The 114,667-nt window shown below is 59.9% G+C and carries 108 protein-coding genes and 1 tRNA gene (2 of these 109 only partly in view); 29 read left to right on the forward strand and 80 right to left on the reverse strand.

The genetic code is table 11. The annotated features are described in order from the left end of the window. Positions 1-109, forward strand: the 3' end of a protein-coding gene (locus tag EV130_RS09750) for a putative quinol monooxygenase (protein ID WP_132660119.1). 224 nt of this gene lie to the left of the window's left edge; the window shows 109 of its 333 coding nt (coding positions 225-333); its start codon lies beyond the left edge, outside the window; its stop codon occupies positions 107-109. Between the two features lie 32 nt (positions 110-141). Further along, entirely contained in the window at positions 142-1,023 is an 882-nt protein-coding gene (locus EV130_RS09755) for a LysR family transcriptional regulator (RefSeq protein WP_074060268.1), read from the forward strand. On the opposite strand, the gene EV130_RS32525 is transcribed toward EV130_RS09755, so the two are convergent. The 5 genes from EV130_RS32525 to EV130_RS09775 form a co-directional block, all read right to left on the reverse strand. After that, positions 1,008-1,184 carry a hypothetical protein gene (locus EV130_RS32525; RefSeq protein WP_165918515.1) on the reverse strand — a complete coding sequence of 59 codons (177 nt, stop codon included), beginning with the start codon at positions 1,182-1,184 and terminating at the stop codon, positions 1,008-1,010. The genes EV130_RS09755 and EV130_RS32525 overlap by 16 nt on opposite strands. A gap of 25 nt (positions 1,185-1,209) precedes the next feature. Then, on the reverse strand, positions 1,210-1,647 hold the full coding sequence (locus tag EV130_RS09760; RefSeq protein ID WP_074060267.1) for a DUF4174 domain-containing protein: 438 nt from the start codon (positions 1,645-1,647) through the stop codon (positions 1,210-1,212). Between the two features lie 134 nt (positions 1,648-1,781). Continuing rightward, positions 1,782-2,027: a helix-turn-helix domain-containing protein gene (locus EV130_RS09765; RefSeq protein ID WP_074060266.1), complete on the reverse strand. Its 246-nt coding sequence runs from the start codon at positions 2,025-2,027 to the stop codon at positions 1,782-1,784. A 206-nt stretch (positions 2,028-2,233) separates the two neighbouring features. Next, positions 2,234-2,310, reverse strand: a tRNA-His gene (locus tag EV130_RS09770). A gap of 130 nt (positions 2,311-2,440) precedes the next feature. Further along, a complete protein-coding gene (locus tag EV130_RS09775) occupies positions 2,441-2,890 on the reverse strand; it encodes a phasin (protein ID WP_132660121.1) in 450 nt (149 codons plus the stop codon). 214 nt (positions 2,891-3,104) lie between these two features. On the opposite strand from EV130_RS09775, the gene EV130_RS09780 reads away from it, so the two are divergent. Then, positions 3,105-6,641, forward strand: coding sequence for a sensor histidine kinase (locus EV130_RS09780; RefSeq protein ID WP_132660123.1), 3,537 nt, complete (start codon positions 3,105-3,107; stop codon positions 6,639-6,641). A 212-nt stretch (positions 6,642-6,853) separates the two neighbouring features. Here EV130_RS09780 and EV130_RS09785 read toward each other — a convergent pair whose 3' ends face one another. Further along, positions 6,854-8,806 (reverse strand): acetoacetate--CoA ligase, encoded by a 1,953-nt coding sequence (locus EV130_RS09785; protein WP_132660125.1) that lies wholly within the window; start codon positions 8,804-8,806, stop codon positions 6,854-6,856. Between the two features lie 164 nt (positions 8,807-8,970). On the opposite strand from EV130_RS09785, the gene EV130_RS09790 reads away from it, so the two are divergent. Then, positions 8,971-10,860: an AsmA family protein gene (locus tag EV130_RS09790; protein ID WP_132551943.1), complete on the forward strand. Its 1,890-nt coding sequence runs from the start codon at positions 8,971-8,973 to the stop codon at positions 10,858-10,860. Between the two features lie 3 nt (positions 10,861-10,863). Here EV130_RS09790 and EV130_RS09795 read toward each other — a convergent pair whose 3' ends face one another. From EV130_RS09795 to EV130_RS09815, 5 genes are all read right to left on the reverse strand, one after another. Continuing rightward, entirely contained in the window at positions 10,864-11,682 is an 819-nt protein-coding gene (locus EV130_RS09795) for an ABC transporter permease (protein WP_074060262.1), read from the reverse strand. Positions 11,683-11,685: 3 nt separating this feature from the next. After that, on the reverse strand, positions 11,686-12,597 hold the full coding sequence (locus tag EV130_RS09800) for an ABC transporter permease subunit (RefSeq protein WP_132551942.1): 912 nt from the start codon (positions 12,595-12,597) through the stop codon (positions 11,686-11,688). Positions 12,598-12,599: 2 nt separating this feature from the next. Further along, positions 12,600-13,742 carry an ABC transporter ATP-binding protein gene (locus EV130_RS09805; RefSeq protein ID WP_132551941.1) on the reverse strand — a complete coding sequence of 381 codons (1,143 nt, stop codon included), beginning with the start codon at positions 13,740-13,742 and terminating at the stop codon, positions 12,600-12,602. 96 nt (positions 13,743-13,838) lie between these two features. Next, positions 13,839-14,936, reverse strand: coding sequence for a polyamine ABC transporter substrate-binding protein (locus EV130_RS09810; protein WP_132551940.1), 1,098 nt, complete (start codon positions 14,934-14,936; stop codon positions 13,839-13,841). 139 nt (positions 14,937-15,075) lie between these two features. Continuing rightward, on the reverse strand, positions 15,076-16,488 hold the full coding sequence (locus tag EV130_RS09815) for a helix-turn-helix domain-containing protein (protein ID WP_132551939.1): 1,413 nt from the start codon (positions 16,486-16,488) through the stop codon (positions 15,076-15,078). Between the two features lie 159 nt (positions 16,489-16,647). Between EV130_RS09815 and aceA the strand changes: the two genes are divergently transcribed. The 3 genes from aceA (at position 16,648) to EV130_RS09830 (ending at position 19,419) form a co-directional block, all read left to right on the forward strand. Then, positions 16,648-17,961, forward strand: coding sequence for an isocitrate lyase (gene aceA, locus EV130_RS09820; RefSeq protein WP_425375524.1), 1,314 nt, complete (start codon positions 16,648-16,650; stop codon positions 17,959-17,961). Between the two features lie 22 nt (positions 17,962-17,983). Next, a complete protein-coding gene (locus EV130_RS09825) occupies positions 17,984-18,220 on the forward strand; it encodes an SMc00767 family acetate metabolism repressor (RefSeq protein WP_022717214.1) in 237 nt (78 codons plus the stop codon). A gap of 107 nt (positions 18,221-18,327) precedes the next feature. Continuing rightward, complete coding sequence (locus tag EV130_RS09830; protein ID WP_132660127.1) at positions 18,328-19,419, forward strand: helix-turn-helix transcriptional regulator; 1,092 nt, start codon at positions 18,328-18,330, stop codon at positions 19,417-19,419. 3 nt (positions 19,420-19,422) lie between these two features. Here EV130_RS09830 and EV130_RS09835 read toward each other — a convergent pair whose 3' ends face one another. The 5 genes from EV130_RS09835 to EV130_RS09850 form a co-directional block, all read right to left on the reverse strand. Then, entirely contained in the window at positions 19,423-20,292 is an 870-nt protein-coding gene (locus tag EV130_RS09835) for a LysR family transcriptional regulator (protein WP_074060256.1), read from the reverse strand. A 306-nt stretch (positions 20,293-20,598) separates the two neighbouring features. Continuing rightward, a complete protein-coding gene (locus tag EV130_RS09840) occupies positions 20,599-22,443 on the reverse strand; it encodes a methyl-accepting chemotaxis protein (RefSeq protein ID WP_132660129.1) in 1,845 nt (614 codons plus the stop codon). A 200-nt stretch (positions 22,444-22,643) separates the two neighbouring features. Then, a complete protein-coding gene (locus tag EV130_RS09845; protein ID WP_132660131.1) occupies positions 22,644-25,175 on the reverse strand; it encodes a methyl-accepting chemotaxis protein in 2,532 nt (843 codons plus the stop codon). A gap of 293 nt (positions 25,176-25,468) precedes the next feature. After that, on the reverse strand, positions 25,469-25,612 hold the full coding sequence (locus tag EV130_RS32530) for a hypothetical protein (protein ID WP_165918516.1): 144 nt from the start codon (positions 25,610-25,612) through the stop codon (positions 25,469-25,471). 149 nt (positions 25,613-25,761) lie between these two features. Continuing rightward, positions 25,762-26,982 (reverse strand): BaiN/RdsA family NAD(P)/FAD-dependent oxidoreductase, encoded by a 1,221-nt coding sequence (locus EV130_RS09850; protein ID WP_132552062.1) that lies wholly within the window; start codon positions 26,980-26,982, stop codon positions 25,762-25,764. Positions 26,983-27,070: 88 nt separating this feature from the next. On the opposite strand from EV130_RS09850, the gene EV130_RS09855 reads away from it, so the two are divergent. The 5 genes from EV130_RS09855 (at position 27,071) to edd (ending at position 34,026) form a co-directional block, all read left to right on the forward strand. Beyond that, positions 27,071-28,507: a glutamine synthetase family protein gene (locus EV130_RS09855; protein ID WP_074060252.1), complete on the forward strand. Its 1,437-nt coding sequence runs from the start codon at positions 27,071-27,073 to the stop codon at positions 28,505-28,507. A 13-nt stretch (positions 28,508-28,520) separates the two neighbouring features. Beyond that, positions 28,521-29,819: an NAD(P)/FAD-dependent oxidoreductase gene (locus tag EV130_RS09860; protein WP_132660133.1), complete on the forward strand. Its 1,299-nt coding sequence runs from the start codon at positions 28,521-28,523 to the stop codon at positions 29,817-29,819. Positions 29,820-29,954: 135 nt separating this feature from the next. Beyond that, positions 29,955-31,430, forward strand: a complete 1,476-nt coding sequence (zwf, locus tag EV130_RS09865) for a glucose-6-phosphate dehydrogenase (protein ID WP_074060250.1) — start codon at positions 29,955-29,957, stop codon at positions 31,428-31,430. Positions 31,431-31,441: 11 nt separating this feature from the next. Beyond that, a complete protein-coding gene (pgl, locus tag EV130_RS09870; RefSeq protein ID WP_132551933.1) occupies positions 31,442-32,140 on the forward strand; it encodes a 6-phosphogluconolactonase in 699 nt (232 codons plus the stop codon). A gap of 65 nt (positions 32,141-32,205) precedes the next feature. Continuing rightward, positions 32,206-34,026 (forward strand): phosphogluconate dehydratase, encoded by a 1,821-nt coding sequence (gene edd / locus EV130_RS09875; protein ID WP_074060248.1) that lies wholly within the window; start codon positions 32,206-32,208, stop codon positions 34,024-34,026. 52 nt (positions 34,027-34,078) lie between these two features. Here edd and EV130_RS09880 read toward each other — a convergent pair whose 3' ends face one another. From EV130_RS09880 to EV130_RS09905, 6 genes are all read right to left on the reverse strand, one after another. Further along, positions 34,079-34,432, reverse strand: coding sequence for a hypothetical protein (locus EV130_RS09880; protein ID WP_074060247.1), 354 nt, complete (start codon positions 34,430-34,432; stop codon positions 34,079-34,081). Between the two features lie 166 nt (positions 34,433-34,598). Further along, complete coding sequence (locus EV130_RS09885; RefSeq protein WP_074060246.1) at positions 34,599-35,687, reverse strand: ABC transporter ATP-binding protein; 1,089 nt, start codon at positions 35,685-35,687, stop codon at positions 34,599-34,601. Between the two features lie 21 nt (positions 35,688-35,708). Next, positions 35,709-37,361, reverse strand: a complete 1,653-nt coding sequence (bglA, locus tag EV130_RS09890) for a beta-galactosidase BglA (protein WP_074060245.1) — start codon at positions 37,359-37,361, stop codon at positions 35,709-35,711. A gap of 34 nt (positions 37,362-37,395) precedes the next feature. Beyond that, on the reverse strand, positions 37,396-38,559 hold the full coding sequence (locus EV130_RS09895) for a carbohydrate ABC transporter permease (protein ID WP_074060244.1): 1,164 nt from the start codon (positions 38,557-38,559) through the stop codon (positions 37,396-37,398). 1 nt (position 38,560) lies between these two features. Continuing rightward, on the reverse strand, positions 38,561-39,574 hold the full coding sequence (locus EV130_RS09900) for a carbohydrate ABC transporter permease (RefSeq protein ID WP_074060243.1): 1,014 nt from the start codon (positions 39,572-39,574) through the stop codon (positions 38,561-38,563). A gap of 164 nt (positions 39,575-39,738) precedes the next feature. Further along, on the reverse strand, positions 39,739-41,100 hold the full coding sequence (locus EV130_RS09905) for an ABC transporter substrate-binding protein (protein WP_132660135.1): 1,362 nt from the start codon (positions 41,098-41,100) through the stop codon (positions 39,739-39,741). A gap of 271 nt (positions 41,101-41,371) precedes the next feature. Between EV130_RS09905 and EV130_RS09910 the strand changes: the two genes are divergently transcribed. Beyond that, positions 41,372-42,394: a LacI family DNA-binding transcriptional regulator gene (locus tag EV130_RS09910; protein WP_074060241.1), complete on the forward strand. Its 1,023-nt coding sequence runs from the start codon at positions 41,372-41,374 to the stop codon at positions 42,392-42,394. Between the two features lie 3 nt (positions 42,395-42,397). Here the strand turns inward: EV130_RS09910 and folD are convergent, their stop codons facing one another. The 28 genes from folD to EV130_RS10050 all read right to left on the reverse strand — a co-directional run bounded on the left by folD (position 42,398) and on the right by EV130_RS10050 (position 69,489). Further along, the gene (gene folD, locus EV130_RS09915) at positions 42,398-43,297 is read right to left on the reverse strand and encodes a bifunctional methylenetetrahydrofolate dehydrogenase/methenyltetrahydrofolate cyclohydrolase FolD (RefSeq protein ID WP_132551929.1); all 900 of its coding nucleotides are present in this window, start codon (positions 43,295-43,297) and stop codon (positions 42,398-42,400) included. 120 nt (positions 43,298-43,417) lie between these two features. Continuing rightward, the gene (locus EV130_RS09920) at positions 43,418-45,091 is read right to left on the reverse strand and encodes a GumC domain-containing protein (protein ID WP_245520042.1); all 1,674 of its coding nucleotides are present in this window, start codon (positions 45,089-45,091) and stop codon (positions 43,418-43,420) included. Positions 45,092-45,203: 112 nt separating this feature from the next. Next, a complete protein-coding gene (locus EV130_RS09925) occupies positions 45,204-46,046 on the reverse strand; it encodes a WecB/TagA/CpsF family glycosyltransferase (RefSeq protein WP_074060238.1) in 843 nt (280 codons plus the stop codon). A gap of 451 nt (positions 46,047-46,497) precedes the next feature. Then, positions 46,498-46,950 carry a cupin domain-containing protein gene (locus EV130_RS09930; protein WP_132660137.1) on the reverse strand — a complete coding sequence of 151 codons (453 nt, stop codon included), beginning with the start codon at positions 46,948-46,950 and terminating at the stop codon, positions 46,498-46,500. Next, a complete protein-coding gene (locus tag EV130_RS09935; RefSeq protein WP_132660139.1) occupies positions 46,940-47,584 on the reverse strand; it encodes a TetR/AcrR family transcriptional regulator in 645 nt (214 codons plus the stop codon). Before EV130_RS09935 ends, EV130_RS09930 begins: the two co-directional genes overlap by 11 nt. Positions 47,585-48,222: 638 nt before the next feature. Further along, a complete protein-coding gene (locus EV130_RS09940; RefSeq protein ID WP_074060234.1) occupies positions 48,223-48,756 on the reverse strand; it encodes a flagellar basal body-associated FliL family protein in 534 nt (177 codons plus the stop codon). Further along, on the reverse strand, positions 48,750-49,121 hold the full coding sequence (locus EV130_RS09945; RefSeq protein ID WP_074060233.1) for a hypothetical protein: 372 nt from the start codon (positions 49,119-49,121) through the stop codon (positions 48,750-48,752). Before EV130_RS09945 ends, EV130_RS09940 begins: the two co-directional genes overlap by 7 nt. 11 nt (positions 49,122-49,132) lie before the next feature. Further along, the gene (locus EV130_RS09950) at positions 49,133-49,690 is read right to left on the reverse strand and encodes a rod-binding protein (RefSeq protein WP_132660141.1); all 558 of its coding nucleotides are present in this window, start codon (positions 49,688-49,690) and stop codon (positions 49,133-49,135) included. Between the two features lie 31 nt (positions 49,691-49,721). Next, the gene (locus tag EV130_RS09955; RefSeq protein ID WP_074060231.1) at positions 49,722-50,135 is read right to left on the reverse strand and encodes a hypothetical protein; all 414 of its coding nucleotides are present in this window, start codon (positions 50,133-50,135) and stop codon (positions 49,722-49,724) included. Positions 50,136-50,138: 3 nt separating this feature from the next. Next, a complete protein-coding gene (locus tag EV130_RS09960) occupies positions 50,139-50,891 on the reverse strand; it encodes a flagellar biosynthetic protein FliR (protein ID WP_074060230.1) in 753 nt (250 codons plus the stop codon). Continuing rightward, on the reverse strand, positions 50,888-52,975 hold the full coding sequence (flhA, locus tag EV130_RS09965) for a flagellar biosynthesis protein FlhA (RefSeq protein ID WP_074060229.1): 2,088 nt from the start codon (positions 52,973-52,975) through the stop codon (positions 50,888-50,890). Before flhA ends, EV130_RS09960 begins: the two co-directional genes overlap by 4 nt. Positions 52,976-53,064: 89 nt before the next feature. Then, positions 53,065-53,331, reverse strand: coding sequence for a flagellar biosynthesis protein FliQ (gene fliQ / locus EV130_RS09970; RefSeq protein WP_022717183.1), 267 nt, complete (start codon positions 53,329-53,331; stop codon positions 53,065-53,067). Positions 53,332-53,403: 72 nt separating this feature from the next. Further along, a complete protein-coding gene (gene flgD / locus EV130_RS09975) occupies positions 53,404-53,829 on the reverse strand; it encodes a flagellar hook assembly protein FlgD (protein ID WP_074060228.1) in 426 nt (141 codons plus the stop codon). Beyond that, on the reverse strand, positions 53,820-54,269 hold the full coding sequence (gene flbT, locus EV130_RS09980) for a flagellar biosynthesis repressor FlbT (protein ID WP_022717181.1): 450 nt from the start codon (positions 54,267-54,269) through the stop codon (positions 53,820-53,822). The genes flgD and flbT overlap by 10 nt, the downstream gene beginning before the upstream one ends. Next, the gene (gene flaF, locus EV130_RS09985; RefSeq protein WP_074060227.1) at positions 54,266-54,613 is read right to left on the reverse strand and encodes a flagellar biosynthesis regulator FlaF; all 348 of its coding nucleotides are present in this window, start codon (positions 54,611-54,613) and stop codon (positions 54,266-54,268) included. Before flaF ends, flbT begins: the two co-directional genes overlap by 4 nt. A 36-nt stretch (positions 54,614-54,649) precedes the next feature. After that, positions 54,650-55,696, reverse strand: a complete 1,047-nt coding sequence (locus EV130_RS09990; protein ID WP_132551927.1) for a flagellar hook-associated family protein — start codon at positions 55,694-55,696, stop codon at positions 54,650-54,652. A gap of 3 nt (positions 55,697-55,699) precedes the next feature. After that, entirely contained in the window at positions 55,700-57,196 is a 1,497-nt protein-coding gene (gene flgK, locus EV130_RS09995; RefSeq protein ID WP_132660143.1) for a flagellar hook-associated protein FlgK, read from the reverse strand. Between the two features lie 19 nt (positions 57,197-57,215). Then, positions 57,216-58,526, reverse strand: coding sequence for a flagellar hook protein FlgE (locus tag EV130_RS10000; RefSeq protein WP_074060224.1), 1,311 nt, complete (start codon positions 58,524-58,526; stop codon positions 57,216-57,218). Between the two features lie 133 nt (positions 58,527-58,659). After that, positions 58,660-59,331, reverse strand: a complete 672-nt coding sequence (rem, locus tag EV130_RS10005; RefSeq protein WP_132660145.1) for a transcriptional activator Rem — start codon at positions 59,329-59,331, stop codon at positions 58,660-58,662. 281 nt (positions 59,332-59,612) lie between these two features. Beyond that, positions 59,613-60,170 (reverse strand): lytic transglycosylase domain-containing protein, encoded by a 558-nt coding sequence (locus tag EV130_RS10010; protein ID WP_132552060.1) that lies wholly within the window; start codon positions 60,168-60,170, stop codon positions 59,613-59,615. After that, complete coding sequence (locus EV130_RS10015) at positions 60,118-61,539, reverse strand: flagellar hook-length control protein FliK (RefSeq protein WP_132660153.1); 1,422 nt, start codon at positions 61,537-61,539, stop codon at positions 60,118-60,120. Before EV130_RS10015 ends, EV130_RS10010 begins: the two co-directional genes overlap by 53 nt. Before the next feature lies 1 nt (position 61,540). Then, positions 61,541-62,845: a chemotaxis protein MotC gene (motC, locus tag EV130_RS10020; protein WP_132551925.1), complete on the reverse strand. Its 1,305-nt coding sequence runs from the start codon at positions 62,843-62,845 to the stop codon at positions 61,541-61,543. A gap of 4 nt (positions 62,846-62,849) precedes the next feature. Next, positions 62,850-64,136 (reverse strand): MotB family protein, encoded by a 1,287-nt coding sequence (locus tag EV130_RS10025; RefSeq protein WP_132551924.1) that lies wholly within the window; start codon positions 64,134-64,136, stop codon positions 62,850-62,852. Continuing rightward, positions 64,133-64,771, reverse strand: coding sequence for a hypothetical protein (locus EV130_RS10030; RefSeq protein WP_132551923.1), 639 nt, complete (start codon positions 64,769-64,771; stop codon positions 64,133-64,135). The genes EV130_RS10025 and EV130_RS10030 overlap by 4 nt, the downstream gene beginning before the upstream one ends. Positions 64,772-64,965: 194 nt before the next feature. Further along, positions 64,966-65,919, reverse strand: coding sequence for a flagellin N-terminal helical domain-containing protein (locus tag EV130_RS10035; RefSeq protein WP_132660154.1), 954 nt, complete (start codon positions 65,917-65,919; stop codon positions 64,966-64,968). 311 nt (positions 65,920-66,230) lie between these two features. Further along, the gene (locus EV130_RS10040) at positions 66,231-67,136 is read right to left on the reverse strand and encodes a flagellin N-terminal helical domain-containing protein (protein WP_074060216.1); all 906 of its coding nucleotides are present in this window, start codon (positions 67,134-67,136) and stop codon (positions 66,231-66,233) included. 246 nt (positions 67,137-67,382) lie between these two features. Continuing rightward, on the reverse strand, positions 67,383-68,294 hold the full coding sequence (locus EV130_RS10045) for a flagellin N-terminal helical domain-containing protein (protein ID WP_074060215.1): 912 nt from the start codon (positions 68,292-68,294) through the stop codon (positions 67,383-67,385). Positions 68,295-68,580: 286 nt separating this feature from the next. After that, a complete protein-coding gene (locus tag EV130_RS10050) occupies positions 68,581-69,489 on the reverse strand; it encodes a flagellin N-terminal helical domain-containing protein (RefSeq protein WP_074060214.1) in 909 nt (302 codons plus the stop codon). Between the two features lie 436 nt (positions 69,490-69,925). Between EV130_RS10050 and EV130_RS10055 the strand changes: the two genes are divergently transcribed. Next, positions 69,926-71,800 carry an O-linked N-acetylglucosamine transferase, SPINDLY family protein gene (locus tag EV130_RS10055; RefSeq protein ID WP_081377133.1) on the forward strand — a complete coding sequence of 625 codons (1,875 nt, stop codon included), beginning with the start codon at positions 69,926-69,928 and terminating at the stop codon, positions 71,798-71,800. Positions 71,801-71,927: 127 nt separating this feature from the next. Here the strand turns inward: EV130_RS10055 and fliP are convergent, their stop codons facing one another. From fliP to flgF, 13 genes are all read right to left on the reverse strand, one after another. After that, complete coding sequence (gene fliP / locus EV130_RS10060) at positions 71,928-72,665, reverse strand: flagellar type III secretion system pore protein FliP (RefSeq protein ID WP_132551921.1); 738 nt, start codon at positions 72,663-72,665, stop codon at positions 71,928-71,930. Further along, positions 72,662-73,177, reverse strand: coding sequence for a flagellar basal body-associated FliL family protein (locus EV130_RS10065; protein WP_132551920.1), 516 nt, complete (start codon positions 73,175-73,177; stop codon positions 72,662-72,664). The genes fliP and EV130_RS10065 overlap by 4 nt, the downstream gene beginning before the upstream one ends. Before the next feature lie 12 nt (positions 73,178-73,189). Beyond that, positions 73,190-73,906 carry a flagellar basal body L-ring protein FlgH gene (flgH, locus tag EV130_RS10070; RefSeq protein ID WP_074060210.1) on the reverse strand — a complete coding sequence of 239 codons (717 nt, stop codon included), beginning with the start codon at positions 73,904-73,906 and terminating at the stop codon, positions 73,190-73,192. Beyond that, on the reverse strand, positions 73,903-74,445 hold the full coding sequence (locus tag EV130_RS10075) for a MotE family protein (RefSeq protein ID WP_074060209.1): 543 nt from the start codon (positions 74,443-74,445) through the stop codon (positions 73,903-73,905). Before EV130_RS10075 ends, flgH begins: the two co-directional genes overlap by 4 nt. Further along, a complete protein-coding gene (locus EV130_RS10080; RefSeq protein ID WP_074060208.1) occupies positions 74,442-75,563 on the reverse strand; it encodes a flagellar basal body P-ring protein FlgI in 1,122 nt (373 codons plus the stop codon). Before EV130_RS10080 ends, EV130_RS10075 begins: the two co-directional genes overlap by 4 nt. Then, the gene (gene flgA, locus EV130_RS10085) at positions 75,560-76,042 is read right to left on the reverse strand and encodes a flagellar basal body P-ring formation chaperone FlgA (protein ID WP_132551919.1); all 483 of its coding nucleotides are present in this window, start codon (positions 76,040-76,042) and stop codon (positions 75,560-75,562) included. The genes EV130_RS10080 and flgA overlap by 4 nt, the downstream gene beginning before the upstream one ends. Before the next feature lie 16 nt (positions 76,043-76,058). After that, a complete protein-coding gene (gene flgG / locus EV130_RS10090) occupies positions 76,059-76,847 on the reverse strand; it encodes a flagellar basal-body rod protein FlgG (RefSeq protein WP_074060206.1) in 789 nt (262 codons plus the stop codon). Between the two features lie 20 nt (positions 76,848-76,867). After that, a complete protein-coding gene (gene fliE / locus EV130_RS10095; protein WP_074060205.1) occupies positions 76,868-77,197 on the reverse strand; it encodes a flagellar hook-basal body complex protein FliE in 330 nt (109 codons plus the stop codon). Beyond that, complete coding sequence (gene flgC / locus EV130_RS10100; RefSeq protein ID WP_022718688.1) at positions 77,197-77,613, reverse strand: flagellar basal body rod protein FlgC; 417 nt, start codon at positions 77,611-77,613, stop codon at positions 77,197-77,199. Before flgC ends, fliE begins: the two co-directional genes overlap by 1 nt. Positions 77,614-77,617: 4 nt before the next feature. Next, positions 77,618-78,010 carry a flagellar basal body rod protein FlgB gene (gene flgB, locus EV130_RS10105; protein ID WP_074060204.1) on the reverse strand — a complete coding sequence of 131 codons (393 nt, stop codon included), beginning with the start codon at positions 78,008-78,010 and terminating at the stop codon, positions 77,618-77,620. A gap of 160 nt (positions 78,011-78,170) precedes the next feature. Further along, the gene (locus tag EV130_RS10110) at positions 78,171-78,728 is read right to left on the reverse strand and encodes a flagellar protein (protein WP_132551917.1); all 558 of its coding nucleotides are present in this window, start codon (positions 78,726-78,728) and stop codon (positions 78,171-78,173) included. Between the two features lie 2 nt (positions 78,729-78,730). Then, on the reverse strand, positions 78,731-80,137 hold the full coding sequence (gene fliI / locus EV130_RS10115; protein WP_132660155.1) for a flagellar protein export ATPase FliI: 1,407 nt from the start codon (positions 80,135-80,137) through the stop codon (positions 78,731-78,733). Positions 80,138-80,153: 16 nt separating this feature from the next. Beyond that, positions 80,154-80,888: a flagellar basal-body rod protein FlgF gene (flgF, locus tag EV130_RS10120; protein WP_074060201.1), complete on the reverse strand. Its 735-nt coding sequence runs from the start codon at positions 80,886-80,888 to the stop codon at positions 80,154-80,156. A 236-nt stretch (positions 80,889-81,124) separates the two neighbouring features. On the opposite strand from flgF, the gene motA reads away from it, so the two are divergent. From motA to EV130_RS10150, 6 genes are all read left to right on the forward strand, one after another. Beyond that, complete coding sequence (gene motA, locus EV130_RS10125) at positions 81,125-81,997, forward strand: flagellar motor stator protein MotA (RefSeq protein WP_074060200.1); 873 nt, start codon at positions 81,125-81,127, stop codon at positions 81,995-81,997. A gap of 6 nt (positions 81,998-82,003) precedes the next feature. Further along, positions 82,004-82,945, forward strand: coding sequence for a FliM/FliN family flagellar motor switch protein (locus EV130_RS10130; RefSeq protein ID WP_245520044.1), 942 nt, complete (start codon positions 82,004-82,006; stop codon positions 82,943-82,945). 64 nt (positions 82,946-83,009) lie between these two features. Then, on the forward strand, positions 83,010-83,597 hold the full coding sequence (gene fliN, locus EV130_RS10135; protein WP_132551916.1) for a flagellar motor switch protein FliN: 588 nt from the start codon (positions 83,010-83,012) through the stop codon (positions 83,595-83,597). A 28-nt stretch (positions 83,598-83,625) separates the two neighbouring features. Further along, positions 83,626-84,666, forward strand: coding sequence for a flagellar motor switch protein FliG (gene fliG / locus EV130_RS10140; RefSeq protein ID WP_074060197.1), 1,041 nt, complete (start codon positions 83,626-83,628; stop codon positions 84,664-84,666). 129 nt (positions 84,667-84,795) lie between these two features. Next, on the forward strand, positions 84,796-85,875 hold the full coding sequence (gene flhB, locus EV130_RS10145) for a flagellar biosynthesis protein FlhB (protein ID WP_074060196.1): 1,080 nt from the start codon (positions 84,796-84,798) through the stop codon (positions 85,873-85,875). A 5-nt stretch (positions 85,876-85,880) separates the two neighbouring features. After that, a complete protein-coding gene (locus tag EV130_RS10150) occupies positions 85,881-86,321 on the forward strand; it encodes a hypothetical protein (protein WP_132660156.1) in 441 nt (146 codons plus the stop codon). Between the two features lie 57 nt (positions 86,322-86,378). Here EV130_RS10150 and visR read toward each other — a convergent pair whose 3' ends face one another. The 13 genes from visR to EV130_RS10215 form a co-directional block, all read right to left on the reverse strand. After that, the gene (visR, locus tag EV130_RS10155) at positions 86,379-87,128 is read right to left on the reverse strand and encodes a transcriptional regulator VisR (protein ID WP_132660157.1); all 750 of its coding nucleotides are present in this window, start codon (positions 87,126-87,128) and stop codon (positions 86,379-86,381) included. Between the two features lie 9 nt (positions 87,129-87,137). Further along, a complete protein-coding gene (visN, locus tag EV130_RS10160) occupies positions 87,138-87,878 on the reverse strand; it encodes a transcriptional regulator VisN (RefSeq protein WP_132660158.1) in 741 nt (246 codons plus the stop codon). 585 nt (positions 87,879-88,463) lie between these two features. Next, the gene (gene fliF / locus EV130_RS10165) at positions 88,464-90,155 is read right to left on the reverse strand and encodes a flagellar basal-body MS-ring/collar protein FliF (protein WP_074060192.1); all 1,692 of its coding nucleotides are present in this window, start codon (positions 90,153-90,155) and stop codon (positions 88,464-88,466) included. A 109-nt stretch (positions 90,156-90,264) separates the two neighbouring features. Further along, positions 90,265-90,654 carry a chemotaxis protein CheT gene (cheT, locus tag EV130_RS10170; RefSeq protein ID WP_132660160.1) on the reverse strand — a complete coding sequence of 130 codons (390 nt, stop codon included), beginning with the start codon at positions 90,652-90,654 and terminating at the stop codon, positions 90,265-90,267. A 16-nt stretch (positions 90,655-90,670) separates the two neighbouring features. Further along, positions 90,671-91,225: a chemoreceptor glutamine deamidase CheD gene (cheD, locus tag EV130_RS10175; protein WP_132660162.1), complete on the reverse strand. Its 555-nt coding sequence runs from the start codon at positions 91,223-91,225 to the stop codon at positions 90,671-90,673. Next, positions 91,222-91,611, reverse strand: coding sequence for a response regulator (locus EV130_RS10180; RefSeq protein WP_022718672.1), 390 nt, complete (start codon positions 91,609-91,611; stop codon positions 91,222-91,224). Before EV130_RS10180 ends, cheD begins: the two co-directional genes overlap by 4 nt. Continuing rightward, positions 91,611-92,654 (reverse strand): protein-glutamate O-methylesterase CheB, encoded by a 1,044-nt coding sequence (gene cheB / locus EV130_RS10185; RefSeq protein ID WP_132660164.1) that lies wholly within the window; start codon positions 92,652-92,654, stop codon positions 91,611-91,613. The genes EV130_RS10180 and cheB overlap by 1 nt, the downstream gene beginning before the upstream one ends. After that, positions 92,651-93,562 (reverse strand): protein-glutamate O-methyltransferase CheR, encoded by a 912-nt coding sequence (cheR, locus tag EV130_RS10190; RefSeq protein WP_132660166.1) that lies wholly within the window; start codon positions 93,560-93,562, stop codon positions 92,651-92,653. The genes cheB and cheR overlap by 4 nt, the downstream gene beginning before the upstream one ends. Continuing rightward, positions 93,559-94,026: a chemotaxis protein CheW gene (locus EV130_RS10195; protein ID WP_132660168.1), complete on the reverse strand. Its 468-nt coding sequence runs from the start codon at positions 94,024-94,026 to the stop codon at positions 93,559-93,561. Before EV130_RS10195 ends, cheR begins: the two co-directional genes overlap by 4 nt. A 3-nt stretch (positions 94,027-94,029) precedes the next feature. Next, positions 94,030-96,312, reverse strand: a complete 2,283-nt coding sequence (locus EV130_RS10200; protein WP_132660170.1) for a chemotaxis protein CheA — start codon at positions 96,310-96,312, stop codon at positions 94,030-94,032. A gap of 17 nt (positions 96,313-96,329) precedes the next feature. Then, positions 96,330-96,695, reverse strand: a complete 366-nt coding sequence (gene cheY1, locus EV130_RS10205) for a chemotaxis response regulator CheY1 (protein WP_003570362.1) — start codon at positions 96,693-96,695, stop codon at positions 96,330-96,332. After that, complete coding sequence (locus EV130_RS10210) at positions 96,692-96,988, reverse strand: STAS domain-containing protein (protein WP_132660172.1); 297 nt, start codon at positions 96,986-96,988, stop codon at positions 96,692-96,694. Before EV130_RS10210 ends, cheY1 begins: the two co-directional genes overlap by 4 nt. A 63-nt stretch (positions 96,989-97,051) precedes the next feature. Beyond that, positions 97,052-98,683: a globin-coupled sensor protein gene (locus tag EV130_RS10215; protein ID WP_132660174.1), complete on the reverse strand. Its 1,632-nt coding sequence runs from the start codon at positions 98,681-98,683 to the stop codon at positions 97,052-97,054. A 650-nt stretch (positions 98,684-99,333) separates the two neighbouring features. On the opposite strand from EV130_RS10215, the gene EV130_RS10220 reads away from it, so the two are divergent. After that, complete coding sequence (locus EV130_RS10220; protein WP_132660176.1) at positions 99,334-100,761, forward strand: ArnT family glycosyltransferase; 1,428 nt, start codon at positions 99,334-99,336, stop codon at positions 100,759-100,761. On the opposite strand, the gene EV130_RS10225 is transcribed toward EV130_RS10220, so the two are convergent. Then, on the reverse strand, positions 100,758-101,066 hold the full coding sequence (locus EV130_RS10225) for a helix-turn-helix domain-containing protein (protein ID WP_165918517.1): 309 nt from the start codon (positions 101,064-101,066) through the stop codon (positions 100,758-100,760). The genes EV130_RS10220 and EV130_RS10225 overlap by 4 nt on opposite strands. 35 nt (positions 101,067-101,101) lie before the next feature. Here EV130_RS10225 and ybaL point away from each other — a divergent pair, with 35 nt between their 5' ends. From ybaL to EV130_RS10245, 4 genes are all read left to right on the forward strand, one after another. Further along, on the forward strand, positions 101,102-102,913 hold the full coding sequence (gene ybaL / locus EV130_RS10230) for a YbaL family putative K(+) efflux transporter (protein ID WP_132660178.1): 1,812 nt from the start codon (positions 101,102-101,104) through the stop codon (positions 102,911-102,913). Between the two features lie 15 nt (positions 102,914-102,928). Then, a complete protein-coding gene (locus tag EV130_RS10235) occupies positions 102,929-103,348 on the forward strand; it encodes a hypothetical protein (protein WP_132660180.1) in 420 nt (139 codons plus the stop codon). An 86-nt stretch (positions 103,349-103,434) separates the two neighbouring features. Further along, positions 103,435-105,996, forward strand: coding sequence for a protein translocase subunit SecD (gene secD, locus EV130_RS10240; RefSeq protein ID WP_074060179.1), 2,562 nt, complete (start codon positions 103,435-103,437; stop codon positions 105,994-105,996). A 91-nt stretch (positions 105,997-106,087) separates the two neighbouring features. After that, complete coding sequence (locus EV130_RS10245) at positions 106,088-106,792, forward strand: sensor histidine kinase (RefSeq protein WP_132660182.1); 705 nt, start codon at positions 106,088-106,090, stop codon at positions 106,790-106,792. A 6-nt stretch (positions 106,793-106,798) separates the two neighbouring features. On the opposite strand, the gene EV130_RS10250 is transcribed toward EV130_RS10245, so the two are convergent. The 3 genes from EV130_RS10250 to EV130_RS10260 all read right to left on the reverse strand — a co-directional run bounded on the left by EV130_RS10250 (position 106,799) and on the right by EV130_RS10260 (position 108,786). Further along, complete coding sequence (locus tag EV130_RS10250; RefSeq protein WP_074060177.1) at positions 106,799-107,236, reverse strand: response regulator; 438 nt, start codon at positions 107,234-107,236, stop codon at positions 106,799-106,801. 13 nt (positions 107,237-107,249) lie between these two features. Next, positions 107,250-107,945 (reverse strand): response regulator transcription factor, encoded by a 696-nt coding sequence (locus tag EV130_RS10255; RefSeq protein ID WP_074060176.1) that lies wholly within the window; start codon positions 107,943-107,945, stop codon positions 107,250-107,252. A gap of 460 nt (positions 107,946-108,405) precedes the next feature. Beyond that, positions 108,406-108,786 carry a response regulator gene (locus EV130_RS10260; protein WP_132660184.1) on the reverse strand — a complete coding sequence of 127 codons (381 nt, stop codon included), beginning with the start codon at positions 108,784-108,786 and terminating at the stop codon, positions 108,406-108,408. A 190-nt stretch (positions 108,787-108,976) separates the two neighbouring features. On the opposite strand from EV130_RS10260, the gene EV130_RS10265 reads away from it, so the two are divergent. The 4 genes in view from EV130_RS10265 to EV130_RS10280 are tightly spaced (at most 3 nt apart) and all read left to right on the forward strand, a layout consistent with a single transcriptional unit that may run on beyond the window. Then, a complete protein-coding gene (locus EV130_RS10265; RefSeq protein WP_245520045.1) occupies positions 108,977-111,127 on the forward strand; it encodes a PAS domain-containing sensor histidine kinase in 2,151 nt (716 codons plus the stop codon). Then, the gene (locus EV130_RS10270) at positions 111,114-111,539 is read left to right on the forward strand and encodes a response regulator (protein WP_074060174.1); all 426 of its coding nucleotides are present in this window, start codon (positions 111,114-111,116) and stop codon (positions 111,537-111,539) included. The genes EV130_RS10265 and EV130_RS10270 overlap by 14 nt, the downstream gene beginning before the upstream one ends. 3 nt (positions 111,540-111,542) lie before the next feature. After that, on the forward strand, positions 111,543-113,159 hold the full coding sequence (locus EV130_RS10275; protein WP_074060173.1) for a response regulator: 1,617 nt from the start codon (positions 111,543-111,545) through the stop codon (positions 113,157-113,159). Beyond that, positions 113,156-114,667, forward strand: the 5' portion of a protein-coding gene (locus tag EV130_RS10280; RefSeq protein WP_207900873.1) for a VOC family protein. The gene runs 132 nt beyond the window's last position; only the first 1,512 of its 1,644 coding nucleotides appear in the window; its start codon is at positions 113,156-113,158; its stop codon lies beyond the right edge, outside the window. The genes EV130_RS10275 and EV130_RS10280 overlap by 4 nt, the downstream gene beginning before the upstream one ends.

The following is a 114,667-nucleotide window of genomic DNA, read 5'->3' on the forward strand; positions in this document are numbered from 1 at the left end:
TTTCCTCAAGTACAAGACGTCGAGCGAGCGCATGGTCAGGTCGCTGTCACTCATTGATGTCGATCCCATCATTCTGCGCGGCAAGACCGGCGATGATCTGGCGAGGTAGGTTTAAAACTTGGTCGGCAGGGAATTAAGGACATGAACTGGGACGACGTCCGCATCTTCCTCGCCGTCGCCAGAACGGGGCAGATCCTTGCCGCCTCCAAGCGGCTGGGGCTCAACCACGCCACTCTCTCGCGGCGCCTGACGTCGCTCGAGGAGGCCCTTAAGACTCGCCTCTTCACTCGCCGCACCAATGGCTGCGAACTGACAGCCGAAGGCCAGGTGTTCCTCTCCTCGGCAGAGCGGATGGAGACGGAAATGCTCGCCGCGCAGGCCAACCTCGGCCGCACCGACACTGCTATCGCCGGCACGGTCCGCGTGGGGGCGCCGGACGGCTTCGGCGTTTCCTTCTTGGCCCCGCGTCTTGGACGGTTGATCGAGCGTCATCCGGAGCTGAAAATCCAGTTGGTGCCAGTGCCGCGTTCCTTTTCACTCTCCCAACGCGAGGCGGATATCGCCATCACGCTGGAACGGCCCGAACAGGGTCGCCTCGTATCATCGAAGCTGACCGACTATACGCTGGGGCTTTATGCCTCGCGCGGTTATGCCGAACGCAACGGTCTGCCCGACAACAACGAGGCGCTGAAACAGCACCGCCGCATCGGTTATGTCGAGGACCTGCTCTTCTCCCAATCGCTGAATTTCACCGGCGAGGTCATGCGCAACTGGAGCGCCGGCTTTGAGATCTCCTCGGCGACCGGTCAGACCGAAGCGGTGCGTTCGGGCGCCGGCATCGGAATCCTGCACGACTATATCGCCAGGCAATATGACGAACTGGTCCGTATCCTGCCCGATGTATCGATCCGGCGTGCCTATTGGACGACCTATCACGAGAGCGCCCGCGATCTGGTGCGCGTGCGCACGGTTGCCGACTATCTTCAGGAACTGGTCGGCGCGGAACGTCAGATGTTTCTCTGACCGCCGACCTGCTTCGGAGGCCCTTCGTTTTCGTCCGGATTGGGATCGGGCGTCTCGTCCGGCAGGCGATCGGGCTCCGGCTCCTTGACAGGCGGCTCCGGTTTCCAGCCAGGCCCGGGCATCGGCGGCTGATCGGGGATCGGTTCGTTGGGAACGGACATCCTGCTCCTTCCGTCTTCGATTTGCTTATCTGTCGGGTTTCAGGGCTTCGGCTGCACGCATCGGCATGCTGTCGATGATGGCAAAGAGTTCGCCGTTGCTCACCGGTTCGCTCACCTTGAGCTTCACGGTTCCGTCCTTGCCGACAAGGGCGGCTGCGAATTCACCAGCCTCTGGACCACGAAGCTCCTTTCGAAGCGCCGTTTCATTCAGATCGCCGCCTGCGCCGAAGATCGGCTTGACCGTGCTGCCGGAGATCTTGAAAACGACCATGTCGCGCTCCTGAAGGCCAGTGCGATCGGCAAGCAACTGGTTTTCCTGGCGCGCAGCGCGGCTATTGTCCGTGTCGGCGAAAATGACCAGAACCCGGCTCTTCCACCGGAACTCTTCGAGGCTCGCGACCGGCGCCTGACCACCCTGCGTCTCTTCGACCTTGGTTGCACCGTAAAGATGCGTTTTTGACATGCTGGTTCTCTCCCGTCCTACTTTAAACGGCAGGAGGGATGGCCAGGTTCCATGAATTTCGAGGCAATAGGGCCGAAGGCAAAAAAAAAGCCGGTCAAAATTGACCGGCTTTTTAGTTCGTTCACATTGTTGCCTTACAGAGGAACGAAATCGGACGGCGGGACCTGCAATGCGGCAGCAATACGTCGCAACTTTGCAGGGTCGGCATTTTCCCCGTTTTCAATTTCGATGATTTCATGAGTGACGAGTCCACAGGTGACCGCCAGATCATCGACGCTGTAACCAACTGCCTCACGCGCTTTCCTGACCTCGGCGGCAACATTCATCGCGGAAACCACCGTCGCTTTGGATTCATCCAGATTCTTGAGAGAAATGGACATTAATGTCTCCTTCTAAAAGCACTCTGATGTAACCCCCGGCACAAAATGACATTCCAGCTCACATTTTGCAACGCAATATAACACAAAGTTTACCAAGGCTGCGGTGGCTAGATAGGGAGCCTGTGCCAGAGGGCAAGGGTTCAGTAGATAACAGGCCGGACGGCCCACGTGCATCTGCCGAATTCCGGTTTCTGAGAGGAATGGTATGGTACGGTTGGGTGGTCTCGAACCACCGACCTCAGGTGCCACAAACCTGCGCTCTAACCAACTGAGCTACAACCGCACAAATCGCGCCCGGCGCGACGGGGGTCACATACGAGGACTCGGAAACGAATTCAAGCCCTATCTCCCCTCAATGTACAAAAAGGCCGGACATAGGGTCCAGCCTTTTTTCTGATTGCACCCTGGAGCGGTCAGGCAGCCTTGAAGGAGGCCATGACCTTTTCAGCGGCTTCCTTGCTGGGCTTTGCGAGCTTCTCGGCAACCTGCTTGGAGGTTTCCTGCATCGACTTCGCTTGCTCGACGGTCAGTTCCGCCTGCTTGCGCAGGAACGCGGTCTGAAGTTCGACGAGTTCTGCAATCGACTTCACACCGAGCAGGGCTTCCATGTGCGAGAGGGAATTCTCAGCGTTCGTGCGCAGTGCGTCGATCGCCTTCAGGCCGATTTCGACCGTGCCGGCCTGGGCGGTCTGAACCGTGGCTTCGAGGGTCTTGCCGGCATCTTCGCCGGCGGCCTTCATCTTTGCATAGGCCTCACGCGACTGCTGGGCACCTTTTTCCGCGAAGTCGCGGATGGATTCGGCAAACTTGGACGGGTCGAAGGAGGACATTGAAAAAACGTCGTCGATCTTTATGTTAGCCATCGAATTAAGCTCCTTGGGTTCAGGCGATCAATGCCTTCTTAGTTTGGATATATCTTATATAAGGCATTCCATTGTGCATTGCAACATAATTGTGCGACGCACAACACATTAACCTTTTCACCCGAAACCCGACCCCTCCGCTGGACCCGTTTCCGGTGCGTCGTTATTAATAGACCGTTAATTTTTGAGAGGCCGAAAGGGACAAGGTTCCGACATGCCCGCAGTCCAGTACCCGTTCATCGACATTGCCGTGCATCAACGGGTGCGGGAACGCTTTTCGCGTGGCGAAGCAATGGTGCTTTTCTCGGCCGACCTTTCCCGCCTGCTTTGGGCCAACGGCGCCGGCGCGGAACTCTTCGGCCAGACCGCAGTCTACGATCTTCTCGATCAGGGCGTGAATCGTGCCGACATCACGTTCCGCCAGATCGAGACGACCGCTCGCCAGCTCGCCACGATCGGCGACGCCAAAAGCCTAATGATCCGGATCTCCAAGGGCTTCCAGCGCGCTCCTGCCCAAGCAACGGCCGAAATGATCGGTCTGTCGTCCGGCGAGCGCGGCATCCTGTTGTCGGTACCCGTAGCCTCACAACCGCTTCCTGCCGCAGAATCGGCAGCGAGAATGCTACGTGGGCTCGACGATCCCGATACGCATATGGCCGTAATCGGCGCGGAAGGCGAAGTCATTGCGTCCTCGCCCGGCTTTGCGTCGCTCGGCATCACCCAGCAGACCGCCAAGACGCTGACGAACCTTGCAGGCGCCCATCCCGACCGGCTCGTCAAGCGGCCGGTTGCAACCGGCAAGGGTTACCTGCCCGCTGCCGTCGGCAAGCTCAGCGACGAACCGGCGCTTAATCTTCTCTTTGCCGTCGAAACCGTTCTTGGCAATCTCGACCCGATCGACGCGACAGTGCCGGATGAGCCGTTATCCACAGCCGCCGTTAACCATATCGACCAGCCAAAGGGCGCGAAACTCGACGACGCACTCAACGCAGTTGCCCTTATCGAAGACGTCGAAGAAGCGCTGGAGATTGTCGACGGCGAGGAAACAAAGCCCGCAGCCGAAGCGGCAGACGAGCCGCTCATCGATCACGGACCGGACGAGCTTGTCCTGTCCGAACCCGAGATGCCGCGCGCTGACTTCGCTGACCCGGTCGCCGGCGATAAGATAGAGGCGGAGACAGGAGCAGATCCTGCCGATGCCGTGGTGGAGCGCCAGATCGAACCTGACGGAAAAAATCCGGGGCACGAAACCGAAGATGGCGGCCAAGGCAAGGTTGCCGCCCCGCCGACAGCAAACGGCTTCGCGTTCAAGCCAAACAGTCGTGCGACGCGCTTTGTGTGGAAGATCGATGCCGATGGCCACTTCAGCGAAGTGTCGAGTGAATTCGCCGATGCCGTTGGTCCGCACGCCGCCAATATCATCGGCGTCGCCTTTTCCGACATTGCCGCACTCTTCAACCTCGATCCCGAAGGCAAGATCGCCGAAGCACTCGCGCGGCGGGACACATGGTCGGGCAAGACGATCCATTGGCCGATCGAGGGAACGAGCCTGATCGTTCCTGTCGATCTCGCCGCACTGCCGACCTATACGCGCAACCGGGAGTTCGACGGCTTCCGCGGCTTCGGCGTTGTCCGGCTTTCCGATGCCAACGAGGATCCGCTGGCACTCGGTCTGACGCTGGGAGGCGATGCCTTCGGCCGCGACACGGCCGGCCCCGAGCAGTTGCCGGAAGGGGCGGCTCCGCCGGCATCAGACGCTGAGCGCCAACCGGGCGTGCCGGAAGCCATAGAGCAGCCCGAGGCAGTCTCCCAAGCCGTGTCTCGCGAAGAGCCGCCGGTCCTGCGCGTGGTGGATGCGCCGAGCCGCCGGCTGACGGACAAGATCATCCAACTCCATGGTGCAGGCCCGACGCTGAGTGCCGCCGAGCAGGCAAACTTCCGCGAGATCGCCAAACGCCTGGAAGCTTTCGGCGTTCGCGACGATGAGCCGGCTCCCGCCGAACCCGGTGCTGCAGGCAGCGCTGCTTCCACAAAGCCGGCGGAAGCTGCATCCGAAGGCGCACCGAACGAGGCAATATTCGAGAGCGCGAGCACGGCCGTCGAAGAACCGGCTGATGCAGCCGAGCCGGAGGAGCACGCCGAAACGCCCGAGCCGAGTAAGGACGACGCTACCGAGGGCCTGCACGAAACCTTTAGCCAGATCGAAGTGCTGCACAGTGCCATCCCCCCGCGGGTGAAGATGACGGATGGGCTATCGGCGGCCACCGTCGACCAGTTGCCGGTTGCCGTGCTCGTCCATGCCGGCGATGCGCTGATCCACGCCAATCCCGAATTCATGCGCCTGACCGGCTATTCTTCGCTTGAGGATCTCAGCGATGTGGGCGGGATCGACGCGCTGCTTCAACGCCGAGACTTGGACGAGAAAGCGGGACGCCCGGGCGCAATGGTCCTCGTGACGGCCGACGATTCGCTCGTACCGGTCACCGCCCGCCTGCAATCGATCCGCTGGGAGGAATCGAGCGCGCTCATGCTGGCGCTAATGCCTGTCGAGGGAAGCGACGTCGCACCCGCTCAGAACGAAAAAACCCGCCCGGACACCCGTTCCGACCGCATGGTCGAAAAGGTTGCCAAGCTGCAGGTCGAGGTGGAAGAACTTCGCTCCATCCTGGAAACGGCGACGGACGGCGTGGTCGTCATCGGCGCAGAAGGCGATATCCGATCGATGAATCGCTCGGCAAGCGCGCTTTTCAACTACGATGAGGAAGAGACCCGCGGCAAACCCTTCGTGATGCTCTTTGCGCATGAAAGCCAGAAGGCGGTGCTCGATTATCTGAACGGCCTCTCAGGCCATGGCGTCGCAAGCGTGCTGAACGACGGGCGTGAAGTCATCGGCCGCGAGTCATCCGGCGGCTTTGTTCCGCTCTTCATGACCATGGGCCAGCTTACTTCCTCGAGCGGCTATTGCGCCGTCATCCGCGACATCACCCAGTGGAAGCGCACCGAGGAGGAGCTTCGCAATGCAAAGGGCGCCGCCGAAACGGCAAATGCCCACAAGACCGATTTCCTGGCGCGCATCAGCCATGAAATCCGCACGCCGCTCAACGCCATCATCGGTTTTTCGGACATGATGGCGAGCGAGCGATTCGGACCGATCGGCCATCCTCGATACATCGAATATGCCAACGACATCGGTCGTTCGGGCCGCCATGTTCTCGATATCGTCAACGATCTGCTCGATATTTCGAAGATCGAAGCGGGCGAGATGGATCTTGATTTCGCATCCGTCGGCCTCAACGAGGCGATTTCGGAGGCCGTGGCTCTGGTCCAGCCGCAGGCAAACGGACAGCGCGTCATCATTCGTACGGCCCTGTCGCAGTCGGTGCCGAATGTCGTTGCCGATCTCCGCTCCATCAAGCAGATCGCCCTCAACATCCTTTCCAACGCCATCCGCTTCACGCCGTCAGGCGGTCAGATCGTGGTTTCAACGTCATATGAAGCAAATGGCAGCGTCGTGTTGCGTGTGCGCGATACCGGCATCGGCATGACGCGCAGCGAACTCGACCAAGCAATGAAGCCGTTCCGGCAGGTTTCGGCCCAGTCGCGCCACCGCGGCGACGGGACGGGTCTCGGCTTGCCGCTGACCAAGGCGATGGTGGATGCAAACAGGGCGATCTTCGCGATCAATTCGACGCCGAACGACGGCACGCTGGTTGAGGTAACCTTCCCGTCGCAGCGCGTGCTGGCAGGCTGAATCAAAAAAGGCAGCCGCGAAAGGCCGCCTGGAATTTGGTGCTGTTCAACAAGAGCCTGGTCAATCGGCATCATGCTTGCGAGCCCGCAGGCAAACTTTTTGCTCATTGCGCAGCCCGAACTTCCTTTACCTTTGACCAACCTTTCTTAATGAAAGGTTTCGAGGCGACGGAAACGATCGAAGGCCGTACCTATAACTGCATTTGATTGCAATCAGACGCGCAATTCCTCGAGTCCGACGAAAAGGTCGAGCGCCTCGGGATTGGCGAGCGCCTCCTTGTTTTTCACCGGCCGCCCGTGCACGACCTCGCGCACCGCAAGCTCGACGATCTTGCCGGATTTGGTGCGCGGAATATCGCTGACCGCGATGATCTTCGCCGGCACATGGCGCGGCGAGGCCCCTGTGCGGATGCGGGTCTTGATCGCCTTGACGAGATCGTCCGTCAACGCCGCACCCGGCGCGAGGCGAACGAAAAGCACCACTCGGACGTCGTCCTCCCAATCCTGGCCGATGCAGAGCGCTTCGGCCACCTCTTCCATCTGCTCGACCTGGTTGTAGATCTCGGCGGTGCCGATGCGTACACCGCCGGGGTTGAGCGTCGCGTCGGAGCGCCCATGAATGACAAGGCCGCCATGCTTCGTCCATTCGGCGAAATCGCCATGGCACCAGATATTCTCGAAGCGCTCGAAATAGGCCGCTTTGTACTTGGTGCCATCCGGATCGTTCCAGAAGCCGACCGGCATCGACGGGAAGGCCTTGGTGCAGACCAGTTCGCCCTTCTGCTGGCGGACTGGCTTGCCTTCATCATCCCAGACGTCGACGGCAAGGCCGAGGCCAGCCCCCTGGATTTCGCCGCGCCAGACCGGCTGCAGCGGATTGCCCAGCACGAAGCATGAGACGATATCCGTGCCGCCCGAGATGGAGGCCAGCTGGAGGTCTTGCTTGATGCCCTCATAGACGAAAGTAAAGCCTTCAGGCGAAAGCGGCGACCCCGTAGATGTCATGAGACGCAGGCTCGAAAGATCATGGGTGGTGCGCGGCGTCAGCCCGCTCTTGCGCACCGCGTCGATGTATTTCGCGGAGGTGCCGAAGACCGCGAAGTTTTCAGCCTGCGCATAGTCGAAGAGCACATTGCCGTCCGGCGCGAAGGGTGAGCCGTCGAACAGGCAAAGCGTGACGCCCGCGGCAAGGCCGCTCATCAGCCAGTTCCACATCATCCAGCCGCATGTGGTGAAATAGAAGAGCTTCTCCCCACGCTTCAGGCCGCAATGCAGCACATGCTCCTTCAAATGCTGCAAGAGCGTGCCGCCAGCGGAATGAACGATGCATTTCGGCACGCCAGTAGTGCCGGAGGAAAAGAGAATATAGAGCGGATGGGCAAAGGGAAGCCGCACGAACTCGACGGCTTTTGGCTGATGAGGTTTGACGAATTCTTCGAGTGTCTTGGCCTTCGGGGTCTCGCTGGCAACCGTTGCGGCATCGCCGGCATAGTGGACAATCACGGCCGGAACACCGAGGCTCCCTGCGACAGAAGAAACCTTCGCCTTCACATCCTGCAGCTTGCCGCCATACCAGTAGGCGTCGCAGGCAATGAAGAGCTTGGGGCCGATCTGCCCGAAGCGGTCGAGCACGCCCTGTTCGCCGAAATCCGGTGAACAGGACGACCATATGGCACCGATCGAGGCGGCGGCCAGCATGCAGGCGACCGTCTCGGGCATGTTCGGCATCATCGCGGCGATGCGATCCCCTTCGCCGATGCCAAGCGCGCGGTAGGCTTGCTGCAGCTGGGATACAAGCGCATGCAGCCGGTCCCACGACCATCGATACTCGACCTTGTCTTCGCCGCGGAAGACGATCGCATCAGCCGGCCCTTTGTCCGAAAGCAGGTTCTCGGCAAAGTTCAGCTTCGCATCAGGAAAGAAACGAGCCTTGAGCATCAGGTCGCCGTCGGCCAGCGCCCGAGCGCCCTGCTCCCCCTTCACACCGCAAAACGCCCAGACCGAGGTCCAGAACTTTTCGGGTTCATTGATCGACCAGGCATGAAGGTCCAGGTAGGTTTTGAGTTCCAGACCAAACTCGGCGCTGCAGCGCTTTGCGAAGGCATGCATCGGGCTTGCCTCGATCGACTCTTTCGAAGGCACCCAAAGCGGCACGGTGTCACTCATTCAATCTCCTCCCCTATTATCCGCTATATACCATGCTGCAGCGCATTATAAAGTGTGCATCGCTGCGGAGGCAGGCTCCCGGCGATTTGCATATATCTCCCGTTTCATATATCCGGCGAAATCGATAGATAACGGATAAGCAGCTGAAAATCCTGGCGGGGCTTATGGGTACGTCAAGACAACCAAAATGGCGGCGAAAGATGCTACCCGTTTCCCGCTGGCTGCCGGGTTTCGCACGAATTGCAACGAGTCTGATCCTTTTCGCCGCCATCGTTTTCGTGGCGCTTCGCGTTGCCGCCCCTTACCTCGTTTCGAGCGGACTGGTGCGCTCCGGCATCGAGGACGTATTGTCGAAATGGACCGGCTATCAGGCAGAGATCAAGGGCGCGCCGGTTCTCGAATTCTGGCCGACACCGCGCATAACGCTGAACCAGATCGCCATCCGCCAGCCCGAAAGCAGCGGCAACAAGCTGCTCGGCACGATCGAGAGCCTTTCGGCCGATTTCAGCCTCATCGACGCCATCCGCGGCAGCGCCCGCTTTCATGAATTCCACCTGCTGCGCCCCAATCTTTCCCTCACCCGCGACCAACAGGGGCTGATCGACTGGACCTATGCCGGGCAGCTTGCAAAGGCGATCACCAGCGCGCGCCAGGAAGGTGGAGCCGAGGTCCTCGATCAAAGGCTTGATGCGACGATCGGTGCGATCACCGTCGAGGACGGCACGCTCAATGTCGCCGATCTTGCAAGCGGCAAGACCTATCATTTCGAAGGCGTGACCGCCGATATCACCTGGCCGCGACTCTCAAGCCCGATGACGGCGGTGCTGATGGCGAGAACGAGCGGGGAAGACCTGAAGCTCGACTTCTCGTCCAATAGCCCGCTGCTGATCTTCGGCGGCAAGGTTGCTCAGATCAAAACCGCACTTACCTCCAGGCTGATCACGGCAGAATTCAACGGTATCGGGGGGATCTCGGGCCTTGCGGGACTATCCGGCAACATGTCGGTCAATATTCCCGACATGCCGGCGCTATTGGCCTGGTCCGGCAAGTCCATCGCGGACGTTGAGACGCTGAGGGCGTTTTCGATCGAGAGCGACATATTTTCCGCCGCCAACGGCCTGCGCTTCAACGACGTCGTGCTCGGGCTCAACGGTGCGAATGCAACCGGCGTCATGGACATCTCCATCGACACAAACGCGCGGGCAAGGCTTGGCGGCACGCTGGCCTTCGACCATATGAACCTCAAGCCTTTCTTCGATGCCTTTACTCTGCGCCTGGCCGCCGGCGAAGCGGGCGCGCCCGAAGATGGCGGTCCGCTGCAGAAGCTTGATGTCGACCTCAGGCTCTCCGCCAAGGAAATGCAGCTTCCGCCCTTTCAGCTCTTTGATGTCGGGGCAAGCATCATCGTTTCCAGCAACGAAGCCAAATTCGATATCGGCGACAGCCAGTTCGAAGGCGGAGAGATGACGGCGCATCTTGAGGCAATGCGCGGGAACTTCGACGGCGGCGGCAGGCTGCAGGTCTCGATCCGCGGTGCCGATTTTGCCGGGCTTATCGAACGGCTGCAGTTGAAGGGCCCATTGCCGCTCACGAATGGATCGCTCGACATTTCGCTGAAGACCAACAAGCCGATATGGACGGCAGGTGCTGGAGACGTGAGCGGACAGCTGGCATTCCACGGCAATGCGGGCTCGATCGCGGGCCTTGACGTCGAAGCCATCCGAAGCCAGGCCGCTCAGCAGAAATTTTTCCCGCTGAGCGCAGTTTCGGGCCGCGCGTTCGAATTCAACCGGGTCGACGTGGTTGCCACTCTCGCGGATGGCTCGGCCGAGCTTCGCGGCGTCAGCGTTCAAGGCAAAGACGAGACGCTGACCCTTTCGGGCATCATCCCGTACGAATCCAGCGGACTGGCCCTTTCCGGATCGCTGCTGGCCACGGCTGACGCCAAAAGGGCAGTTTTGCCGCTTCTGCCATTCTTCGTCGGCGGCTCTTGGCCGAACCCGGTGATTTCGCCGGTTCCGCTGATCAATCAGCAGGCACCCGGCCTCCAGTGATTTTCACGGCGCATTGGCTGCCGCACGCTCATCGCGTTCGCGCTGAATCTCGCGGCTCTTGGTGACGATCGAGGCGCAGATGACCCCAACCGTCACGATACCGATCAGAATCGTGCAGACCGCGTTGATTTCCGGGGTCACGCCGAGGCGCACCTGGCTGTAGATTCGCATCGGCAGGGTCGTGGCGCCCGGGCCCGAGGTGAAGCTCGCAATCACGAGGTCGTCGAGCGACAAGGTGAATGCCAGGATCCAGCCCGAAAAGACGGCGGGCGCAATGATCGGCAGCGTCACCTCGAAGAAGGTACGGACCGGCGGAGCGCCGAGGTCCTGTGCTGCTTCTTCGATCGAATGATCGAAGCTCACCAGGCGCGATTGCACGACGACCGCGACAAAGCACATCGTAAGCGTCGTATGGGCCAGCGTGATCGTCCAGAAGCCGCGGTCAAACCCGATCGCCACGAAGAGCAGCAGCAATGAAAGGCCGGTGATCACCTCGGGCATGACCAGCGGGGCGTAGACCATCCCGGAGAAAAGCATGCGGCCGCGAAACCGCGTGTAGCGCACCAGCGTGAGCGCCGCGAGCGTGCCGAGGACGGTGGCCAGCGTGGCGGAGACCACGCCAACGCGTACCGTCACCCAGGCTGCATCGAGCAGAGCCTGGTTGTACAGCAGCTGCGCGTACCATTTGGTCGAGAAACCGCCCCAGACGGTGACGAGTTTCGACTCATTGAACGAAAAGATCACGAGCAGCACGATCGGCAGGTAGAGAAAGGCAAAGCCGAGTGTGACCGATACGATGTTGAAGCGGGTCCATTGCAGCATGGCTTACCTTCCCTGCTCGTCGGCTTTGGCCTGCGCGTTCTGGAAGAAGACGATCGGGATCACCAGGATCAAAAGCAGGATCGTCGCGACAGCGGAGGAGACCGGCCAGTCGCGGTTCGAGTTGAACTCGCTCCAGAGCGTCTTGCCGATCATCAGAGTCTGCGATCCGCCGAGCAGGTCGGGAATGACGAATTCGCCGACGGCCGGGATGAAGACCAGCATGCAGCCGGCGATAACGCCCGGGAGCGAAAGCGGGAACGTCACACGCCAAAAGGCCGTGATCGGCGTGCAGCCGAGATCCTGCGCGGCCTCGATCAGCGTCCCGTCCATCTTTTCCAGCGAGGAATAGAGCGGCAGAACCATGAACGGCAGGTAGGAGTAGACGATGCCGATATAGACGGCGATGTTGGTGTTCAGGATGATGAGAGGGCTGTCGATGATCCCGCTGGCCATCAGCACCTGATTTAGCAGGCCCTCCGGCTTCAGGATCGCGATCCAGGCATAGACGCGGATCAGGAAGCTCGTCCAGAAGGGCAGGATGACGAGCATGAGCAGTGTCGGGCGAATGCTGCGAGGGGCCTGCGCCATGCCATAGGCAATCGGATAAGCGATGAGAAGCGTCAGGAATGTCGAGATCGCGGCGATAACGACGCTTGAGATGTAGGCGTTGAAATACAGCGGATCGTCGATGAGGTAATTGTAATTTTCGAAGGAGAAGGTCGATACCTTGTCCCAAAAGCCCGTCCAGCCATCGCCGAACGAAAAGACGGGCGTATAGGGCGGCATCGCGATCGCCGTTGCCGACATCGAGATACGGAAGACGATGAAGAACGGCGCGAGAAAGAAGATCAGCAACCAAGCATAGGGAACGATGATCACGAGGCGGCTGTAGATCGCGGAACCAAGCCTGCCCATGGTCAATCCCTCAAAAGCACGCCGGCATCTTCGGCGAAGGAGATCCAGACTTCCTGGTCGTATGTGAAGGGATCGTCGACCGCACGCTGCGCATTGAGCGAGGAAGCCTTCACGACCTTTCCGCTCTTCAGCTTGACATGGAAAACCGTCATATCGCCGAGATAGCCGATATCCCAAAGCTCGCCGGACGCTGCATTTACCGAAGAGTTCTGCGGCGGATGACGAAGCACCTTCATTTTTTCAGGTCGGATTGCAAAGCCGGCATTGCTGCCCGTCGCGGGCTTATCGGATGTCGTGACCTTGATGGTGAAGCCGCTGTCGACCGCAATCTCGACCGTACCGGCCTCGGTGGAAGCAACCTGGCCGTCGAAGATGTTCACATCGCCGATGAAATCCGCCACGAAACGCGAATTCGGGGCTTCGTAGATTTCCGCCGGCGTCGCCACCTGGACGACCTTGCCGTGGCTCATGACTGCGATGCGATCTGCCATCGTCATCGCCTCTTCCTGGTCATGGGTCACGACGACGAAGGTGAGGCCGAGATTCTGCTGCAGATCCATGAGCTCGAACTGCGTTTCCTCGCGCAGCTTCTTGTCAAGTGCGCCAAGCGGTTCGTCGAGCAGCAATACTTTGGGGCGTTTGGCAAGCGAGCGGGCGAGCGCCACGCGCTGACGCTGACCGCCGGAAAGCTGGTTCGGCTTGCGGGAGGCAAACTGCTCCAGCTTCACCATCTTCAGCATCTGCATAACGCGCTCGATGATTTCGTCCTTCGGCATGCCGTCCTGGCGCAGGCCAAAAGCGATGTTCTTCTCGACCGTCATGTGGGGGAAGAGCGCGTAGGACTGGAACATCATGTTGACCGGCCGCCTGTGGGGCGGAGTACCTGCCAGGTTCGTGCCGTCGAGGATCACTTCGCCGGAGGTCGGCTGCTCGAAGCCGGCGAGCATGCGCAACAATGTCGACTTGCCGCAGCCCGATGCGCCGAGCAATGCAAAGAATTCGCGATGATAGATATTCAGCGACAAGTCATTCACGGCGGTGAAGTCGCCGAACTTCTTCGTCACGTTCTTGAAGGAGATAAACGGCTTGGAAGCCGGATCGGCCCAAGGCGCGAAGGTGCGGCGAATATTGCCAAGTGACTTCATTTGGTTCCCCGAGACATGATTTGAGAACCGGCCCTCCCCACGGCCGGCAGTCGCCAAGAAAAGGCCCGGACGTTTCCGCCCGGGCCTGAATTTCGTTTATTGGCCGGTGACAACTTTTGTCCAGAGCCGGGTCGCTGTGCGTTGGGTTTTCGGGTCCCAGGGCGAAACCGTGAAGAGTTTCTTCATCACGTCCTCGGTCGGATAGATCGCCGGGTCTTCGAGCACCTCCTTGCTGATGAACTGCTGCGAAGTCTTGTTGCCGTTGGCGTAGAAGACATAGTCGCTCGCCTTGGCGATGACCTCCGGCTTCATGATGTAGTTCAAGAACTCGTGCGCTTCGGCAACATGCGGCGCATCGGCCGGAATCGCCATCATGTCGAACCACATCTGGGCGCCCTGAGTAGGTATCGAGTAGTCGACTTCGACATTGTTATTGGCCTCGGCAGCGCGGTCGCGTGCCTGCAGCATGTCGCCGGAATATCCGAAGGCGATGCAGATATCGCCGTTTGCGAGCGCGTTGATGTATTCGGACGAATGGAACTTGCGGACGAAGGGACGGATCGAGGTCATCAGGTCCTCGGCCTTCTTGAAGTCATCCGCGCTGGTCGTGTTCGGATCGACGCCGAGGTACTGGAAGGCAGCCGAGAGCACGTCCTTCGGCGCATCGAGCAGATAGATGCCGCAATCCTTGAACTTCTCGGCAACCTTCGGATCGAAGATCACCTCGAGACCCGGCTTGACGTCAGGACCGAGAATTTCGGCAACCTTCTTGACGTTGTAGCCGATGCCGTTGGTGCCCCACATGTAGTCGATGGCGTATTCGTTGCCCGGATCGTATTGCGCGGTGCGCTGTTGGATCACATCCCACATGTTGGAGATATTCGGCAGCTTCGACTTGTCGAGCTTCTGGAAAACGCCAGCCTGGATCTGGCGCTGCAGGAAGTCGGCGGTCGGCACCACGACATCGTAGCCGGTCCCGCCTGCAAGAAGCTTGGTTTCAAGAGTCTCGTTGGAATCAAAGGTGTCGTAGACGACCTTGATGCCGGTTTCCTTGGTGAAATCCTCAAGGATGGAATTGTCGATATAATCCGACCAGTTATAGACGTTGACGACACGCTCCTGCGCAAACCCCGGCGCTGCAGCGAAAACGGCAACGACGGCCGTGGCCGCAAGTCCTGCGATTCTTGACCTCATATTATCTCCTGTCGGTTATTTATTATAAGCGCTGCAGGCATCACCTCGGACACCATTTCCCTCTGGATTTTCGGGTAGACTAGAAAGGATTTTGTGAGGCGACAAGCGCAAAATCCTGCACTGTCAATGATTTCACCGGTCACTGAAAATCGAAGGCGCTGAGTCCTGCCACCATCTCATCTAACCCAAGCGGGCGGGTAACGGGCGGTTCGGCGCGCGCAAGGCAGCCCTTCCTCTCGCAAAGGCGACAGGCAGGCCCGATCGCCACCGGAGGCGGGGTCGCAGAGAGGGCTTGGCCATAGGCGGTGCTGTCTTTGAGGGCGATCTCGCAGCCGAGCAGAAGTGCTGTGCGCCGGACCCGTTCGCCAAAGGGCGCATGCGGCCCGTCAAGCGTCCGCGCGATGGTAAGATAGGTGGAGCCGTCCGGCATCTCGGCAGCCTCGGCCAGAACCTGGCCGGGCTGGAGAAAGGCGGCGTGGATGTTGAGCTTGGGACAGCCGCCGCCGAAGCGCGCGTGCGGAAAACCTGCCGCTCCTGCCCGCCGCAGCCGATGACCTGCGGCATCGACCTCCATGACAAAGAACGGAACGCCGGCATTGGCTGGCCGCTGCAGCATCGTCAGCCGTGTCGCAGCCTGGCCGAACGAACAGCCGAAGCGCGCGCAAAGGATATCGATGTCATAGCGCGATGCTTTTGCTGCAGAAAGGAACGCGTCATAGGGCATCATCAGCGCAAGTGCTGCGTAACGTGCGAGCTCGAAACGGACAATGCGTCTCGCCTCCTGCGTCGAGAGGCTGAGTGTTTCCAGTTCCCGCGCAATGGCATCGCGAAGCGCCAGCGTCGAGACCTCGATGGCGATTTCCTGGAGCTGATCGGCAGCCGCAAGGCGCTCCGAGATAAAAAGCCGCATGGAATGCCGGTCGAATCGGCGACGCAGATCGGGCATGACGTGCACCGGCAGGATGCGGACGCCGATTCCACGCTCCTTCTGCAGCCAGTCCTTTAGAACCTGCGCGCGTTCACCTGCCGGCAGAGTCACGAAAAAAGCCTCGGCAGCCTCTTCAAGCGCGCCGAAATAGGCAGAACGGCGCTCCAGCACGTCGCGCACTTCATCTGCCGGCAGCCGCGCGCCAGCGGCCGGCGCCTGCCCCTCTCCGGCCATCAGGACCGTCAGATCGGAAAGCCGCATAGCCTGCTCGCGATACGCGCGATAGAGCTTCACGACACCGCTTGCCGCATTTGGCGCGGCTTCTGCGACTTCGACGAGTTCCTGGTCTCCGGGCAGTTCGCCCGAAAGCAGCGGATCGGCAAAAACCTCGCGCAACTGCGCAAGATTGTTTCCAGGCTCACTCTGCAGCTCCTCAAGGTCGACCTTGTAGACCGAGGCCAGCTTCAAGAGGAGCTGCACCGTCAATGGCCGCTGATTGCGCTCGATCAGATTGAGATAGGATGGCGAAATTCCCAATGCCTCGGCCATCGCCGTCTGCGTGACCGCCAGGCCGTTGCGAATCCGGCGTACTTTCGGACCTGCAAATATCTTCCGCTCGACCATTCGACGGCTCCCGTATCGGCACATTTACAAACATTCACAATTTTACACGACGACTTTGTAAATGCTCCCGCAACCTAACCTCAATTCCCCCCTATAAATCAAGCTTTTCCTGGCAATTACCCGCGGGTTTGTAAATTATGTCACACAGCTCATGGAGCCATGTCTACCGCGAAGGAGGAAATCGTGACAGAATTTGACAAGCTTATCCGCAATGTTCCGGCAGGCCGTTTTGACGGTATCGAACGACCCTATCTGCCTGAGGACGTGAAGAGGTTGCGGGGCTCCGTCGAACTTCGCTATTCACTCGCCGAGATCGGCGCGAACCGGTTGTGGCAACTGCTGCATCAGGACGATTTCGTCAACGCGCTCGGAGCACTTTCCGGCAATCAGGCGATGCAGATGGTGCGTGCCGGTCTGAAGGCAATCTACCTGTCCGGCTGGCAGGTCGCAGCCGATGCCAACACAGCGTCGGCAATGTATCCCGACCAATCGCTTTATCCCGCCAATGCCGGGCCCGAACTCGCCAAGCGGATCAACCGCACGCTTCAGCGCGCCGACCAGATCGAGACATCGGAGGATCGCGGGCTTTCCGTCGACACATGGTTCGCGCCGATCGTTGCCGATGCCGAAGCCGGTTTCGGCGGACCGCTCAACGCCTTCGAGATCATGAAGGCCTATATCGAAGCTGGCGCTGCCGGTGTCCATTTCGAGGACCAGCTGGCATCTGAAAAGAAGTGCGGGCATCTCGGCGGCAAGGTATTGATTCCGACCGCGGCCCACATCCGCAATCTGAACGCGGCGCGTCTTGCTGCAGACGTCATGGGGGTTCCCACGCTCGTCATCGCCCGTACGGACGCAGAAGCGGCAAAGCTTCTGACCTCGGACATCGACGAGCGCGACCGGCCCTTCGTCGACTACGATGCCGGGCGCACGGTCGAAGGCTTCTACCAGGTGCGCAATGGCCTGGAGCCCTGCATTGCCCGTGCCGTTGCCTATGCGGCGCATTGCGATCTCATCTGGTGCGAAACCTCCAAACCCGATCTGGAGCAGGCACGACGATTTGCCGAGGGCGTGCACAAGGTCCATCCCGGCAAGCTTCTTGCCTACAACTGCTCGCCTTCGTTCAACTGGAAGAAAAATCTCGACGACGCGACGATCGCCAAGTTCCAGCGGGAACTCGGCGCGATGGGCTACAAGTTCCAGTTCATCACGCTCGCTGGCTTCCACCAGCTGAACTTCGGCATGTACGAACTGGCGCGCGGCTACAAGGACCGGCAGATGGCTGCCTATTCGGAACTGCAGCAGGCCGAGTTTTCCGCCGAGGCACGGGGCTATACGGCGACCAAGCACCAGCGTGAAGTCGGGACCGGCTACTTCGATGCCGTCTCGCTCGCCATCACCGGCGGCAAGTCCTCGACGACTGCAATGAAGGAATCGACCGAACATGCCCAATTCAAACCCGCAGCCGAGTAGCCACACCAAAGGAGAAAAGGCCATGGCTTCCATCGCACGTGTCCGCGAAAGAGCGGAAGAACAATCCTCCAGCATGAGCGCCGATCAGCAGGCCACGATCCGCATGCTCGCAAACGACCTGCACCGGCTGAATCAGTCCGTGATGAAGGCCGTCGAGGCCGGGGTCTCGGTCGAACTGGTGCGCTCCGCCCGCCACCACGGCGGAGACGGCAATTGGGGCGATCTCCTGATCCCTGTCGTCGTCGCCAACAGGATGTAAGATCAAGGATGGCGGCGCCCTTTGGCGCCGCCATCTGCGCTATTCGACGTAATTGTCACTGTCACGAAAGGCGGGCATAATAAGCTTCCGCTCATATGAGAGGCCGGATGCCCGCCACGACACACGCCAATCTTGAATCCCTGACGGACCTGGTCTACGGCGCATTGTTTGGCGAAACGGACTGGCAGGACTTTCTCGACACGCTCAATACGAGAATGCCTGATGCGAAGACGACGCTTTTTTACCACGACAGCGTGGCGGGCGCCGGTGCTTTTTCGCTCTCATCGGGCTTGGACGATACCGGCCTGGAAGGCTACAATCGGTACTATTGCACCATCAACCCGTGGATGCCGAAGGCAGCCGTGCGGCCAGTCGGCCTCGGCGTCATCGCCGACCAGATGCTGCCGCATGCCGAACTCGTCAAAACGGAATTCTACAATGACTTTCTGCGCAGCATCGGCTGCCGCAGCAGCGTTGGCGTAACGATCCTTCGCGAGAAAAACCGGTCCTTCAATCTGTCGACGCTGACAACGAGCACCGACACCGGCTTCAACCGGATCAACGCCGATCTCCTGACGCGGCTCGCGCCGCATTTGCAGCGGGCCTTCGACTTCATGCGCCGGGACAAAGCAGACAATGAGACAGGCCGTTCGCTGTTCGACGCCATCGGCGTCGGGCTCATCTATATCAGTGAAGGCCGCCATGTCCGATCGATGAACCTTGCCGCAGAAAGGATGCTCGCCGTAGATGCCGGATTGAGCATCGCACCAACAGGACGTCTGATTTCCAGCGATCGAAATTTCCTCGAGCATCTCTCCTCTTTCTCACGCTACCGCCCCCCCGCCGCCGCAGGACCGTACATCGCGAAGTTCAGTTCTTCCTGCGCCTCGTTCAAATGCACGCTCGTGCGCCTTACTTCCGATTTCATGACCGAGTTTCTGCAGGGGCCAACCGCAGCGGTCGTCATCGAGCAGGTGGCCGTGGCGCGCCCCGAATTGAACGATCGTTTGCCTGCAAAGCTGCAACTGACTGCTGCCGAACTGCGGATCGCCTCCTCCATCGCCGCGGGTCTGTCGCCGCGCGAGACGGCCAAGCTGCATAGCATCAGCTACGAGACGGCCCGGACACATCTGAAGAACATCTATTCAAAACTCGGCGTGAACAGCCAGGTCGCGCTTGTGCGGCGTCTGATGCCGTAGAATTCAGCTGCGGCTGGCGCGCTTGCCGGCGAAGAGATCGGCATAGCTTTTCAAAAGCTTCGTCATGCGATCCGCGACAGTTCGGATTTCCGGACGATGGCGATCCTCGTTGTTCAACACGATCCATTGCCGGTGGCGCAGCTCCGCAAGCTCGCCGCCGAGCCGTTGCAATTCCGGATCGAGATCGCCCACGAAACAGGGGAGCACCGCTTTTCCCGCACCGGCACGCACGAGGTCCGGCAGCGAACGGGGCCGGTTGACCGTCGCCACGATCGGCTCCCACGTCTGGCGGTACGGCCATCGGAGATAGGCAGAAATGGCCTCGTCCTCAGCGACCGCTATCCATCGGTTCTCCAGCTCGCTAGCATTGCGCCGGACATAGACCGCATAAGCGACCTCGCCCAGAAGCCGGGCGGCGAGATTGGCTTCGTCCGGCTCGAAAGCGCGAATGCCGATATCGCTCTCGCGGTAGGCGAGATTGGCCCGCGCCTCCCCGATCGTCAACACAATGTTGAAAGCATCGGCGGGCATGCGGATTGCGGAGAAGTTTTCTGTCAGCAGCCAGGCCACCCAGGTCCCGGCTGCGATCTTTACCGCTGCGCCGCCCTCGCCCGCCTGGCGCCAGGCATCGACTTTCCGGGCCGCCGCTTCCATCTCCTGGAGATGGCCGAGCAGCGTCTGACCGTCTCCGGTCAAACGGTAGCCGGTCTGGCTGCGGGCAAACAGCATCCGTCCCGTTTCCTGCTCCAGTTCAAGCATGCGCCGTCCGATCGTGGCCGGGCTCAAGCCGGTCGCGACACTCGCGCCGGTCAGCCCGCCGCGGCGCGCGACCTGCAGGAAAAGCTGATAGGAGTCCCATGGCGTATTTTTCATTCGTGAAAAACATAGCCGGATCTTTGATGTTTATGAAGCTATTTTTGATGTGTAGTTGAAGCGATGTCTTTAACGGAGGACATCACCGATGATCGAGCAGATCATGATAGCCAATTTGATCGGCCTTTCGCAGAACTGCCAACCAATCCAAAGGCGGGAGAGGACCGAGGACGACTTCTACAGGACTTTTGGAAGCTCGCCTTTCGTAATCTTCACCGCGTGGCTTTCAAACATCAGCCGTAGAAAGCAGAAGGATCGCACTTTACCGGCGCGATCCTCCTCCATGTCTTCAAGCTGCAAACCGGATCAGGCAGCCTGCCTTGCCCGGCCATGAGACTGTGCATGCGCTTCGATGCGGAACTGCTGCAGCAGGCTCATCAGCGTGTCGGCCTCGTCGGCAAGCTGGCGGCTTGCTTGTGTGGTTTCCTCAACCATCGAAGCGTTCTTCTGGGTCATCTGGTCCATGGCATTGACCGAACCATTGACCTCCTGCAGCGCCGCCGACTGATCCTGGCTCGCCGTGGCAATGGTTTCGACATGCTTGCTGATTGCAATGATCTCCTCGCTGATCGAGGCGAGCACGCTGCCGGTCTTTTGCACCAGCGCAGAGCCCGCCGTCACTTCCCGGCTGGACTTTTCGATCAGACCCTTGATCTCGCGGGCGGCATCTGCCGAGCGCTGCGCCAATTCGCGGACTTCCTGGGCGACGACCGCAAAGCCCTTGCCCGCCTCGCCTGCTCGCGCTGCTTCGATACCGGCATTGAGGGCCAAAAGATTCGTCTGGAAAGCGATATCGTCGATGACTTCGATGATCTGTTCGATCTGCCGAGAAGCCTGCTCGATGCGCCCCATGGCGGCCACGGCCTCGCTGACGACGACCCCGGAGCTATCGGCGGTCTTCTTCGTGGCGGTGACTGCGTTGTTTGCTTCGCGAGCACGCCCTGCAGACGAGCCCACCGTCACGGTGATCTCTTCGACAGCGGCTGCCGTTTCTTCCAGGCTGGCCGCCTGCGCTTCGGTTCGCTTGGAAAGCTCGCCGGCTGACGTCAGCATCGCGCCGCTATTGCGCTGGATGGCATTGGCATTTTCGCGAATCTGGACGAGGGTATCTTGCAGTCGGATAAGCGATGAGTTGAAATCGACGCGCAATTGCTCCAGCCGGCCAACAAACGGCGTCTCGATGGTCTGCGAGACGTCGCCCCTTGCGAGGCGTCCGAGGCCCGCCGCGAGCTGGTCCACGGCAAAGTCGATCTGACCATCGAGGGAACGCTTTTCGGCATCGTTGCGGGCACGCTCGGCTTCGCTCAGCGCCCGCTGTTCTGCAGCCTGCGCCTCGAGACTCTGCCGGGCGCGGGCGCTGTCGCGGAAGGCGGCCAAAGCACGTCCGATCTCACCAAATTCGTTCTTCTTCTCGTGGCAGGGAATTGTGCCGTCAAGATCGCCGGCCGAGATCGAATGAACGGTCTGCGTCAGCGCAACAAGCGGCTTCACGCAGGCGCGGATTGCAAAAAACGCAAGCACGCCGACAAGCAGCATGACGGCAGCACCGACGCCGAGGACCATAGTCTGCAGGTGATTGGTGCGGGCGAAATAGACTTCCATCGGAATGCCGATGAAGAGGATGCCGACATTGGCGCCGGCGGCACTCTTGACCGGGAAATAGCCCGTCATGAAATTCCGGCCGAAGAGCTGCGCCGGACCGTAGTAGGCCCTGCCGTTGGCGAGAACCGGTTGCGCGGGATGATCGGCTGCAAGCTTGGTGCCGACAGCGCGGCTGCCATCTTCCTTCTTCACGTTGGTCGAAACCCGGACATAGTCATTGCCCTGCTTCTGAAAGACCGTCGCGACGCCGGCGATCGACTGGGCCGTGCGATCGACGAGGGCATGATCCTTGAATTCGGGAATGTCATCTTCCGTCACGGCGAGAAGCTCACCTGCCGTTACGCCGACAGACGCGTTCGCATCCGCCGCTCCATAGAGTACCGCCATCGTTCGGCTTGCACCCCTTGCGTCCGAAACGGCGCTTTCCATCACGTATCGGCTGAGATTGTGGTGTGTGACAGCGACGATCGCCGCGGTGCTGATGGCGAGCAGAGCAAGCGTGATCGCAACCACCTGACGCACGATGGACGTCGAGAAGAATCGCGGCATGAAGACCTCCGGTGTTTACAACCACAATAAGAATAGGCAAAAAGCGTTAATGAGCTTTCCAGCAGTAGGCCTTGCGTGAAAAAAGTCGCAACGGGCCTTCTGACAGCTGCTTTCGTGCCCGCCACAAGTACGGCCCAATTGCAACCACAGGGAGCATCGTGCCGAAATGAAGCCGCTACGCGATTGCCGGACGGATGCGTTTATGCCGCGCGATAGAACCTTGCGTCGGAGCCTTCGCCGTCGATCTTGAACTGCTGGACGAGACCGAGAAGCGCATCGGCCTGCCCGGCAAGTTCGCGGCTCGCGGCCGTCGTCTCCTCCACCATCGCGGCGTTCTGCTGGGTCATCTGGTCCATCTGATTGACGGTCGCATTGACTTCCTGCAGGGCACTCGACTGGTCATTGCTTGCGCGGGCGATCATCTCGACATGCTGGCTGATCGTCACGATCTGCGCGCTGATCCTTGCAAGCACGGTTCCGGTCTCCTGCACGAACTGCGAGCCTGAGCTGACCTCCGTCGTCGACTTGTTGATCAAGCCCTTGATTTCCTTTGCGGCAGCGGCCGAACGCTGCGCCAGTTCGCGGACCTCCATGGCAACCACTGCAAACCCCTTGCCCGCATCGCCAGCCCGCGCGGCTTCGATGCCGGCGTTCAGCGCCAACAGGTTGGTCTGGAAGGCGATCTCATCGATGACGCCGATGATCTGTTCGATCTGGCGCGATGCGTCCTCGATGCGGGTCATCGCGTCAATGGCGTTGGTGACGACGGTTGCAGAATCGTCGGCGCTGCGCTTGGCCTCGCGAACAACCTGGTCGGCATCCTTGGCACGCGCCGCCGACGAACGGACGGTGACGGTGATCTCATCGACGGCGGCCGCCGTTTCCTCCAGAGAAGCGGCCTGATGCTCTGTGCGCTTTGCGAGATCCTCGGCGGATTGAGCCATCTGATTGCCGTTGCCCTGGATCATTTCGACATTGTCGCGGATCTGGCCCATCGTTGCTTGGAGGCGCAGCATCGAGCCGTTGAAGTCCCGGCGCAGCTGCTCGAGGCGGCCGATGAATGGCGTTTCGATCGTGGTCGAAATGTCGCCCTGCGCCATGCGTTCGAGGCCGGCGGCAAGCTCGTTGACGGCGAACTCGATCTGGCGATCCATCTCGCGCTTTTCGGCGTCGTTGCGCTGGCGCTCCTGTTCGGCGGCCGCGCGCTCTTCTTCGCTTTCTTCCTCGATGCGGATCTTCGAGATCGCATTTTCCTTGAAGATGCCGAGGGCCCGGGCCATGTCGCCGATCTCGTCGGACCGCTTCTCGCCGGAAATGCTGGTATCGAGCGCACCGTCGGCAATGCGGCGCATGGCGGCGGTAATCTGGCCGATCGGACGCTGCAGAGTGAGCACCAGTGCAAAACCGCCGACGATCGAGACGAGGATGCCGAGGCCGGTCGTCAGAACGGAGATGCTGTTTGCCTGCGTGCGCTCGGTTCCTGCCGACTGCTTCTGCAGCTCGGCAAAGGTGGTCAGTTGGCCCCAGACGCTATCGAGCTGCTGGCGGGCGGCTGCATAGTCGGTGATACGCTGGCCGATCGTCGCGACCAGCTTTTCGCCGTCGCTGTCCATGGAAGCCAGTGCGGGCGACATGGCGGCGACGATGTCTTCCGCAAAGTCCATGCCCTTGGCGCTCGCCAGCAGCGTGTTGAGGTTGGTGCCAAGTGTCGTGATTTCCTGATGCAGGCGAACGCGGTTGTCCGGGTTCGGCTTGGCGGTGAATTCGCCAAGCACCAGCTGCAGAGAATAGATCGACGTCTCAAGACGGCGAGTGTCTTCGAGAACGGAGTTCGTCTGGGCGATTCGACCGTCAAGCTCAACGAACGTCGTCGTGGCTTCCCGCATCATCTGCGTAGCCGTCAACTGCGTATAGGTCGACATCTGGCGGAAGCGGGAAACAAGGCGGCCAAGGTTGGCGATCGCTTCATCGCTGGCTGCATCAGGCGCTGCTGCCTGCGTCTTCAGGTCGTTGATCGTCTGGGCGATCGACTGCGTCATGCTCTTCTGGTTCTGAGGCACGGAGATCTCGATAAGGCGCTGCGCCTTGGCGATCTGCGGGATCGCGTCGGTCACGACCTTCAGCTTGTCGGCAGGCACCTGTGTTTTGTTGAAGGCAGCCATGACGGCGGCAAGCGTATCGCCGCCCTTCAGCAGCCGGTCGGCGGCGCGCAGCGTCGTGGTGGCATTGCCTTCGTCGTTGCGGATGTTTTCCTGGAGCTGCTGTGCGTCGTAATTGACATTGAAACGGCTGCTGATCAGCGCCTTCTGTGCGTCATCGATCGACTTGCGAAGCGCCAGCTCCTGTTCATGAAGAGACCATAACTTGCCGACGGTGTCTGCAATCCCAGCCGTGCCGTCCGAGGCGGCTTGCAGGTTCTCGCGGCCGTCTTTGTCGCCGATCTGGTCCAGGGTGGCTTTCAGCGTATCTCGCTGCGTCTTGATGTCGGCATAGAGCTTGTCGCGCGCTTCCTGGTTGGTGATTTGCAGGAAATCGCCCATCGAGCCGTACAGATCCTTGAAGCCACTGAGCGACTGGAGGATGCTGTTTGAAATCTCCATGCGGCCCTGCAGCAGGCCGGAGGCATAGAGCCCTGTCAGGCCGACGGCCGAAATCGTGATCACGAAGGGCAGGACGAAGATCAAAACCTTGGTCTTGATCTTGAAGCGCGAAAGGATCTTGTCAATAAGCATGGCGATAACGGCCTTCCATACACCACTCCTCCCGCCGGCTGGAATCGGCGCCGGCCGAGTGCATCGAGCTGATTGTGGGACACTGGGAAACCCGAGCGGTCAGGCGGCAATCATTGCCAAATCATCTCCGGCACGAATGCGGTGATGCCCAAACATTTGCGGGTGAATGTGACAGACGATGTCTTAATATTCGGATAAGCTGAACCGTTTGAAATCGTGCCTCCCCGCAGCAGCCATCCGTCCAGGAGTGTGCCGCCCAAGGACAAGCGCAAATGCATGACGAAAGGGATGTGTCAGAAGCCCTGAACGATCAGGAAGGTCACCAGTGCTGCCGTCGCACCGGTTGCGAGCATCACGAAGCGGAAGGTCGCAAGCTTCGTATCAGGCTTTGCCTGAGCGATGGCAATGGCGCGGGCGCGTCGTGCGTTCCTGTTCATGCGAAGATCCTCACTTCTTTCAAGACTCAACAATCCATCAAAATGGTTTGCCGGTAAAGCGCAATTTAGCAAGCTCTCTTCTAACGGCCATTGGGACACGATGGCGCAACCTTCTTAACGAGTCTTGAATCTCATGCTCAGATTCGTGCCTACAAGGATTCACCTGCGGCAAAACCGGAGGCCCAGGCCCACTGGAAGTTATAGCCGCCGAGCCATCCCGTCACATCGACGCATTCGCCGATGAAATAGAGGCCGGGTACGCCTTTTGCCTGCATCGTGCGTGAATCGAGCCCAGCGGTATCTATGCCTCCAAGCGTCACTTCGGCAGTTCGATAGCCTTCCGAGCCGGAAGGCTTGATCTTCCAGTTCTGCACCGCATCGCACAGACGGATGAGCCCCTTGTCCGAGAGATCGGCCATGTTGCCGGAAATGGCTTCGCGTTCCGTCAGATATTGCGCCAACCGCTTCGGCAGGATTTCACCGAGCGCCGTCTGGGCCGACTGGCGGCCGTTCGCCTGCCTGGCCTTCTTCAGGTGCACAAGAAGGTCGACATCCGGCTCGATACCGATGGCGATCTCATCCCCTTCCCGCCAATAGGAGGAAATCTGCAAGATCGCCGGGCCGCTGAGGCCGCGGTGAGTAAAGAGCAGGGCCTCGCGGAAGCCGGTTTTTTGATGCCGGATTTCGGACGGTGCCGAGATCCCCGAAAGCGGCGCAATGCTTTGGAGAAGGACGGGATCGAGCGTCAGCGGCACGAGACCCGGTCGCGTTTCGACGAGCGTGAGGCCGAACAGTTCGGCGATCCGGTAAGCAAAACCCGTCGCACCCATCTTCGGTATCGACTTGCCGCCGGTCGCCACGACGAGCGAGACGCACTCGTATTCGCCTTCGGACGTGCTGACGCGAAAACCGTCTCCCTCTTTCTCAACGGCCAGTATTTCGGTCTGCAACCGCAGTTGCACAGCTGCCGCGCGCATCTCGTCGACCAGCATCGCGATGATGTCCTTGGCGCTGTTGTCGCAGAAGAGCTGGCCGAGCGACTTTTCGTGCCAGGCAATTCCGTGGCGGTCGACCATGGCGATGAAATCGGCAGGCGTGAAGCGTGCAAGGGCGGATTTGCTAAAGTGCGGATTGGCGGACAGGAAGTTCTTCGGGCCGGCATGGATATTGGTGAAATTGCAGCGGCCGCCGCCCGAAATGCGGATTTTCTCCCCCGGCGCTTTCGCGTGATCGAGCACGGCCACCGAGCGACCGCGCTGTCCGGCGCGGATGGCGCACATCATTCCGGCGGCGCCCGCGCCTATGACGATCACGTCGCTCTTCAGTCTCAATCCCGTTTTCCTTCTGTGAATGGCGCCTTCTTTTTCTATCGATTGGCGAAAGTCAACGCTGCCGCCCCTCGCCAATTGCCAAACTCCAGTTATGATGACCTTCCGATCAACCGCGAACATGTGTGTCATGTCACCCAAGAAGACGACGCTGAAACCTGCCAGAAACGTGCCTGCCTCTACGAAAATTCCCCCCGATCCCGGATCTTCGCGCGGTGTGGCAAACTGGAAGGAAGCGGCGCAGTGGCTTCGCGCACGCGGCATCGAGGACATCGAGTGCATCACCCCGGATCTTGCCGGCGTTCCGCGCGGCAAGATGATGCCGACATCGAAATTCACGTCCAATACGTCGCTGGCCCTGCCCTCGGCGATCTATCGCCACACGATATCCGGCGAATATCCAGAGGAGACAGAGAGCTTCCGCTACGAGCCTCGCGACAGCGACCTCAAGCTGATGCCCGATCTTTCGACGCTTTCCGTCGTTCCCTGGGAGACCGATCCGACGGCGCAGGTAATCTGCGATATCGTCAACTCGGAAGGCGAGGAGGTTCCCTATACACCGCGCAACCTCCTCAAGCGCATCATGGGACTCTACGCCGAACGCGGCTGGAAGCCGGTCGTGGCGCCAGAGATCGAATTCTATCTCGTCGCCAACAACGACGACCCGGATTATCCATTGCGCCCCCCCAAAGGCCGCTCGGGCCGCTCGATCCTCGGCGGCCAGGGCTATTCGATTGCCGGCATCAACGAGTTCGACGAACTGATCGACGACATCTATCATTTCTCTGAAAAACAGGGCCTCGAGATCGACACGCTGATCCATGAGGAAGGACCGGCTCAGCTTGAGATCAACTTGCGCCATGGCGACCCGATCGAGCTTGCCGACCAGGTCTTCATGTTCAAGCGCACCATCCGAGAGGCTGCGCTGAAACACGATATCTATGCGACGTTCATGGCAAAGCCTATGCAGGGCCAGCCGGGCTCGGCGATGCATATCCACCAGTCGGTCGTCAGCATCGAGACCGGCAAGAACGTCTTTTCCAATGCCGACGGATCGGCTTCGAAGGAGTTCTTCCACTTCATCGGCGGCATGCAGAAATATGTGCCGAGCGCACTTGTGATGCTGGCGCCCTACGTCAATTCCTACCGGCGCCTTGCGCCGGACATGTCCTGCCCGGTCAACAACGCCTGGGGTTACGACAACCGCACCACCGCATTCCGCGTGCCGGTTTCGGACCCGCAGGCACGGCGCGTCGAAAATCGGCTGCCGAGTTCCGATGCCAACCCCTATCTGGCCCTGGCTGCTTCGCTGGCATCGGGCCTTCTCGGCATCACCAGGGAGATCGAACCGACGGCACCGACCGAGGACGCAGCCAATGAGGGGTCGATCGACCTTCCGCGCGGTCTGCTCGAAGCCGTGGCGCTCTTGGAAGACGAACCGGCATTCGAGGAGGTGTTCGGCAAGGAATTCATCGGCCTCTATGCGGGCGTGAAGCGGGGAGAGTTCGAAACCTTCATGCAGGTGATCAGCCCCTGGGAACGCGAATTCCTGCTGCTCAACGTGTGAGGAGGCCGCCCGCATGACGGTGCAAGAAAACTGGCAGAGCCCCATCGCGCCGGGCGTTTCATGGTACCAGGCGACGGTGGGCGAGCGGCCGACCTATCGGGAGCTTGACGGATCGAAGACATGCGACGTCGCCATCGTGGGCGGTGGCTATACCGGCCTGCAGGCGGCATACAATCTGGCGAAAGCCGGCGTCTCGGTCGTGCTGATCGATGCCTGCCGTTTCGGCGACGGGGCATCCGGTCGCAACGGCGGGCAGCTCGGCACCGGCCAGCGCTGGTGGCCGGAGGAACTGGAGGAAAAGATCGGCTACGAGCGTTCCAAAGCGCTCTTCGATCTTGCCGAGGCCTCCAAGAAACACCTGCTCGATTTTGCGACCGAACACCAGATCGATATCGAATTCATGCCCGGCCAGATGAACGTCTCGCACAAGGAGAGCTACAAACGCTTCTACTACGAAAATGCCGAGATCGCCGCCACTCGTTACGATTATCCGCACGTGCGGTTCATGGACAAAGCAGAGACGCAGGAACGCCTCGGCTCCAAACGCTATTACTGCGGCGTGCGCGACATCGGCACCGGCCACATTCATCCGCTGAAACTGCTGATCGGGCTGGCCAGCGTTGCGGCCAATGCCGGAGCGCAGATTTTCGAGATGACCAAGGCAACCGCAATCGGCCAGAGCGGCGGCAAGGTGACGATCGAAACGCCGAAGGGCACGATTGCCGCCAGCCGCGCGCTGATTGCCTGCAACGGCTATATCGGCAATCTGGAGCCGGTGACGGCAAGCCATGTCATGCCGATCCGCTCCTTCATCGGCGCAACCGTGCCGCTCGACAAATATCCTGCCGTGCTTCCCGGTGGCGAAGCCGTCGCCGACTCGCGTTTCGTCGTGCGTTATTTCCGGAAGTCCAGGGATGGCCGGCTGCTTTTCGGCGGGCGGGAAGCCTATACCGCCGACAATCCGCGCGATATCAGCGACCATATCCGCCGCCAGATCGCCGAAATCTATCCGGCCCTGCGCGACATCGAGATCACCCATGCCTGGGGCGGCAGCGTCGGCATAACGATGCCGCGCCAGCCCTTCGTGCGCGAAGTGATGCCCGGCGTCACCTCAATCGGCGGCTATTCGGGCCATGGAGTGATGCTGTCAAATTATTGCGGCAAACTTTATGCAGAAACGGTGCTTGGAAAATCGACCGATCTCGAGCTCTTCAAGGCGCTCGACATTCCGGCATTTCCCGGTGGCGCGGCAATGCGCGCGCCCCTGCTTTTCCTGGCCTTGTCGTGGTTTGCTCTGCGCGACAAGTTTTAAGGGCAACTGCGGGATTTCCTCCCGGGCCAATTCGCATTAAAACCGGGACCCGACAGATTCATTGCATCGCACACTGGCTTTTTTAAATCGATTAGATTAAAACGGCCGCAACCAGCCTGATTGAAAGAAGAGCTCATGAGCAGCCAGATCATTCCCGTCGAACCCTTTGATTATGTCGTCTTCGGCGGCAGCGGCGATCTTGCCGAGCGCAAGCTCCTTCCCGCCCTTTATCACCGCCAGATCGAGGGCCAGTTCAGCGAGCCGACGCGCATTATCGGCGCTTCGCGCAGCCCGCTTTCCGATGACGAATACCGCAAGTTCGCTCAGGATGCCCTCAAGGAACATCTGAAGAAGGGCGAGTATGACGAGGCGGAAGTCGAGACATTCTGCAGGCGCCTCTTTTACGTCTCCGTAGACGCGCGTTCTGACGGCGGCTGGGATCAGCTGAAGAAGCTCCTCGACGAGGGCAAGGACCGCGTCCGCGCCTTCTACCTCGCCGTCGCACCCGGCATCTTCGGCGACATCTCGCAGAAGATCGCCGAACACAAGCTGATCACCAAGTCGACGCGCATCGTCGTCGAAAAGCCGATCGGGCGCGACCTGTCCTCGGCACTGTCACTGAACGATACGATCGGCCGCGTTTTCAAGGAAGAGCAGATCTTCCGTATCGACCACTATCTCGGCAAGGAAACGGTGCAGAACCTGATGGCGCTGCGCTTTGCGAACGCCCTGTACGAGCCGCTGTGGAACGCCAATTACATCGATCACGTGCAGATCACGGTGGCCGAGGCCGTCGGCCTCGAAGGCCGCGCCGGTTACTATGACACCGCCGGCGCATTGCGCGACATGGTGCAGAACCACATTCTGCAGCTCCTGTGCCTGACGGCCATGGAAGTGCCGTCATCGATGGATTCCGAGGCGGTCCGTGACGAGAAGCTGAAGGTCCTGCGCGCCCTGAAGCCGATCGATGCGTCCAATGTCGAGCAGGTCACCGTGCGCGGCCAGTATCGCGCCGGCGCCTCCGGCAGCGGCCCGGTCAAGGGCTACCTCGAAGAGCTCGAAGGCGGCGTTTCCAACACCGAAACCTTCGTTGCCATCAAGGCTGAGATCAACAATTGGCGCTGGGCGGGTGTTCCGTTCTTCATTCGTACCGGCAAGCGCCTTACCGGCCGCATGTCCGAAATCGTCATTACCTTCAAGCCGATCCCGCATGCAATCTTCGACCAGGCTGCCGGCCGCATCAACCAGAACCAGCTCATCATCCGCCTGCAGCCGGACGAAGGCGTCAAGCAATCGCTGATGATCAAGGATCCCGGCCCGGGCGGCATGCGCCTGCGCAACGTCTCGCTCGACATGAGCTTTGCGTCAGCCTTCAATGTGCGCAATCCGGACGCCTATGAGCGCCTGCTGATGGACGTCGTCCGTTCCAACCAGACGCTCTTCATGCGCCGCGACGAAGTTGAAGCTGCCTGGCAGTGGGTCGATCCGATACTCAAGGGTTGGGAGACAACCGGGCAGCTCGTTCAAGGCTATACCGCCGGCACTTGGGGCCCAAGCCAGGCCATCGCGCTCATCGAGCGTGAAGGCCGCACCTGGCACGACAACATCTAGGATCGCGAGCGATGGCAGCAATTTTGCATGACTTTACCAATGCAGCCGAACTTGCAAATGACCTTGCGGACAAGGTGACGGAGCGGCTTTCTGCAGCGATCAAAGCCCGCGCAGCGGCCAGCATCGCCGTTTCCGGCGGCTCGACCCCGAAGGCCTTCTTCCAGGCGCTCTCCGTCCGCGACCTCGACTGGAGCAAGGTGACCGTCACGCTTGTTGACGAGCGCTTCGTTCCCGCCGACAATGAGCGTTCGAACCATCTGCTGGTCGCAAACAATCTGCTGCAGAACAAGGCGAAGGCGGCGCGCTTCCTGCCGCTCTATCGAAAATCAGCCTCTGCCGAAGATGCGGCAAAGCTTGCGACTGCCGAGATGAAAGCGATCGGCAATCCGTTCGATGTGGTGATCCTCGGTATGGGCGGCGACGGCCACACGGCATCGTTCTTTCCCGGCGGCAGCAACCTTGCCGCCGCGCTCGATCCGGCGACGCCACGCGGCATCATCACGATGGAAGCGGAAGGCGCCGGCGAGCCGCGCCTGACCTTCACCTTCTCCAGCCTTCACGATGCCGGCCTCCTTGTGCTTCACATCGAGGGCGCGGGTAAGAAAGATGCGCTGGCGAAAGCACAAGGTACCGGAGAAGAGGCCGAGATGCCGGTCCGGGCCGTTCTGCGCCGGGCGGCTTCCCCGGTCGAAATCTACTGGGCGCCATAAGGCCAAGCCTTCGGGCAGAGCCGCCGAACGTAAAACTTGAGACCAACCAAGGCAGGATACCTCCCATGTCCGCTAACGCACGCATTTCCGCGATCACATCCCGCATCGTCGAACGATCGAAACCGACGCGCGAGCGTTACCTGGAACGCCTGCAGGCCGCCACTTCCAGGGGCGTGAGTCGCTCGATACTCGGCTGCGCCAACCTCGCCCACGGCTTTGCGATCTGTTCCCCCTCCGAAAAGGATGCACTGGCGGGCGACCGCGTGCCCAATCTCGGCATCATAACCGCCTACAACGATATGCTCTCGGCCCATCAGCCGTTCGAGACCTATCCTGCGATCATTCGCGAAGCGGCGGCGCAAGCTGGCGGCATTGCCCAGGTCGCCGGCGGCGTTCCGGCCATGTGCGACGGCGTCACTCAGGGCCAGCCGGGAATGGAGCTGTCGCTCTTTTCCCGCGACCTGATTGCCATGTCTGCCGGCATCGGCCTGTCGCACAACATGTTCGATGCGGCGCTGTTCCTCGGCGTCTGCGACAAGATCGTGCCGGGCCTCGTGATCGCGGCCCTCTCCTTTGGCCACCTGCCCTCGATCTTCGTTCCGGCGGGGCCGATGACCAGCGGACTGCCAAACGACGAGAAGTCTCGTGTCCGCCAGCTCTATGCGGAAGGCAAGGTCGGCCGCGCCGAGCTGCTCGAGGCCGAATCCAAATCCTATCACGGTCCTGGAACCTGCACCTTCTACGGCACGGCAAACTCCAACCAGATGCTGATGGAGATCATGGGCTTCCATCTGCCCGGCTCGTCCTTCATCAATCCGGGTACGCCGCTGCGCGAAGCGCTGACGCGCGAGGCGGCAAAGCGCGCGCTGGCGATCACCGCGCTCGGAAACGAATTCACCCCGGCCGGCGAAATGATCGATGAACGATCCATCGTCAACGGAGTCGTCGGCCTCCACGCAACCGGCGGCTCCACGAACCACACGCTGCATCTCGTCGCCATGGCACGCGCTGCCGGCATCCAGCTCACCTGGCAGGATATTGCCGAACTCTCCGAGGAAATCCCGCTGCTTGCCCGCGTCTATCCGAACGGTCTTGCGGATGTGAACCATTTTCACGCCGCAGGCGGGATGGGCTTTCTCATCAAGGAGCTTTTGAAGAAGGGCATGCTGCACGACGACGTGCGCACGGTTGCCGGCCAGGGTCTCCAGGCCTATACGATCGACGTGCGCCTCGGCGACAACGGCACTGTGGTTCGCGAACCGGCACCGCAAAAGAGCCATGATGGCAAGGTGCTCGCCAGCATCGAAACGCCGTTCCAGGCAAATGGCGGCCTGAAGATGCTGCGCGGCAATCTCGGCAAGGCGGTCATCAAGATCTCCGCGGTGAAGCCGGACCGCCATATCATCGAGGCACCGGCGATCGTCTTTCATAGCCAGCAGGAGCTGCAGGACGCCTTCAAGGAAGGCAAGCTCAATCGCGACTTCGTGGCGGTTGTGCGCTTCCAGGGGCCGAAGGCGAACGGCATGCCGGAGCTTCACAAGCTGACGCCGCCGCTCGGCGTGCTGCAGGACCGCGGCTTCCACGTCGCGCTTTTGACGGACGGACGCATGTCCGGCGCGTCGGGCAAGGTTCCGGCTGCGATCCATGTCACGCCGGAGGCTGTCGAAGGCGGGCCGATCGCCCGCATAAAGGACGGCGACATCATCCGGCTCGATGCGATCCGCGGCACGCTGGAGGTCCTGCTTGATGCCGCCACCCTGGCAGACCGCGAGCCGGTAACGGCAGATCTTTCGGACAATGAATTCGGCATGGGCCGCGAGCTCTTCGCTCCGTTCCGCCGCGCCGTCGGCACCTCCGACCACGGCGCCAGCGTCCTCTTCCACTGACGCAAACAGCCCGCGACGGATCGCGGGCTTGTCCAATTTTGGAAACCTCCGATCAGGCGCGAACGTCTAGAACGTAGTCGCGATGCGCCGGATGCGTGCTGTAGACGAAGATCTTGTTCATTTCCTTCTGCGTCAGCAGGCGCAGGAAGCGAACCTCGATGGTATTGTTGGTGTTCACCCGCATCAGCATGCAGCCGACCTTGGTGATGCGAGCATCGGGAATGTCCAGATAAAACTGCTTGGGCAGGGTGAACTGCGTCAGGATCGCCAAGATCGCGCTGCTCATCGAAATTCGCACGATATCGCAGCGCCGGGACGCCATGTGCATGACGCCCTTTTCGGTGTACTCGATGCGCGCTGCGTTCATCGTATCCTCCATTTTGAACCGCTGTTCGCGGTCGTACATGAAGGATTCTTCCCTGTTGAGAAAATGCCCTGAAGGCAATGGATTGGATGCACCCACGACCCTGATCCCCTTATAACTACAAGGGAAAGCTAGCAGCGGATGTTTAACAGAAAGTGATGATCGCTGCGTTTCAGGCGCTCACAAAGAAACACCCAGAAATAGTCTGCTAGCTTCTGTAAGTGTGGCCCTCGGCATCGAAAAGATGCAGTTTCGAGCGATCAGCAGCGAACCTCATCTTCTGACCTTTCCTGATGTCGGTAATACCCGGCAGCTTGGCGATGATCGGCTCGCCCGGCACCAGGCCTTCGATATAAAGCAGCGTGACCTCGCCGAGCGCTTCGACGATCGAGACCTCGCCTTCGAAGATATAGTCGTCGCCATTGGCGATCTGCAGGTCTTCAGGTCGTACCCCGAAACTTGCCGTCTTGCCGTTTTCGGAGACAGGGGTCGCAATGTCGAGCGTGACCGACCTGCCGCCCTTCAGCGTGATCGTCGTGGTTGGACCCGCCTTGCTGATGGTGGAGGGGATGATGTTCATGGCCGGCGAGCCGATGAACTTCGCGACGAAGAGGTTTGCCGGACGCTCGTAAAGCTCCAGCGGTGCGCCGACCTGCTCGATGTGGCCGGCAGACAGGACGACGATGCGGTCGGCAAGCGTCATCGCCTCGACCTGGTCGTGGGTGACGTAAATCATCGTGGTATCGGCCATCTGCTCATTGAGGCGGGCGATCTCGATACGGGTTGCGACGCGCAATGCTGCGTCGAGGTTCGACAGCGGCTCGTCAAAGAGGAAGACCTTCGGATCGCGGCAGATGGCGCGGCCGATCGCAACGCGCTGGCGCTGGCCACCGGAAAGTGCCTTCGGCAGGCGGTCGAGATAATTGGTAAGCTGCAGGCTATCGGCGGCAGCTCTCACGCGACGGTCGATCTCCTGTTTGCTTTCGCCGGCGATCTTCATGCCGAAAGCCATATTGTCGAAGACGGTCATGTGCGGATAAAGCGCGTAGGACTGGAACACCATGGCGATGCCGCGCTTCGACGGCGGGACGTCGTTGACGAGTTGGCCGTCGATATACATCTCGCCGCCCGTGATGTTCTCAAGGCCCGCGATCATGCGCAACAGCGTGGACTTGCCGCAACCAGACGGCCCCACGAAGACAATGAACTCACCCTGGTTGATTTCCAGGTCGATGCCGTGGAGGACATCCACGGAGCCGTAGGATTTGCGGATTTCCTTCAGAGTAAGTCCAGTCATTTGATGCTCCCCTCCTGATCCTTAGGCGAGACGGGCGAAATACGCCCCCCAAGCCGGAATGTCGATCTTGTCGCCGTAGTTGTTGCTGGTGAAACCATGTCCCGTCAATGCCTGCCATTCTCCCATCGGCAAGCTGACGTTGATTTCAACCGGGCTCATGTTGAAAATGCAGAGCAATTGCTCGTTGCCATATCTGCGCGTGAAGACAAGCGCATCGCCTTGCGGCTGCTCGAACTCGATCTCGCCCTTGGCAAACGCCGGATACTGCTTGCGAAAAGCGAGGAAGCGGCGGTAGTGCTCGAGTACGGAATTCTCGTCGCCCTGCTGCACGCTGACGGCGCGCAGGATATGCTCCACCGGCACCGGCAGCCATGGCGTGACGGTCGAAAAGCCGCCCTGGGAAACCTGCGAGTCCCAGACCATGGGCGTGCGGCAGCCGTCGCGTCCCTTGTATTCCGGCCAGAACTGGATGCCGTACGGATCCTGCAAATCCTGGTAGGCAAGATCGGCTTCGGTGAGGCCGAGCTCCTCTCCTTGATAAAGGCAGACCGAGCCACGCAGTGTCATCAGCAGCGAAGCATATTGCTTGGCAAATGCGTCATGATCGGCGACGAGCGAGCCCCAGCGGCTGACATGACGCATGACGTCGTGGTTGGAAAATGCCCAGCAGGCCCAGCCATCAGGCGCTGCGGCGGCGAAATCGGCCATCACTTCTTCGACCCGCTCCGGCGATAGCGGATCGGGGGCGAGAAACTCGAAGGCATAGCACATATGCATCTTGTCGTTTCCGGAGGTGTATTCGCCGACGATCTCCAGGCCGCGCTGGCTGTCACCTACCTCGCCGACGGCCGCGATTGCCGGAAACTCCTCCAGAACTGCCCGGAAGCGTTTCAGGAACTCCAGGTTCTCCGGCCGGTTCTTGTCGTAGATGTGTTCCTGGAAATTATAGGGATTGACCGCCGGCGCCGTCGAAGCGTTGCGGCGGGCGGGCGGCAGCGCCGGATTGTCGCGCAGCTGCTGGTCGTGGAAATAGAAATTGATCGTATCGAGACGGAATCCGTCGACGCCGCGCGTTAGCCAGAAGCGGACAACATTGAGCAACCGGTCCTGTACTTCCAGATTGTGCAGGTTCATGTCCGGCTGCGAGGTCAGGAAATTGTGCAGGTAATACTGCATGCGGCGCGGATCCCACGCCCATGCCGAGCCGCCGAAAATCGACAGCCAGTTGTTCGGCGGCGCGCCATCCGGCTTTGCATCCGCCCAGACATACCAATCCGCCTTTGCATTCGTCTTGCTGGAGCGGCTCTCGGCAAACCAGGGGTGCTGGTCCGAGCTGTGTGAGATGACAAGGTCGATCATCACCTTGATGCCGAGGCGATGGGCCTCGGCAATCATCGTGTCGAAATCTACCAGAGTGCCGAAAATTGCGTCAACGTTCTCGTAATCCGACACGTCGTAGCCGAAATCGCGCATCGGCGAGGTGAAGAAGGGCGAAATCCAGATCGCGTCGGCACCGAGGCTTGCCACATAGGGCAGGCGGGCGGTTATGCCCTTCAGATCGCCGATGCCGTCGCCGTTTGAATCCTGAAAGGAGCGCGGGTAGATCTGATAGATTACCGCACCGCGCCACCAGTCCTTGTCGACGGTCGAAGTGAATTGAGATGCTATGCTCATGTCTTATCCTGCGGGATGTGTCGTGTTGGTATGATCAGCCTCCCTTGACCGAACCGGCAAGCAGGCCGCGCACCAGATAGCGCTGCAGCCCGAAGAAGACGAGCAGCGGTACGATGATGGTGACGAAGGCCGAAGCCGTCAGGATTTCCCAGTTGCCGCCGCGCGAGCCGAGCAGCGCGTTCAGCGCGCCGGTCAGCACGAGATGCTGCCTGTCGGTGCCCAGGAAGACCATGGCAACCAGCAGGTCGTTCCACACCCAGAGGAACTGGAAGATCGCGAAGGATGCAAGCGCGGGGAAAGAAAGAGGCAAGACGATGCGGACGAAGATTTCGAAATCGCTGGCACCGTCGACGCGCGCAGATTCGATGATCTCCTTCGGCAGCCCTGCGATATAGGCGCGCAGCAGGTAAATGGCCAGCGGCATGCCGAAGGCCGTGTGCGCCAGCCAGATGCCGAGATAGGTCTTGGACGGCGCGTCGAAAGCCGCGCCAACCGTGTTATAGAGGCGCAGCAGCGGGATCAGCGACATCTGCAGCGGCACGACGATGAGGCCGACGACGAGCGCGATCAACAGTGCGCGGCCCGGGAACTCCATCCAGCTCAAGGCGTATGCTGCAAAAGCAGCGATGAGGATCGGAATGATGGTCGCAGGGATCGTCACCGTCAGCGAATTGATGAAGGATTGGCCGATGCCCTCGCCCGTCAAGACCGTCCGGTAGTTCTGCATCGTGAATTCCGGCGGCGTTGCGATCGAAACGTAGACGCGCCGGCCGCCGTCGTCCGGGCCGAAGGGGGCATTCTTCATGTAGCGGTAGGTGCCGTCGCTGTTGACGAGCAACGAGACGCCGTCGCCAAGGTCAGCGGTCTCACCAGCGCTATAGGCAGCGGGCTGCTGGACACGCGTGCCGAAGGCTCTGATCGAACGCCCCTCCTGGCCCTCCAGGACATTGCCGGCGATTACATAGGTCGCACCCTCTTGCTTCTGCTGGTCGGGCTGTCCAAGGCGGGATGCAACGGTACGCGAGGAGCCGGCGAAGGCCGTCCACCAGCCGGAGACGACGAGCTGATCCTTGTCTCGCAACGAGCTGATGAAGATGCCGAGCGTCGGAATCAGCCACAGGATCACGATGACCAGAACGACGAAGTGCACGAAAAGGCGAGCTGGGCCAATCTTGAAGAAATCTCTGGCAAGCGTCATCTCAGTGGCCTCCCAGCTCGCGGTTGGCGCGGCGGACGTTCCAAACCATGATCGGCGTGACAGCCAGCATGATGATGAGGGCGATGACGGCGCTTCGGCCCGAATCGCCGCCTCCGCGGAACATCCAGTTGAACATCAGGTTGGCAAGTACCATCGAGTTCCATTGGCCGTTGGTCATGGTCAAAACGATGTCGAAAACCTTCAGCACGAGAATGGTGATGGTGGTCCATACGACGGCGATCGTCCCCCAGACCTGCGGCACCATGATGCGCCAGAAGATTTGCCAGCCGTTGGCGCCGTCGATGACAGCCGCCTCGATGGTTTCTTCCGGGATACCGCGCAGCGCCGCAGACAGGATGACCATGGCAAAGCCGGTCTGGATCCAGATCAAGATCACCATGAGGAAGAAATTGTTCCAGAACGGCACCGAAATCCACACCTGCGGAGTCCCGCCGAAAAGCTGCACGATCGCGTTCAATAGTCCGATCTGGGTGTCGTTGCCGCCGCGAAACTCGTAGATGAACTTCCAGATGACGGATGCGCCGACAAAGGAGATCGCCATCGGCATGAAGACGATGCTCTTTGCGATGTTGCCCCACCAGATGCGGTCGGTCATCACTGCGATGACCAGGCCGAAGAAGGTGCAGGCCGCCGGAACGACGGCGAGCCAGAGAATGTTGTTAAAGATCGATTGGCGGAATTCACGATCCGAGAAGGCCCACTGGTAATTTGCAAAGCCGACGAACTGCTCGCCGGAGCGATCGTAGAAGGAGAGGATGAAGGTCGCCACGACCGGGTAGACAAGATAGACGACCAGCAAAAACAGCGCCGGCCCGAGAAAGAGCCACGGGCGGATCATCGCGCGGCGGTTCAGATTGCGCGCCGCAGAACGAATGTCGCCATCCTTCACGGGTAGCGCCAGATCCAGGATCTTGTTCGAAAAATAGAAGTAGGCCGAGCAGGCGAATACCGCCACCACCACAACGCCCAACGCGGAAACTATCTGCGACAGCATTCGTCCCTCCCGTGCTACCCTTGTCTATGTTGAAGGGCCGACACCAGTTACCGTCAACTTCTTTATGCGTTTGATCACAGGATCCGGCGTCGACCGGACCTTGACGGGCCCGGTCATTTCTTGGCCAGCAATGCCGCGGCTTTCCCGCGGCACCGGCAATCGCGTTACTTGATGCCGTCCCAGGCGGCCTGGATTTCCTTGCCGGTGTCTTCGGCAGACTTGCCGCCGACGAAATCGACCATGCCTGTCCAGAAGGCGCCAGCGCCGATCTTGCCGGGCATCAGATCCGAACCGTCGAAGCGGAAGGTCGTGGCCGTCGTCAGGATCTCGCCTTCCCGCTTCATCTGCTCGTTGGCATAGGCTGCGGTGTTCACGCCCTTGTACGGCGTCAGGAAGCTCGACTGCGCCATCCAGACCTCGTGGGCGATCGGCGTCTTCAGGAATTCGACGAAAGCGCGGGCGGCCTTCGAATCCTTGGTGATCGTGACGAGCGTGCCGGCACCGAGAACCGGCTTGCCGAGGTCGGCATGCGCCGCATAGGTCGGCATATAGAAGAAGTCGGCGTCCTGACCGAGCTTCGTGCCTTCGGGGAAGAAGGACGGGATGAACGAAGCCTGATGGTGCAGGTAGCACTTCGGCGGTACAGCGAAGAGACCCTTCGGGCTGTCGCGGAAGTCGGTCGAAGCAACGGCCGCAGCACCGCCATCGACATAGCTCTCGTTCTTGGCGAACTTTCCGAATTCTTCGATCGCGGCAACGACGGCCGGATCGGTGAACTTTACTTCGTTCGTGGTCCACTTGTCATAGACATCGGGCTTGTTCATGCGCAGCATGATGTCTTCGATCCAGTCGGTCGCGGGCCAGCCGGTCGCGCCGCCGGAGCCGAGGCCGATGCACCATGGAACGCCACCGTCCTTGACGATCTGGTCCGACAGGGCATGGAGCTCTTCCATCGTGGTCGGAACCTTATATCCAGCTTCCTTGAAGTTTTCCGGGACATACCAGACAAGCGACTTCACGTCGGCCTTGTAAGGGAATGCAAAGTAACCCTCCTTGCCGTCCTTGCCCTTGTAGGTGCCGTATCCGACCCAGCTGTCGCCCGCGCCGTAGTTGTCCTTCACCCATTTGGCGTTCTCCTCGCCCAGCGGCGTCAAGAGGCCCTTGCTGGCGAGATCGGCCAGCAGGCCGGGCTGCGGCAGGATCGCGACGTTCGGAGGCGAGCCCGCCTGTGTGTCGATGACGATCTGCTGTTCGTAGTTTTCGGAGGATGAATAGGTGGCATCGATGCCCGTCGCTTCTGTGAAATAAGCGAGAATGCTGCGGAAGAAAGCCTCATCCTCACCGCGCCACGGCCCGAAGATTGTCAGCGGCTCGCCTTTCAAATCGGCGTGCGCGGCCTTGAACTCCTCATAGCTCTTCCAGTTGAACTTCGTATCCTGACCTGGAGGAAACTTCAGATCGGCAGCAGAAGCTGCCCCGGCAAACAGCGCCGTTATGGCAACCCCCATCAAAAGAATTCTCTTCATGTGATCAACCTCCCATCACAATCCCAACGACGCTTCCCGACTACCGGCAGCAAATTCCAAAGCGCTTTGACACTCATTTCACTTTCGGCAGAAAAGAGTCAAGACATTTCGAGAATGCCGCGGAACCGGGGGCCCGCATCGCCCGTCGAAGCGGCACCTTGAGGGAAATATGGAGCGATTTTCCTTGAGTCAAGCGCCCCAGTTGCTCCATAATTGAAAGCGCTTTGGATGGAGAGTGTGTGTTGAGGGCACTGAGGAGGAAACGCGGCAGGTGAATCTCAAACAGCTCTCGCAATTGCTCGGTCTTTCGCAGACGACGGTCAGCCGTGCACTCAATGGCTATCCAGAAGTCAACGAGGCAACGCGCGAACGTGTGCTTCGCGCCGTCAAGGAGACGGGGTACCGGCCGAACAAGGCGGCTCAGCGTCTTGCGACCGGCAAGGCAGGCTCGATCGGACTGGTAATGCCGATGGCGCCCGGACATCAATCGGATATACATTTCGGCGAGTTTCTGGCCGGCCTTGGAGAAGAAGCCGTCCGGCAGGACTTCCACCTCGTCATCATGCCTTCGGACCCCGACGACGAAGTGGCCGCACTGCGCCGTCTGGCGATCAGCGGCAATGTCGATGCGCTTTTCGTTGCCTCAATGCGCGCTCACGACCCGCGCCTCGCGATGCTGAAATCGCTGGCAATGCCTTTCATCGTGCATGGCCGCTCGTTCGGGTCGGAGCCGGATTATCCCTATCTCGATATCGACAACGAGACTGCCTTCTACGATGGGACGAAACTTTTGCTGCAGCTCGGCCATACGCGATTCGCACTGATGAACGGGCCGGCGCATCTCGACTTTGCGATCCGCCGGAAGAACGGCGTCGTCGCGGCCTTGTCGGAACGGGGGCTGAGCCTTTCGGGAACCTGCGTCAGTCACTCGCTGATGACCGACGAGCAAGGCCTGATCGCGATGGAGCAGTTTCTGCAGATGCCGGAGCGTCCGACTGCCGTCCTATGCTCCAGCACCGTGCTCGCGCTCGGGGCGATCCGCGCCCTGAACCAGGCCGGCCTGAGGCTCGGTGAGGATCTCTCGCTTATCGCCCATGACGACGAGCTGCCGCTTCTGAAGCCAGAGAATTTTTCCGTCCCGCTGACGACGACGCGCTCGTCTCTTCGCGCCGCCGGCGCCCGGATTGCGCAGCGCCTGATCGGCACCGTCAAAGCGATCGGCTCCTATCCGGACCACGAGCTGTGGAAAGCGGAGCTGATCGTCAGGGCCTCGACCGGCCCTGCACCACGATAGGTCTTAAAACTTCGGCGGCGTCTGACCAGCGGCGCGATGGGCGGCAATGACGGTATTGGCCATCAGCATGGCGATCGTCATCGGGCCCACTCCACCTGGAACCGGGGTGATCACCGCGGCAACATTCAATGCTTCTTCGAAGGCGACGTCGCCGACCAGCCGTGTTTTGCCCTCGCCCCTGTCCGGTGCGGCGATGCGGTTGATGCCGACATCGATGACGGTGGCGCCGGGTTTGACCCAATCGGCCTTGACCATCTGCGGACGGCCGACCGCCGCCACCAGGATATCGGCATTGCGGCAGACGGCGGGCAGATCCTTTGTGCGCGAATGGGCGATCGTCACCGTCGCATTGGCATTGAGCAGCAACTGTGCCATCGGCTTGCCAAAGAGGTTCGACCGGCCAATGACCACGGCACTCAGCCCAGACAGGTCCTCACCATGCATTCGGCGCACGAAGACCATGGCACCGGCCGGCGTGCAGGAAACGAGGCCGGTCTCGAGGTCGCCAGTGGCAAGCTTGCCGGCATTGATGACGTGCAGCCCGTCGACATCCTTTTCGGGCAGGATCGACTGGATGATCGGCTCGCTGTTCAGATGCTTCGGCAACGGCAGCTGTACGAGTATGCCATGGATCGACGGATCGGCGTTGAGCGAGGAGACGAGGCCGGCAAGCTCTTCCTGCGTCGTCGCCGCCGACAAGGTGTGCTGCACCGACTTGAAGCCGCACTCCTTGGCCATCCTGCTCTTTGAATTGACGTAGGCGTGGCTTGCCGGATCGTCTCCGACGATCACAACGGCAAGGCCGGTCCTTACGCCGCTCTGCTTTTCCAGCGAAGACGTCGCCATCTTAACTGTTTCGATTATCGACGCGGCTACCTGCTTGCCATTAATCACTGTCGTCACGCGATTCTCCTGCCGTGCCTCGCGCGCAAGCTAGGCTCTCGCCAGCCGCGCTGTTTGCCTCAGAACGCCGTATCCTGTTTAAAAACGGCAAATGCAAGAGCTATGATGCCGCGGCCGAGGTCAACGATGGCCGGCGCCGTGGGTTTGCAGCCTGTCGCGCAGGCCGGCCAGCCGATCGCGCAGCAGCTCGAGTTCACCTTCTGCCGCCTCCGGCTGTTGCGGGACCGTCAGCGTCTCGGCAGAAACGGAGCGCTGTCGCAGGAGGCGCAACCCAAGCATGCCTGCAAGACCGATCGCCATTGCGAGTGCAGCCCCGACGGCAGAGCGAACCGGCAGCCCGGGGCCGGCGGCAACGGCAGTGGTCTGTATTGGCTTGACGGGCGTGATCGGGGCAGCGACGGAAGCCGTCGCCGTAACGGCATCTGCCATGCGCGATCTGGCGGCCTCTGTCTTGTCGCGCAGTTCGGTCAGCCTGGCGAGATCGACGCCGGTGTCCCGGCTCTGGGCGATCAGTATGTTGCGCTGATCGGTCAGCATCTTTCGTGCTTCTGCGGCTGCCTTGAGCGCGGCACCTGCCGCTTGCGCCTGGCGAGCGAGCTCCTTTTCGACCTGGTCCTTGAGGGCGTCAACGACAGCCTGCTGAGCGAGACGGCGCGGATGGCGCGGACCAAGCTCGTTCGAAAGCAGCGACAGCGTCGCCTTCCCGGTCACGTATTTGTCGCGCGCGTCCTGCAGCGCAGGCGAGATCGCATCGAGCGGCAGGGAACCGTTCAGCACATCGCCGGGCTTGGCCGCCTTGAGACGATCGCTCTCTTGCTTGGCAAGCGAGATCCGCTGCTCGGCGATCTTGAGATCGGCGTCAAGCTGGTTGATGCGCTGCTGGAGATCACTTACGACTTTGACGTTGCCTTCGCCGCTGCTTGCGGTGAAGGCGGCCAGCTGCGCCTTTGCATCCTCATAGGACTTGCGCAATCCGGCGCCTGCCTCGGCCGATGCAGTAGGGGCGCTTGACGTCAGCATGTCTGAAAGCCAGGAAGCGATCCGTGAGGACTTTGCGGCTTCGGCCGTCGTGACTTTCAGGTGAACCGTGCCCTCAGTTTCATGCGCATTGGCCTCGACCATTCGGGCAAGTGCTGCTTCCGCGCGCGAGGCCGCGTCGGCGGCTGCACCACTGCCCGAAATGAGATCAAGTGCTACGCCGATCGTGGTTTGGCTTCCGGTGAACTCAAGATCGCGATCGAGCTTCAGCGCCCCGACGGCAGCAGACATGGTGCGGTCGGAAAGCAGGCGTTTCACGGCTGCCGCGATCACGGCGCCGCGCTCGTCTTTTTCCGCCTTCACATGAAATGCCGCCAGCGCCGCAAAATGTGCGGGCTCGGCCGGCATCAGCAGGGGCAGGCCTGCGCCCACCAAGGCAGCAACTGCGATTGTGCCGATCGGCTTGGCCAAACTGCGGCGGCCAACGGGACGAGCGCCGGGATTTGCTGCATCCACCTGGGGGGCCCCGGCAGCCGCCTTCAATCCATGGTGCGGCGGCTCTAAAGAACGGACATCGTTTGCGGCACGCAGCCTTGTTTCGAGGATTGTCTCGATGCGGTCGACCAGATGCGGCGGTTCGGGCGGTCGGTTCCGCTGCAGGTGCTGCTCTTGGAGTGCCTTGCCGATCACCCTCAGCAGTTCGGCCTCCGAGGGGCGAATGAACGGCGTTTGGAGATTTCGCTCTCGTGCACCTTCTTGCGCCGTCGTTGCCGGCCGGCGCCAATCAATGCTGCCCTTTAACCTGCTGTCATACATGACGCCATATCTCACGCGCACGAGCCGAACGCCCGCAGGAAGCGGATGATTAAGGCACTCTAAATAGACATGGCAAAGAAATGGTTAACTGCCGGAGGCAAGAAGCAGGCACTCAGTGAGCCGCCTCGCCCCTTTCCTGCGGTGCCGGCAATGGAGAGCTGTCGTTGCCCGCCTGGCTAAGGATGCGCTCGCGGCGATTGAAGCGGTATTGCATCACGTAAAACAGAAAAACCGGGATGCCGAGCACATATCGCCGCCAGAGGCGGGCTGGCTCCTGCAGCATCCGGTAGGCCCATTCCAGCCGCATCATGCGAACGGTTTCCGGAGCACGGGGAACGACCTCGGAGATGAAATCGAAAAGCGCCCCAACAGTCAGGACAAGCCGGGCGTGGTCGGCGCGAATGTGATGATGCGCCCACTTTTCCTGCAGCGGCGTGCCCATGCCAATGATCAGGATGTCGAGGTCCTGGTGCTCAAGCTCGTCGATGAGCTCCGTCGGATTCTCCTTGTCGAAATAACCGTCCGAGATGACGATGAATTCGTGCCAGGGCGCATGCTTGCGGAAATTCGCTGCGGCTTTTTCGACGACTTCGCGCCTGCCGCCGATCAGGCCGACACGGCGCCGATTTTCCATATAGGTCAGAAGAGCGGGTACGAAGTCAGTGCCATTGAGATTGGCAGGAAACGGCGCCCCATGCGCTATCTTGGAAGCGATGTTGAGGCCGATGCCGTCCGGCAGGACGAGATTTTGCAGGAGGATATCTCGGTATTCGCCGTCGCGCAGCGTCATCAGCATGTTGTGTGCGTTGACGAAGGAGATGACGGTCTGGCCGACTGGAAAAGAAGCAAGCTCGTTGATGAAGACGAGCGCGTCGTCCCATCCAAGATCGCATACCGGCACGTCGAAAATCGTGCGGCGCGATGCAAGAACCGCGAAATTCGCGATCAGGTTCATTCCAACCTCCAGCCAGGGTGCTTCACGCGCCCAACATCCCGGAAAACACAAGATATATTCCGCACCAGCAGGTCTTTACGAACCGGCAGCACCTGCCCGCTTGCAGCAAGTCCGAAATGCTGCATCGGGGGTGTGAGGCCAGCTATAGCAGGTCGGTTTCAAACAACTCTTAGAAAAATCGTTCGAATTCCGCCGCCGCTTTCAAGGTTTTGTTAAGCTCGTGCGCCAAGCAAAACGGGGCGCTCATCATGCTCGCGATGAAAGCTTCGGCTGCGGCCCGTCTATCTGCGCAATGCCGGCAGACTGCTCGACGATGATGTCGACCAGCATCCGAAGCACGGCGACGCCGGCGCGCCGGGAACGATCCGACCCGGTGCGTGAGATGGTCGACCCGCCGCCGCAGCACTGCCACGAACTCAAAATTCCGCGGCCAGTGCTGCAGATCTTGCCCTCAGGCCGCCATCGTCAGTGCGTCGATGTTGTGGCGCTGCATGGCTGCGCCGATTCGAGCGAAATCGGGCTGCGCCTGCGGCTCGGATGTGCCGATATCGCGGAAGAAGGCGATCATGGATCGTTCTACAAGCACCAGCATGCGCACCGGGGCCTGGCTGTCGTTCGAGTAGTTGTGTGGCGCCATCGGTTCGACGCGGATCGAAGTGCCCGCCCCGGCGACCGTCGCCTTGGGCGAACCGCCTGGCGCAAAATGGCGCACTGTCAGCTCGCCCTCGACCACATAGAACATTTCGGGCGAAGCATGGGTGTGGGGCGGCGTGCCCGAGCCCGGCGGAACCTCGACCTCGATCAGTTCAAGGTCGGAGCCGAAAAGACCGCCGAGGAAGCGGGTGCGGTCGGCGACGACCCAGAGGGTCTCGCCGCTGTCGGGGCTATTCACTTCAATCTCCATCGCCTGTCTCCTTTGGTTGCGAGGTTGTGCCCGCCGGAGATTGGCCCGAAGCGACCGCGGACAGGATCACCTCGAGCGCCCAGGATGCGGTCTCACCGGCCTGGGCGCCGGTGAGACCGCCGTAATCCTTCAGGACCTCCCATGCGGAAGCCGATAGAAGAAGATGCGCCAGAGCCTCGACCTTTGCGGTCCCGTCGGCCGGCAGGGAGGCGATGGCGGTCCCCAGCGCGCGCGCAAAACAGGCGCGGCGACGGGCAACCGTGCCCATCCGCATTTCGCGACCCGTGCGAGAATGCAGCGCGGCACGGATCGCAGATTCGTGCGCGTCGAACCGGCGGAAGGCGAGGCGCGGACCTTCGACGATCTCCCGCAGCGTCTCCGGCGAAGCGGATACGCCGATCCGGGCATTCAGCCAGGGCCAGAAGGCAGCGAGCAGTTCATCCTTGGTGGCGAAATGGCGGAACAGGGTCCGCCGCTGCACGCCGGCCTTTCGGGCGATGGCTTCCGTGCCGATCTCGTCCGGGGCGCCGCCAGCCGAATCCATCAGCTCGAACAAGGCGACCAAGATTGCCTCCCGCGTCTCGCGCGTTTTCTTCTCACGCAGAGGACTGTTGTAGGTGCGGACATTGGTCATGCGGGGTTCCCGATATTTCGCAGCACCATCTGTGACATAAAATTTGCGCAGCGTCAATTGGCGCCACAGTTAGTGTCGCGAAATATCGAATCTGAGTGCATGAGACTTTGCGGAAAGCGTGGCTGTGACTTGCGCGCGCCGAAACGAGGCGCCGCTCGTCCTATGCCTCATCAATGACCAAGACCAGACAAGCAGCCTCTTGGGCATAGATAGCCGCTTGCGTCGAACCGCTGAAAGGTCTGCGCCCGCACTGCCGTTTTGGGATGCCGGCATGGGAACCGGTCAGGCGGGTTTTCCAAGCTCTTTGGTGGGCTGCGGCTGCGAGATAAAATCCACTCCTCGCCATTCGGTCCTCGCAAACGCAAATGATCGGCCAACCTGTAAATGCGTTCGAAACGAGCAACCAGCATCTCGATCTATGCCCCTGGTGTCTTAGGGTCACAGTGGCTCGTGATGCGACAGACGTGGCTTTAGGCGTGGTCTGGATGAAGCCGGATGAGAACTCGCAGCCAAGCGACCCGGTTGGAAGGATGCGCACGTTCGATCCCAGCCCGCCTGCCCCCGTCGTCAGCGCAATTTCGGGGCTGTCTGATTCTCAGCATGCAGCTGCGCCGTCAATTTGGGCAAGCCGGCGAAAACTAGTGGGCTGCGCTTGCAGCTTCAGGTGGTGGGGACTGGATGATCTTGACCGGATCGGCCGTGCTCTTCTGATGGCCGGAGGCGTTGGCTTTCACCTCTTCCTTGGAAAGGTAGTCGAGCTGCTCCAGCATGACTTCGGAGACATATTCGCCGCCAAGTTTCTCGTTCATGCCGTTCTTGATCGCGTCGCGCAAGGCCTCAGGATCGAATGATTTCAGCTTGCTGATATCGACCATCTTATTGCCGACGAGCAGGGTGAAAAGCTCGTCGGTGGTCATTTCGGTAAGCGGCAGGGTCAGCCCCTTCACAGTGTCCTTGTTCATCATGAAGGACACGCGAGCGAGGAAGTAACCGGTCACCGCGCCGTCGCCGATGATCGGTACGGTGATTGTCTCGCCCTTCACAAGCTCAAGCTGGCTCTGCTTCGAATCATCCGCCGGCGGAGCCGGTGCAGTCGCCAGCTTCACGGAGAAATAGACCGAAGCAAGCGTGATGGCGCAGACCCAGATGCCTGTCAGGACGAGCTTCACCATCCGGCATCACGCGAAACGAACTGTTCCTGGGAATAGGTGCCGTCGGCATCCGCATCCTGAACGGCATTCTTCAACAGGTCGGCAACTGCACGAACGGCTTCAAGATGCGCTTCAACGCGCCGGGCGTTGAGCGTCAGCTTCTGCTTTAGCCCGTGAAGCTGTTCCAGATGCGACGCAGCAAGCTCGGCCGGGTCCGTATCACGAAAGAGCGTCGACAGCTCATAGAGGCAGCGGCTCTTGTGCGCATTCGAGACCTTGAGATCGAACTGCGGGTCGCTGCCGATCCGCGTGTTCTCGTTGTCAATGATCATTTCCAGACGGCCGAGGACCGACTTGATACGATATTCGTTCGAGATGATTTCCATTTGATCCTCGGTTATGCTTCATTATTGATCTTGGCATCCGCCGTTGGCGTGCCGAACGTCCTGCGCTGGAATTCGTCGATCATGCTGAAGGCGACCTTGCGGTCATCCTGGTCCGCAGACGCGTTCACGATCGCACCCTCCTTCTTGCGAAGCGCCTCGTTATACAGCTGCTTGGCTATGCCGACGCCGTCGCCTTCGGAGATGACGTTGCCGAGTTGCTCGGCCATCATGCCCTTCCAGATGTCACCTGTCGCGCCCTTGCCGTAGACCTGTTCGCTCTCGCTCGGCAGCATGTTCTTGATGAAATTCTGAAGCACCATGGCCTCGAACTTCCGGTAGGTTTCAGGAATCTCCTCAGTCCCGGCGCGGTTCTTGACGTTGTCGAGCCCGGTCTTTTCGGTAACGCCGTCAAGCACCTTGGCAGAAAATCCATCACCGTTTTCGGCAAGGCTCGTTGCCCGAAAGGCGGCGCGGCTCGCTTTCAGTTTCTCCTGGGCCACCTGAACCTCCATCGGGTCGGCGGCTTTGACAACGTCCAGGACCAGATCACTCGGGGGTGAAATCGCCAATGTCACAATCCTCTAAATTAAGTTGCAGGGATTATGGTTTTTGAAGCTTGCTGGAGGCTGGTGTTGCAAATTTCTGATCGATGACGTCATAGACCGCGTTGTCATCGGCCTCGCGCCGTTCGCTTTCAAGGGCGTCCTTCATGCCCTCTTCCAGCCGGTCGCCCTTGGCCCGCTCGCGCTGCAGTCGCATCTCGTGCAGTTGCTGCATGCCGGTCAACTGCTTGTCCTTGGTGCTCAGCCGCTCGAACCGGTCCGCATAGCTTTGCGAAAAGGCACGATGGACCGGATCCATGGAGCCGAGCGCCAGGACGACATTGTCGATCGACTGGTTGACATCGGCACGCTGGCGGCTCGTTTCGGCAAGGTCGTACTCGGCCATCTGCTCCAGGTGCCGCTGGACTGCCACAAGCCGCCTCAGCTTTTCGGAACGGGTCTTCTGCGCCATCCGCTATCTTCCGATGAACACGCTTGGGAAAGACTGTGCATACTGGCTGATCAAGGCGGCGACAGAGAAATAGAACAAAAACAAGCCGCCAAGCAGCATGTAGGGCGTCGAGATGAAGTAAACGGGAATTTGCGGCGCCAGCTTGTTGATGAAGCCGATCGAGACGTTGAACATCATGCTGTAGATGAGGAACGGGCTTGCGAGCCGGAGCATGACGTAGGTCGTCGATTGCAGCGTATCGGTCAGCGATATCAGATTGGCGCGCATATCGGCAATGCCGCCGAAGGGCATCGTCGTGTAGGAATCGATCAGCGCCCGGAACACGATGTGATGGAAGTCCATCATGAAGAGAATCATCATTCCGGCAAAGGTGATGAAACCCGAGAGGCTCGTTTCCATCGAATCCTCGAGGACATCTGCCGCACCCGGTGAGGTGTATCCCACCATCATGGCGATGATGCTGGCGGCGAACTGGAAGCCCAACGTGTAGAGGCGCGCCAGCAAGCCGTACATGACGCCGATCAGCGATTCGCTGACGATGAGACCGATATAGGTCGTGCCGGTATTGCTGACAGCCGGATAAACCGTATCCCAAAGGACCGGCAGCATGGCGATCGAAAGGCCGCCGGCCACGAAGACCCTCAGCAACTCCGGCACGCGCGCCGAGGAAAAGCCTGGCATTGCAAGGACACAGCCGCCGATTCGGCAGAAAACCAGGAAGAGCGCCAGAACAGTCCCTTGCGGGTCGGAAATCATGAAATAGAGCCCAAAATCTTTATCTCGATGCCCTTGGCCAGTTCGACGTGCGAAAGAACCGGAAGCGTGGCGAACAGCCGTTCGATGATCATGCGTACATAGGAGCGTGTTTCCGGCGACGTGACAAGGGCGAATGGCAGGCCGCGATCCATGAATTCACGGATAACCTTCGTTGCCTGCTCGCTGAATTCCTCAAGGCTGCGCGGGTCGATGTCGAATTCGACGACCTCGCCCTTGTTGTCGCGCTTGAGTGCCTGGTGGAAGGCCATGTCCCACTTGCTGCCAAGCCGTAGGACGCGCAGCACGCCATTGTCGGCCAGGTCGCCGCAGAGCTGCTGTGCCATGCGGATGCGAACATGCTCGACGATCTGCTCAGTCTTGCGCACATGCGGCGCAAGCTCGGCCACGGCTTCCAGGATCAGGTGCAGGTTACGGATCGAGACGCGTTCGGCAAGCAGCAGCTTGAGGACCGCCTGCAGGCCCGAATAGGACATATGCGAGGTGCAGATCTCGTCCGCGAGCTTCTTGTACTCGGGATCGAGACGGTCGATCAGAACCTTCACGTCCTTGTAGGAGAGAAGCTGCGGCAAGTTGTTGCGAATGACCTCGCTCATGTGGGTGAGGACCACCGAGACGTTGTCGATCGGCTGGAAACCTTCCCGTTTCAAGTCCTCGGCAAAAGCCTCAAGAATGGAAACCGCCGGCATTCCGAAAGCCGGTTCGCGGATTTCGTCTCCTGGAATGCGCGGCTTTCGGCCGGAGCCGGTGACGACCAAGACTTCGCCGACACGCAGCGCGTTCGATGCCACCGTCGTCCCGTGAATGCGGATCTGGTAGGACTTCTCTGGAATGCCGATATCGTCGGTGACCTTGATCTCCGGAACGACGAAGCCATACTGCGTTGCAAATTTCTTGCGCATCTTGCCGACGCGGAAGGCGAGTTCCTGGTGTGCGCCAAGCAGGCGTGTCGACACCATCTTGCCGAGGGCGAGTTCGATTTCGGAGGTGCGCAGGACCGCTTTGACGGAGTCCTTTTCGAGCTCCTTGGTCTGAACGACCTTCTTCTCCTCCTGCTCGCGGCGGACCTTGTTCTCCGCTTCGATCTGCCTTGGAATGAACCACGCGCCGAAGGCCATGAGACCGCCAAGGAACAGGAAGGGGACCGTCGGCAGGCCGGGCATCAGACCCAGGACCGCCATCAGCACGGCGGAAACGGAAAGCGCGCGCGGATAACCGCTCAGCTGATTGACGACGGCCTGGTCGGTCGAGCCAATGGTGCCACCGCGCGAAACGAGAAGGCCTGCCGCCAGGGAAACGATAAGCGCCGGCATCTGGGAAACCAGGCCGTCGCCGACCGAGAGCTTGACGAAGACGTCGGCGGCTTCGGAAATCGGCATGTCATGGCGGAAATAGCCGATGATGATGCCGCCGAAAATATTGATGCAGGTAATAAGGAGGCCGGCCACCGCATCGCCGCGGACGAATTTGGAGGCACCGTCCATGGCGCCGAAGAAGGAGCTTTCCTCCTCCAACTCCTTGCGGCGGCGCTGCGCCTCCTTCTCGTCGATGATGCCCGCAGAAAGATCGGCGTCGATCGACATCTGCTTGCCGGGGATCGCATCCAGGGTAAAACGCGCGCCGACTTCGGCGATACGCGTCGCACCCTTGGTGATGACGATGAAGTTGATGGTGATCAGGATCAGGAACACGATCAGACCGATGACGAAATCGCCGGACATCACCAGGCTTGCAAAGCCTGCGATCACGCCGCCGGCGGCGTCATGCCCCTCGTTGCCATGCGAAAGGATCACGCGCGTCGTTGCGATGTTCAGCGACAGTCGCGTCATGGTCGCGATCAACAGGATGGTCGGGAAGGACGAGAATTCGAGAGGCTTTTGAATCCAGAGGGCAACCATCAGGATCAGAACGGAGAACGCGATCGAAAAAGCCAGCCCCAAGTCGATCAGAAACGGCGGAATCGGCAGGAAGAGCACGCAGATGATGACCATGATGCCGAGGGCAAAACCGACATCACGAAGGCTCGGAGCAGATTTCGGAAGGGGGAGTGCAGGTGGTTGCGCCATTTCGATTCCGTCTCTTCATGAGAGGAGGCAGGTAAAATCCTGCCCAGTCCGGATCGAGAATTAACCGGCGAAGCTTGCGCGAAGGTAGCTCAGAAGCCGGACTGGATGCGCGAAAAGACCATGTCGGTGAAAATGGAGATCTGGGAACCGACGAACGGTGCGGAAATGCCGACGGTAATGAGGACGGCGACGATCTTTGGAACGAAAGTGAGCGTCGCTTCCTGAATCTGCGTCAGCGCCTGGATCAGCGCGATGACGAGACCGACGATCATGGCAGCCGCAACCGCAGGGCCGGCCGCGATCAAAACGGTCCAGATCGCCGCCTGAAAAAGGTCGAGTGCATCGGCTTCATTCATCGTCAGGCGCCTCATATCGCATTTCGGTCCGCCCGCAGAAGCCGGACCATCATGAGTTCATTGCAAACCAGATCACGACGACGTGTCTGACGTCGGCGCTTCGTCCGCGAGCGTGATTCCCGCCTGCACAAGAATACTCTTCCCATCCGTCGTCGTCGCGATAATTCCGTCGGAATACACCTTGACCGAGGCGACGGTGCCATTAACGGTGCCGTCGGCGCTGGTCATGTGCTTGCCGATATAGCTGCCGGCCTGAGTGAGGCTGGAGCTTGCAAGCAGCGTGTCCAGTTTCGTGTTCGTCTGGATCGTCTGCTCGACCTGCGAGAAGCTTGCGAGCTGCGACATCTGCTCGCTGGCGTCCATCGGATCCGTCGGATCCTGGTTCTTCATCTGCGCGATGAGCAACTGCAGGAAGTTGTCGTAGTTGAGCGTCGCCTTCTGCTGCGCAGTCTGCGTGGTCGACGTCGTGCCGACGCTGGAAACGCCGTCTACCGCCATGGTGCGATCTCCTTGCGGATTTGCTCGACCATCGCCGGGTGCATTTCCTGGTTGTTCAAGATGCCGTCTTCGGTGGGGTAAAGCGCGCGGATCGCCTTCAGTGCATCGAATGCGCGCCCCGTCGAGACGAGGCCATCGATGCGCTTCAGCTCGGCGAGAACCTCTTCGTTCTTGAAGCATGTCAGCAGCATGGTGATCGACTTGCGGAACATTGCCGTCGACTGCTCCTTGCCTTCCGGATTGATCAGGATCATCTGCGCAATGAAGTAGAGCTGGCGCAGCGGCGTCGTAGCGTCTTCCGGCTGAAGAACATGGTTTTCAAGAAGAAATGTCACATCATTCAGGAATTCCAGCGCGACCTTGCGGTCAACGCGCAAAACCGCGCCATTGATGAAGATTCTCTCTCCGGCTTTTAGCGAAATGCGAAGTGTACTTTTCATTTAAGTCCATCCCTGATGATGGTGGTAACGTCGATAATGCCTTGGTAGTTACTCGATTGGCGTCGCCTGATCTTGTCGCATTCCTTCAAAATCCAGATTGCGATCGAAATCAGGTTGGCCCGCAGCTCGATCTGGAGCTGATTGTCGGGATGCTTGAGATCCTCGATGAAACTCACCCAAAGTCGCCGGGTGTAGAACAGTGCCTCAACCGATTCCCGGCTGTACTTTTCCTTGTCGCGCGCCAGCGAAAGCAATTCGATCGACCGGTCGAGAACTTGCCGCTCCCGCTCTTTCGCGTCGGTCACCGAGTCTTGCATGACCTCGGCATAAGAGAATTGATACATTCATGCATCCTTCTTTGTATTGCGCGCCTTTGATCATCAAAGGTAGTTCACGAGGCTCAGCTGCTGTATTTTCGATACGATCGTGTAAGCCGTTTCGAGCTGTGTCTCCAAAGTCTTGACGAGGGTGGAAGCTTCTGCCGGGTCGACACCCTGGAGGTCCACGACCTTGTTGTTGATGATGGCAGCCTGGGCGTCGAGGGCGTCGTTGGCCTTTGAGACGCGCTCCTGCGACAGGCCGAGCTGGCTTTGCTGGGTCACGAGGCCCGAGGTCGCCTGCGCCGCATAGCCGATGGCGCGCGACGAAACCGCGTCCATGGCATCAGTGCCAAGGCCCTGGTCGATCAGCGCATTCGTCATTACCGTGGCCATTGCAAGGTAGCGCATGCCGTCGGAATTGGCGTTGGTGGACGATGTGATGACTTCCGAGTTGCTGATCCGGCTCGTCATGTTCTGGTTGGAAGCCTTGGACCAGCCTGTTACCGGATCGGTCCATGCCGCAGCGCTGAACATCGGCTCCACGGTGCTGGTCATGAAGGTATCGATTTCAGCCGCCGTCAAGGCGCTGACCGGCTTGGCCAGCCCGCTCGCATAAGTGTTCAGCGCAGTGACGATATCGGCTTCGACGGTCGCGCTGCGATCCGTCAGTGGCGGAACGTCCGTATTGACACCGGAAAACAAGTATTCGCCGCCGGTGATCATGTTGCCGGTGTCCATGAGCTGCGAAAGTGCCGCAGACGAGGACTGGAGGGTAACGGTGATGGCGGTCGATGCCTGGCTTCCCTTGAGCGCCGTCAGATTCTTCACCAGTGCATCGCTCGCCTTTTGCACGTCGGCCAATCCACTCTGGGACATTTCGAGACGAAGATTGACGGTGGAGTTGCTGTCCTTGAACGAGGAGATACGATCGAGCTCTCGCGCGTAGTTCACGCTCTTGGCCGCGTCGATGCCGAGCGATACGCCGATATCGGCGTAGGTCTTGGTGGTGGCTTCAATCGAAGCCTTGACCATCTGGTTCTGCGACTGGCGGATCGTCAATCGCATGGCGTTCTGAATGGCTGAACTAGAAATAAAGGAGCTCTTCATGGCTTAACTCGCTATATCCAGCAATGACTTCAACATTTCATCGATGGCGTTCAAAATCTTCGTAGCCGCCTTGTAGGATTGTTCGATGTCGAGAAGCAGCGTCAGCTCTTCGTCCAGGTTGACGCCGGTCTCGTTGGAATAGGCTTCGTCGGATCGCGAAAGCGCTGCCGCCGTGTTCTCCGTGGCGCCGCTCGCGTCGCTGCGGTACTGTTCGAACCAGCCGATCGAGCTGGACGAAAAATCCATGATGCTGACGTTTGAATCGATACCCGTCGCCGAGTTGAAGCCGATGACGCCGGCGCCCGGATCGAAATCCATCTTGGCGCCCATGGCCGTGTAGAGCTTGTCGAGCTGGGCGGTGTAGCCGCCGTTGGCAGCGGTATTCTGATTGAACGTGGCGCCGTTGATCGAACCGTCGCGCAGCTTCATCGGATCGCCGCCCAGCGAGGTCACCACCGCCGGATTGACCGTGATGGAACCTGCAATGCCGTCGATGATCGCAGCTGTCGTCGGCGTTGCGCCCGCAAGCCCGCTCGGCAGCGTCCAGGTAAACAGACCCGGCAGCGTGCTGGTTCCGGCCGTGTTCGTTTCCGAAAACAACGCAACGAGGCCCTTGGCGATTTCGTCGAGCTGGGATTGGAATGTCGGCGCGACATCGTCACGAAGCTGGAGAAGCGCCTGGAGACTGCCCTGCGCCGACGTCGTGCCGCCCGAACCCTTGCCGAGCGCCACGCCATCGATGTAGACGCCATTGCCGTTGGTGGATGCGCCGTAGCTTTGGGTCGGCTTGAACGTCACCGTGCGCGCAATGGTCTCAAAGAGCGTCACCCCGTCCGAGGTAAAAAGCACCATGTCGTTGTTGTCGCGGGAAACGGTCGTCACTCCCACGATGCCGGAAATCTGCTTGAGCAAGGCGTCGCGCTGGTCGAGCGCTTGCGACGGATCGGCACCGGAAGACGTGGCAGACTTGACGGCGTTGTTTGCGGTTTCGAATTGCGCAAGCAGCTCATTCAGCTCCTCGACGGAATTTGCAATCGATTTGTCCGCATTCATGCGCACCTGCTGGACAGCATTGGTCGCATTGTTCAGCGAGTTTACGACGTCCTGCGCCGCCGTGATGGCGCCCTGGCCGGCGATCGTGCTGTTCGGTGCGGCTCTGAACGCGCTGAGCTTGTCACGAAAGACCGCAAGATAGGTGGAGGGCGCCGTCTCGTAATCGTTGCCGCCGATGACGGACTTGATGTCTTCCAAGCCGTTCAAGAGCGTTTGCTGGGCACTGTCCTGAGAATTGCTCTTCAGGTACTGGCGCAGGAGAGCATCCTCCTGCGCACGATTGATCTTGACCACCTGCGCGCCGTTCAACGAGGTGGTGAGCATCGCCTGCCGACGCACGTAATCCTTATTGCCGGCATTGGCGATATTGTTCGATACGACGCTGCTTTGTGCGCCTGTATTGTTGAATATGCCCTGTGCCGTGTTAAGTGCGGAAGTGAGCGACATGGCTTAGCCGTTACCTTACTTATCTCTTGAGATTGACGAGGACGTCCATCAAGTCCGAACCCGTCTGAAACACTTTCGAGTTTGCCGTGTAGCTGCGCTGCGACTCGATCATTTCCGTGAGCTCGCCTGCCATATCGACGTTCGAACCTTCAAGCGCGCCCGATTGGATCTTGCCGAAGCCACTCGTCTGCGGGAAGCCGGTGACGGTGACGCCGGACCTGCCGTTGGCGGAGTAGACGTTGCCGGACATCAGCGTCAGCAGATCGGGGCTCGGCACGTTTGCGAGCGGGATCTGGAAGACAGGCTTGGTGCTGCCGTCGTCGTATTTCGAATACACCACACCATCGGCGTCGATCGTGATATCGACCGGCGAGTTCGCGCCCTGACCATCGACGTTGCCAGTACCGGACCAACTGTCGCCGACCTGCGAGAGATCGAGGCTCATATTGATGGTGAGACCCGTCACCGGATCGATGATATCCGTGGTGCCGGTATGCGTTGCATCCGTCAGCATCTGCCCGGAGCTGTCGAAATATACCCGCTTCACGTCAACGGCGGCTGAAGAGTACGGGAAGGAGCTCGTGCCAGTCGCGGCCTTGTCAGCATTGCGGAATACCGCCATTTCCCATTCGTAGGCGGTGCCGGTCGGCGGCAGCGGCGCCACGGCCGTTACCGGAACCTTCGTGAAGTAGATGTCGTACATCACCTTGCTGCCGAGCTTGTCATAGGTGACGATCGAATATTTCTGGGTATCGGATGTGGCCGTTGCGCCGTTTGCGCTCGGCAGGTCTGCCGCGGTGGTTTCGATGGGCGAAGAAGGCTTGAGGTTGCCCGTCCACGTACCATTCGCCGTCGGCACGGCTTCCAGTTTCTGGTCGCCGAGGACATTGATCGGAACAAGGCCGTCGAAGCCGTTGACGACGACGGCCGGAGCGGACGAACCATAGGGATAGCCCATCAGCGTGAAACCTGCGGAGTTGACGAGATTGCCTTCGTCGTCCTTCGTGAAGTCACCGGCGCGGGTCAGGACCGGCGTGCCGTCGGCGCCCTGCACGATGAAGAAGCCGTCGCCGGAAATGGCAAGGTCGTAGCCCGAAGTCGTGTAGGAGATGTCGCCCTGGTCGGAAACAGCCTGACGGATCGACGTCTGCACACCACCGGAATTGTAGTTGCCAGCCGTGGACGGCAGCACGAGGGAGGAGAAGGCCGTCGAGACAGCCTTGTAGCCGGTGGTATTTGCATTCGCGATGTTGTCGGCAACGGTGCTCAGGCGGTTTGCCTGTGCGTTCATCCCCGACACTGCCGTCTTCATGCTGCCAAATATGCTCATCTGAAAACCTCGTTTTCCTTGATAGCTTGGAGAGTATTTGGCGGGCCTTGCGTGAAGCTGTCTGTCTAAAGCGGAGCTGCCTGATCGAAATGTTGAAAGGCACGTTTCCGCGGGCCAGGCCCGCCGCTGAAAATCAGTTCCAGTCGATGCAGTAGCCGAGAAAGCGCTTCGAATCGACCGGGTCGACGCCGAGCTTCTTGCGCAACTTCTTGCGCAGCTTGGAGATATGGCTTTCCACGACATTTTCTTCGACTTCCTCGTCGAAGATGCCGTAGATGGCATTGAAGATCTGGGTCTTGGTGACGCGGCGGCCGCGGTTGGCGATCAGGTATTCCAGAATGCGGCGTTCGCGGCGGGGAAGCGCAAAGACTTCACCGTTGATTTCCGGATCGCGGCCGTCCGAGAAGACGCGGATCGCGCCGATATCGGTGCGGGTCGAAATCGCCTTCAGGCGGCGGCGGATCGCAGCAGCCCGCGCCAGGATTTCACGCGGGTGCACGGGCTTGCGGACGACGTCGTCGACGCCGCAATCAAAAAGTGCAAGGGTGTTTTCGAGCGACGGCTGGTCGCTGACCGCGATCACCGGCGCCTGGGAGCGATCCCGGATCGCCCGCGGCAGCTCGAGAGCCTGCCGGCCCTGGCCGATCAGGAAGGCCTCGACAGCCGCGATATCGGAATCGGCCGCCGTTTGCACCCACTCGCCGAATTCACCTGGATCAAAGCCGGTCGAGGGAATGCCCTCCCGGCCAAACAGTGATGTGTAACCATCTTTCACGAGCTCACGCTCATCAACCACTACGATCATTCGTCCGCCTCCGAATCAGTGTGGCACCTCGATGATCTATGGGTACGAATCGCACGAATCTGGGACAAGCTGCTGGAACTAAATGGCAGGAATTAATAGTTGATTAAGAACTGGGTCCCGATTTGCTCTATATCTAGTATGCCTTGTCAGTTATGCACACAAAAATTTCGTGGAAAAGTTAACGAAAGGTAAATCAGGTCTTGTGAACCCAACTTTCGGCCAATTCCTGCCACATTATGGCACGATTCCGTTTTGTTCCAGATTTTCAATTTTTGCTTGTATCAGTTCTGGCAGAAGTTGCTCGCATTGGGAGTCCACTTGCCATAGCCGGTAGCGACGAGATTGGCGATCACGCGGCAGACATAACGCTTCTGCGCAGGATCGTTGTTCGGCCCGGCATGGTATCGTGCTACCGCCATCGTCCATGTTTCATGCCGATCGTGAAGATTGCGAAGGAACTTGGCCGCATATTCGACATTGCGGTGCGGGTCGAACATGGCTTCCGCCGAGCTGAAATTCTCGCCATGAAAGTAATGGTTGATCTGCATGCAGCCGATGTCGATGAGCTTGGCGCCGTTTTTTCGCGCCGAATGGAACTGCCTCATGGCGTCCAGCTCGGTGGGCGGGAAGACTGCCTTGCCTTCTATGTTGAGCGCAAAAGGATTGAGCGAACCCTTGCGGCCGGTTTCCGTGAGCCCCACGGAATAGAGAATGCCTTCCGGTATGGCGTATTTGGAAGCAGCTGACTGGATTTCCCTTTCGCAGGCACCGCCGGAGGCGCGCGCCTCACAGGTAAACGCTGCCAGAAGCGCCGCCGCCAGCGGCACCAGAAGCAACATCTTCACCATTGGTCTCCCCTGCCCCATTAAGGCCTCCATTGCCGCGCTGCGCCGTCTGGGCGTTGCGCTCGCGCGCTTCGCCACCCTGCCCTTGCTGCAGGGATTGTTGCTGGGAAGACTGCTCTTGGGCATTTGCCTGGTTCCCCGCGTCGGGCCTTTCTACCGGCGCCATGCTGATCGTGACGTTGTCGATGGCATAGCCCTGGCTGCGAAGAACCTCGATGATCTTGCCGTGATCTTCCTTGAGCTGCCGATAGGCCGCACCGGTTTCAACCTTCAGGTCGACGTTCAGGGCATCGCCGGAAAGGCGCATCGTTGCCGTCACGAGACCGAGGTCGATCGGCGACATCTGAATCTTCAGCGTGTTGACGACCTTCCCGGTGCTCGTCCATTCGGCCGCGTTCGACAATGCCGAACTCGGCTGCATCGCACCCGTCCACTCGTTGTCGCCAAGGATTGCCGCGGTCACGGATGCGGAATTCTGCGCAAGGCCGATATAGCGGCGTGAATCGAGAATGGTGACGTTTTCGATATCGCTCTTTGCCTTGGCGCCGGACGCGTCCTGATCAGCACCGATACGGATGTCCATGGACTCCCCGCGCCCGTCCGCACGGCTCAAACGGAAGGTCTTTGCCTCAAGATTGGCTGGGCCGTCTACCGCCGGCATCTGCGCGTCGCTGGCGCTGATCGCCGCCAGCGCATCGGCCGCAGTCGCAATTGCCGTGCCACGGCCGGGATCGCTTTCCTTACCGGCCATATCGTCCTTTTCATCCACGTGGCCTGCAGCCAGGAGTGACACCGGCATCACCGTGCCCGTCGCCTCCTTGTTCAAAAGACCGAGTGCATCGGAGACGGACGTCGCATCCGACGGAGGGACTTCATCGGCTCCGGTCTTGTTCTCCAAGGTCTTTGCCGATTTTCCGTCTTTTGCGGCATGTGCATCTTCGGCGACGTCGCGGGCGTCTTCCTTGACGTCGAATTCTACCGAAGCGGCATCGACGCGGCCTTTCATCTGATCCTTGCCGGATTTGCCCGTGATGATCGCAACCTTCTCCGGCTGCGTTGCGGCCTGTTGTTTCAAGGATGCATCGCGAAGAGCCATCAACGGCTTGCTGCGCGCACGATCGCGCAAATCAAGAACGACACGGCCGGCAGCGCCCTCGTCGACGGCTGTTTGGGCATCGTCGGCCGAAGCGGCTGCGGCAGGCGCGCCGCCGGTGGTGCTTTGCGCACCGTTTCCTGCCTTCGAGAGCACGTCCGAAAAGCCGCCATTGGCAGCCTCGCCGCCCTTGGCTGCCGGACCATTGCCTCTGGCGGCTGGCGCGGCTTCGGTTGCGGCCGCTCCCCCCGTTAGGTTCATGTCGATCATTTCAATTGCTCTCTTGGCTCAAGAGACCGTCGATTTCGTCGAGTTTCGAACGGCTCGTCGTCACAAAGGATTTGAATGACGGGTCAGCCTCCTGCTCTGCACCGTCCCCCAAAAGCGCCGGCGCCGCCCCATCGTCAGCAGGCTCGGAGGGCGCCGCGATCTCTACGGGCTGGGATCCGTCGGCCGTCGATACGGCTGCCTGTTCAGAAGTGATTTCTTCACTAGCAGGTTTAGAACTGGACGCTTGTGTCAGGCTTGCCGGATCCGGCGGCTGCAGCACCTGTTCGGCGATGGATTTGGCTGCAGCGCGTAATGCGCGGTCGCGCGGGGAGAGCTCGCTGTCTGCAACGCTGCTGATGCTCTTTGCGGCCGCACCCACGTCGGGCGTGGAGACAGAGGCCATGTTGCCGTAGAAATCGGCAAGCATGCCGAGCGCATTGTTCGGTTCACCGGCAAGCGATTGGGCATATGCGGCCGCCGTCCTTGCAAGCTCCGCCTTGCCGGCAATACCGGCGGCTCGCGCAATGCGCAGATACACCTCGCGGCGCCGCGGTTCGTCCATGAAGGAGAGGATGCTGACGATATCTTCCGTCTTCAAATGGTCGTGGTCGACGATCAGCTTGACGAAAAGATCCGCGAACTGGCTCGCATACGGCGAGTGGAGGAACCGCCGCACATAGCGCTGCGAATAGGCAAGCCCCTTGTCAAGGAGTCCCGCCTCGACGCAGATCGCCACCGAGCGGCGCAGGGCGGCTTCTTCGACAATCGTCCCCGGCGCCGAAAGCCGCGCCTGATCATAGAGCTTGAGCGCTTCGTCCGGGCTTCGCGCCACCATGACGTTGCCGCCGACAAGCGCGAGATAGGGACCGATCTTCTTGTCGCGGTACTCATTTGCGGTATCGACCAGTGTCTTTGCAACGAGCAGGCCCTTGCCGCTCAGGTACTTGCGCAGGACATCGGTTACGCGATTGTCGAAATAACCGTTCACGTCCCTGGCAATCAGGTATTCGAGAGTGGCCGGATTGCCGCCGCTCATGGCATAGACGAGTGCGGCATCGACGTTGCGGTCGTCATCGAAGACTGAGGCATCCCCATTGCGCAGGCGCTGATCGATCGTGCCGAGCATGAAGCGCTGCATCTCGGCCGCCGAATGATCGCCGAGGGCGACCGAGTCCTGTACGAACTGCAGCGAACGCAACATCTTGTACGGCGCCAGGTTCGCCTGATCCTCATCTGCAGCGACGGTTGGCGAAGCGATCGCCAATCCGAGAGCCAGGAGAAGATGCCGGTGCTGCGGGCGCGCCATGAGACTATCCCCGATCCGTTTGAACCAGGATTTCGATGCGGCGGTTGGCGGCGTTGAAGGGATCGTCGGGCAGCTTCAGCCTCCGATCGGCAAAGCCGGAAACCTGAGCGACGCGCTTTTCGTCCACCCCGCCGCGAACGAGCATGTAATAGGCCGCCTGCGCACGATCCATGGAAAGACGCCAGTTCTCATTGTCGGCACCCTTGAACTGACGGCCGTCCGTATGGCCGCGAATGACGACTGCCCCCTGACGGCTCTTCAGGATTTCGCCGATCTTTTCCATCGCCAGCACCATTTCCTTACGCGGAACGGCCGAGCCGATATTGAACATGGAATTGTCGTCCTGGTCGGCCAGGCTGACCAGCAGGCCGCCTTCTGCTGCAGTGACGGTCAAACCTTCCGCAAGCTTGCCCGCAAATGTGCTGATCTGCCGGGCGATCTCCTGCTGCAGCTCCTCGGCATGTTTGTCTTCGTCGGCGGGCACCGGTGCATCGGCAGGCTGGTGTTGGCCGTGCTTTTGCGTCTTGGCTGCGGCTTCACCCGATTTTTCCGGCAAGATCGCGCCCTTGTCCTGCGCTTCGCCTGCGGCGGCGGACGCTGGATCCGCGGTTGCGGGCTTGAGAGCCTCTGCCTTGGCCAGTGCCGTCGCATCGGGCTTCTGTTCGGGGTCGGCCTGGTCGGCTGCTGCCTGTTCGACCTTGTCGGCTTGCGTGACCTCGACCTGTTTCGTCCAGAAATCCGGATCGAACGGATCGCGATACGCCTGGCCGCCGTCAGCTCCGGTCGCGGGGCCCGAATCGCTTGCTCCGCCCTCGCCCTTGGCGCTGACATTTGCCTGCTGGCCGACTTCCTGGGCGATTTCGGCGAGTACCGAATAGGGGTTCTCGAAGAAATCGGCTTCGGAGTAATTCTTCTGGTCGCCCGAAGTCGACGTCTGATCGTCACCATTGGCGGCAGATGCGCCCTTGGTGGGTTCTTCTTCCTCTACCTTGGACCTGTCCTGCTTGCGATCGCCATCGGCCTGGTCGACGGGCTTCTTCAAGCCCTTCTCGGTGGGCTTCTCATCGGCAAGTTTGATCGGGTTGAAATAGGTGGCGACGGAAGCCTTGGTCTCCTCGTTGGCCGCATTGACCAGCCACATGACGAGGAAGAACGCCATCATTGCGGTCATGAAGTCGGCATAGGCGATTTTCCAGGCGCCGCCATGGGCGCCGTCATGATCGCCGCCGCCATGCCGCTTGACGATGATGACTTCATTCCTGCCGTGGTGATGGTTTTCGCTTTCACTCATTCAAGAACCTTCTTCAGGCTGGCAGACCAGGCGGAAATGCGCGTAATCAGGACGGAATCACCGACTTCAACGGAGAGATCGGCGTCTTCGAATTCCTGATGACGCAGCAGATCCCGCCTTTCACCCATTTCGGCCTTCAGCAACTCGAAAAGCCGCGACGGGCCCCTGACCGTCACCGAACCTGCTGCGCCTTCCAGGATCGCTTCGCGTAGCATGGCTGCGAGACTTGAGACCGCCTGGACGGCAAGCGCCTCCGTCAGCATCGGCGCAATCGCTTTCGCGGTTGCCGCACTTACGAGGTTTGCGACCTCCACCCCGATCTGATCGAGGCGGCGTGCAATCACCGCTGCCGTCTCTTCTTGATACCTTGCCGTCAGTTCTTCGATCTCGCGCTGGTGCACAAGCGAGACCGTCTGCGCCTCCAACTCGTACCTCTCGGTCAGCTCGGCCGTGGCTGCGGCATAGCCTTCGCCATAGGCCTCGCGACGCTCGGCTCCGACATCGACCGCAGGTTCTTGCGGGATGTTCGCAAAACCGCCGAAGTCGTCGTCGACCAAGTTGTCCGCGTCGACGACCTGTGCGGCAGGTTTCGTCTCACCGAAGTCCTTCAAATACCGGGAAAGCATAGCGCTCATTGAAACCCCCCCGGCATCTGCAATCAATTTCGACATGCGCGTCCTGCCTTGCACGAACCAAACCCTTACGCCGGCAACGGACGCGAAGACATTCTTCAGCCTCCGCACGGCTCAAACAGCGTTTCTTCTTCAGACTAGAAACCCAAACTTGTGCGAGGATGAATGGCAGGCTCCGCGCATGCCTTTCGCCGACACTACTCGAGCAGGATCAGGACCTTGCTTGCGGACGTATTCATGACGGAAAGTGCTTCGGTTGCCATATCACGCGCTGTTTGAGCTGCGGACAGGCGAACCGAAGCTTCGTCCATATCGGTATCGACAAGGGCGCCTATGCTCCTCTTCAGCGACGTCGAAAGCGTGGCGACGAAATCCTGCCTGTCTTCGATGCGGGAATTCATCGTGCCAAGGCCCGCGGCGGTCGCATTGAGGCTGGAAATAATATTGTCCGATACCGTCAGCATGTCCTGCAGGTCCTGCGACGTCGAGCTTGTAGAGATCGACATTTCGGAACCAACCGCCGACGTCGTCGAACCCGCATCGAGCAAGTAGTAATTGCGGGCAGGCATTGCGTCCGGATCGGCGTTGATCGATTTCGTCAGTAGCCCGCGGCTGGCGTTGTTCGTGTCGATCATGATCGTGTTGGCTGCCGGGTAAGTGATGTTCTGCGGGTAGTATTCACCGTTCGGACCGCGGACGAATCCGCCGATGACCGACCGTTGCACGGGTGCCGTCGCATCTCGGTTCAACAGCCAGTTCTCGCCGGAAAAATTGACGGAATTCACGGCACTTTCCAGTTGTGCCTTATACTGCTCCATCGTGACGCTGAGCTTGTCTCGATCATTGGCGGGGTCGCTCGCCGATACGACGGTTTTGCGTATCTCCGAGACCACATCGATCAGCGAAGTTATCGCCGTGTAGGCGGTATCGACCTTCGCGGCACCGAGACCAAGCGCATCGCCGACCGTCCTCAACGCATTTTCGTCCGACCGCAGCGTCGTTGCGGAAGCCCATGAGGAGGCATTGTCTGCCGCAGTCTCGACGCGCAGCTCCGACGATACCTGCCGCTGAACGGTGTCGGCTTCCTTGCTAACGCCGCGAAGAACAGTGAGCACGTTCAACGCGCCTACGTCTGTGATCGTGTAGGCCATCGATTAATCCCTGAACTAGTATGAATGGGACAGGCCGGATTGCCGGCAGCGACTTAACTGGCTTCATGCCGCCGGCTGGTCCCTCCAGGCCGGTACGTCGCAAACAAATCAACTTACAATGAGGTTAACCCGACATTAACCTCGCCGGCAAGAGGTTGATCGCATTGGCCGAACGCAACGGCAAGCTTGACGCAAGCTCTTGATTTCCAAAACCGAAATCGCGCCATAGTGGCGCGATTTGCTGTCTGTCGATGGAAGCTGACACGCGCTGCTTCTCCAGGATCAGGCCCGGCTCAGCTTCAACCGGAAGCTTAACTGCGGAAGAGCGAGAGAATGTTCTGCGCGCTGGAATTGGCAATCGACAGCGACTGGATCGCTAGTTGTTGCTGCGTCTGCAATGCCGTCAGCTTGCTTGATTCCTCTTCCATGTTTGCATCGACGAGGCGGCCGACGCCCGAATCGATCGAGTCGCTCAGCGCTGAGACGAAATCCTCCTGTAGCTGGATGCGTGTCGAGATCGAGCCGAGCTGCGAGGCTGCCCTCGTCATCGCATCGAGGCCGAGTTCGACGGCCGTCAGGGCGAGCGAAATCCCGTCCGTTCCAAAAGATGTGATGTCCATCGAGTAGATTGAACCGATGGTGCCGTTCGAAGAGCCGATAATGCCCGACGAGGTTTCGATTGCGCCACCGCTGACGCCGAAGAGAACGTTGCCGGTCGACGAGGAATCGAGCTTGTAGTCGGTGGTCGTAACGGAAGTGTTTCCGTTGCCGTCGCGCACGAAGGAGGAGACAACGCTTTTCGTTTCGTTGCCCGCGACCCAGTTTTCGCCCGAGAAGGATGCCGATTGCGCTATGCTGAGGAGCTGCGCCTGCAACTGCTTGATCTCTTCCTGGATTTTTGTTCTGTCGACACCCTTTTCGGTAGCGGCAACCAGCTTAGCCTTGATTTCTGTCACTACGTCGACGGCGCTGTCCATCGCAGAATAGGCTGTGTCGACCTTGGCGGCACCCAGACCCAGCGCGTCGGAGACGGCCGAAAGCGCCTTGTTGTCGGAGCGCATGGTCGTTGCAATCGACCAGTAGGCGGCATTATCGGCTGCCTTTTCTACGCGATAGCCGGATGAAACATGATTTTGGGTTTCCTCCAGGCTGTCATTGATGGCCCGCAGCGTCTGGAGAGCGGCCATTGCAGCGACATTGGTCAAAATACTGGTCATAAAATGATTGCCCCTTGTTGGCATTTTTTGGAAAGGGACATTCCGGACTACCGGGAGCGGCGGTCAGCTTTCATGCCTGTTAACCGAAAATCAATATTGGTTAACCCGCCGTTTCGTTGAGCGCAGAAGACGCCAAAATGGTTAACGAATAGTTAACGCCAACAGAAAAAGCCGCGCTCCCAACGAAGCGCGGCCTCCTTATCGTGGCCTGCCGGACGAGCCGGCCGGTGAATGTTCTTCGACCAATTAGCCGCGGAAGAGCGACAGAATGTTCTGCGAAGAGGAGTTGGCGATCGAGAGAGACTGGATCGCAAGCTGCTGCTGCGTCTGCAGGGCGGCGAGTTTGGAGGATTCTTCTTCCATGTCGGCGTCGACGAGACGGCCGATACCGGAGTCGATCGAGTCGCTCAGAGCCGAGACGAAATCGTCCTGCATTTCGATGCGGGTGGAGATCGAGCCAAGTTCGGCGCCAGCCGAAGTCATCGCCTTCAGTGCGGATTCGACGTTGGACAGAGCCGTCGAGAGCTGGCCCAGCGTGAAGTTGGTGATGTCCATCGAGTAGACCGAACCGGTTGCGCCCGTCGAGGTGCCGAGGATGCCGGTGGAGGTTTCGATCGTGCCACCGCTCATGCCGAACAGGACGTTGCCGGCCGAGGAGTTGTCCAGCTTGTAGTCGGTCGTCTTGACCGACACGCCGTTCGAACCATCGCGAACGAAGGTCGAAACAACGCTCTTGGTGGTGTTGTTTGCGCCGGCGACCCAGTTTTCGCCAGAGAATGCCGCCGACTGAGCGATGCTCAGCAGCTGTTCCTGAAGCTGGTCGATTTCTTCCTGGACCTTCGCCTTGTCGACGCCGTTTTCAGTCGCGGCAACCAGCTTGGCCTTGATTTCGGAAACAACGTCGATGGCGCTGTCCATCGCGGCATAGGCAGTGTCGACCTTGGCGGCACCGAGGCCGAGAGCGTCGGAAACGGCCGAAAGCGCCTTGTTGTCGGAACGCATGGTCGTTGCGATCGACCAGTAAGCAGCATTGTCAGCGGCCTTGCCGACCCGCAGGCCGGACGAAACGTGATCCTGGGTCTCGCCGAGGCCCTGGTTGATGCCGCGCAGAGTCTGGAGAGCTGCCATTGCAGCGTTGTTGGTAACGATACTCGTCATGTCTATTTGCCCCTTTGGCAGGAAAAACAAGGAAGGGACATTCCGGAATTTTTTGCCGGCCCACAGCGATCAGCTTCATGCCTGTTAACCGTATCCATTAAGGTTAACTCGCCGTTTCGATGGGCCTAGAAAACAGCAAGATGGTTAAGGAATACTGAAGCTGAAGGAGAAATTTAGTTAATGAAATCTGAATGTTAGGTACTGTTTGATTAACATGTTCTTAAAACATTTCGCGGCCGGGATGATCCGGCCGCGAGACTTAAGTGCTTGTCGATTTCGACCGCGCTTAGCGGAAGAGCGACAGGATGTTCTGCGAAGAGGAGTTGGCGATCGAGAGAGACTGGATCGCAAGCTGCTGCTGCGTCTGCAGGGCGGCGAGCTTGGAGGATTCTTCTTCCATGTCGGCGTCGACGAGACGGCCGATACCGGAGTCGATCGAGTCGCTCAGAGCCGAGACGAAATCGTCCTGCATTTCGATGCGGGTGGACAGCGAGCCAAGCTCGGCGCCAGCCGAAGTCATCGCCTTCAGTGCGGATTCGACGTTGGACAGAGCCGTCGAGATCTGGCCCAGCGTGAAGTTGGTGATGTCCATCGAGTAGACCGAACCGGTTGCGCCCGTCGAGGTGCCGAGGATGCCGGTGGAGGTTTCGATCGAGCCACCGCTCATGCCGAACAGGACGTTGCCGGCCGAGGAGTTGTCCAGCTTGTAGTCGGTCGTCTTGACCGACACGCCGTTCGAACCATCGCGAACGAAGGACGAAACAACGCTCTTGGTGGTATTGTTTGCGCCGGCGACCCAGTTTTCGCCATTGAAGGAAGCCGACTGAGCGATGCTCATCAACTGCGCCTGCAGCTGGCTGATTTCTTCCTGGACCTTCGCCTTGTCGACGCCGTTTTCAGTCGCGGCAACCAGCTTGGCCTTGATTTCGGAAACAACGTCGATGGCGCTGTCCATCGCAGTGTAAGCGGTATCGACCTTGGCGGCACCCATGCCGAGAGCGTCGGAAACGGCCGAAAGCGCCTTGTTGTCGGAACGCATGGTCGTTGCGATCGACCAGTAAGCAGCGTTGTCGGAAGCCGAGCCGACGCGCAGACCGGTCGAAACGTGGTTCTGAGTCTGGTTCAGGCCCTTGTTGACGTTACGCAGCGTCTGGAGAGCTGCCATGGAAGAGTTGTTCGTATTGATACTTGTCATAAAAGTCTGTCCCCTAGAAAACTAGATACAAAAGGAGGACATTACCGGACTGCTTACCGGCGATGACGGACCAGCTTCATGCCCCTCGGTGCCCTGTGTTCTTGGCCCCAAACCCGTCATGTCGGGGAGCAATCTCGCAGCCAATGCTTGCCAACTTCTTAAAACGAAGCAGTGCCCGAACGCCCACAGCAGGCGTAGTTAATGCACGGTAAATATCTGTAATCTCGAGCTAAAATTATTTCGTGGAGCGCCTCAACCGGCCACCTGTTTCAAGCAAGCTTCGCCCGGCAATATGCGATGAACCAGGGTTGGGATAATTGCGCCTTTGCGGTGACGTGGGCGCGACCCTGAACGGCGACATTCAAACGGATATTTCCGCACGGAGTTGGTTTTGAACAGCAAAGTTTCGTTTTCGGCAGCCTCCAAAGACTTCCAGATGGGCCGCTATACCCAATCGCTTGCAATACTGAACCAGCTCATCGACAGCCAACAGGACGCCAAAACCTACGCGCTGCTTGCAAAGAACCTTTTGCAGTTGGGCTTCAAGGCGGATGCGGCAAGATCCTATGCGCTCGCTGCGCAATACGACGGTCCGAACGCCTACGAATACCACAAGCAGGCCGCACGTCTGCATTTTGAGTGCGGGAACGAAGACGACGCATTGCTGATCGGGATGCGCAATCTGTCGAAGGCGCAGGATGACGCTGAACTTGCCTATATCCTGACCTCGATCTACCTGAACCGCCAGCAGCGCGACATCGTAAAACCGTTCAAGAAAGTGCTGTCGGAAAGTTCCAATCCGGACCACTCCAGGCTCGCCGCCCTGCTTCTGACCGACGACCTGCACGATCAGACCAACCAGATGCTCGCGCGCAACCTGTTCAAGCGCTACCCCGGCAATATCGCTTTCCGCTTTCTCTATCTTGTCTTCTTGCGCGAGTTCAACGACTTCGACGAAACCGACAAACACAGCGGTCCGATCATCGAGCGCATCGCCAAGGGCGACCTCGACGTGCTTCGCAAGGACAACCCCTTCTATCATCTTCACTGGAACGGCGACGAGCGCCTGAACCGGTTTGCCACGATCGGCACGACCCCCCTCAATCCAGAACGCGTCGCCATGCGGCGGAAGATGCCGCACACCTGGTCCGACAAGATCCGCGTCGGCTACATGTCCTCGGACTTCTGGGACCACCACGCGACGATGAAGCTCCTGCAGCGCATCCTCGAGCTGCACGATACCAGCCGCTTCGAAATTACGCTCTTTTGCCACACCGAGCCGGAGCATCTGGCTAAGAACACGACCGACCGCAGCCGATGGGGAAATGTCGTCGACGTGTACGGCCTTTCCAATGAAGCAATCGCTGCGGTCGTTCGCGAGCACAACATCGACATCATGGTCGACCTGAAGGGCCACACGGCCGGCAGTCGGGCGACGTCGTTCAACCTCCCGCTGGCGCCTGTTCACGTCGCCTGGCTCGGTTTTCCGGGAAGCACGCTCAACATCGATCTCGACTACGTCATCGGCGACCGCTTCGTCCTTCCGGATGCGGCAAAGCCGTATTACCATGAGAAATTCTGCAGGATGCCGGAAAGCTACCAGCCGAATGACCCGACGAACCGCCCGAAACCGAAGCCGATCTCGCGGGCCGAACTCGGACTGCCTGAAGATGCCTTCATCTTCGCTTCGTTCAACGGCAACCGCAAAATCATCGCCGAGACGATCGACAGCTGGTGCAACATCCTGAAACGCGCGCCCAACAGCGTTCTCTGGATCATGTCCAACGGCGCGCGCAACCAGGCAAATCTCTCCAAGAGGTTCCAGGAGGCCGGCATCTCGCAAAAGCGCATCATCTTCTGCCCGCGTGTCACCTACGAAGAACATATCACCCGCCAGCAGGCAGCCGACATCGGCATCGACACATTCCCGGTCAACGGTCACACGACAACGTCGGAGCAGCTATGGGGCGGCCTGCCGGTCCTGACAGTCAAGGGCACGAACTTCGCCTCGCGCGTCAGCGAGAGCCTGCAGCACGCGATCGGAATGCCCGAACTGGTTGCCCCGGACCTGAAGGCTTATGAGGACATGGCCGTCGAGCTGGCGCAAAATCCCGGAAAGATCGCCGGCTACAAGGCGCGCCTGAAAGCCAACGGCCCGATCATGCCGCTTTTCGATGCGGAGCGCTTCTGTCATCACCTGGAAACAGCCTATGAAATGATGGCAGAGCGCGCCAGGAACGGTCTTGACCCCGATCACATCGACGTGCCGGCCTTGCCGCCACGTACGGAGCCGTTCTACTCGGCGGAATAACTGCTGCATAAGCTGTTCTTCCCCGTCCTAAGCAACGAGGTTGGCGCGCGCGATTTGAATGGAGGAAACGCCGGGTAGCATGCCCGGCGCCTTGTCATTGCCGGCCAAACGGTATTGTCGGTGGAGGTTAGCTGAAGGATCGCACCAGGCTGCCGACGAGCAGGTTCCAGCCGTCGACCAAAACGAAGAACAGGATCTTAAACGGCAGCGAGATCGACGTCGGCGGCAGCATCATCATGCCCATTGCCATGGTGATCGTTGCAACGATCAGGTCGATGACGAGAAACGGCAGGACGATCAGGAAGCCGATCTCAAACCCGCGCCGGATCTCCGAAATCATGAAAGCGGGAATAAGAACACGGTAGTCGACCCGGGCACCGGTCTGGACGGTCTGGCCGCGTTCGCGCGCGAGATCGACGAAGAGCGCCAGATCCTTGTCGCGCGTATTGGCGGCCATGAACGTGCGGAAGGGCTCGGCAATGCGCTGCACGGCCTCCTGCTCGTTGATCTGGTTGGAAAGCAGCGGCTGCACGCCGCTCTGCCAGGCCTGGTCGAAGGTGGGAGACATGACGTAGAAGGTCATGAAGAGCGCCAACGAAAGCAGGATCATGTTGGAAGGGGTGGACGAAAGCCCCATGCCCGTGCGCAGGATCGAAAAGGCGATGACGAAGCGTGGAAAGCTCGTCACCATGATCAGAATGCCGGGAGCGACGGAAAGGACTGTCAGAAGGCCGAAGGTGCGGATGATCCAAGCGGCGACGGAGCCATCGACGGGTATGTTCAAAAGATCTGTCGGCAGCTGCTGGGCAACCGCCAATTCCGGCGCCGTCATCATGGCAGCGAAGAAAACTATGAATCGAATCATTCGATGACAAAGGTCCTGAACATGACCTTCGATACTCGTCCTTGCGAGCGCAGGTCAACACGTTCCCGTATGTCATCCCGCAGATATTGAAAGCCACGCGGTCCTTCAATCTGCTGAAGGGAAACGGTGCGAATGTAAGCCAGGATATCCTGGTGGATGTCCTCGGCCACTTTCACGTCCGGCGGACCGTTGAAAAGCAGCGCCACTTCGAGCCGGACCCAGTTTTCCGAGGGATAGGCGAGGTTCGACGTGATCGGCTCAAGCTGGACGACGTTGTTCGCCTCGGTGGAAATATGGGGCAGTCCGCCCTCGCCTTCCGTTGTCTGTTGGCCGCTGGCCGAAACCGTTAGCGCCGCTGCCTGCTCGGCGCTCTTGACGTTTGGCGCAATCATCGTGCCGACGAGCCAGCCGCCGCCGGCGCCGACAACGGTGAGTGCAAGAAGCCCCGCCGCCATGATCACCATGGCGGACTTCGCTTTCGGCTTGCCGTCGGTATCTTCTGAGTCTGCCATGGTCGTCCGGCCCTAGAGCGGCGAGAAGAGATCGATGGCCTGCTGGCCGCGTGGCGGCTGCTGCACTTCCATTAGGCGGCCACGGCCGCCGTAGGAGATGCGGGCTTCGGCGATCTTCTCGTAGGAGATCTGGTTTTCGGAATCGACGTCCTGCGGACGCACGATACCGGCAACATTGAGAATGCGGATTTCCTGGTTTACGCGGACTTCCTGCGAACCGCTGATGACAAGGTTGCCGTTTTCGAGGATGCCGGTGACGACAGCAGCGACGAGCAGCGTGAGCTTTTCGGATCGCTCGATCTTGCCCTTGCCGTCAGTGCTCGTGTCGGAACCGTAGGTGATGTCCGTCTCGGAGGTCGGATTCCAACCGAAGATGTTGGCCTGCACATCCCAATTGAGGCCGCTCGAATTCTGGCGGCTGCGATTGGTTTCGTTGTCGAACGTCGCCTTGTCGTTGATCTGGATATTGACCGTCAGGATGTCGCCGACGTTGAGTGCGCGCGCATCCTTGAAGAGCGCTGCCTGGGAATCGCTCCACAACGAATAGCCCTGCGCTACCTGGCGCGGCTGCTTCGGATAAAGGGCCATCTGCGGCGTTTGGCCATAAGCAAGGCCGCTGCCGATCGGGCTCATGGCGGGCGCCCGGCCGATCTCCCTCACAGCCTGCGGCGACTGGCAGCCGGCTAGAAGGGCAACAGCGGCAATGACAGCCGGGAAACGCTTGTTCATGAGGGATCCTTCGAGGTATTGGGATCGGACGCACTTGCGATGATATTGGCGATGACGGCCGCCTTCAGCGGATCCATCTCGTTCAGGATCAGGCTCGACTGACGCGAGCCGAGCCGCATGATCACCGCCGCGGCGATTTCGATCTTGACCTCCTGAAGCTGCAGCGCCGCAGCATCCGGCTTCATGTTCTTGAAGATGTCGGTAAGGCCGGCCTGAGCCTGCTTGAGGAAATCGTCGCGACGCTTCAGCCAGTCCTGGTACTCGGCCTTGCGCTTGTCCATCTCCGCCACGCGGGCATCGATATCGGCGCGCAGCTTTTCCAGTTCCTGCCTCTGCAGCAGATAGCGCCGATCTCGCGCCGGATCGGCGATGTTGGTGCAGAACTGCTTGATTTCCTCTTCCGAGCTCAGGTCGCCGGCAGGTCTTGCAGCTTCCTGGGCAAAGGCGCCGGGGATGGACAGAAGGATGGCCGCGGCAGCCGGTAACGAGAGCCGCCGTAGCAGTTCAGATATTCTGATGTCGAACTTCGATCCGATCATTGCAGTACGAGCTCCGCCTGCAGGGCGCCCGCGGACTTGATACCCTGCAGGATTGCGATGATACCATCCGGCTTGACGCCGATGTTGTTGAGACCTGCGACCAGGGTCCGCAAGTTAGGACCCTCGAGGATCGCGACCCGCCCGCCGTTTTGCTGCGCAGCAATATCTGTCTGCGGCTGAACGGCTGTGACGCCGCGCGAGAAGGGTTCCGGCTGGATAATCTGCGGCAGCTCGGTAACCTGTACGGTCAGGGTCCCGTAGCTGACCGCGACCGGCGAGACGCGGACATCCGCCCCGATGACGATCGTGCCGGTGCGCTCGTTGACCACGACCTTTGCCGGCGTATCGGTCTCGACGACCAGATTTTCTATGTCGGCCATCAATCGCGTCAGGTCCGCCGCACGCGGCTTCTGGACGATAACTTCCTGCGCGTCCCTCGCCTCGGCAACCGGACCGCCGAAACGTGCAGCCGCATAGCCGTTCACCACATCTGCAATGCGCACGGCCGTCGAAAAATCAGGGTTGCGAAGCTGCAGCACCAGATTGACGGAATCCTTGAATTGCGAGGGAAGCTCGCGCTCGATAATTGCACCGCCCGGGACGCGGCCGGCCGTCGTGACGCCCTCGGTCAGCGTTGCAGCCTGGCCCTGCGCCTGGAAGCCGGAGACAACGACGGAGCCCTGCGCGACTGCATAAATCTGGCCGTCGGCGCCCGAAAGCGATGTCATGACGAGCGTGCCGCCACGCAGCGAGGTCGCGTCGCCAAGCGAACTGACACTGACATCGATGCGGCTGCCGGGGCTTGCAAACGGCGGAAGGTTCGCCGTGACCATGACAGCAGCCGTATTCTTCGCATTGGATTCGCCGCCCTGCGTCGAAATGCCGAGGTTCTGCAGCATGGCGCGCATCGACTGTTCGGTGAACGGCGAAGCGCGGAAGCCGTCGCCCGTGCCCTGAAGGCCCACGATGAGACCGTAGCCGATGAGCTGATTGTCGCGCCCGGCCTGCAACGAGGCGATGTCCTTGATGCGCGAGGTCAGCGCAAATGCCGGCGTCACATGCGCCATGGACAAGGAAAGCGCCGCAAGGGCGATACACATGCGAGAGATTATCTTCATTTTGCCGCCACATGTATGGTGCCATCGGCAAGCACGGTGCCGCTGACGATGACGCCTGAATCCATGTTGCGGGCACGAACGACCTGGCCGGTAGAGCCGTCCTCGAGCGGCGAGCCTGCCGCCGAGATCGTCATCGCGCCGATGCGGAAGATAAGGCGAATCTGCGATCCGCGGGTGACAGTGTACGGCTCGCGCAGGGCCGAGACGGGGATCGTGCGTCCCGGCAGCAGCGTGCGCTTCGAGATCATGCCGCGAACTTCTTCGATGGATCTCGCATAGCCGCCAGCAAGGTTGGGATTGGTGACTTCGACCTCCTGAAGCTGGCCACCGCTGATCGTTTCTCCGGGATAGATGATGGCCGTCGGCACGACCGCATAGCCCATGCCGGCGCTCACGGAGCCGGGCAAGACGATGCCTGCGATCGCAACCGCGGCCAATGCCGTCGAAGCGACTGTATTTCTCGCCCGGCGAAACATCATGTTCGGCCCTTTCCTCTTACTTCAGGTTCTTGCTGACGATGGAGGCCATTTCGTCGGCGGTGGTGATGACCTTGGAGTTCATTTCATAGGCGCGCTGGGCCGATATCAGCTCGGTGATTTCCTTCACCGGATCGACGTTCGACGATTCCAGGTAGCCCTGCTTCATGTACGCAAAGCCCTCTTCGTCCGGCGTACCGACGACCGGGTCGCCCGAGGCCGGCGTCTGCTGGAAAAGGTTGTCGCCGAGTGGCTGAAGGCCGGCTTCGTTGACGAAGCTTGCAAGCGTCAGCTGGCCGAGCGTCGTCGGTTCCGTCTGGCCCGGGAGCTTTGCGGTGACTTCGCCGGACCGGCTGATCGTCAGTTCCGTCGAACCGGTCGGAATCGTGATGCCCGGGACGACCTCATAGCCGTCGACGGTGACGAGCTGTCCCTGGTCATTCTTGTTGAAAGCGCCCGCGCGCGTGTAGAGCGTCGTGCCGTCCGGGGCCTCGATCTGGAAGAAACCCTTGCCGATCAGCGCCACGTCGAGGTCGTTGCCGGTCTGGCTGAGCTCGCCTTGAATGTGCAGGTTGCGGATCGCAGATGTCTGCACGCCGAGGCCGATATTGGCGCCTTCCGGAACGATCGCCTGGTTGGCGCGGTTTGCGACGCCCTTGGCGCGTTCGGTCTGGTAGAGCAGATCGGTAAACTCGGCGCGTGCACGCTTGAAGCCTGTCGTATTGATGTTCGCGATGTTGTTCGCGATCACTTCGAGGTTTGTCTGCTGGGCATCCATGCCCGTAGCCGCAATGGCGAGCGCTCTCATCGGTTCGTCCTTAAATCCAGTTACATCTGCATCTTGGTGACTTCGAGAAAGGCCGACACGACCTTGTCACGGATTGCGATTGCGGTTTGCAGGGTCTGCTCGGCCTGCAGCATGGAATCGACAACTTCGCGGGTCGTCGCCGCACCCTTGATGCCGGCGAAGGACATGCTTTCAGCGCCCTTCATGGTACCGACGGCCTGCGTTGCCATGTTTCCGAGAACGGCCGCAAAGCTCTGGTCGTTCTTGGCGCTTTCGGCGGCAGAAGGAACCGTGGAGGAATTCTCGGTCGCAACGCTGCCGAGGCCGCGCGTTACGGAAAGGGAGCTGACGTTGGTTATGTTGTTGATCATTATTGGCTCTTCAGGAGATCGATCGTGGACGAGATCAGGTCGCGGGTCTGCTTGATGGTCTGCAGGTTGGCGTCATAGGAACGGTTGGCTTCGCGCATGTCGGCCATTTCGACCAGCATGTTGACATTCGGCAGCTTGACGACGCCGCGCTCGTCGGCACCCGGATTGCTCGGATCGTATTCCGTCGTGAAATCGGATTCGTCGACGCCGAGCTTCTTGACGCCTACTGTCGTCACACCGCCGGCGCGATCCACCTCCTCGCCAAACGTGATCGTCTTGCGGCGATAGGGATCGGCACCGGGCGTATCACCGGTCGAACGGGCGTTTGCGATATTTTCCGAGACGATGCGCAGGCGTGTCGACTGCGCTTCGAGTCCGGAACCTGCAATCTTCATTGCTGCTGACAAGGGATCCACGACATTACTTCCTTACGGTCATCAACATCATTCGGTGGAAGGAGCCCACCAAAGAGGTGTTCAACTCGTACTGACGCTTGATCTCGCCGGACTTGGACAGCTCCTCTGCAAGGCCGACGGTGTTGCCCGATTCCTGCACGCCGATTTCCTGGTCGAGTGCGGCTTCCCTGACGTCGATGCCGCCGCTGGTGCTGAAATCGTTGCCGCTGAAATGCGCCGGATTGGTGCGGGCCATCGTGATATCGGCCTTGTCGAGCACGGCCTCGAAAGGCGTCACGTCCTTGGCACGAAATTTCGGCGTGTTTGCATTTGCGATATTGCCGGCCACAACCTCCTGACGGATCGTCAGCCATTCCGCCTGCCGCGAGGCCAAGTCGAAAAGTTGAATCGGTTGCATGGGAACTCTCCGTTTTTACTGAGAGGACCCTAGGGCGGCAATCTTGCGTCAGACTTACGGAGAATTTCGGCTCTTTCCCGAAGCGATCTTTATGGAAGCGCCAAAAGGAAAGAGGCCCCGTCGCAGGCGCGGGAGCCTCCATCGGCCGCAGCAATCGAAATCATTTGTTCTGGTAGACTTCGCCGTTGGACGTGACGATCACCCATTTGCCGTTGCGCTCTTCCAGCGTGGCAAGACGGCTTTCGTCCGGCAGGATCGATCCGACGCGCACGACATACATGCCCGAGGAATCCTCGATCAGCGCGCGGCCGTTGGCGACATGCAGCAGCTTGAAACCGGAAACGGCCGGAAACGGCTGGTCGTCGGGCAAGGCACCCTTGTTGCTCTCCCTGCCGACATTCGAAACCGTCGCGGTCGTCAGCGGATCGAAGGGAGGCGCGGGCTTCTTCTCCACTTCGTTCTTGTTGACCATCGCAAGCGGCGAAACGCTGAAAACGTTGCGTTCGGGCCAATCCGGCAGGTCACGGCTCCGGTCCCCTTGTTCGACTTTGATGCTGAACTTGTCCTCGTTGAAGAAGACGTACCATGGGAAGAACGCCGCTGCGCCCGCCAGCGCAAGCCCGGTCACCGTCAGTACACGGTCGAGCATCAGCGCCTGCCGCTTTTCCAGCGGCTTCAAGGGAGCGATGCGCTCGTCATCATCGTCGAAAGTGGTCAAAGCTAGCCTCTGGGTCTCGTCGGGATGGTCGCCGGCTGGTTCGCAATCCCGGCAGCCGTCTTGAGTGCTGCCGCCAGGTCAGCAAAGGCATCGGCCGATTCGCGGTCTCCCGGCGACTGTTTCAAAACATCGTAAATAATCGGTACCTGCTTGACCGCCATGTCCAAATCCGCGTCTGCCCCCGGTCGGTAGCCGCCGATCAGGCGCAGGTCGCGGGTTTCCTCGAAGCGATGGATCAGCGCCTTCAGGCGCGAGACGAGCTTTTCCTGATCCGGCGTCCAGGCCTTGCGGGCAAGGCGCGAAATGGAAGCCAGCGGGTCGATCGGCGGATAGCGGCCCTCCTCCGCCAGGCTGCGCTGCAGGACGATGTGGCCGTCGAGAATGCCGCGCGTCGAGTCGGCGATCGGATCGTTGTGATTGTCGCCATCGACGAGGATCGAGATGATTGCAGTGATTGTTCCGGTGCCCTCCGGACCGGGACCTGCCCGCTCGAGCAGTCGCGGCATCTCGGTGAAAACGGATGCGGGATAGCCGCGGGCGATCGGCGGCTCGCCGGATGCCGTCGCCACTTCACGGATGGCGTGGGCAAAGCGCGTGATGCTGTCGACAATCAGGAGAACGTTGTCGCCCTGATCGCGGAAATGTTCGGCGATCGTCACCGCCGTCAACGGCGCCATCTTGCGCAGCATCGGGCTCTCGTCGCTGGTGGCGACAACAGCAATCGACTTCTTCATGTTCTCGCCAAGCGTGTCCTCGATGAATTCGCGCACTTCACGGCCGCGTTCGCCGACGAGCGCAATGACGACCCTGTCAAAGGCGTCGGCCTTGGCGAGCATCGAGAGCAGCGTCGATTTGCCGACGCCGGAGCCTGCGAAGATGCCCAGGCGCTGACCGTGGCATAACGGCGAAAAGATATCGATGGCGCGTACACCCGTCCGGAAGCCCTTGTTGACACGCTTGCGCGTCATCGAAGGCGGCGCGGCATTGGAAATCGAGCGGCGATCGAAGCCCTCGACGATCGGGCCAAGTCCGTCGATCGGTTCGCAGAGCGAATTGATCGTCCGGCCGCACCAGCTTTCGGCTGGCGATATTCGAAAAGCCCCCTTGCGGATGACCGTGTCACGAATGCCGATCGGCTCACCGGGTTCGATCGGGCAGACATAGGCAAGTTCCGGCTCGACGCGGACGACCTCGCCAAGATGGATGCCGGTCGCCGACTTGTGGGCGACGAATTCGCCGAGACGGACGTGGCGGGAAAGTCCGCTGACCGTATAGTGGCCGGCAGCGATCGTCTGGACATGGCCGCCATGTGCGACCGCATGTTCCGGCTTGATATAGCGGCCGACGAGGGCGGCAAGATGATCGAGCTTCGGCGAAAGCGCGTCTTCAGTCAGCGGTGTGTTGGTCATCCGTCAAACCTTCCGCTCAACGGCTGCCACCCAGAGTCTTGATGGCCTCGTTGAAGGAGCTTTCGCTGTCTGCCGTCAGCGAGGCGATGCTCTCGAAGGCACGGTTGACTTCGATCAGCTGGGTGATTTCGTGCATCGCGTTGACGTTGGAGTTTTCGAGATAGCCTTGCTCGATGCCGATATTGAACCGGTCGGTAACGGCCCGCGGCGTCTGCGTGGTCATCACGCCGCTGTTCTCATAGCGGAGATAACCCTTGGTTATATCGGCTTCGAAGAGACCGAGCGAGCCGACCTGCCGCCCGCCCTGGTAGATCATGCCGTCATTGCCGACCTTGGGCTCGCCACCGGCCGTGTTCAGCTGAATAGGCGCGCCGCCAGCGTCGAGAACCGGGTAGCCGCGGATCGACACGAGCTCGCCCGTATCCTTCATGGTGAAGCGGCCGTCCTTGGTCAGAACCTGACCCGCCGGTGTATCCAGTGCAAACCAGGCGTTACCCTTGATGGCAAAGTCCAGCATGTTGCCGGTGTGCTGCAGCTCCCCGCTGTCGCCGGACAGATAGTCGTTGCCCTGCGAGACGAAGGCAACCTTTGCGTTGAGCTTGTTGTCGGTGTCGCTCAGCAACTGATTGAACTTGATTTCCGTCCCGCGAAATCCGGTCGTGTTCACGTTGGCCATATTGTCCGCAATTGTCGTCAGGCGCTTTTCGAGTGCCATCTGGGATGACAAGGAAACATAAAGACCGGATTGCATGGTAGGCTCCTGGCATTGGCGATGAACGCAACGAAGACGGGGTCCCGTCGTTTGTTCGACCACGGTTTAACTGAGCGGCATCTCAGAAACAGACGAATCGGTTCCATTGGTCACCTCGAAGCTGACGGCAAATCCTTGCGCGAAGCTGGCATGCGGATGGGCGCCAACCATCAGCCTCACGCAAGCCAGCAACCCTATCCCTGAGGTTGAAAACAACGTTCAGGTTTGGACTGACGATGAATATCATTATCGGATTTGTGATTACCTGCGGCTGCATCGTCGGCAGCTTCATGGCGATGGGTGGCCATGTCGGCGCACTCTGGCAGCCCTTCGAACTCGTCATCATCGCCGGCGCCGGCCTGGGCAGCTTCATCATGGCGAACCCGATGAAGGTGGTGAAGGATTCCGCAAAGGCGCTCGGTGAAGCCTTCAAGCATACGGTGCCCAAGGAGCGGAATTACCTCGATACGCTGGGTGTTCTCTATTCGCTGATGCGCGACCTGCGCACGAAATCACGCAACGAAATCGAGGCGCATATCGACAATCCGGCCGAATCCTCGATCTTCCTCTCGGCTCCGACGATCCTGAAGAACAAGGAATTGACGGCATTCATCTGCGACTACGTCCGCTTGATCATTATCGGCAATGCCCGCTCGCATGAGATCGAGGCTCTGATGGACGAAGAGATAAACACGATCCTGCACGACAAGATGAAGCCGTATCACGCCATCCAGATCATGGGCGACGCTTTTCCGGCGATCGGTATCGTCGCCGCCGTTCTCGGCGTCATCAAGGCCATGGCGCACATCAACGATTCGCCGGAAGTCCTCGGACACCTGATCGGTTCGGCGCTCGTCGGCACCTTCCTCGGCATTCTGCTGTCTTATTGCCTCTGCTCGCCGCTCGTCTCCCAGATCAAGGTGGTGCGCACGAAGCAGCATCGCCTCTATGTCATCGTGAAGCAGACCTTGCTTGCCTACATGAACGGCTCGGTACCGCAGGTGGCTCTCGAATACGGCCGCAAGACGATTTCTGCTTACGAGCGCCCATCAATCGACGCGGTCGAACAGGAAATGATGAACCCGGGTGGCGAGAACAAGGCGGCCTAAAAGACCATGAGCAACCTTTCCCCTCAAAGACCGGCAATGGATCCGGTCCTTCTTGCAAAGCTGACGGGACGCTTCGGCGACCGGGCGACCATAGAAAAGCTCTGCGCTTCATTGTCGGAGGTCTATCGCGAATTCCTGCCGGATGTCTTCAAGAGTGAAACCGGGCTCGATATCGCTGTTGCCTATATCGGCTGCAGTTCCGGCTACAAGAACGATCTGATCGCCGACCTCGACACCAACGTCACCCTCGTCGAGGCGACGTTGCGCAACTGGTCGCAGAATATCACCTTTTCCTGCGGCAACAGCTTCGTCATCACACTGATGGAAAACCTGCTTGGGGCTGCCTCCGATACGATCGAGCAGCCGGCCGATAGATCGCTTTCGGTCATCGAACTTGAACTGGCGGTCATGGTTTTCGAGAAGATCGCCAATGTCTTGCGTTCCGCCGTCAATGCGCCGGGCGGCTTCGAACCCAGTCTTGGGCCGCCGCATCCGCATGAATTGCGCGCCCATCCCTCCAGCGACATGGCAGACGAATTCGCCTCGGCCATCAACATGTCAATCACGCTTTCGGGCATTGCGTCCGAGTTCTCGGTCATCGTGCCCCAGGCGCCACTGCTGAAGACGCAGATCTCAGCACCGAAGGCAACGAACCAGTCCGCCAAGTCCACGGAGTGGACCGAACAGCTCACCGAACAGGTCCACCGTTCTAATGTGACGCTCGACGCGAAAATCCGCCTTCAGGATCTGACGCTGCGCACCATCTCCAGGCTCGCGCCGGGCGATGTCATTCCGTTCCGCGATACCGGCGACGTCCGTGTCGAGGTCAGTGCTAACAGCAAGGAATTGTATGTGTGCGAGTTCGGGCGTTCCGGCGAAAATTATACCGTCAGGGTCAAAGATACGATCAGCTCCGACGACGAACTCATCCGGCATTTGATGAATTGATCGGCTCCCCTCCCTTCGGCTGCAACGGCAGTTTGAGGCAAGTTTCAACTGGAATAGTGATTTCATGGCTACGAAAAAAACTAAGCAGAACGACGATCTGTCACTGGAGCTTGCGGGCAACGAAGCCGACCTCGACCAGGCGATCGATGATCTGCGCGGGGTTTTGAAGCAGGATTCGGACGGCGGACTCGCGGACTTGGGCGAAGAGGCCGATGCATTCGGCGGCGGAACCGGCACCGACCTGGCGGCCTTCGGCGACTTTGGAAGCGATGGCGCAGCCGAGACATCCTTCGACAGCAGCGAGTTCGGCGGCGGCGACTTTGGCGGTTCTTCGAATTTCGGCGATACCGGTTTGTCGGCGGCAAGCGCCGAACCGGCACCGCTTGGCAGCGCGCTGTCTTCGAACTTCGAACTGATCATGGACATTCCGATCGACGTCCAGATCATGCTCGGCAGCAGCCGCATGCAGGTTTCCGGCCTGATGAATCTCAACGAAGGTGCGACAATCGCCCTCGACAAGAAAATTGGCGAGCCGGTTGAAATCATGGTGAACGGCCGCAAGATCGCACGTGGCGAAATCACCGTGCTCGAGAATGACGACACCCGCTTCGGGGTTAAACTGATAGAAGTTTTGAGCACAAAAAAAGCCTGACCCCGGTTAGGGGCGGAGAGGTTAGACCATGATGGACTTTGACGATTTCGGCGGCGCACTTGCCGGGAAACCGTTGACCCAGGCTGAAAAGGCAGCGGCTGTACTCCTCGCTATGGGGAAGGGAGTCGCAGGCCGGCTATTGAAGTATTTCACCCAGGCCGAATTGCAGACGATTATCTCCTCCGCACAGGCTCTGCGGGCCATTCCGCCGGATGAGCTTCTTGGTCTGGTAGCCGAATTCGAAGATCTTTTCACCGAAGGCGCCGGCCTTATGGACAATGCCAAGGCCATCGAGAGCATTCTCGAGGAGGGCCTGACACCGGACGAGGTGGACAGCCTTCTTGGTCGCCGCACCGCATTCCAGGCATACGAAACCTCAATCTGGGACCGACTCGGCGAGGGCGACCCGGCCTTCATCGGCAAGTTCCTGCTGCGCGAACATCCGCAGACCGTCGCCTATATCCTTTCGATGATGCCGTCTTCCTTCGGTGCCAAGGTGCTGATGCAGCTTCCCGACAGCCGCCGCGCCGACATCATGAACCGTACCGTCAACCTGAAATCCGTCAGCCCCAAGGTGGCGCAGATCATCGAAAAGCAGGTGATGACGCTGCTGGCCGAGGTCGAGGCCGAGAAGAATTCGGTCGGCTCGAACAAGGTTGCCGAACTCATGAACGAGATGGACAAGCCGCAGGTCGATACATTGCTCACGTCGCTGGAGTCGATCAGCCGCGAATCCGTCAACAAGGTTCGCCCGAAGATCTTCCTCTTCGACGACATTCTCTTCATGCCGCAGCGCAGCCGCGTCATGCTGCTCAACGATATCTCCGCCGACATTCTGACCATGGCCTTGCGCGGCGCGTCGCCCGAAATCCGCGAAGCCGTTCTGTCCTCGATCAGCCCGCGCCAGCGACGAATGATCGAATCGGACCTGCAGAGCGGCACTGTCGGCATCAATCCCCGCGAGATCGCCATTGCGCGGCGTGCTGTCGCCCAAGAAGCGATTCGTCTGGCAAATTCCGGCCAGATCCAGCTCAAGGAGACGGGGAGCGAAGCGCCGGCAGCCGCCTAAGCGTCTGCTTCTGTTGACAACCCGACGAGAGGCAGCTCACAGCGTTGATCGCGATCGACCACAAGACTACGCTTTTCAGAACGGGCCGCGCCATGCTGCGGCCCTTTCCATTGATGGAGGGCCGCGGACTTGGCTGATGAAGACAAGGACAGCAAAACAGAAGCCCCGACAGCAAAAAAGCAGGCCGACGCGGCAGAGAAGGGCAATACGCCCTTCTCTCGCGAAGTGCCGATCTTTGCCACTGTTCTTGCGACCTTCATCTATCTGACCTTCTATCTGCCTGACGGCATCAGCCGCGTCAGCGAATCGCTCCGCGACATCTTCGAGCAGCCGGACCAATGGAAGATCGAGACCGGGCCGGACGCGATGTCACTCTTCGTGCATCTCGGTTGGGTGAGCGCCGTGCTGCTCACGCCGGCCATGCTGCTGTTCATGACCTTCGGCGTCGTGGCATCCATTAGCCAGAACCTTCCCACTCCGGTTCTCGAACGCATCCGTCCGCAGCTATCGCGCCTTTCTCCGGCCAAGGGCTTTTCGCGCATCTTCAGCCTGCCTGGCCTGGTCGAATTCGGCAAGTCGCTCTTCAAGATCCTGATCGTCGGCGTGATCATGTTCTTCGTGCTGAAGAGCGAATATTTCAACGCGATCGACGCGATGTTCTCCGACCCGCAAACCTTCTTCGAGCGGACGATGACGATCATGCGCAAGATCGTGCTGGTCGTGCTTTTGGCGACGGCCGTCGTTGCGATCGCGGACTTCTTCTGGTCGCGGCATCACTGGTTCAGCGAACTCAAGATGACGCGCCATGAAGTCAAGGAGGAAAACAAGCAGGCTCAGGGCGACCCCTTCGTGAAGGGTCGCCAGCGCTCGCTGATGCGAGACCGTGCCCGCCGCCGCATGATTGCCAATGTCGACCGCGCCACGCTCGTCATCGCCAACCCGACGCACTATGCCGTGGCCTTGCGCTACGTGCGCGAAGAAAACGATGCGCCAGTGGTTCTCGCCAAGGGTCAGGACCTCATTGCCTTGAAAATCAGAGAGATAGCCGAAAAGAACGGAATTCCGGTTTTCGAAGATCCACCCCTTGCACGCTCCATGTTTGCGCAAGTCTCGATCGATAGTGTCATCCCATCAGTATTCTACAAGGCAGTGGCAGAGCTCATTCACCGGGTATATGCCGCCGACGCCAGGAACAAACGGGTAAGATAAGCCGAATGAAGAAATGCCCCTACTCTTCTCAGCGTGAACGAATTCTTGCCGAAGCCATCAGCCCGGTTGCGACCGAGCTTCGGCTTCTCGACGCTTCGGATCTGATTTCGCTGCTGCGCTTCGAGTATTACGGCAGCATCGCCGATCTGGTGGCGTCCGCCGCGGAGCTCTTCTTTCATCCTGGCACGGTCAATTTCGGACTTGGAGGCAACTACACGCTGGAATGGGGTGGCAAGCCTGAGGTCGTCCTCGATCTCGAGATCAAGCCGCACGGCGTGACGGTCTATGCGCAGCTGACCCTGGCCGAGGAGCATGCTGGCATCGACATCAATCACATCGCCTTCCATGAACCGTCTGCCGATCCAGACGTGAACACGGCCTTTCTCGAACGAAGCCTGCGCGAAAGCCGGTACAATACAGGCTCGCTGCAGGCGCTTGCGGGCTGATGGATCCCTCCGACATGAAGCGTAAAGAGCCCGGCTGGTCCGCCCGGCCCGCGCTTGTCAGCTGATGTAGCCGAGGCGAATGGCCTTGGCGATTGCCTGGACGCGATTGACCGAATCCAGCTTGATCGTCGCCGAGCCGAGGTAGGCATTGACCGTATGGACCGAAAGGCCGAGCTTGTCTGCTATCTCTTCGCTGATGCGTCCGTCGCCGGCAAGTTGCAGGCAAGCGATCTCGCGTTCGCTCAACGCTTCCGCCGCCGCCGCGCGGCGTTCGTCCAGCGAGAGCAGATCCATCATGATCTGGCAGCTGCGGCCGTGAAGCTCCACGATCATGTCGCTGCCGGGATCAAGATAGTCGCCGGTAAAGACGACGAAGCCATTTCCTGCAGCACCGAGCCGCACCGGAAACGCGAGGCCTGAAAAGGGCAGAATGCCATCCATCAGCCGGGCCATGAACGGCGCGAAACTGGCAGAGCCGGGCGCGGCGCGATCATGGCCGCCAGCCCAGGACACAGGCAGGAGGGACTTTTCGATATGGTCCAGCAGCGCGTCGCCGTAACTGTCCACAAGGGCCTTGCTTGAGGCCGCCGCTGCCGAAGGTCCCCAGTTTTCCAGTTCGCAGACCAGACGCTGCTTCACCGGCAGACCCGAGCCGCTCATCCGGTAGACTGCAAAATTCTGGGCATCCGCCAGTTTCTGCATCGCGACCAGCCGCGGGAAGAGGTCGGAGCGGCTGCTTAGCCTGTTCAGGCGCACGCTGCGTATGTGTTCGGTACTACCCATCGCCCTGTTTGACGAATGCCCCATAAATTCCCCTCAGACGAGATTGTTTCTCACCGCAAACGCTATGGCCTCGGAGCGAGTTTTCGTCGCCGTCTTTCGCATGACGCTCGTAATGTAGTTGTTGATCGTATTGCGGGAGATGCCCAGGATCATCGCGATCTCATCGCTGGTTTTGCCCTCGGCGATCCAGAAGAGACATTCGAGTTCCCGCTCCGTCAGCTCGAAATCGCGCTCCGGCCGGGCGCCTCCGCACCGGAGCGAACTTGCGAGATAGCCTGCAAGAAGGCCCACGTCCCTCAGCCGCTCCGGCGACAGGATGAAGCCGTCATCGAAAAGGAACATCAGCGACAGCCGCGAACGGCCGACATTCAAGGTCAAGGAACAATACTGGCGGCTGGCGCCATCCGGCACCTCGGCATTGTCGGGCAGAAGCGTAAAATTCGGCTGGAAGAGCTGCATGCACTTTTCGAGCTCGGTCGTGCGTGCATAGCTCGTCGTCAGTGACGTCGCCAGGGCCTTCACGAGATCGAACGGCCAGTCCGAGGATACGATGAAATCGAGGTCGGCCTCCTGTATGAGGTCTGATCGTGCCAGCAGGTAATGCGACGCTCCGACGTAGTCCGTTAGCGTGCGAAGCGCGAGCTGCAATCTACCGCTAACGGCAATTTCGCTGAGCTGCCCAATAAGCTCCTCGCGAGAGCAAAGATTGACGGTCTGGAGACCAACAAAGTTCGCGGCCTGATTTTCGCCCTTAAGCAGTATGCGCATATCCATCGGCAACGTCCCGCAGCTGAGTGCCCGTTCCTGCAAGGCAGTGTCTGCGCAGGGCCGTCGCGGCCTGCGGCAATGACTAAACGAATCACCCAAGGGTAAGTCAGACGATAGAAACTACCATATCTGAGTTCTTGGGATTTACTCTTGCCGCTTTCCGTGCGCGTGATTCGCGCTCAGACATCGCTTGATTAGCTGGCCTGGAATCTATTGTGATTCTCCCTATATCGCAAACAACACTCCGTTCGGGCCAGCGCCATATAAGTACTTCTGCGCCACAATTCATATCTACTTCAAACATCGACGACCTTGTTCTGACTATCGAGAACAAATTCGCCTAAGCGGCGCGTCTCAAATGAATATGTATTTGCCGAGTAAGTTTTTTGGCTTCAGCAGGCGTACCGCCAAGCGATTGATCTTTAATTATGCAAAGAGCGACTTACGCACCCGCCTTGATCTGGCAAATAATCGATGCCCCATTCAATCATGTGCAAAATATGGCCCCGCGGCAGCTTTCGATAACAAGTCCGTGATCGGGCAAGCGGGTGGTTGAAAAGGTCAAGAATGGCCGGTCTCCCGGCCTTTCGTTCACGCGGCGTTGTCCACTGCCCATTTCCTGAGGATTTTTGCCGCGCGTTCCTCGTTGATCTCGACCATTCGCGCGAGCTTCCGCTCCGGGCCCTCCTTGACGCGGCGGTTGAAGTTTCCGTCGTCGTCGCCCAGGCTGAGCAGGTCTTCGGTGCTGTCGAAGCCGAAGTCCGAGCCGAACCCGTCCATGAGCGCGCCGCCGCCAGCCGCTCCGCCGGCCGGAGCGAAGTCAGGCAGTTCCAGGCCGACACTTTCTGAAGACGTGTCGCCGATGGTTCCCGCACCGCTGCTGCTGATGCTGCGCACCAGGGGCCGCACGCCCATCCAGACCACCACGAAGGCGACGCCCAGGAAGGCCAGCGAGTTGATGATGCCGGCCAGGTTGCGGCTAAGCATATCGATGACGCGAACGCCGCCGGCGGCATCTTCGAGAAGCTGGTTCTCGAGGAAGTCCATCGCCGTCACGGTGACGACGTCGCCGCGATCCGCACTGATACCGGCCGCTGAAGAGACGATCTTCTGCATCTCGGCCAGATAAGCATCGATCTTGGCCTGATCGACAGGTTCGCCAACCATCTGGGCGATACGACCTTTGTTGACGACAACGGCGATCGAGAGCTTCTCGATCTCGTAGCTGTTGCGCGTCGTGGCCGTCGTCTTGCTGTTGATCTCGTAGTTGGTCTGCTCTTCCTTCTTGTCCGACTTGTCCTGCGATTCCGGACTATTGCTGCCACCTTGCTCGGGTGCGGCCTGCGGAACATTCTGCTCGACGGTCGTTGCGTTATCGGACTGCTTCTGCTGCGACTGCGAGGCTTCCTTCGTCGTGCGCACGGAGCGCTCCACCTTTGATTCCGGATCGTAGACGGTCTCCTGGATCTGCTGCGCATCCGTGTTGAGATCGGCAGTCACGCTGGAGCGGAAATTGTCCATGCCGAGGAAGGGAGCCAGGGCCTTGTCGATATTCGATTCGACTTCCTGCTGGACGTTCTGGACGATGTTGAGCGAGCGGTTCAGCGAACTGTTGCTTGCCTCGTCGCCAGATGCGAGCAACTGGCCGGCGGAATCAAGAATCGTCACGTCATCGACATCAAGCCCAGGCACGGCCGAGGCGACGAGGTGGCGGATCGAGGTGGCGGCACTTCGGCCTGCCGCAGCGCTCGCCCGGATCATGACGGAGGCTGTCGGCTTCTGTTCCGCCTTACGGAAGTTTCCCACTTCCGGCATGACGATGTGGACGCGAGCGGCGGTGATGCCCGAGATGGACTGGATGGTGCGGCCAATTTCGCCTTCGAGCGCCCGCACGCGTGTGACTTCCTGCATGAAGGAGGTGAGGCCGAGTGAGCCGACATTGTCGAAGAGTTCGTAGCCTGCATTCGCGCTGTTGGGCAGGCCGCGCTCGGCAAGCAGCAGGCGGGCCTTGCCCGTCATGCCGGCAGGCACGGTAATGCTTGAGCCGTCCGAACCGACCTGGAAGCCGATATTGGCTTCCGCAAGAGCCATGCTGATCTGGTTGAGGTCAGGAGTATCAAGGCCGACATAGAGCGTTTCCTGCGCCGGCTTGTTAACGAAAAAGGCAGCAGCCAAGATAATTGCAATTGAAAAAACGCCAACGCCAGCGAGCGCCAACAAGCGTGTCCGCCCGAGCGAACCCAAGTTCTTAATGAGTTGAACTAACTGATTTAACAGATTCATTCTGTTCTCGCACGATCCGTCAAAGACAAAACAGGCTTATTGCCTCATTTGTTGATAGACGGCGAAACTTGTGCGAGCGTTTCGTCAGGGCAGTTCGGGAGCTTTCAAGTCAGAAGAAATCGAAGTCGCCGGCAGCCTTGCTGAGCGGTTGGGAATGGCCGTGGCGTGTGGCACCGCCGAGCGCTTTTTGCATTTCGGCAAGCTTGACCAGGCTGAGCGCGGTCGCGACGTCGACAACCCAGCTCTGCGGAATTTCGCCGGTGATCGTGTCAATGAATTCAGCAAGACCGCGGGTTTTCTGGACGGCAAGATCGATGCCCTGCATGATCTTCATGCTGTCGGGCGAGTGCAGGACATCGGCGCCACCGATTTCGAGAAGCTGCGGCTCGATGCGCTCGATGAGATAGGCGACATCGTGCAGTTCGGAAACGATACGCATGAGGATGTCCGGAAGCGCTTCGACCGGCGAAGGCACCTCTATCGTTCCACTGAAAGTCATAGAAAAACCCTCGTCATCAGAAAAACTCGATACTTGTTTCGACCGGCTTTTGGGGGGCGACAGGTCGCTGTTCGAGAGCCACCGTCTTCTGCGTTTCAGCGCCGGTCAGCGGGTACTGGCGCGCGCGGCCCGAAACCGGCCAGTATTCCAGCTTGCGGCCGTGTTCGCCGCCGGTACTGGAACTGACGACCGGGATACCTTCATCCTTCAGGAACTGCATGGCGAAGGCAGCGTTCTGTTCGCCGACATTGGAGAACGTCGAGATCGTCTTTGCCCCGCCGAAAATCTTGGCTTCCAGGCGGTCGCGGCGCGCGCCCTGCTTCAGAAGGCCGTTGATCAGCAATTCCATCAGGTGAACGCCATAGCGCGTCGCGTCCCCGCCACTCATCGGCGTGTTGCCCGTGCCTGGGAGCAGAAAGTGGTTCATACCACCGACACCTGCCACGGGATCGCGCAGACAGGCAGCCACACACGAACCAAGAATGGTCGTCAAAACCGCGGTCGGATCATTCAGGACCTTCCATTCGCCTTGAATGATATGAACGCGGCGGGCTGCCGCCTCGACGTTCATTTCAGCGCTCCGAACACGGCTTCGATCGCCGCCTTCATCTTTTCGATGGTGAAGGGCTTGGCAAGCACGTTGTTGGCGCCGAGCTGGGCGGCCTTCTGCACGAGAGCACGATCTCCCTGAGCAGTCAGGATGATGAAGGCAGCCTTCTTGGTTGCAGGATTGGTGCGTACGGCCTGCAACAGACCGAGACCATCCATCTTCGGCATGTTGAAGTCCGAGATCACCAGATGATGCGGCTGTTGGGCCATGATCTTCATGCCCTGCTCGCCGTCGCCGGCAGCCGTGATCTGCTTGAAGCCGAGCTGGGTCAGCGCATCGCTGAGCAACAACCGGCTCGTGACCTGATCGTCGACGATCAGAACTTTGATTTTCTCCGCAATCGACATTATTCTGTTCCTTCCTTTCGGGCGGCTGTCATTTTCAGTATTTCTTCGCCGATGGCATTCAGTGGCAGCTGCTGCTCAACGGCACCCAGTTCATAAGCCACTCGCGGCATCCCATAGACGACGCAAGTCTTTTCGTTCTGTCCGAGAGTGCGTGCGCCGGCATGGCGCATCTTCAAGAGGCCAGCCGCACCATCGCGGCCCATGCCTGTCAGGATCACGCCGACCGCATTGCGTCCGGCAAATTCGGCAACGGAATCGAAGAGAACGTCGACGGAGGGGCGGTGGCCGTTTACCGGATCGCGCTCGACGAGACGGCAACAGGGTGCGGACGCATTCGCGACCTGTAAATGACGCTCTCCGCCTGGTGCCAGATAAATCTTACCAATCTCTAAACGTGCGCCATCCTTCGCTTCTTCAACGACCGGAGCACAGAGACGATTGAGGCGGTCGGCAAAGCTTTTCGTGAAGGCCGGCGGCATATGCTGGGTGATGACCGTCGGCGGGCAGTTGGCCGGGAACTTCTGCAGCACCGCGATCAGCGCTTCGACGCCACCGGTCGACGAACCGATCGCAACGATCTTGCGGCCGACCCGGAAATCGGCGACCGATACCGGCGGAACCGGAACAGCTGGCGGCTGCACGAACTGGCGCTGCGTGCGCGCGGCAGCCTTGACCTTCTCGGCCAGATCGCCGAACGGACGCGGCTCGCCTGGGGCAGGCTTTCCGACGCAATCGAAGGCCCCGATCTCGAGCGCGGCGAGCGTGGCCTCGGCGCCGCGGTGGGTCATGGTGGAGACCATGATGACCGGCATGGGGCGAAGCCGCATGATCTTCTCGAGAAATTCCAAACCGTTCATGTTCGGCATCTCGATGTCGAGCGTGACGACATCGGGATTGAGCTTCTTGATCGCTTCGCGCGCTTCCAGCGCATCGCCCGCCTGGCCGATGACGTTGACGTCCGGATCGGAACTCAGGACGGCGCTGATCAGCCCACGCATCGTGGGAGAGTCGTCAACGACGAGAACTCTTGCCGGTGCGCTCATCCCTTTCTCCCCAATCCGCTCGTGGTGTGGCGATAGGTGGTAACGCCGATATTGTCGAAGACGTGCTTTGCTTCGCCGGAAACGCGCTCGGAGTGGCCGATGTAAAGATGTCCGCCTTCCGGCAGCAGTTCGGCAAAGCGCGACCAGATCTTCATCTGCGTCGGTTCGTCGAAGTAGATCACGACGTTGCGGCAGAAGATGACGTCGAACTTGCCCTTGAAGGGCCACTGCGCCATCAGGTTCAGCTCGTTGTAGGTGATCAGGCGCTTGAGGCGGTCATCGACCTGGAATTTGCGGCGCCCATCCATGTTGACTTCCGTGAACCACTGCTTGCGCATGGCCAGCGATACGGTTTCGAGAGCCGTCTCGTCGTAACAGCCGGCCCGAGCGAGATTCAGTATCTTCGGGTCGATGTCGGTCGCAAGAATCTTGAAATCGTAGTCGGCGACATTGGGCATCATCGAAAGCACCGTCAGCGCAATCGAGTAGGGCTCCTGCCCGTCGGAAGATGCCGCCGACCAGATACGGACCCGCCCGCCCGTCTTGGCGCGACTGAGAAGCTCCGGCAGCACGTGGTCCCGCAGGTGCTCGAAGTGATGGTTCTCGCGGAAGAAGCGCGTGAAGTTGGTCGTCAGATGCGAAAGCATTTCGCGGCGCGGCGCAGCGCCCGCAGGCGAAGAAACCAGCGAGCAGTATTCGCGAAAACCTGAAAGGCCGAGATTGCGGATATGCTTGGAAAGACGCGAATAGACCAGCGAAGCCTTGGTCTCGTTCAGGAAAATCCCAGCATCCGAGTAGATCATCGCGGCGATTTCCATGAGGTCACGGCGCGTCAGCGGATATTCGCCGCTCGCCAGGACCTCTTCCGGGTTCCCCTGCCTGAGATCTTTTGCACTCGACGCATTCATGCAGCTTCGCTTTCGGTATCGGGAAACAGTGCTTCCAGTTCGACGAGGCAGATCATCCGCTTTTCGATCGCAAGAATGCCGCGGGCAAACTGGCGCTCTGTGTCGGAAGTAATTTCCGGCGTCGGTTGAATATTGTCATCGGTGACGGTGAGGATGTCCGAGACTGCGTCGACGAGCAGGCCGACGACCTTCCGCCGGACCTGCGCGACGATGATGACGTGACGTACCGACGGCTCGGAGGGCTTCATTCCGAGCCGTGCCGAAAGATCGATGATCGGCAGCACCGCGCCGCGCAGGTTGATGATGCCCTTCATGTCAGCCGGCGAATGCGGCATCGCCGTTGCCGGCGTCCAGCCGCGGATTTCGCGAACCGACATGATGTTGACGCAAAATTCCTGGTCGCCGATGCGGAACGCGATGAGCTCGCGATCCCCCTGGCTCAGATTTTTCACGGTATGCGACATGACCTATCCAGCTGCTGCCAACGACATTTCGGGTTTCAGTGCCTGGCCGCGCGAAGCGCCGACCACGGCATCGACATCGAGGATGAGCGCCACGCGCCCGTCGCCGAGGATCGTTGCCGCAGCGATGCCCGGTACATGCGTATAGTTCGCCTCAAGGCTCTTGATGACGACCTGACGCTGGCCCTGGATCGCATCGACCATAAGGGCGCGCTGACCGCCGCCTTCCGATTCGACGAGCAGTGCGACGCCTTCGACCGGGTTTGCCTGCGTTGCGCGGAAGTTCAAGATGCGGCCGACATCGACCAGCGGGCAGAAGCTGTTGCGGATCGAGATCAGGCGGTGGTTGGCGCCGAATGAATGGATCGCAGCAGCTTCCGGCTGCAGTGTCTCGACAATGGCGGTCAGCGGTACCACAAGCGTCTGGCCGGCGACCGTGACCACCATGCCGTCGAGGACGGCAAGCGTCAGCGGCAGGCTCATCGTGAAGACCGAGCCATGGCCCGGACGCGAGGTGATGTTGATGCGGCCGCCAAGGGCCTGGATCGAGCGCTTGACGACGTCCATGCCGACGCCGCGCCCCGAAATGTCGGAGATCTTGTCGGCCGTCGAGAAGCCGGGCAGGAAGATCAGGTTGTCGATTTCCTCGTCCGAAAGGTTGGCGTCGGCGGGGATCAGGTCGTTGTCGATTGCCTTCTGGCGAACCTTCTCGCGATTGATGCCGGCGCCGTCGTCGGCGAGCTCGATCAGGATGCGGCCCGAACGGTGCTTTGCCGTCAGACGAACCGTGCCTTCGGTATTCTTGCCGGCTGCCGCACGCTTCTCCGGCGTTTCGATGCCATGGTCGACCGCATTGCGGATCATGTGCGTCAGTGGTTCGGCCAGCTTGTCGATGACCGTCTTGTCGACTTCGGTGTTTTCACCTTCGGTGATCAGACGAATGGTCTTGCCGGTCATGTCGGCGATTTCGCGAACGATGCGCGACATACGCTGGAAGACCGGCTTAACCGGCTGCGCGCGGATCGCCATGACTGAATCCTGGATCTCGCGGGTGAGCTGTTGCAGCTCTTCGAGACCCATGTTGATGGACGAGGTGCCGGTCGTGTCGTTCTCGATGACACTCTGGGAGAGCATCGCCTGGTTGATGACAAGCTCGCCGACGAGATTGATCAGGCGGTCGACGCGATCAAGATCGACACGGATCGTCTGGCCGGCTGCGGCATTATTCTGGGCAGCGGCGGCAGCGCTTGCGGCAGCCGTAGCAGCAGCTTCCTTCTTTTCGACACGAGCTGCGGCGGCTGCCATCTGGGTGACGTTTGAGACCGTCTCGGCGGCGGCAACGGCAGCTGCAGCATCCGAATTCGGCTCCGTCGGTGCCTCGGCAGCACCCTCATCCAGGATCGAAAGGTCGAAGGGAACGGGGATCATCGGCAGTTCGTCGTTGGGCGACACAGAAGGTTCGGCCCCGACCGCCTTAACGCTCAGATCGCAATCCCATTCGGCGAACTCGAAAACGGCGTGGATGGCATCCTCTCCCTTGTCCGTCTTCAGCGTGATATTCCAGCTGAAATAGGCAGCCTCGGCATCGAGATCGTCGAGGCCCGGCAGATCGTCCATGTTGCAGTAGCTGCTCATCTCGCCCAGGCGGGAGAGATCGCGCAGCAGAAGCGTGGCGTCGTTGCCCTTCGAATAGAGGTCGGAGCGTGGCTTGAAGGCAATTTCATAGACGGGAATACCGGAACCGACCTCTTCCTCGTCGCCGAAATCGTCGAAGGAGAAGGGTATCGGCTGGAAGCCGCTGTCATCGGTTGCCTTAGGGGCCGGCGCCGCAGCCGCGAGGGCAGGCGCCACCTTTGCGGCAGGTTTCGGCGCCGGCACTTCAGCGGCTGTGGAAGGAGATGGCAGCTCTCCGTTCGCCAGCGCTTCCAGTTCCTTCACCAGACCCCGGCTGCGGCTCTCGTCGACGCTGCCGCCGTCGCGGGCGGCGTTGGTGAGGTCGGCAAGCACGTCAGCCGACTTCAGCATGACCTTCAGGACATCCTGTGACGGCTCAAGCCTGTTGGAACGAACGCAATCAAGTGTGGTCTCGAACACATGGGCGAAGGCGACGAGATCGTCCAGACCGAAGGCGCCGGCGCCGCCCTTGATCGAATGGACGGCACGGAACACCGCGTTGACGGTTTCCGGATCGCGATCGCCATCATTCATTTTCATGAGACCGGCTTCCAGTTCGGCGAGCTGTTCCTCGCATTCCTGGAAAAAGATCTCTTTGATTTCGTTCATATCCATAGGAGAGAATCCTGGGTTTAAGCGGTTACGCGCTCAATGGCATCGATCAGCTTGGCAGGGTCGAACGGCTTGACGATCCAGCCAGTGGCGCCGGCCTGGCGGGCGCGGTTCTTCTTTTCAGCGTCGCTTTCGGTCGTCAGCACCAGGATCGGGATCGCCCGATACTTCTCGTTGCGCCGAACTCCTTCGATGAAACCGAAACCGTCGAGGCGCGGCATGTTGATATCGGTCACGATGACGTCCGGGTTGGATTCTTCCAGGACTTCAAGGCCTTCAACGCCGTCTTCGGCCTGGATCGTCTCGAAGCCCGCATTGTTGAGCGTCACGAGAAGCATGTTTCGGATGGTCCGTGAATCGTCCACGGTAAGCACTTTTTTCTTCATTGCCGGATCTCCTTGGCAAGCAGGTGGTCGATGTCGACGCCAACCAGCTGCATGGTTTTGTGAAATGCGTCGGACGCTTTCGTGAAGGTGAACGAATGTTTGTCCTCGTTCCAGGTCTTCGCCGCAGCCATCAGAACCTGAGCGCACAGGCCGCCGAGGCGCTCAACGGCGGACGCATCGATCGAAAGATCGCTGCCACGCGCTGAGATAAGCTTGTCGCGCAAGGCCGAAGCCTCGTTGAGGTCAAGCACCGCTGCCAAATTCAGCGTCTTCCCACTCTTCTTTGCTGCCATCAGCTTTTCCTTGTCCCCTTGTCCCGTGCCCGCAAGAGCGAGGCGCGGTCATAATCCCATAGGTTAGTAGACATTCCGGCCGCCTCCGAAACTCGCAGCCGGACGGGAGAACCCGAAATCCTCCTCGTCGTACTGCTCGTCCAGCGTGGCGGGACGGGCCGCGGTTCCGATACTGCGTTGGCGCGAAGCGGCAAGCGGCGCGGCGTCGATGCGGGCGTTTTCCCGGGCTATGCGGAAGGAGCGTATTGTCTGCCCCAGTTCGAGGATCACCGCGTGCAGATGATCAGCGCCTTCGGCTGCGCGGTGGGCCGATGCCGCGCTGTCGGCAACCTGCCTGCCAAGCGCCTTGACGCCAGCTGTCACCGTGTCGAGGCTTGCGGCGTGTTCACCCGTCTGGCTTGCAATCGTCGAAATTGCCGCATTGATGCCGGTTACCTGCCGCACGATGTTGCCGATGGAATCCTGAGTGCGGCCGACCATCTGAACCCCGGCATCGACCTGTGCCTTGGTCGTCGTGACAAGGCTCTTGATTTCGCTGGCGGCTTCGGCAGAACGTTGCGCAAGCGCCCGCACCTCCTGCGCCACGACCGCAAAGCCGCGACCGGATTCGCCGGCACGCGCCGCCTCGATACCCGCGTTCAGCGCCAAAAGGTTCGTCTGGAAGGCGATCTCGTCGATTGCGCCAATGATCTGACCGATCTTTTCAGCGGACTGCTCGATATCCGCCATCGCACTGATGGCCTGGCCGACGACCAGACCGCTCTCTTCTGCCGCCGCGCGCGTGCAGGCCGCGGCCTTTTCCGCAGCGCGGCTTTCCGATGCGCCGTTGCGGACACTTCCGGCGATTGCTTCGAGCGCTGCTGCCGATGTCATGAGTTGTTGCGAATGACCGGCAGCATCTTCCGAAGAGCCCTGCGAGGCAGCCGCGAGCGAACGGGTGGAGAGTTCGGCCTTTGCCGTGCGCTCGCTGATTGAGGCAAATTCGGCCTGAAGGTTGTCGAGCGCCGCATTGAGTGCACCGGCGATATCGGCGTAGGCTTCGTCACCCCCGGTGGCTGCGCGCACCGTCAGGTCTCGGGCTGCGAGGCCGTCGACCACGTCACCGAAAATCCGCGCGACCTGCGCCTTGTCGTCTTCACGCTGCTCGGCAAGCGCGCGCTGCTGGGAGGCACGAAGTGCATTGAAGCGCAGCGAAACGGCGATTTCGACATCGACCATGACGAGACGGATGATGGCTGTCATCATCTGCGAAATTTCTCGCGCGCGCCGCTTGGCGCCCGGCAGCAGCGGCTTGCCTGCCAGCTCGCCTGCGAGACCGGAAACGATATGCTCCAGCATGACGCCATGGCCGGCCACGTGCCAGCGCGGATCGAGCCCCATCTTGCTTTGGCTGTCGGAAAGAACCTTGACGCGCTCTGCATAGAGGCTGTCGAAACGCGCATCAGTCAGCACGTCCCAGTGCGAGGACTGAAGATCGTGCAGGCGATCGAGCTGACGCTCATTCTGGAAATTGCAGGCTGCGTCGGGGAAGGCTTGGAAGCGCTGGAACAGGTCGCGAAGACCGCTCTTCAATCGGGCTTCGAGCATCGGCCGGTGACGGCGCACCGCCTCGCATTGCGCGGCATCGAGACCGGCAAAGCGCAGACGATCGCGAAGGCTTCCTGCCTGCGCGCCCTTGGCCTGTTCTGATGGCATGTCCTGCCCCAATGCCTATCCCCAACCACATTCCGGACAAGGTCCGGTGAAAAACCGTTGTGCTCCATCCGATGAGCGCATTTCAGGGAAACGGCCTGTGCCGCCAACGGCGCAAACCGCAGGGCGCAAGTATCCCGATCAGCAAATCTGTTTCGGAAAAGAGATGGATACCGGATCGAGCCGGTACGGCGGGACGGCTTCATGCCTGGTGGGAACGAGCAAACATCTTCCCATTCCGACGTGTCTTGCAATGTTTATGGTTAATTCCTTGCTTGAAGGTTAATAGGCGTTTTAGCAAACCGCCCCTTCCAAGCATTTCGAGCACGTTCAATGAAATAGTCCAGCGCAGTTGCAGGCGCGCTACAAGTCCCGCGCAAGCTCTATGATATATCCACACCTCAGACATGACATGATGTCGTTAAGGATAGAGCAATGATTGTTCTTGGACTGGGTTCCTGCCTCATCGCGATCGCCACGCTCGCCGCCGTCGCCCTGCTCGACCGGATCGAGGCCAATCGCGACAGCCTCATCCTGCGCGTGCTCTAAAAAGAGTTGGCGCCTGCGGCATAGTGGGCATTCTTCCGCCGCCCAGTTGGCAGCTCTCTTCCTCTGATGTATCGCAGGCGCCTTGAGCTCAGCGGAAGTTGTTCATGACTGCCAGAACCGGCCTCTTCATCATTCTCGCCGTCACCTTGTGGCGCATCGTGATGCTGCAATTCGACACGACGGATTTCTTCGTCGACGAGGCGCAATACTGGTTCTGGTCGCAGAACCTCGACTTCGGCTATTATTCGAAGCCACCGATGATTGCCTGGTTCATCCGGTTAATGACGGAAATTGCCGGCTCGACCGACATCTTCTGGGTGCGACTGTGCGGGCCTCTCGTGCATATGGCCACGGCCTTGCTGCTGATGCAGTTCGCAAAGCGCGTTGCCGGTCCAAAAATCGAAGGCTGGACCGGTGTCATCTATATCACGATGCCTGCCGTTGCGCTCTCCTCCGTCTTCTTCTCCACCGATGTCATCCTTCTGTTTTTCATGACAATCGGCCTCTGGGCCTATTTCAGGCTGACCGAGAGCCGCTCAGGCGCACTTGCGCTCGTCATGGGTGTCGCCTTCGGCTGCGCCTTCCTGTCGAAATACGCGATCCTTTTTATCGTTCCCGGCGGGCTGATCGGGCTGCTTATGGTTCCGGCCGCACGGATCGCCTGGCGCGATTTCTTCATTTCGGTCGCCGCCGCCCTTGCCGTTGCTTCACCAAACCTGTGGTGGAACGTCACCCACGACGCGACCACGGTGCGCCACACCGAAGACATCGCAAAGTGGGACCAGATGCAGCTGAATTTTGGCGGCGCGCTTGAATTCTTCGCCGCACAGTTCGGGGTCGTCGGGCCGATCATCTTCTTGGCGATGCTTTGGGCGACGTTGCGCATGATCAAAGGCCAGAGCGGCGAGAAGGAAAAGCTCCTCATCTGGCTCTCCATGCCCGTCGTCCTTTTGATCACCCTGCAGGCCTTTGTCGCCAAAGCCGAGGCAAATTGGGGCGTTCCGGCCTATGTCGCCGGCACCGTCCTCGCCGTCTGGGTGCTCACGCAGCTATGGCCGAAGGGACTTCACATTTCACTCATCGTCGGCGCCGTTGCGAGCTTCCTTTTTCCACTTGCGACGATCTTTGCGCATCAATTGATACTTCCGGGCGGCAATGAAGCGATGAAGCGCTACCTCGGCCGCAGCGAAATCAGCCGAAAAGCCGGTGTACTGGCCAAGCAGGCCGGACTTAGTATCGTCGTCACCGACAATCGCGATTTCGTCGCCGACATGTTCCATACGCTCAGGAACGAACCGCTCAAGATCTATTCGCGTCCGCCCGCAGGTTTCCCGGCCAATTACTACGAGCAGAACTTCGCACTGCCGGCCGATGTGCAGGAGCAGGTTCTTTTCGTCACGCGCAACGAACTGACCTGCGCAGCCGCGGCGCCAGAACTGGTCAAAAGCTGGCAGCCGGCCGACGGCTACTATCGCGGCAGGACGATCAATGCATACAAGGCGCCTGCCAGCTGCCTTAGACCGCAAAGCTAGAGACTGCCCGCCGGAGGAAGGCAAAGCCCTGTGCCTGCTCCTTCGATTTCAACGAAGCGAACACCGCCCTTCTCGAAGGCCAGGCGTAGCTGCGCCTCGGTGGCGCGATGGATTTCATGGTTCAGCCCTTCGTAGTCGCGTATCGTACTGCGCGAAACCGAGGCCTTGGCGGCAAGTTCGGCCTGCGTCCAATCGAGCAATCCGCGTGCCGCCCGGCATAAAGCGGGCGTAAGAATAGTCTCCCTGGCGCCTTGACCCATGATCTCAATCCACCCATATTGGCCAATATAAGCCATATATGTCACTTTTTACGCAGGAATTCCAGAGCAGGGAGAGAGCGATGCCCCACGACACGCCGTTGATTTCGACGATCGTCGGGGGCCTCGTGCTGGCGTTTATCCTTGGGGCCATCGCCAACCGCCTGAAATTGCCGCCGCTTGTCGGCTATCTCGTTGCCGGCATTTTCGTTGGACCACACACCCCGGGCTATGTGGCAAATCAGGACCTCGCGCCCGAACTTGCCGAAATCGGCGTCATCCTGTTGATGTTCGGCGTCGGCCTGCACTTCTCGCTCAAGGACCTGCTTTCGGTACGCGGCATAGCCGTGCCGGGAGCCATCGTCCAGATCGCCTTCGCCAGCCTGCTCGGCTGGGGCCTCGGCGCGATGATGGGCTGGTCGACCGGCGGCAGTCTCGTCTTTGGTCTCGCACTCTCCGTCGCCTCGACCGTCGTTCTCCTAAAGGCGCTGCAGGAACGCCGGCTCGTGGAAACGGAACGCGGCAAGATCGCTGTCGGCTGGCTGATCGTCGAGGACTTGGCCATGGTCCTCGCGCTCGTGCTGATACCCGCAGCCGCCAGCATCGGCGGTGGTGAACATGGGCCGGTCGAACCGCTTTCGGCCGGCCTCAACCGTCTGCTCGGGCTCGATCTCGGCATTTCCGGCATCGTCGGCATGACGCTGGTGAAAGTGGCGCTCTTTGTCGCCCTCATGCTTGTCTTCGGCCGCAAGCTCATTCCCTGGACAATGCACCGGATTGCCCATACCGGCTCGCGTGAACTCTTCCGCCTCGGCGTGCTCGCCATCGCGCTCGGCGTCGCTTTCGGCGCTGCAAAGCTCTTTGGCGTGTCGCTTGCACTTGGAGCCTTCTTCGCGGGCATGGTGCTTGCAGAAAGCGAACTGAGCCATCGCGCCGCCCAGGAGAGCCTGCCGCTTCGCGACGCTTTCGCTGTGCTCTTCTTCGTCTCCGTCGGAATGCTCTTCGATCCAAACATCCTGATCGAAAGGCCACTGCCGGTCCTGGCAACCGTCTTCATCATCGTCATCGGCAAGTCCGTCGCCGCCTTCCTCATCGTTCTGCTCTTTCAAAAGCCGGCCGGTACCGCACTGACGATCTCGGCGAGCCTGGGACAGATCGGCGAATTCTCCTTCATCCTGGCTGCCCTCGGCGTCGACCTCGGCCTGCTGCCGGAAGAAGGCCGCGATCTCATTCTCGCAGGCGCAATCATCTCGATCATCCTCAACCCGCTGCTCTTCTTCGCCTGCGACCGCATGCGCCCGCTTCTTTCCCGTCCGAAGCGGGAGGAGGCTCCAATCGATACAACCGCTGCAGCCGAGGCACTCGTCGAGCCCTCCGAACCCGAAGACGACATAAGGCCGACATCGCTTTCCGGCCACGCCATCCTCGTCGGCTACGGCCGCGTCGGCAGCATCGTCGGTCAGAACCTAAAGTCTTCGGGCATGCCTTTCCTGGTCATAGAGGTTTCCGAAAAGCGGACCGAAGAACTTGCTGGGCAAGGCGTTGCGACGGTTCTCGGCAATGCCGGCGCGCGCGAAGTGCTCGATCTCGCCAATCTTCCCGGCGCGCGCAGCCTGGTGATTGCCATCCCGGATGCCTTCGAAGCCTGCCGTGTTGCCGAATACGGCCGCAGCGTGAACCCGTCGATCCTGATTGTCGCCCGCGCCCATTCGGACGCTGAAGTCGATGAGTTGAAACAGTACGGGGCCGATACCGTCATCATGGGCGAGCGAGAAATCGCCATGGGAATGGTTGACCGGCTCGCCCAAGTGCATCATGACAGTCCGGCCTATGAAGATGGGCATGGGACTGATACAATTCCGGGCACGGCCGCAGCGCCGTCGAAGAGCGAATGACGGGTTTTTACGCTTTTGATTCGATTTGAGAGCGAGATTGCAAAGGATGACGGGCAAGGGCTCGATGCACGCCGGTTGAGTGCCCGCATCGCGGTTACGCTCGTCCTTGCGATTGCCGCCTATATCGGCCTCCTCATCGGCAGCAATGTCATTCAAGGTCCCTCAGCCTCGGACAACAATGCGCTGATCTTGCCCGGCAAGGAAACGCAGCCCTCCCATCTGACCGTCCGCGACGCTGTTCGCGGCATTCTCGCCGCCGATCGCAAGGTTGCGCCGAAACAAACGCTTCACGATTTTGGCCCGGTTCCCCTGCCGGTGCCGCCGCGTCTCGAATTCGCAAAGTGGAGCCCGCCTGCGGCTCTGCCGCCGATCGATACCGCTCTTCGTCCGGCGGCTCTGCCGGGCAATCAGCCGCGAGCCCCGCCTGCGGCTTGACATCGCGACTATCGCGCCTTTGCAGAATCACATGACACACCGCCAGCGCATCGCGCCGGTATATCATATTCAAGGAATACAACGACATGCGCACCTCACCATGGCTGGTGCTCACCTACACGGTGATCATCCTCTTCGGCATTCTGACGGCGTTGCCGAACGTCCTGCCGCAAAACGTCCTCGACCGCGTACCGTCCTGGCTGCCCCACGATCAGGTCTCCCTTGGTCTCGACCTCCGCGGCGGCTCCCATCTGGTTCTCGAAGTCGACGAATCGGAACTGACGAAGGAACGCCTGCAATCGCTCCTGCAGGATACCCGCCGCGTGCTGCGCGAAAAGGGTGTCGCGACCAGCTCGGTCGCCCGCAACCAGAACCAGATCGTCGTGACGCTCACGGATCCGACGCAGCGCGATGCTGCCATCAGCGATCTGCAGACGCTTGCGAACCCGGTGGGAGTCGGCCTTACCGCAGGTCAATCCGACCTCGATATCGCTGCCCGCGGCGCAAACAACATCACGATGACCTTCTCCGAAGCCGGAATCACGCAGAACGTGAACTCGGCCGTCGAACAGAGCCTCGAGGTCATCCGCCAGCGCGTCGACCAGGTCGGCGTTGCCGAACCGACGATCCAGCGCGTTGGCGCAAACCGTATCCTCGTTCAGCTTCCGGGCACGCAGGATCCGACCCGCCTGCGCCAGCTGCTCGGCTCCACGGCCAAGATGACATTCCACATGCTTGCCCCGAACAACGCCCCGGCACCGGGCGTGACCATGATGAAAGACGAGGAGGGCAATACCTATCCGGTGGAAGACCGCGTCGAAATTTCCGGCGACCGCCTTTCGGACGCCCGCGTCGGCTTCGACCAGAACACCCGCGAGCCGATCGTCAGCTTCCGCTTCGATAGCGCCGGCGCAACCCGCTTTGCAGATATTACCCGCCAGAATGTCGGCAATCCGTTCGCCATCGTCCTTGACGGCAAGGTGCTGAGCGCGCCCGTCATTCGCGAACCGATCACCGGCGGCTCCGGCCAGATTTCCGGCAGCTTCACGGCTGAAAGCGCCACCACGCTTGCGGCAATGCTGCGCGCCGGCGCCCTTCCCGCCAAGCTCACGGTGATCGAGGAACGCACCGTGGGCGCCGATCTCGGCGGCGACGCCATCAAGAAGGGCCTGACCTCCGGTCTCATCGGCTTCGCACTCGTCGTCGGCTTCATGTTCTTCCTCTATGGCGCATGGGGTCTGCTCGCAAACGTCGCGCTGTTCCTGAACGTGATCTTGACCTTCGCCGGCCTGACGCTGATCGGCTCGACGCTGACACTGCCCGGCATTGCCGGCGTCGTCCTCGGCATCGGTCTGGCGGTGGATGCGAATGTTCTCATCAACGAGCGTATCCGTGAGGAAACCCGCAAGGGCCGCGGGGCATTCGCTGCGATCGACGCCGGCTTCAGCCGCGCCTACTCGACCATCGTCGACAGCAACATGACGGCACTGATCGCGACCGTGCTGCTGTTCTGGTTCGGCTCCGGACCGGTTCGCGGCTTCGCCGTCACCATGGGCCTCGGCATCATGATCTCAATGTTCACTGCCGTTTCCATCGTTCGCGTCGCGATGATGGCGATCGTCCGTCGCACGAAGATGAAGGTCATCAACATCAAGCCGCTGCTTCCGATCAGTCTCGTTCCAGACGGTACGCAAATCCACTTCATGAAAGCGCGCTTCTTCGGCCTTGCGCTTTCGGCCGCCCTTTCCATCATTTCCGTCGTGCTGTTCGTCACACCGGGCCTCAACTACGGCGTCGACTTCCGCGGCGGCATCCAGTTGGAAGTGAAGACGGCACAGGCCGCCGATCTCGCCTCCTTCCGCGAAGGCCTCGATGCCCTGGGCCTCGGCGAAGTGGCGCTGCAGTCCTTCGGCGACAGCAACCACGTGCTTATCCGGGCCGAGCGCCAGCCGGGTGGAGAAGAAGCGCAGACGACCGCCGTCAATCAGCTGAAGGCAGAGATCGTCAAGATCGATCCGTCGGCAACGATCGAACGGACGGAAGTCGTTGGCCCGAAAGTCAGCGGCGAGCTCGCGGTCGCCGGTATACTCTCGGTCGTTCTCGCAAGCCTGGCCATGCTCGTCTATATCTGGGCGCGCTTCGAATGGCCATTTGCCGTCGGCGCCATCGCCACCCTCATCCTGGATGTGACGAAGACCATCGGCTTCTTCGCGCTTACCGGGCTCGACTTCAACCTGACGGCCATCGCGGCCCTCTTGACGCTGGTCGGTTATTCGGTGAACGACAAGGTCGTGGTCTACGACCGCATGCGTGAAAACATGCGCCTCTACAAGTCGATGCCGCTTCGCGAGCTCATCGACAAGTCGATCAACGAAACCCTCGGCCGAAGCCTCTATACCTCCGCCACCGCTTTCCTTGCCATGCTTCCGATGGCGATCTGGGGAGGCAGCGCGGTCGAGAGCTTTGCGATCCCGATGGTGTTTGGCATTGCCGTGGCCGCGCTCTCCTCGGTCTTCATCGCAGCGCCGATCCTGCTCTTCCTCGGCGACTGGCGCCGCCGCCACGCCAAGCAAGTGGCGGCATCCCCTGGCGCCGAGCCGGAAATCATTCCGCCGGGCGCCACCGAGCCGCGCAAGTCGATCGGCTGATAAGTCTTCGATACAGACATTCCGAGGGCGCCGGTTGCCGAACCGGCGCCCTCTTTCTATTTTCACTGCAAAGAAGCGGAGGTTGTGTTCAATGTCATCCGGTCCAACGCCAACTGCTGTTTCGAGCACCAGCGAGGAGCGCATTAGGCGTTTTCTGGCGACGGCTTCACACGACCTTCAATCGCCGCTCCGCCACATTGCGATGTATGCCGAAATCCTCCTGGATGAGCTCGGCGACAAGCTCGATAGCGAGCAGCACGAAAGCCTCACGGCGATCCTTCAAAAAGCCCAGACTGCCCAACGCCTCACCAAGGCGCTGATGAGCTTTGCCGCCGGCACGCCGCAGGTTTCGCGGGCTCCGGTGGAACTCGGCCCGCTCGTCGACGATCTCTGGACCGAATTGACGACCGAGATGGGCGCCCATGACGCGAGTATCGGCCATGACAACCTTCCAACCCTCAACACAGATGCGGCCCTTCTTTCGACAGTGCTGACGAACGTTCTTGCCAATGCGCTGCATTATCGGGGTGCGGCGGCACCCCGTGTCGACCTGGCGGCAGAAAGGAGCGGCAGCGACTGGCTGATCCATATTTCCGACAACGGGCGCGGCATCGATCCGGCCCATCAGGAGAGGATATTCGAGCCTTTCTGGAAACTGCCCCAGCATGAAGCCGTGACCGGTCCCGGCCTGGGACTGACGGTTTCGCGCGAACTGTTAAATGCGCTTGGCGGTGAACTGATGCTCAGCCATTCAAGCCACACGGGCAGCCGCTTCACTATCCGGTTGCCCGCCTGAACTCGATCAGATCGTGTAGTCGTCCTTCCAGAAGTCGGGCAGGTCGTACTTCACGAATTCGCGGATGATATATTGCAGCGTGCGCGCGTCGATCTCGTCCTTGCCGATCCGAAAATCGACGCCATAATCCGGAAACTGCTGGAAATAGCCATCCGAAATGTCCGTTGAAACAACGCCGATCGGTCCCGTGTAGCCGATGCCGCGAAGCTCGGGCACCGTCTCGCGGAAATCGGCATTCGGCAGCAACCGGTTGTCGAGCAGGATGAGATCGAAGCGGCCACCCTTGACCTTCTCCAGCGCGTCGCTGATGGACTGCGAATATTCGACATCGACGGCAGGCTCGGAAAGGCTGCCAATCTTCTTCTTCAGCGACCTGAACTCGATGAATTCGTCATCCACGAACAGGACCTTGACGGCATCTCCCGGAACCGCTTCGGCGCTCATGCTGTTTTCCCCGTCACGAAACCAAACCATTCCTGAGGGCAATCGCCACCATATGAACGCGGTTCACTGCATCAAGCTTTCTGGCGGCGGCCGTGATATGCGAATTCACAGTGTGCTCCGACAATCCGAGAATGATCGCGATCTCGGCTGAAGTCTTGCCTTCGCTGGTCCATTTGACAATTTCCGCCTCCCGCTGCGTCAGGCGCCCTGACATCTCCTGCGTCAAGATTTCCTCGTAAAGTTTGTCGAAAATACGCATGGCATCGAGCATAACGTCGGCAATTTCTCCTTGATCGGGCTCAGGCCGCATGCCGCTGAGCACGAGGCAGTAGCGCCGCCCCTCCGGCGTGAAGAGAGGAATGAGCAGAAAGGTATTGCCATTGAATTCGTTGAATACGAGGTCGGCCCCGATCGATCCGCACTTGCCGTAGACCGGCGTCGTCAGGAATTGCGCGGTCTTTGCCTTCAGCGCGCCAAGCGCCTCCTTGAGCATGCGGATGAAAAGCTGGAGCCTGCGTTCGGCAACATTGGTGATGACGATTTCGCGTTCGCCGAAGGGCGCGTTCGCCTCGGAAATCCGGGCAAGCGCAAAGTTGTCGAAGTGATAGTGCTGTGCCGCCGCCTTGAAGAGGCGGAAAAAGTCGGTGCGATTGATCGCCCGGCTGAGCTCGGGCCCTGTATGAAATGGAACCGCCGCAGCGTTGGTCATTCCAGCAAAATCCCTATGTGAAATCTCCCGAAGTCATCCTCATCCCGAAATCTTGGGATATACGTCCTTGATGCGAGAAGTTAGAAAAATGTCGAGGCAATTGATGAGGATAAAGGGATGGGGACCCCAATATCCCGAAAGCGGAAACGACATCGATTCTCTCAACCGCAAGTGATACACAGGATAGTCGTAGTTCTTACCTAGGTATCGCAATTCCGTTGTTCACCATCCATGAAGAGCGGAAGAAATGCCGGCGTAAGCGCGAGAGAGCTGATAGATCCACCCAGCTAAGGGGTTGGCTGAAATTCGTGGCGGCGAATGTGGGTCGGTCGGCTCTCTCAGTGCTTAATCACTCCTCTTCCCCATGGTTGTGTATTTTGAAATTCTGAAACGACCTTGTCAATCGCAGTTTCCAGCAGCGCCAATGGCCGGATCTGCAGCTTTGTCGCGCCCCTCTTCTTCAGCGCGACGTTTTGGGATGCAGAATCGCCGCAAAATCGAGGGGTTTTTGAAGATAGGAATCAGCACCCGCAACCAGAGCGCGCTGCCGATCTTCCTCGGCATCCGATCCGCTGCAGACACAAAGCCGCATCGTTTTGAACCGGTCTTGCGCCCGAAGCCTTGCAATGAGCGCAAGTCCGCTATCGAGGGGCATGTAGAGATCGGCGATGAGCACGTCGGGAAGCGCGGCGCGCTCGGCGCTGCGGTCCTCCAGGGCGGCAAGAGCCGCCTCCGCCGTTGCAAAACAGAAAAGATCTACGGAGACCCGCTCCTTCTTGCGGATATATTCGAGGTAGAAAAGATCATCCCTGCTGTCATCGATATAAAATATGACTGGCATCGGTGCTTGCATCCGGTGGTCTCGGAACGCTCCTCGATTGTGTGTTTTCGCAACACTAGCCGGATTTTCCTCCACTCGATAGCAGCGGTAGACCGCCAACCGATGAATCAGTGGCGCAACCATGCGTTTTCCTATTGTGTCTTGCGGGATTTCGGAAAAAATTGGCGCGCGACTGGGGAGGGGTGACGACGTGTGGAATGCAGCGGCGGCAGGACTGCAGGACGATCCGCAGCAAAAGCGGATACGCTATCGCTCCGCCGCCACCGGTATCGGCTCACTGCTCGCCCTTCTCGGCCTGACCGCGCTGGCAGGCTGGCTGCTGCAGCTCGAAATCTTCATTTCTGTCGTTCCTGAATTTCCCTCGATGGCGTTCAACACGGCACTCTGCTTTGTTCTGTCCGGCGGCGCCCTTGCCACTTCGGTTACAAGCCGGCGGCTGGTATCGGTGCCTTCAACTGCACTTTCGGTGTTCGTCATTGCCATCGCCCTTGCCCGGCTGGTCGAGATCGCCATCTTCGGCCGCACCGTTCATCACGTCGACCGGCTGTTCACCGATATCCTTATCGCACCCGATTTTGCCGCTCAGATCGGCGGCGGCATGGGGCCGAATACGGCGGTAATTTTCCTGGTGGGCAACTTGTCGCTGATCGCCGCCCAAAATTGGCGGGTCGCGCGAGCGCCGCTCGTCCAGGAATTGGTCAGCTATGTCGTCATCACGCTCGGCATGATCGCCCTTACCAGCTACGTCACGAATGCGGAACAAGGCTATCGCTGGGGGCCCTATGCAACGATGGCGTTGCCAACGGCGATCGGCATGGTGCTCTTCGGTGCCGGACTGCTCGCAAGTGCCTGGTGGCGGCAGCCCGAAAGCCGCGGCCGAATTCCGCTCTGGGTTCCCGCGCTCGTGTGCTTCACAGGGCTTACCGCAGACCTCTATACGCCGCTTGGCGTGGCGAACGGCATTCTTTACGTGCCGCTGGTGCTGACCGCTCTCTGGTTCAGAAACCGCAAGGCGTCGCTTCTCTTCGCCCTCGTGTGCACCATCCTCGTCCTGCTCGGCTTCTTCGCCGTGCGCCACGACAATGTCGGCTTCTGGCAGGAGGTCACGAACCGGGCGATCACCCTCGTCATGCTCTGGCTGATTGCTTTGCTCGTTTTTTACTACGTGCGGAACAGGATGAACCTCGAGACCGAACGCATCCGCTTCAGCGCCTTGGTGCGCAGCACGCCGGACGCCGTGCTCACGATCGACGAAAAGGGAACGGTTTTAAGTTTCAATCCGGCGGCCGAGCAGATGTTCGGCTACACGCCGCAGGAAGTGATCGGCAAGAACATCAAGATGCTGATGCCTGAACCGTATCATTCGGAGCACGACGGCTATCTGCGCCGCTATGCAGAAACCGGCGAGCAGCGCATCATCGGCACCACGCGCAAGGTTTCCGGACGGCGAAAGAACGGCGTCGCCTTTCCGCTCGATGTTTCCGTCAGCGAGGTGAAGAGCGGAGGAACGAAGGCCTTCGTCGGCATTGTGCGCGACATCAGCGAGCGCGTGACCCAGGAGGAGCGGCTGAAGACGACGCTGGCGCAGCTTGAGGATTATACCGCCGATCTGGAGCGCAGCAATCACGACCTCGACGAGTTCGCCTATATCGCTTCGCATGACTTGAAGGAGCCGCTGCGTGGGCTTCACAACCACTCCCGCTTCCTGTTGGAGGACTATGAAAGCGTCCTCGACGAGGATGGCATACGGCGCCTCAATCGCCTCGTGCGGCTCAGCCAGCGTATGGAGAAGCTGGTCAACGACCTGCTCTATTTTTCGCGAATCGGTCGGCAGCAGCTTGCGGTGAAGCGGACAGACATCAATCTTGTCATCAAGGATGTGATCGCCACCATGGAACTGCTTCTGGAGGAGCGCCATGCCAAGGTTGTCATCGATGGCCAACTGCCGGAAGTGGTCTGTGATGCGCTGCGCCTCACCGAAGTCTTCCGGAACCTTATTACCAATGCGATCAAGTACAACGACAAGCCTCATCCGCTCGTCACTATCGGCTATCTCGAACGCTTCGTCGCCAGGGACGGCACGACGGCGCTCAACGTCTTCTTCGTTAAAGATAACGGCAAAGGCATACCCAAGGAATTCCATGAGGATATTTTCCGCATTTTCAAACGCCTGGAAAAATCGCAAGATTCAGATGACGGAACGGGCGCCGGCTTGACCTTCGTCCGCAAGATCATCGCCCGCCACAACGGCGAGATATGGCTGGAATCGGAAGTCGGCGCAGGCACGACGTTCTATTTCACATTGGGCAGGAAGCGCGAGGAGCAGAATGCAGCAGCGTGATACGCAACCGATCCTGGTCGTAGAGGACAGCGAGGATGACTTCGAGGCAACGATGCGCGCTTTCAAGCGTACGAACCTGCGCAACCCGATCTACTGGGCGGCTTCGGGACAAGAGGCTCTCGATATGCTCGCGACCATCAGCCCGCGGCCGGGTCTGATCCTGCTCGACCTCAACATGCCTGGGCTCGACGGCCGCAAGACGCTTGAGGCGATCAAATCCAACACGCACTGGCATAAGATACCGGTCGTCATCCTGACGACCTCCGACGACGAGCGCGACATCGAGGGCTGCTATGCCCTCGGCGCCAATACCTATGTGCAAAAGCCCGTCGACCTGGACGGCCTTTTTGCGGCCATACAAAGGCTGAAGGAATATTGGTTCGAGATTGCCATACTGCCCCTGGAGGAGTGACGATTGGCAGAAGCCTGCTCCGTACTGATCATAGACGACAACATGGACGACCGTGACTTCTACCGTCGCATGCTGGGCCGTATAGCGGGTACGACCTACACGCTGGCGGAGGCCGAGACCGGCGACCAGGGTCTCGCGATGATCAGCCGCAAGCGGCCGAACTGCATCCTGCTCGATTACTCTCTTCCCGGCCGCAACGGCCTCGGTGTGCTTGCCCAAATACTCGAACTCGATGCCTCCGCCAACGTCGTCATGCTGACAGGCCAGGGCAACGAGGCGGTTGCCGTCGAGGTGATGAAGAGCGGCGCACGCGATTACCTGACCAAGGATGCGCTTTCACCGGAAGGGCTGCACCGCTGCATTCAGAACGCCATCATGCACGGCGCACTGGAGACCAAACTGGAGCAGAAACGCCAATCCCTTGAAATTTTTACCCGTGCGATGGCGCACGACCTCAAGGAACCGCTGAGAACCATCAAGTCCTTCACCAAGATCCTGCACGGTTCTCCATCGCTGCTGCCTGAAGATCGCGAGCTTTTCGACTATGTGCTGAGCGCTGCCGATCACATGGAGGATCTGATCGTCAAGGTTTCGGGCTTCACCAAGCTCGAGGCCTCCGGCGAGCTGGAGCTGAAGCCTGTCTCGCTCGCCGCGGTGCTCGACCAGGTGGAAGATAATCTTCATCGCCAGATCGAAAGCCGTCAGGCGGTGATCAGCCGGGCAGACCTGCCCGAAGTGATGGGCGACGCGACGTTGCTGATCCAGCTTCTGCAAAACCTCGTCTCGAACTCCATCCGCTATTGCGAGAACCGCACACCGCAAATCGGGATCGCTGCGACGGTAGACAGCGGCGTGTGCCGGCTTTCCGTGAGCGACAACGGCCCCGGCATCGATCCCGCCCATCGCGAGCTCGTTTTCCAGCCGTTCAAACGGCTCGTCGGCCGTGGCATCGAGGGAACCGGCCTCGGTCTGGCCATCTGTCGGCGCATTGCGCAACTGCATGGTGGAGCGATCTGGTGCGAGGAGCGCGACGGCGGTGCCGTTTTCGTCGTCGAAATACCCCTTGCACAGGCAGCCGCCGCGGCGCCCGCAGCCATGCCTGCGGCCCAAAGCGTCCGGCACGGCGAACAGGTGACGGAGGGAGCGGGCAGGCTTGCAGAGGTGCTGCTTGTCGAAGACAGCCCGGCCGACATCCAACTTCTGAAACTGAAGCTCATGCGCCGCGAGAAAGTCAGCTTCAACCTCCATGTGGCAAACAACGGTCGTGAAGCCATGCTGCTGCTCGAGCAACGTGCCGCAATAGCCGACCAGCCCCCGATGGACCTGATGCTGCTCGACATAAACATGCCGCTCATGGACGGCTTTGAGGTCCTGAGGGCGCTTGCAGCCGATGGGCGGCTCAGCGGCATTCCGGTCTGCATCCTCAGTACGTCAAGCGACGAAGGCGATATGCAAAGAGCAAAGGAGCTTGGTGCGCTCGCCTATATGGTGAAGCCGCCAACCCTGCAGCAACTGGAAGAAGCATTGGAGGAAGTTGATACGCTGGAACTGCAACCACGCGGCGATTCGTTCGTTTTATGTGTAGAACAATCAAGGCAATCTTTTACGGCCCTCGCATGACTTTCGCATCAGCCCTCGTTCTGGCATTGCTCGCCACTCCTTTCCAATCCGGACTGCTATCGATGGTTTCTGGAATACATCACGTCACGGCGATTACCCGCAAAGTGCAGGCCAATGTCGATTTCTACGCAGGCTTCCTGGGCTTGCGGCTCGTCAAGCAGACGGCCGGATTCGAGGACGCGACGCAGTTGCATCTCTTCTATGGTGACGCGGCCGGCACGCCAGGTTCGCTCGTCACCTTCCTCGCCTGGGAAGATGGTTCGCCGGGACGGGCAGGCTTCGGGCAAATCAGCGAAATCGCGTTTGCCATCGATCAGACGAGCATCGGCTATTGGCTGACGCGGGCAATGAGTTTCGGTCTGCGCCTGGAGGGGCCAGGAGATGAGTTCGGCGAGACGGTGCTGCGCCTCAAGGATCCCGACAACATCATTGTGAAACTGACCGGGAACGGACAGCTGAAGAGTGCCGCCCCTTGGCATGGCGGTCCGGTGCCGGTGGAGCACGCCGTGCAGCGCATCCGCGGCGCCACCATGCTGACGGAAGTCCCCGAGGAAAGCCGCAGCTTCCTCGAAAGTCACTTCGGCTATCGCTTCCAGGTGAGCAAGGGCGCCATCGATCGGCTCGTCTCGCAGTCGGGCGACGTCATCGATGTCCGCAACGCCCGCGGCTTCTGGTCCGGTGCACCGGGAACAGGCACGGTCGATCACGTGGCTTTCCGCGCCACCGACGATGCGCAATTGTCGACGGTTCACGAAGCGCTCGAGAAGTCGAACGCCTCGGCAACCAGCACGCATGACCGCAAATATTTCCGATCTCTGTATGCCCGCGAACCCGGTGGCACGCTGGCCGAGCTTGCAACCGACAAGCCCGGCATGACTGTCGACGAACCGCCCGAAACCCTCGGTTCCAAGCTCTTCCTGCCGCCAAAGGATGCGATCACCAGTCTTGAGGACCTGAAGGTCGTCCTGCCGCAGTTTTCCATGCCCGGCGAGCCTCGCGTGAACTATCGCGATCTGCCTTTCGTCCACCGCTTCTATACGCCACCGGATCCGGATGGCAGCGTCTTCGTGCTGCTTCACGGATCGGGCGGTAATGAGACGACACTGATGCCGCTGCTGCATAAGGTGGCTCCGCGCGCTACACTGCTGGGCGTGCGCGGCCGCGCGACGGAAGAGGGCTTCCCGCGCTGGTACAAGCGCATAACGCCGTTCTCCTTCGATCAGGACGACATCAAGAACGAGGCGGAAGCCTTCGCCGCCTTTATCGACAGCGCCGTCAAATCCTACGACCTCGACCCGAAGAAAATCGTCTATGTCGGCTATTCCAACGGCGCCAATCTGCTCAACTCGTTGCTCTACCTGCATCCGAGCCTGATACACCGCGCGGTGCTGCTGCGCTCCATGCCGGTGCTCACGGACTATCCGCATGCCGACCTTACGGGCACGGACCTGCTCGTCATCAGCGGCAAGACCGACGCTTATGGACGATATGCAAGCGAGCTTCAGACA

This window comes from Rhizobium azibense (assembly GCF_004342325.1).
GTDB classification, from domain to species: domain Bacteria; phylum Pseudomonadota; class Alphaproteobacteria; order Rhizobiales; family Rhizobiaceae; genus Rhizobium; species Rhizobium etli_B.

Excerpts from the sequence above, each read along its gene's own strand:
- EV130_RS09795 (WP_074060262.1), bottom strand. The coding sequence starts at position 11,682 with ATGCTGCAATGGACCCGCTTCAACATCGTATCGGTCACACTCGGCTTT.
- EV130_RS10015 (WP_132660153.1), bottom strand. The coding sequence starts at position 61,539 with ATGATCGACATGAACCTAACGGGGGGAGCGGCCGCAACCGAAGCCGCG.
- EV130_RS10010 (WP_132552060.1), bottom strand. The coding sequence starts at position 60,170 with ATGTTGCTTCTGGTGCCGCTGGCGGCGGCGCTTCTGGCAGCGTTTACC.
- EV130_RS09830 (WP_132660127.1), top strand. The coding sequence starts at position 18,328 with ATGCCCGCCACGACACACGCCAATCTTGAATCCCTGACGGACCTGGTC.
- EV130_RS09780 (WP_132660123.1), top strand. The coding sequence starts at position 3,105 with ATGCCCGCAGTCCAGTACCCGTTCATCGACATTGCCGTGCATCAACGG.
- EV130_RS09935 (WP_132660139.1), bottom strand. The coding sequence starts at position 47,584 with ATGACCAATGTCCGCACCTACAACAGTCCTCTGCGTGAGAAGAAAACG.
- EV130_RS10220 (WP_132660176.1), top strand. The coding sequence starts at position 99,334 with ATGACTGCCAGAACCGGCCTCTTCATCATTCTCGCCGTCACCTTGTGG.
- EV130_RS32530 (WP_165918516.1), bottom strand. The coding sequence starts at position 25,612 with ATGAACAGGAACGCACGACGCGCCCGCGCCATTGCCATCGCTCAGGCA.
- EV130_RS10030 (WP_132551923.1), bottom strand. The coding sequence starts at position 64,771 with ATGAGCGCTATGCTTTCCCGGTATTTGAAGGACTTCGGTGAGACGAAA.
- visN (WP_132660158.1), bottom strand. The coding sequence starts at position 87,878 with ATGGATATGCGCATACTGCTTAAGGGCGAAAATCAGGCCGCGAACTTT.
- EV130_RS09925 (WP_074060238.1), bottom strand. The coding sequence starts at position 46,046 with ATGAACCTGATCGCGAATTTCGCGGTTCTTGCATCGCGCCGCACGATT.
- pgl (WP_132551933.1), top strand. The coding sequence starts at position 31,442 with ATGGCAGCAATTTTGCATGACTTTACCAATGCAGCCGAACTTGCAAAT.
- EV130_RS09755 (WP_074060268.1), top strand. The coding sequence starts at position 142 with ATGAACTGGGACGACGTCCGCATCTTCCTCGCCGTCGCCAGAACGGGG.
- EV130_RS09855 (WP_074060252.1), top strand. The coding sequence starts at position 27,071 with ATGTCACCCAAGAAGACGACGCTGAAACCTGCCAGAAACGTGCCTGCC.
- EV130_RS10130 (WP_245520044.1), top strand. The coding sequence starts at position 82,004 with ATGAGCAACCTTTCCCCTCAAAGACCGGCAATGGATCCGGTCCTTCTT.
- EV130_RS10270 (WP_074060174.1), top strand. The coding sequence starts at position 111,114 with ATGCAGCAGCGTGATACGCAACCGATCCTGGTCGTAGAGGACAGCGAG.
- EV130_RS09790 (WP_132551943.1), top strand. The coding sequence starts at position 8,971 with ATGGGTACGTCAAGACAACCAAAATGGCGGCGAAAGATGCTACCCGTT.
- EV130_RS09845 (WP_132660131.1), bottom strand. The coding sequence starts at position 25,175 with ATGCTTATTGACAAGATCCTTTCGCGCTTCAAGATCAAGACCAAGGTT.
- cheR (WP_132660166.1), bottom strand. The coding sequence starts at position 93,562 with ATGAATGCGTCGAGTGCAAAAGATCTCAGGCAGGGGAACCCGGAAGAG.
- flgA (WP_132551919.1), bottom strand. The coding sequence starts at position 76,042 with ATGATGTTTCGCCGGGCGAGAAATACAGTCGCTTCGACGGCATTGGCC.
- motA (WP_074060200.1), top strand. The coding sequence starts at position 81,125 with ATGAATATCATTATCGGATTTGTGATTACCTGCGGCTGCATCGTCGGC.
- EV130_RS10260 (WP_132660184.1), bottom strand. The coding sequence starts at position 108,786 with ATGCCAGTCATATTTTATATCGATGACAGCAGGGATGATCTTTTCTAC.
- EV130_RS09815 (WP_132551939.1), bottom strand. The coding sequence starts at position 16,488 with ATGGTCGAGCGGAAGATATTTGCAGGTCCGAAAGTACGCCGGATTCGC.
- EV130_RS10025 (WP_132551924.1), bottom strand. The coding sequence starts at position 64,136 with ATGAGTGAAAGCGAAAACCATCACCACGGCAGGAATGAAGTCATCATC.
- bglA (WP_074060245.1), bottom strand. The coding sequence starts at position 37,361 with ATGAGCATAGCATCTCAATTCACTTCGACCGTCGACAAGGACTGGTGG.
- EV130_RS10150 (WP_132660156.1), top strand. The coding sequence starts at position 85,881 with ATGAAGAAATGCCCCTACTCTTCTCAGCGTGAACGAATTCTTGCCGAA.
- EV130_RS09895 (WP_074060244.1), bottom strand. The coding sequence starts at position 38,559 with ATGACGCTTGCCAGAGATTTCTTCAAGATTGGCCCAGCTCGCCTTTTC.
- ybaL (WP_132660178.1), top strand. The coding sequence starts at position 101,102 with ATGCCCCACGACACGCCGTTGATTTCGACGATCGTCGGGGGCCTCGTG.
- EV130_RS10245 (WP_132660182.1), top strand. The coding sequence starts at position 106,088 with ATGTCATCCGGTCCAACGCCAACTGCTGTTTCGAGCACCAGCGAGGAG.
- aceA (WP_425375524.1), top strand. The coding sequence starts at position 16,648 with ATGTCTACCGCGAAGGAGGAAATCGTGACAGAATTTGACAAGCTTATC.
- rem (WP_132660145.1), bottom strand. The coding sequence starts at position 59,331 with ATGATCGTAGTGGTTGATGAGCGTGAGCTCGTGAAAGATGGTTACACA.
- EV130_RS09880 (WP_074060247.1), bottom strand. The coding sequence starts at position 34,432 with ATGTACGACCGCGAACAGCGGTTCAAAATGGAGGATACGATGAACGCA.
- cheY1 (WP_003570362.1), bottom strand. The coding sequence starts at position 96,695 with ATGAAGAAAAAAGTGCTTACCGTGGACGATTCACGGACCATCCGAAAC.
- flgD (WP_074060228.1), bottom strand. The coding sequence starts at position 53,829 with ATGGCGGTAGACGGCGTTTCCAGCGTCGGCACGACGTCGACCACGCAG.
- flgG (WP_074060206.1), bottom strand. The coding sequence starts at position 76,847 with ATGAGAGCGCTCGCCATTGCGGCTACGGGCATGGATGCCCAGCAGACA.
- cheB (WP_132660164.1), bottom strand. The coding sequence starts at position 92,654 with ATGAGCGCACCGGCAAGAGTTCTCGTCGTTGACGACTCTCCCACGATG.
- EV130_RS09835 (WP_074060256.1), bottom strand. The coding sequence starts at position 20,292 with ATGAAAAATACGCCATGGGACTCCTATCAGCTTTTCCTGCAGGTCGCG.
- EV130_RS09960 (WP_074060230.1), bottom strand. The coding sequence starts at position 50,891 with ATGATTTCCGACCCGCAAGGGACTGTTCTGGCGCTCTTCCTGGTTTTC.
- EV130_RS09760 (WP_074060267.1), bottom strand. The coding sequence starts at position 1,647 with ATGTCAAAAACGCATCTTTACGGTGCAACCAAGGTCGAAGAGACGCAG.
- zwf (WP_074060250.1), top strand. The coding sequence starts at position 29,955 with ATGAGCAGCCAGATCATTCCCGTCGAACCCTTTGATTATGTCGTCTTC.
- visR (WP_132660157.1), bottom strand. The coding sequence starts at position 87,128 with ATGGGGCATTCGTCAAACAGGGCGATGGGTAGTACCGAACACATACGC.
- EV130_RS10200 (WP_132660170.1), bottom strand. The coding sequence starts at position 96,312 with ATGGATATGAACGAAATCAAAGAGATCTTTTTCCAGGAATGCGAGGAA.
- EV130_RS09905 (WP_132660135.1), bottom strand. The coding sequence starts at position 41,100 with ATGAAGAGAATTCTTTTGATGGGGGTTGCCATAACGGCGCTGTTTGCC.
- EV130_RS10000 (WP_074060224.1), bottom strand. The coding sequence starts at position 58,526 with ATGAGCATATTTGGCAGCATGAAGACGGCAGTGTCGGGGATGAACGCA.
- EV130_RS09805 (WP_132551941.1), bottom strand. The coding sequence starts at position 13,742 with ATGAAGTCACTTGGCAATATTCGCCGCACCTTCGCGCCTTGGGCCGAT.
- EV130_RS09785 (WP_132660125.1), bottom strand. The coding sequence starts at position 8,806 with ATGAGTGACACCGTGCCGCTTTGGGTGCCTTCGAAAGAGTCGATCGAG.
- EV130_RS10050 (WP_074060214.1), bottom strand. The coding sequence starts at position 69,489 with ATGACAAGTATCAATACGAACAACTCTTCCATGGCAGCTCTCCAGACG.
- EV130_RS09955 (WP_074060231.1), bottom strand. The coding sequence starts at position 50,135 with ATGGCGCAGAAGACCCGTTCCGAAAAGCTGAGGCGGCTTGTGGCAGTC.
- EV130_RS09800 (WP_132551942.1), bottom strand. The coding sequence starts at position 12,597 with ATGGGCAGGCTTGGTTCCGCGATCTACAGCCGCCTCGTGATCATCGTT.
- EV130_RS10255 (WP_074060176.1), bottom strand. The coding sequence starts at position 107,945 with ATGACCAACGCTGCGGCGGTTCCATTTCATACAGGGCCCGAGCTCAGC.
- EV130_RS10180 (WP_022718672.1), bottom strand. The coding sequence starts at position 91,611 with ATGTCGATTGCGGAGAAAATCAAAGTTCTGATCGTCGACGATCAGGTC.
- EV130_RS09920 (WP_245520042.1), bottom strand. The coding sequence starts at position 45,091 with ATGTATGACAGCAGGTTAAAGGGCAGCATTGATTGGCGCCGGCCGGCA.
- fliI (WP_132660155.1), bottom strand. The coding sequence starts at position 80,137 with ATGACCAACACACCGCTGACTGAAGACGCGCTTTCGCCGAAGCTCGAT.
- EV130_RS09840 (WP_132660129.1), bottom strand. The coding sequence starts at position 22,443 with ATGCCGCGATTCTTCTCGACGTCCATCGTGCGTCAGGTGGTTGCGATC.
- EV130_RS09885 (WP_074060246.1), bottom strand. The coding sequence starts at position 35,687 with ATGACTGGACTTACTCTGAAGGAAATCCGCAAATCCTACGGCTCCGTG.
- EV130_RS09940 (WP_074060234.1), bottom strand. The coding sequence starts at position 48,756 with ATGGTGAAGCTCGTCCTGACAGGCATCTGGGTCTGCGCCATCACGCTT.
- EV130_RS32525 (WP_165918515.1), bottom strand. The coding sequence starts at position 1,184 with ATGTCCGTTCCCAACGAACCGATCCCCGATCAGCCGCCGATGCCCGGG.
- flgH (WP_074060210.1), bottom strand. The coding sequence starts at position 73,906 with ATGAACAAGCGTTTCCCGGCTGTCATTGCCGCTGTTGCCCTTCTAGCC.
- EV130_RS10195 (WP_132660168.1), bottom strand. The coding sequence starts at position 94,026 with ATGTCGCATACCGTGAAAAATCTGAGCCAGGGGGATCGCGAGCTCATC.
- flaF (WP_074060227.1), bottom strand. The coding sequence starts at position 54,613 with ATGTATCAATTCTCTTATGCCGAGGTCATGCAAGACTCGGTGACCGAC.
- EV130_RS09775 (WP_132660121.1), bottom strand. The coding sequence starts at position 2,890 with ATGGCTAACATAAAGATCGACGACGTTTTTTCAATGTCCTCCTTCGAC.
- EV130_RS09990 (WP_132551927.1), bottom strand. The coding sequence starts at position 55,696 with ATGAAGAGCTCCTTTATTTCTAGTTCAGCCATTCAGAACGCCATGCGA.
- EV130_RS10215 (WP_132660174.1), bottom strand. The coding sequence starts at position 98,683 with ATGCCATCAGAACAGGCCAAGGGCGCGCAGGCAGGAAGCCTTCGCGAT.
- EV130_RS10080 (WP_074060208.1), bottom strand. The coding sequence starts at position 75,563 with ATGAAGATAATCTCTCGCATGTGTATCGCCCTTGCGGCGCTTTCCTTG.
- cheD (WP_132660162.1), bottom strand. The coding sequence starts at position 91,225 with ATGAACGTCGAGGCGGCAGCCCGCCGCGTTCATATCATTCAAGGCGAA.
- fliQ (WP_022717183.1), bottom strand. The coding sequence starts at position 53,331 with ATGAATGAAGCCGATGCACTCGACCTTTTTCAGGCGGCGATCTGGACC.
- EV130_RS09900 (WP_074060243.1), bottom strand. The coding sequence starts at position 39,574 with ATGCTGTCGCAGATAGTTTCCGCGTTGGGCGTTGTGGTGGTGGCGGTA.
- EV130_RS09945 (WP_074060233.1), bottom strand. The coding sequence starts at position 49,121 with ATGGAAATCATCTCGAACGAATATCGTATCAAGTCGGTCCTCGGCCGT.
- EV130_RS10075 (WP_074060209.1), bottom strand. The coding sequence starts at position 74,445 with ATGATCGGATCGAAGTTCGACATCAGAATATCTGAACTGCTACGGCGG.
- flgF (WP_074060201.1), bottom strand. The coding sequence starts at position 80,888 with ATGCAATCCGGTCTTTATGTTTCCTTGTCATCCCAGATGGCACTCGAA.
- motC (WP_132551925.1), bottom strand. The coding sequence starts at position 62,845 with ATGGCGCGCCCGCAGCACCGGCATCTTCTCCTGGCTCTCGGATTGGCG.
- EV130_RS09825 (WP_022717214.1), top strand. The coding sequence starts at position 17,984 with ATGGCTTCCATCGCACGTGTCCGCGAAAGAGCGGAAGAACAATCCTCC.
- EV130_RS10045 (WP_074060215.1), bottom strand. The coding sequence starts at position 68,294 with ATGACGAGTATCGTTACCAACAACGCTGCAATGGCAGCTCTCCAGACT.
- fliP (WP_132551921.1), bottom strand. The coding sequence starts at position 72,665 with ATGATTCGATTCATAGTTTTCTTCGCTGCCATGATGACGGCGCCGGAA.
- EV130_RS10040 (WP_074060216.1), bottom strand. The coding sequence starts at position 67,136 with ATGACCAGTATTTTGACCAATGTCGCTGCAATGGCCGCTCTCCAGACG.
- EV130_RS09930 (WP_132660137.1), bottom strand. The coding sequence starts at position 46,950 with ATGGAGATTGAAGTGAATAGCCCCGACAGCGGCGAGACCCTCTGGGTC.
- EV130_RS10035 (WP_132660154.1), bottom strand. The coding sequence starts at position 65,919 with ATGGCCTACACGATCACAGACGTAGGCGCGTTGAACGTGCTCACTGTT.
- flgK (WP_132660143.1), bottom strand. The coding sequence starts at position 57,196 with ATGTCGCTCACTTCCGCACTTAACACGGCACAGGGCATATTCAACAAT.
- fliE (WP_074060205.1), bottom strand. The coding sequence starts at position 77,197 with ATGATCAACAACATAACCAACGTCAGCTCCCTTTCCGTAACGCGCGGC.
- cheT (WP_132660160.1), bottom strand. The coding sequence starts at position 90,654 with ATGACTTTCAGTGGAACGATAGAGGTGCCTTCGCCGGTCGAAGCGCTT.
- fliG (WP_074060197.1), top strand. The coding sequence starts at position 83,626 with ATGATGGACTTTGACGATTTCGGCGGCGCACTTGCCGGGAAACCGTTG.
- flgB (WP_074060204.1), bottom strand. The coding sequence starts at position 78,010 with ATGCAACCGATTCAACTTTTCGACTTGGCCTCGCGGCAGGCGGAATGG.
- secD (WP_074060179.1), top strand. The coding sequence starts at position 103,435 with ATGCGCACCTCACCATGGCTGGTGCTCACCTACACGGTGATCATCCTC.
- EV130_RS10055 (WP_081377133.1), top strand. The coding sequence starts at position 69,926 with ATGGGCCGCTATACCCAATCGCTTGCAATACTGAACCAGCTCATCGAC.
- flbT (WP_022717181.1), bottom strand. The coding sequence starts at position 54,269 with ATGAAAAGTACACTTCGCATTTCGCTAAAAGCCGGAGAGAGAATCTTC.
- EV130_RS09810 (WP_132551940.1), bottom strand. The coding sequence starts at position 14,936 with ATGAGGTCAAGAATCGCAGGACTTGCGGCCACGGCCGTCGTTGCCGTT.
- fliN (WP_132551916.1), top strand. The coding sequence starts at position 83,010 with ATGGCTACGAAAAAAACTAAGCAGAACGACGATCTGTCACTGGAGCTT.
- EV130_RS09765 (WP_074060266.1), bottom strand. The coding sequence starts at position 2,027 with ATGTCCATTTCTCTCAAGAATCTGGATGAATCCAAAGCGACGGTGGTT.
- EV130_RS10250 (WP_074060177.1), bottom strand. The coding sequence starts at position 107,236 with ATGAGCGCCGAAGCGGTTCCGGGAGATGCCGTCAAGGTCCTGTTCGTG.
- EV130_RS10065 (WP_132551920.1), bottom strand. The coding sequence starts at position 73,177 with ATGGCAGACTCAGAAGATACCGACGGCAAGCCGAAAGCGAAGTCCGCC.
- flhA (WP_074060229.1), bottom strand. The coding sequence starts at position 52,975 with ATGGCGCAACCACCTGCACTCCCCCTTCCGAAATCTGCTCCGAGCCTT.
- edd (WP_074060248.1), top strand. The coding sequence starts at position 32,206 with ATGTCCGCTAACGCACGCATTTCCGCGATCACATCCCGCATCGTCGAA.
- fliF (WP_074060192.1), bottom strand. The coding sequence starts at position 90,155 with ATGAATCTGTTAAATCAGTTAGTTCAACTCATTAAGAACTTGGGTTCG.
- EV130_RS10210 (WP_132660172.1), bottom strand. The coding sequence starts at position 96,988 with ATGGCAGCAAAGAAGAGTGGGAAGACGCTGAATTTGGCAGCGGTGCTT.
- EV130_RS09860 (WP_132660133.1), top strand. The coding sequence starts at position 28,521 with ATGACGGTGCAAGAAAACTGGCAGAGCCCCATCGCGCCGGGCGTTTCA.